A 111,078-nucleotide genomic window follows, 5' to 3' on the forward strand; every position below is an offset into this window, starting at 1 on the left:
CTCGCAACCTCGATGCGCCCGACGGAATCCGAAGGAACCGCCGCAGGCGGTGACGAGGATGAGGACGGGGAAGTCCGGAGCGAACGCTCCGGACCGCAATCGTGGGCGCGAGCCGCCACGCCGCCCGCGCCTACGGGCGACCTACGAAGAACGCGCAGCCGCCAAAAAGATCAAGTCTTAACCGACCGATGCCGACTAACACTCATCATGATCCCAAACGCAATCCCCATGGTGAACAACGCAGTCCCCCCATAGCTCATGAACGGCAACGGCACCCCCACCACAGGCAGGATCCCTGTCACCATCCCCACGTTCACGAACACGTAGATGAACAGCATCATCGTCAGCGCCCCCACCAGCAGCCTGCCGAACTGCGATGACGCCCGCGATGCGATGGTCAGGCCGCGCGCCATCATCAGGCCGTACAGCACCAAAATGGCTATGCCGCCATACAGGCCGAACTCTTCGGCGTAGACCGCGAAGATAAAGTCGGTGGTGCGTTCGGGGATGAAATCCAGGTGGGTCTGCGTGCCCTTCATGTAACCCTTGCCGTACACCCCGCCCGAGCCCACCGCGATCATCGACTGAATCGTATGGAAACCCTTGCCCAGCGGGTCGGAGCTCGGATTGAGCAGGGTGCACACGCGATGCTTCTGGTAATCGTGCAGCACGACCCAGTCCACGTCAGGCTCGCATAACTGGTCCTCGTAATAGACCAGTGTGCCGATGGCGATGATGCCGGCCAGCATGACAGGGACAAGCAGCTTGAAGGAGAGGCCCGCGAAATAGATGACGAAAAAGCCTGCGCCGAACACCAGCAGCGCGGTACCCAGGTCAGGTTGCAGCACGATCAGGCCGAAGGGTGCGGCCAGCATGGCGGCTGCGGCCAGGAAGTCGCGGATGCGGACCGCGCCTTCATGGCGCTGGAAGTACCAGGCCAGCATCATGGGCACGGCGATCTTCATCATTTCGGACGGCTGGATGCGGGTCACGCCCAGGTTCAGCCAGCGGGTCGCGCCCTTGCTGGTTTCGCCGAAGAACTCCACGCCCAGCAACAGCACCACCCCCACCACGTAAAAGGGCAAGGCCAGCTTCATCAGCCACTTGGGAGGAATCAACGCCATGGTCCACATCGCGAAAAAGGCGATGATGAAATTGCGCGATTGCTCGGCGAAGCGCCAATCGGTTCCGCCCACCGCGGAGTGCATGACCGTCAGGCCAAGCGCGGCGAACATCAACAGGATCGCCAGCAACGGCCAATCGAAGGCCGTGAATACGCGCAGCAGGATAAGGCCCAGGCGTTTCATTATTGGCGCACCACGTCAGAAGCAATGGCCTCGACCGAGGCCAGGGGGTCGGCGCGCTCCGGCCGCACGATTTTGTCCTGGCGTTCCTTGGCCAGCCAATAGTCGAACACCTTGCGCGCGACCGGCGCGGCAACGCTGGCGCCCCAGCCGGCGTTCTCGACGATGAGCGCCACGGCGATACGGGGATGTTCAAGCGGTGCGAAACCCATGAACAGCGCGTGGTCCCGCAGGCGCTCGTCGATGGCGCTGGCGCGGTAATGGCCGCCACGCAGGCTGAACACCTGCGCGGTGCCGGTCTTGCCCGCTGCCTGGTAGGCGGTGTTGGCGAACGCGCGCCGCGCCGTGCCCGCGCGCACCACGTCCGCCATGGCGTTCTTGATCACGTCGACGTTGGCTTGCTTGAGCGGAATGCGGTAGTCGGGCGTGGACTCGGTCGCCTTGGCCACGCCGCTGCGCGGATCGCGCACGGCATGCACCAGATGCGGCCGACGATACAGGCCATTGTTGGCCAGCGTAGAGGTGCCTTGCGCCAGCTGCAGCAGCGTGAAGGCGTTGTAGCCCTGGCCCACCGCCACGGAGATCGTCTCGCCGGCGTACCAGCGCTGGCGCTCCTTGTCTTTGTAGGCCGATCGCTTCCAGTCGGTCGATGGCAATACGCCGCGCTTTTCGCCTTCCAGGTCGATGCCGGTGATCTGGCCAAAGCCGAACTGCTTGGTGAAATCGTGCAGCGCGTTCACGCCGATCTCGGGGCCCAGCGAGTAGAAGTACGTATCCGACGATACGACGATAGCCTTGTGCATATCGGTCATGCCGTAGGCAGCGCCTCCGGCATTGCGGAATTTCTGGCCGCCGAACTCGTAATAGCCCGGGTCCGAGATGCGGTCGGTGGCGCGGCGCTTGCCCAGCTCCAGGGCGGCCAGGCCTACGAAGGGCTTATAGGTCGAACCGATGGGATAGGTGCCGTATAGCGGCCGGTTGATCAGTGGATGATCGGGCGATTCGTTCAACATGCGCCAGTTGTCCACGTCGATACCGTCCACGAACAGGTTCGGATCGAACGACGGCTGCGAGACGAAGGCCAGCACCTCGCCCGTGTCGGGGTCGATGGCGACCAGTGCTCCGCGCTGTCCCTCGAAGGCCGCTTCAGCCACCTTCTGCAGCCCCAGGTCGATGGACAGCATGATGTCGGACCCGGGCACCGGGTCGATCCGGCGCAGCGTGCGCATCGGCCGACCGCCGGCGGTGACTTCGACCTCTTCCAGGCCGGTGCGGCCATGCAGTTGTTCTTCCCAGGTCTTCTCGATGCCCTTCTTGCCGATGACATCGGTGCCGCGGTAATTGCCCAGTTGGCCGGCGCGGTCCAGTTCTTCGATGTCGCCCTCGGCGATGCGGCCGATATAGCCCACCACGTGTGCCGCCGACAGGCCCTGCGGGTACTCGCGCACCCAGCGCGCGCGCAGCTCCACGCCCGGAAACTGGAAGGAATGCGCAGCGAACCAGGCAGCTTCGGTTTCGTTGAGATTGTTGCGCAGCTGCAGGCTGGCGTAGCGGCTGGATTCGGCGGCCCGGCGCTTGAAGCGCCGCTGATCGGCCGGGCTGATGTACACGACTTCGGTCAGGCGCTCGAACAGCTCTCCGAGGTTCCCCGCATGCGCCGGCACAACCTCCAGCGTATAGGTGCGGTAATTGCGCGCCAGCACCTCGCCGTTGCGGTCCAGGATCTCGCCGCGGCGCGGCGGGATGGGCACGACCGCGATGCGATTGCGGTCAGCGCGTTCGGACAGGCCTTCGTAACGGTCCACCTGCAGATACCAGAACCGGCCGACCAGCACGCCGAAGCAGGCCAGCGCAAACAGCCCGCCCACCCAGGCGCGCAGGCGGAAACGCTGCTTCTGCTGCTGGCCGGTTTTCTTGAATTCGAACATGACGCGGCGCCGCCGTCAGGCGGAGGAAGATTCGGCGTCGTCGACACCGCGCTGCGGCAAGTGCAGAACCCAACCGGCCAACGGCCACAAGGCGGTGGTCAGAAGCACGCTGATGCCCCAATCCCAACCCGGCCACTTGCCTGCCAGCCACGCATGGATGATCTGGGTCACGAAGCGGGCAATGAAGAACACAGGCAACATGTGCATGGCCTGGCTCCAGAGGTCGAACCGCTGCAGCCGGCGGTGCAACGCCACGGCGCCATACGCGACCAGCGTGTATGACAGCGCGTGTTCGCCCAGCAGGCCGGCGTCGTGCACGTCCATCAGCAGGCCAAAGAAGAAAGCGGTGAACAGGCCGACGCGGCGCGGCTCGTGCACGCACCAGAAGGCGATGATCAGCAGCAGGATGTCAGGCGCGCCCTGCCACAGGCGCCACGGCAGCAGGGATACCAGCCATGCCACCAGCACCGTGCCCCATACGAATACGCCATGCGCCGGACCGGAAAGCCGGTCGGGCTGCACATTGCTGGGGGTGCCCAGGCGGCGCGAGGCCTGCCCATAGGATTGGTTAGTCCGATCCACCGGAATCGACCTCCTGACGGTTGGACTCGGCGCGCTCCACATCGACCTGCAGGACCAGGAAGTGGCGATAGCGTTCGGGGTGGGCCAGCGGTTCGCACACGGCGCGCGCGAAGCCCGAGGCGGTATCGCGTTCGACCGAGGTTACCTTGGCCACGGGCAGGCCGGCGGGAAACAGCCCGCCAACGCCGCTGGTGACAATAGTATCGCCTTCCTTGATGTCGGCATTGGCGGCGAGGTAACGGACCTCCATCTTGCCCGGCGAGTTGCCACCGAACGCGATCAGGCGCAAGCCGTTGCGCAGCAGTTGCACAGGGATGGAGACCTGTTCGTCGGTGACCAGCGCCGCCTCGGCCGTCATCGGCGTGACGCGCACGATCTGCCCGACCACACCGCCTTCGTCGATCACCGGCATGCCGGGAGCCAGCCCGGCCTTGCTGCCCTTGTTGAACACCAGACGCTGCGTGAACGCATTGGTGGGCTCGTACATGACCTCGACCACCACGGCCGACTGCGCCACGGTGTCGGTCACGCCCAGCAGCCGGCGCAACTGCGAGTTTTCAGCGGCCAGCTGGGCACCATGCGTGGTCACCTGCGCCAGCTCGATGCGCTGGCGTTGCAAGGCTTCGTTTTCGCTACGGATGAGATTGGCCGCATTGACCCATTCGTTCACTTGCTGGACGAGGTCGCGCGGCGCCATGACGGCGCGCTGGAAGGGGTAGAGGGCCACGGACATCGCCCGGCGCGCCGGTTCCAGCATGCGCCATTGCGAATCCATGACGATCAGGGCCAAAGCAAGGACGACCAGAACGACCAGCCGCACCTCCGCAGGTGGGCCGCGCCTGAATAGGGGAGGAGTCCCTTGTCGTTGCATGAATCTCAGCCCGGACGCCCGCGTCCGTCGCTCCGGCAGCGGCCGGAGCCGTGAAAAAGCTGGGCTCCGGGCTGGCGGGCAAAATTAGTCGTTGATGAAGATGGCGCCCAGTTTCTCAAGGTGTTCCAGCGCCTCGCCGCAGCCGCGCACGACGCAGGTCAGCGGATCGTCCGCCACCACGACGGGCAGGCCGGTCTCTTCCTGCAGCAGACGGTCCAGGTCGCGCAGCAACGCGCCGCCGCCGGTCAGGGCAATGCCCTTGTCGGTGATGTCGGCGCCCAGTTCGGGTGGCGTCTGTTCCAGGGCGATCTTCACGGCCGAAACGATCTGGTTCAGCGGATCGGTCAGCGATTCCAGGATCTCGTTGGACGAGACGGTGAAGCTGCGCGGCACGCCTTCGGCCAGGTTGCGGCCCTTGACCTCGATCTCGCGGACTTCGGATCCCGGGAACGCCGAGCCGATTTCCTTCTTGATCAGTTCGGCGGTGGGTTCGCCAATCAGCATGCCGTAGTTGCGGCGGATGTAGTTGACGATGGCTTCGTCGAACTTGTCGCCGCCGACGCGCACCGAACCCTTGTAGACCATGCCACCCAGGGAGATGACCGCCACTTCGGTGGTGCCGCCGCCGATGTCGACGACCATGGAGCCGCTGGCATCGGACACGGCCAGGCCGGCGCCGATGGCCGCGGCCATGGGTTCTTCGATCAGGAAGACGTGGGACGCGCCCGCGCCCAAGGCCGACTCACGGATGGCGCGGCGTTCAACCTGGGTGGAGCCGCAGGGCACGCAGACGATGATGCGCGGGCTGGGCGCCAGCATGTTGCGGGGGTGCACCATGCGGATGAACTGCTTGAGCATCTGTTCGGTGACCGTGAAGTCGGCGATGACGCCGTCCTTCATGGGCCGGATGGCCTCTATATTGCCGGGAACGCGGCCGAGCATCTGCTTGGCTTCGTGGCCGACGGCCTGGATGATCTTCTTGCCGTGAGGACCGCCTTCATGACGGATTGCGACCACGGACGGTTCATCGAGCACGATGCCCTTGCCGCGGACGTAGATCAGCGTATTGGCGGTACCGAGGTCAATCGCCATATCGCTGGAAAAATAACTGCGCAGGAATCCGAACATGGGAGCTCAGCTAAATTCTGGGGGGGAATTAGGTACATGCCGCGGGGCGTAGGGCCCGTAAAACAACGGGTCCGCCTGTCATCACGGCGATTAAACCGTGAATCATAACTTATAATTTCCCCGGAAATAGCGCATAAATGCAGGCTATTCAAGCTTTGTAACGGGTTCGGCGTATGCATACTGCCCTGTCCCGCCCCTCGGCCTTCGCTTATCGATTTGCAATCCCCCATGGCGCTCAATGACACAGATGTGGCCCGCATTGCCCGGCTGGCCAGAATCGAACTGACCCCCGACCAGCGCACCCTTGCGCAGGCCGAACTCAACGGCATCCTCCACCTGATCGAACGGCTCCAGTCCGTCGACACGCAGGGGGTCGAACCCCTGGCTCACCCGCTGTCCGCCCACGAGGATATCGTGCTGCGCCTGCGTGAAGATGTCGTGACCGAACCCAGCTCGGAAGCCCGGCGGCAGGAGCTGCTGGCCAACGCCCCCGATGCCCAGGAAGGCCTGTTCCTGGTTCCCAAGGTCCTGGATTAAGTCATGACGAAACCCGCTCTGCACACCCAATTCAAGGGGATCGCCGCCCTGCGCGCGGCCCTTGCGCAACGCCAGGTCAGCGCCGTCGAACTCGCTCAAAGCGCCTTGACGGCCGCCGAAGGGGCCAGCGGCCTGAATTGCTTTTTACATATTGACGCCGAATTGACGCTGGCCCAGGCCCGCGCCGCCGACGCCGCCCTGGCTTCGGGCTCGGCTGGCCCGCTGGCGGGGATCCCGATCGCCCACAAGGACGCCTTCGTCACCCGCGGCTGGCGCACCACCGCCGGCAGCAAGATGCTCGAGGGCTACGTCAGCCCGTTCGACGCCACCGTCGTCGAGCGCCTGGGCGAGGCCGGCGCCGTGTCGCTGGGCAAGCTGAACTGCGACGAATTCGCCATGGGTTCCGGCAATGAAAATTCCGCCTACGGGGCCGTGAAGAACCCCTGGGACCACGCCGCCGTGCCCGGCGGCTCGTCGGGCGGTTCGGCCGCCGCCGTGGCCGCCCGCCTGGTTGCCGCCGCTACCGGCACCGACACCGGCGGCTCGGTGCGCCAGCCCGCCGCCCTGTGCGGCGTCAGCGGCATCAAGCCCACCTACGGCACCGTCTCCCGCTATGGCATGGTGGCCTTCGGCTCCAGCCTGGACCAGGCCGGCCCCCTTGCCGAAAGCGCCCGCGATCTGCTCGAGCTGCTGGACGTCATCAGCGGCTTTGACCCGCGCGACGCCACCAGCCTGCAGAAATGCGATGCCGCCACGAACGAGCCCGGCCGCGTCCGGCGCGACTTCGAGGCCGCCCAGAGCCGGTTCGACGCCGCCGGCAGCCAGCCGCTCAAGGGCCTGCGCATCGGCGTGCCCGCCGAGTACTTCGGCGCGGGCCTGGCACCCGACGTGGCTGCCGCGGTCGAGGCCGCGCTGACCCAGTTCGAGGCCCTGGGCGCCGTGCGCGTGCCGGTCTCGCTGCCGCGCACCGAACTGGCCATTCCCGCCTACTACGTCATCGCGCCCGCCGAAGCCTCCAGCAACCTGGCGCGTTACGACGGCGTGCGCTATGGCCACCGCGCCGCCCAATACGGCGACTTGAACGAGATGATCAGCCGTTCGCGCGCCGAAGGCTTCGGCGATGAGGTCAAGCGCCGCATCCTGATCGGCACCTACGTGCTTTCCCACGGCTACTACGACGCCTATTACCTGCAGGCGCAGCGCTTGCGCCGGATGATCGCGCAGGATTTCCAGCGCGCCTATGCCGACCAGTGCGACGTGATCATGGGCCCGGTGACCCCCACCGTGGCCAAGAACATCGGCGACAACCGCGACGATCCCACCGCCGACTGGCTGGCCGACGTCTACACGCTAGGCGTGAGCCTGGCCGGCCTGCCGGCCATGTCCATACCTTGCGGCTTCGGCGGAGGACTGCCCCCCGAGGGGGCTGCCAGCGCCCTGGGGCGGCCTGGCGGCGCTGGCGCCCGTCCGCGCCCCGTCGGTCTCCAAATCATCGGCAACTACTTCGACGAAGGCCGCCTGCTGGCCATCGCCGACCGCTACCAACAAGTGACGGACTGGCATACGCGTGCCCCTGTCCAGCAAGGCTGAGAACATGAACTGGGAAATCGTCATCGGCCTGGAAACGCACACGCAGCTTTCCACGGACTCCAAGATTTTTTCGGGTAGCAGCACCCAATTCGGCGCCGCGCCCAACACCCACGCCAACGTGGTCGACCTGGCGCTGCCGGGCAGCCTGCCGGTCATGAACCGCGGCGCGGCCGAACGCGCCATCCGCTTCGGCCTGGCCGTGGGCGCCACCATCGCGCCGCGCTCGGTTTTCGCGCGCAAGAACTATTTCTATCCCGACCTGCCCAAGGGCTACCAGATCAGCCAGTACGAGCTGCCTGTGGTCGTGGGCGGTTCGCTGTCGTTCTTCGTGGGCGAGGAAGAAAAAACCGTCAACCTGACGCGCGCCCACTTGGAAGAAGACGCCGGCAAGTCCCTGCACGACGACTTCAGCCTGGCCAACGGCGCCCCCGGCAGCGGCATCGACCTGAACCGCGCGGGCACGCCTCTGCTGGAAATCGTGACGGAACCGGAAATGCGCTCGGCCGCCGAGGCCGTGGCCTACGCCCGCGCCCTGCACAGCCTGGTCGTGTGGCTGGGCATTTGCGACGGCAACATGCAGGAAGGCTCGTTCCGCTGCGACGCCAACGTGTCCGTGCGCCCCGTGGGCCAGAAGGAATTCGGCACCCGCACCGAGATCAAGAACGTCAACTCGTTCCGCTTCCTGGAGCGCGCCATCACCTATGAAGCGCGGCGCCAGATCGAACTGATCGAAGACGGCGGCACCGTGGTGCAGGAAACCCGCCTGTACGATGCCGACCGCGACGAAACCCGCAGCATGCGCAGCAAGGAAGACGCGCACGACTACCGCTACTTCCCCGACCCCGACCTGCCCACGCTGGTCATCTCGCGCGAATGGGTGGACGAAGTCCGGGCCGCCATGCCCGAATTGCCGGCCGCCCAACGCGCCCGCTTCGAGTCCGAGTACGGCCTGCCCGCCTACGACGCAGCCCAGCTCACCGTCAGCCGCGACCTGGCCGCCTACTTCCAGGCGGTGGCGAACGCGCTGCCCGCCGGCCAGGCCAAGCTGGCCGCCAACTGGGTCATGGGTGAGGTCTCCGCCGCCCTGAACAAGGACGAAAAGAGCATCGCCGAGTCTCCGGTCCAGGCGCCGGCACTGGCCGCCCTGATCGGCCGCATCATCGACGGCACGATCTCCAACAAGATCGCCCGCGAAGTCTTCGGCGCCATGTGGGCCGGTGAGAACGGCGGCCAAGCGGACGCCATCATCGAGGCGCGCGGCCTCAAGCAGATCAGCGACACCGGCGCCATCGGCGCCATGATCGACGAAGTGCTGGCCGCCAATCCCGCCATCGTGGAAGAGTACCGGGCCGGCAAGCAGAAGGCGTTCAACTCGCTGGTGGGCCAGATCATGAAGGCCGCGCGCGGCAAGGCCAACCCGCAGCAGGTGAACGATCTATTGAAGCAGAAGCTGGATAGCTGACCGCGCGGGGCGCCCCGGCAACGGGCGCACTCCCGACGTATCAGACGAAACGAAGGGCCGCGGCATATTGCCGCGGCCCTTCGTTTATCCATCATGCGCTCCTGGATCGAGGAAGGCCGGGAATGAATCCGATCCGCTTGATACCGGACGCATCACTCGCCCTGGCCTGGCTGATAAGTCGCACCGATGCCCGTGAATCACTGCTGGCTCAGCACCTGCTGGAAGTCGCCCATGGAGCCAAAAACACGGTGCCGCCCATTTGGCGAATCGAAGTCGTCTTCGGCCAACCCCACGGCCTCGCCGAGCCTGCGGCAAGCTACGGATGAAGGGCGACGCCTGGCCGCCCAATATCTGCGCTCACTGAACACAGGGTTTACTTCACCCCGTACTTCGTCCGATAAGCCAGCACCGCCTCGCGGTGCTCGGCAAACGACGCGTCGTCCTGCAGCAGGGCCAGGATGTCTGCCAGCGAAGCAATCGACACCACAGGAATGCCGTAGGTCTTGGCGACGTCCTGCACGGCGGAATGCGCCGACAGCGCGTCGTCCGGGCCCGCGCGTTCCATGCGATCCATGGCGATGAGCACGGCGGCGGGCTCGGCGCCAGCTGCGCGGATGATCTCCACCGATTCACGCACGGACGTCCCGGCGGTGATCACGTCGTCAATGATGACGACCTTGCCCTTGAGGGGCGCACCTACCAGGGTGCCGCCTTCGCCGTGGTCCTTGGCTTCCTTGCGGTTGTACGCGAAAGGCACGTCAGCGCCGTTCATGCCGGCATGGCCCGCCAGTGCGATGGCGGTCGCCGTGCCGAGCGGAATACCCTTGTAGGCCGGCCCGAAAAGCATGTCGAATTTCACGCCCGAATCCAGCAACGCCTGGGCATAGAACTGAGCCAGCTTGCCAACCGAACGCCCGCTGTTGAACAGTCCGGCGTTGAAGAAATAGGGACTGATGCGGCCCGATTTGACCTTGAAGCTGCCAAAGCGCAGCACGCCCTCGTTCAAGGCGAAGCGGACGAAATCAAGGGCAGTGGCGGAGGAATTGGCGGCGGGCATGCGTAAAGGTCCGGTAGATGGCAAACGCAGGCATTTTATCCGCTGTCGGGGCTATTCCTGGGCATCCGCGCCGAGTCGGTTAAATTGCTGGCATTGCCCCGGCCCTTCGCGGCCGTTCAACAGGAGTTTTGCTTTGCTGCGCATCACGTCGATCAATCTCAATGGCATCCGGTCCGCCTTCCGCAAGGGCCTGCAACCGTGGATGGAAAAGCATTCCGCCGACGTGCTCTGCCTGCAGGAAATCAAGGTGTCGCATGATGATTTGACCGACGATCTGCGCAATCCGCCCGGCTACACCGGCCATTTCCACCATGCCGTCAAAAAGGGCTATAGCGGCGTCGGCATCTACTTACGAGACGCGGCCGAGCGCGTCAACATCGGCCTGGGCTGCGAGGAGTTCGATCCCGAAGGCCGCATCATCCGCGCCGACTGGAAGAACCTGTCGGTCATCAGCGCCTACCTGCCCTCGGGCTCCAGCGGCGACGAGCGCCAGCAGGCCAAGTATCGTTTCCTGGACCGCTTTGGCCCCTGGATCGATGCCCTGATGCACGAACATAAGACGACCGGCCGCGAGTTCGTCATCTGCGGCGACTGGAACATCGCGCACAAGGAAATCGACCTCAAGAACTGGAAGGGCAACATGAAGAATTCGGGCTTCCTGCCCGAAGAACGCGCCTGGCTGACCGACGTGTTCGACAAGCGCGGCTTTGTCGACGTGTTCCGCACCATCGACGACCGCCCTGACCAATACACCTGGTGGAGCAACCGCGGCCAGGCCTGGGCCAAGAACGTCGGGTGGCGTATCGATTACCAGATCGCGACGCCCGGCATCGCCGCGCGTGCACGCAATGTCGCTATCTATAAGGACGAGCGCTTCTCGGACCACGCCCCGTTGACGATCGACTACGACGCCACGCTCTGAGCGGCGTCCACCGGGCCCGCCGCCGCCTCCTGCAGCGACGCGGCGGCCTCCCGGCGCAACCATTCCAGGAAGACCCCGGCGCGCGGGTCGTCCGCGCAAGGCCGGGGCGATAACAGGACGTAGGCCGAGCCATCCCGCGCGAAGCCGCAAGGCGCCTCGAGCCGGCGGTCCCGCAAGGCGTCGCAGACCATCAACGCGGAGCCTATTGCCACTCCGAGCCCGGCCGCGGCCGCCTGCAAACTCAAATAGAAATGCTCGTAGGCGGGTCCAGCACGGCGCGGCGGCTTCACGCCTGCGGCGCGCGACCATTGCCGCCAGGCTTGAGGGCGGGTCGCGCTGCCGAGCGCGGGCGCGCCGGCCCAGACGCTTTCGGCCGGCTCTGCGCGCGCCGCGCCTGCCAGCCCTGGCCGGCGCACCGGCCCCGTCCATTCCTCGCACACCCGCTCGACATGCAAAGCAGGATCCCAATCGAAATCGTTGCGGCGTAGTGCCACGTCCACTCCCTGGGCAGCGAAATCCACCGGACCTCCCGCCGCGTACAGATGCACCTGCACGCCCGGGTGAGCGCGCTGGAAATCCGGCAGGCGCGGGATCAGCCACATCATGGCGATGGTGGGTTCGCACGACAGCACCAGCGGCGCGTCCACCGACGGCTGACGCAGCTTGGCCAGGCCTGCCGTCAACTGCTCGAACAAGCCGCGAGTCACCTCGAACAGCTGCCTGCCTGCATCGGTCAGGAAAACCGCCCGGTTGCGACGCTCGAACAAGGCCAGTCCCAGGGCCTCTTCCAGGAGCCGAACCTGCCGGCTAACGGCGCCATGCGTCACGTGCAGCTCTTCGGCCGCCTTTCCGAAGGCCTGATGGCGGGCGGCGGCATCGAAGACCCGCAGGGTATTGAGGGGCGGCAATTTCATGGGGAAAGGTGAATTTTTCTCACGGATATTGGGCATTAGAAATCGTTTTTCCACCCCGCGCCAGCGCCCGACAATGCCGGTTCCGTATCACCCTCCGCCGCTTTCGCCATGACCGAATTGTTCGCCGTCGCCCTCATCACGATACTTGCAGTCATCAGTCCCGGCCCGGACTTCGCCATGGTCATGCGCAATAGCTATCTATTCGGACGGCGCACCGGCCTGATCTGCGCGCTGGGGATTGCCCTGGGCGTGCAGGTGCATGTCTTCTACACGATGTTTGGCGTCAGCTTGCTGGCGCATTACGCGCAGCCCGTGCTGCAGGGCATCAAGCTGGCGGGCGCCTGCTATCTGGTCTACATGGGCTGGAAGACCTTCTTCAACCGCACGCCGGTCAGCCGCGACCTGTCCGCGCGGCCGCCGCTTTCGTCCTGGCAGGCGCTGAACAACGGCTTTCTGACCAATGCACTCAACCCCAAGACCACACTGTTCGTGGTGAGTACCTATACCCAGGTCGTGTCGCCCGGTACGCCGCTGCCATGGCAGTTTGGCTACGGTCTGTTCATGTCGCTGGCGCACGCCATATGGTTCGGCGTGGTGGCGTGGTCGGTGTCGTCGCCGGTCCTGCGCGGCGCGCTGCTGGACCATCAGCTCGCGGCGGACCGAGTGGTCGGTGCGATCCTGATGGCCCTGGGCGCGGCGCTGGCGGCCGTGCAGTTGTAATCCCGCACCCAGGATGTGATCTTTCGCAAATAAATAACGGGGACGCATTAAGAGCATTCACCGGCGCTGCCCGTGACAGATAACCGAAATGAGCCGTCAATACTCCGCGCTCGCATGCATCCAGAGCCTTGCCGCATCAACGATTAAAACTGGGGACATATTATTTTCCCCAGTGAATTCAACCGCTTTTCTTAAAAGTTCGGCATTTCTCCTGCTTTTCAGTCAATTTCGATTTTTATGCGTCCCCAATTTAAATGACAAAAAAGCGCTTTGATATCAAGGTGATGGCGGAATTTTCGACTTTGCGCAGGGCAACATTTTGCCCCTACAATTCCGCACCATACCGGTGCGACCGTGCACCAAAAAGAATTTTTCGCGCCCCAATCCGGCGCAGTCCGCACCTATTCGAAGCGCCCCCAAGGAGATCATGTTGAAAGTGCAGAGTCTGGACGACTTCCTGCGTGGCGTCGCCGCGCGCGACCCGCAGCAGCCTGAGTTCATGCAAGCCGTCCAGGAGGTGATGCTGAGCCTGTGGCCCTTCATCGAAAAGCACCCCCACTATGCCGAGCACGCCGTGCTGGAACGCCTGGTGGAGCCGGAACGCGTGATCCAGTTCCGCGTGTGCTGGACCGACGACCGGGGCCAGGCCCAAGTCAACCGCGCTTTCCGCATCCAGCACAGCTCGGCCATCGGCCCCTTCAAGGGCGGCATGCGGTTCCATCCTTCGGTGAACCTGTCGATCCTGAAGTTCCTGGCTTTCGAACAGACCCTGAAGAACTCGCTGACCACTCTGCCCATGGGCGGCGGCAAGGGCGGCTCCGACTTCGATCCCAAGGGCAAGTCCGACGCCGAAGTCATGCGTTTCTGCCAAGCCCTCATGATCGAGCTGTACCGCCACCTGGGTCCGGACACTGACGTGCCGGCTGGCGACATCGGCGTGGGCGCGCGCGAAGTCGGCTTCATGGCCGGCATGATGAAGAAGCTGTCCAACTCGACCGCCAGCGTGTTCACCGGCAAGGGCCTGACCTTCGGCGGCAGCCTGATCCGCCCCGAAGCCACCGGCTACGGCACGGTGTACTTCGCCGAAGAAATGCTCAAGCGCGTCGGCCGCTCCTTCGACGGCCTGCGCGTCTCCGTGTCGGGCTCGGGCAACGTTGCCCAGTACGCCATCGAAAAGGCCATGGCGCTGGGCGCCAAGGTCGTGACCGTTTCGGATTCGAACGGCACCGTGGTGGACGAAGCCGGCTTCACGCACGAAAAGCTGGTGGCGCTGATGCACATCAAGAACGATCTGCGCGGCCGCCTGGACACCTATGCCCGCCAATTCGGCCTGACCTATGAATCCGGCAAGCGTCCGTGGCACGTGCCGGTGGACGTGGCCCTGCCCTGCGCCACCCAGAACGAGCTGGAACTGGCCGACGCGCAAACGCTGATCAAAAACGGCGTGCTCTGCGTTGCCGAAGGCGCCAACATGCCTGCTACGCTGGAAGCCGCCAAGGCCTTCATCGCCGCGCGCGTGCTCTACGCGCCCGGCAAGGCCAGCAATGCCGGCGGCGTGGCCGTCTCCGGCCTGGAAATGGCGCAGAACTCGGCTCGCCTGGCCTGGACGCGCGATGAAGTCGACGCCCGCCTGCACGCCATCATGCGCGACATCCATGAAAACTGCGTGCGCCACGGCCACAGCGAACGCGAGTACGTCAACTACCTGGACGGCGCCAACATCGCCGGCTTCGTGAAGGTGGCTGACGCAATGCGTCAGCAAGGCTTGTACTGACCCCCCGCAGCGCTGCGCGCTTCCCCCCAGGACGGGCCCGCTGCGGACCGGCTGAGAGGGCCCACCCCGAAGCGCTACGCGCTTCCCCCTCAAGGGGGCGCCGCTGCGGACCGGCAAAGCCGGCTCCGCGCGGCCGCGATTCGGGCAGATCTGCTTTATCAGGACAGCGCGGGCAGCGCGGAGCGCTTAGTGTTTCATCGTGCCGTGGTTCATGCCGCCGTGGTTCATGCCGGGGTTGTGCGAGGCCGGCTTGACCTTGAACTGCACGGTGACTTCGCCGGCCTTTTCGAATTTCAGCGTGGCCGGGACCGTGCCGCCTTCGGCGAACGGGGCCTTCAGCTTGATGAACATGACGTGGTAGCCGCCCGGGCTGAGCTTGACCTCGGTATCGGCCGGCAACGCGATGCCGCCTTCCACCTGACGCATCTTCGACACGCCGTTCTCGGTCTGCACCGTGTGCAGTTCGACGCGTTCCGCGGCATCGGAAGACACCGACAGCAGGCGGTCCGGGGTCTTCGCGTCGTTGTCGATATCCATATACCCCGCGCCGTTGGACTGGCCCGGCGCGGACGCGCGCACCCAGAGGTCATCGACCTCGATCTGGCCAACCTTGTAGTCCTTTGCCCACGCCGAACCGGCCGTGCACAGGCCCAGGGCGGCAATGACAGCGAACTTGCGGATGTTCATGGGGTGTTCTCCTAGTGGGTTAACGTCGCCTGACCAGGCTGCGGGCGGCTGAAAGGACCGAATCGGTCAGGGCTTCCATTGCTTCGGAGTTTACCCGCCAATGCTGCCAATACAGCGGCACGTCCTCCCAGGCGCGGCCCCGAAGCAGCATCAGCTGACCTGCGTCAAGGTGTTCCTGCACCAGCGGCAAGGGATTCATGGTCCAGCCCAGCCCGCCAAGCGTGGCCTGCACAAACGCGCGCGTGGAAGGCACCCACCAGACCGGTGGCTGCCAAGGCGCGGGATCGGCGATCTTGTGCGCGAAGCGGGCCTGCAATGCGTCCTTGCGGTTGAACACCAGCACGGGCGCCTGCGCCAGCGTCTGGGCGTTAACGCCTTGCGAAAAATAGCGCTTGTGGAATTCAGGCGTGCAGGTCGCCACATAGCGCATGCTGCCCAGCGCATGGATGCGGCACCCCTGCACCGGTTCGGCCAGCGCGGTGACCGCGCCCAGCACTGAGCCATTGCGCAGCAGCGTGGCGGTGTGATCCTGGTCTTCGGACTGCATATCCAGCGTGGCCCGCGTGCGGGCCGAGAACTGCACGGCCGCATCGACGAACCAGGTCTCCAGGCTGTCGTGATTGACCGCGACCGGGATGCTGGCGTACGGCACGTCGTCATCCGCCACCCCCAGGCGATCGAGCGCGTCATGCTCCAGCAGCGCCGTCTGCTCGGCCAGCCGCACCAGCACCTGCCCGTCGGCAGTTGCCACAGCCGGCACGGTGCGCTGGACCAGCAAACGCCCCATGCGGTCCTCCAGCGCCTTGATCCGCTGCGACACCGCCGAGGGCGTGACGCTCAGCGACAGCGCTGCCCGTTCGAAACTGCCTTCCCGCACTACCGCCGCCAAGGCCCGCAGGTTGCCGTGATCGATTTTCATGAGATTAGTTTTACTTAAGATAGTGAAGGAAAATTAGCTTTATTTCATATGCCGTGCAAGCGAAAATGACGCATTACCGGAGCGCTTCCCGGCGCCCGGCATTGTCATCCAAGCGCCGCCACAGGCGTAGCAGCACAGGTGCAGGTCATGTTCGCCACGTTGTCATCCCCCCTCTTCTTCACTGCCTGGGCCAGCGGCACGGCCACCGGGCTGGGCCTGTTCGCGGTCGTGGGCGCGCAAAGCGCGTTCATCCTGCGCCAGGGGCTGATGCGCGCGCACCTCTTGAGCGTGGTCGCCATCTGCGCGCTGATCGACGCCATCTTCATCTTCGCCAGCGTCTCCGGCCTGCAGGCTCTCACCTCCTGGTTTCCCTGGCTGACGACCGCCGTGCTGTGGTTCGGCGTAGCCTTCCTGTCCTGGTATGCGCTGCAGTCCGCGCGCCGCGCCTGGACCGCCACCGGGGGCCTGGCCGCAGCTCGCGACGTGGTTCCGTCGCGCCGTGCGGCCATGCTGGGCGCGCTGGGTTTCTCGCTGCTGAATCCGCACTTCTGGCTGGACATGGTTGTGGTCGGTTCGCTGGCGCATGGTTTCGAGGACGCCCGCATGGCGTTCGCCGCCGGCGCCTTCACCGCCAGCCTGTTGTGGCTTGCCGTGCTGGGCATCGGATCCCGCCTGTTCGCCCCGTTCTTCGCCAGTGCTTCCGCCTGGCGTATCCTGGACGGCCTCATCGCGGTCGTCATGGCGGCGCTGGCGATCAGCCTGGCGCTCAAGGGCGTATAAGCGACGTTATCGTCTGACTCGCCGGACCCTCCCCATGTACAGCTCCACGTTCATCTTCGCCAAGAAGCAGTTCGACGATGACTTCCACCGCCTTGACCAGGCCATTGCCGCCGCCGCGCGCGCCATCCCCGGCTATCTGGGAGAAGAGAGCTGGGAGGACACGGCGCGGGGACTGGTCTGCAACGTCTATTACTGGGAATCGATGGACGCCCTGGAGCAACTGATCCGCCATCCGGAGCACCTGCGCGCCAAGGCCGGGCAAGCGCGCTGGCTGGACGGCTATCGCGTGGAAATCGCCCAAGTGCTCCGGCGCTATGGCGAAGGGCTGCCGCCGCCGTCCTTATAATCTCGCGGTTGCCACTTTTTCGTCGGGCGCAGCACCGGCCCGCCAGACGATCATGCGCGGTCCCTCCCCCTCCAAAGATGTGCGCCTGCCACCCCTGGCCGCCATCCAGGCTTTCGAAGCAGCCGCACGCCTGGGCTCTTTCGAACGCGCCAGCGAGGAGCTCTTCGTCACCGCCAGCGCCATCGGCAAGCGCATTGCCGCGCTGGAGGCCTTGCTGGACGTCACCCTCTTCATACGCAGCAGCCGCGGCGCCACGCTGAGCGCTGCCGGCCGGGAGTACCTGGATCAGGTCCGCACGGCGCTGGACCTGCTGTCGGACGCCTCCCTGCACAAACGCGGAGAACCCAAACTCGAGCCCCTGCGGGTCGTGTCCACCCCCACTTTCGCCCGCCAGGTGCTGATCCCCGCCCTGCCCGGCTTCACCGCCGCGCATCCCGAGGTGGAACTGGAAATCATGTTGTCCATACCTTACCTGGACATCATGCCGCCCAACGCCGATGTCTGGGTGCGCTTCGGCAGTGGCAAGTATCCCGGCTTGAATGCGCGCCAATTGACCGCGGATCCGGTGTTCGCCGTCTGCGCGCCGGACTACCGCGACCGGCACGGTCCCTTTGAGCGGCCCGCGGATCTGGCGCGGGCGCAGTTGCTGCGCTGTCCCATGGAGCCATGGCGGCCCTGGCTCGCCGCCGCCGGCCTCGACTGGCCCGAGCCTACGCGCGGCGTCTGGCTGGTGGACCTGGGCATCATGCTGGCTGCCGCGCGCGCCGGTCAGGGTCTTGCGCTCACGCGACGCGCACTGGCCGCGGAATGGCTAGACGAAGGCAAGCTGGTGCGCGTCCTGGACATCGAGATTCCCGGGGAATCCCAGTATTACCTGTGCACCGAAAGCTCGCGCCCACCCGGCAACGCGGTCCAAGCGTTTTCCCTATGGTTGGAAGGCGTGTGCAAACAGGTGGCCCAATGGCCACGCGGCCCGCAGGCCAGCCAGGAATAAATTTCCAGTCCAGGGCGGAATGAAATTCCGCGCAACCCGGCGCAGCGCTGGCTAGGATGCGGCCAATGCAACGTCCCGTCCATGCCCGCCACGGCACGCCGCCGCCTTTCCCCTTCCCCATTTCAGGCTGCGCCTTGGCGCATGGCAGGTGCGCCTGTGCGTCCGTACTAGGTATTTACGCGGAAAAACCCCGCCGGGTCAGTTTCGCGTAAGTGATTAGGCAGACAGTCACGACACGCCACACAGGAGAGCGCCGCAGCATCTGATTTCCGCCGCCCGGCGCCGGCACACGGTTTTCCACGCAGTTCTACCAATTACAACGGAGACATTCATGGATTTTCGTTTGAAGCTGCTAGCAGGAACCCTTGCACTTGCCGCAACGGCCGCGTCCCACGCCGCCGACCCCATCAAGATCGGCGTAGCCGGCCCCTACACCGGCGGTTCGTCCTCCATGGGCGTGAGCATGCGCGACGGCGTGCGCCTGGCCATTGAAGAAATCAACAAGAACGGTGGTGTGCTGGGACGCCAGCTGGTCGCCGTGGAACGCGACGACGAAGCCAAGAACGAGCGCGGCGTGCAGATCGCGCAGGAGCTGATCAATAAGGAACAGGTAGCGGCCACCGTCGGGTACATCAATACCGGCGTGGCGCTGGCCTCCCAGCGCTTCTACCAGGATGCCAAGATCCCCGTGTTCAACAACGTGGCCACGGGCAGCGTGATCACGCACCAGTTCAAGGCGCCGGAATACCCGAACAACTATGTGTTCCGCAACGCCGCGCACGACAGCATCCAGGCCCCGATGATCGTCGAAGAAGCGGTGACCCGCCGCGGCTTCAAGAAGGTCGCGATCCTGGCCGACTCCACCAACTACGGCCAGCTCGGCCGCGAGGACCTGGAAAAGGCCCTGGATTCCAAGGGCATCAAGCCGGTGGCCGTGGAAAAATTCAACATCAAGGACGTCGACATGACGGCCCAGCTGCTGAAGGCGAAGGCCGCCGGCGCTGAAGCGGTGCTGACCTACGGCATCGGCCCCGAGCTGGCGCAGATCGCCAACGGCATGACCAAGCTGGGCTGGAAGGTGCCGATCATCGGCAGCTGGACCCTGTCCATGGCCAACTACATCGACAACTCCGGCGCCAACGGCGAAGGCGCGCGCATGCCGCAGACCTTCATCCAAGATCCGGACACGCCTAAGCGCAAGGCTTTCATCGACGCCTACCTGGCCAAGTTCAAGCCCAAGAACAACCGCATCGATTCGCCGGTGTCGGCTGCCCAGGGCTATGACTCCATCTATCTGCTGGCCGCGGCCTTCAAGCAGGCCAATTCCACCGACGGCCCGAAGGTCCGCGAGGCCCTCGAAAACCTGCAGACGCCCGTCGAGGGCGTGGTAATGACCTACACCAAACCGTTCAGCGCGGACAACCACGACGCGATTACCGCGAAGGAAGTGGTGATCGGCGAGGTCAAGGGCGGCCGCGTGGTCAAGGCCAACTGACGAAGCGTTCCACCCCCGAAGCGCCTTGGAGCGCTTCCCCCTCGAGGGGGCGCCGCAGCGGACCGGCATAGCCGGCTCCGCGCGGCCTGGACAACTAAACACCGCGTTCTGCCCATGTAGCCTGGGCCGAAACGCCGGCGCTACGAACACACACCATGATTCTTCTACAGCTCATCTATAGCGGTATCGCGCTGGGCATGATCTATGCCGTCATCGCGTTCGGATACCAGCTCACGTTCGCCACGTCGGGCACCTTGAATTTCGGCCAGGGCGAAGCCCTGATGCTGGGCGCGCTGGTTGGCCTGACACTGGTCGGCCTGGGCGTGAACTACTGGGTGATGATACCTATCGTCTGCATCTTCGGATTCGCGCAAGGCGCGCTGGTCGAACGCGTGGGCGTCAGGCCCGCCATCAAGACCCGTTCGGAGTTCGGCTGGATCATGGCCACCATCGCGCTGGGCATCATCTTCAAGAACGTGGCCGAAAATATCTGGGGCCGCGACGACCTGCGCTTTCCCTCGCCGCTGCCCGAAGCGCCCATTCAGGTGCTGGGCGCCAACGTGCTGCCGATGGAGCTTCTGGTGGTGTTCGGCGCGCTGGCGATGATGCTGTTGGTGGAAATCTTCAATCGCAAGTCCATCTACGGCAAAGCCTTCGTCGCCACGTCCAACGACCGCGACGCCGCCGGTCTGATGGGCATCAACACGGGCATGGTCATCACGTTTTCCTACGCGCTGTCCTCGCTGACGGCGGCGTTCGCCGGCGTGCTGGTCGCGCCCTTGACGCTGACCGGCGCCACCATGGGCGCCGTGCTGGGCCTGAAGGCCTTCGCCGTGGCGATCATCGGCGGCCTGTCCAGCGGGATGGGCGTGGTGGTGGGCGGGCTGATCCTGGGGATCGCCGAAACAACCACCGGTTTCTATCTTTCGACGGGGTACAAAGACGTGCCGGGATTGGTGTTGCTGCTGCTCGTTCTGACCTTCAAACCCGCCGGCCTGTTCGGCAAGACCGCGATCAAGAAGGTGTAAGCGATGAAACCCTTGCACCTTTTCCTATCCATCGTAGCCGTGGCCTGCCTGGCCGCCGTGCCGCTGGGCGTGACCAACACGTACTACCTGCACCTCATCGAAACCATCATGATCTATTCGATCCTGCTGTTCGGGCTCGACATCGTGGTGGGCTATACAGGCCAGGTGTCCCTGGGCCATGCCGGCCTCTTCGGCATCGGCTCGTATGTCGCTGGCGTGCTGTTCTTCCACCTGCAGATGCCTATCTGGGTCATCCTGCCCGCCGCCATCCTGATCGCGGCCGCCTTCGGCGCTGTGCTGGCGTTGCCGGCGCTGCGGGTCACCGGGCCGTACCTGGCCATGGTGACATTGGCGTTTGGCACGATCATCCAGATCCTGATCAACGAGATGACCTTCCTCACCGAAGGCCCTCTGGGCATCAAGATTTCCAAGCCGGCCATTGCCGGGCACGTGCTGACCAAGAGCGAATACTTCTGGCTGGTCGCCGCGTTGCTGGTGCTGTCATTGATCGTCGTGCACCGCATCCTGAAGTCGCACCTGGGCCGCTCGTTCGAGGCGCTGCGCGACAGTCCGATCGCGTCGGACTGCATGGGTGTATCGGTCTACCGGCACAAGGTATTCGCCTTCGTCATCAGCGCCGGCTTCGCCGGCCTGGCCGGGGCGCTGTACTCGTATTCGGAACAGTACATCTCGCCCAACACCTACAACTTCGAACTGACCATCCTGTTCCTGCTGGCCATCATCATGGGCGGCCGCAAGAGCCGCACCGGCGCGCTGCTGGGCGCTTCCATCATCGTGCTGCTGCCCAAGATGCTGGACGACATTTCGACCTTCAGGCTGATCGCGCTGGGAGTGGCCATCCTGGTCACGGTGGGCAGCGCAATCGCCATCTCCAAGGGCCGCACCGAACCGCGCCGGGTCGCCGTGCCGGTCATCGGCACCATCCTGCTGGCGGTGTTCTCCTACTGGCTGGACGCAGTTACCGACTGGCGCCTGACCATCTTCGGCGCCATGATCCTGTTCGTGGTGTATTACCTGCCCGACGGTATCGTGGGCTTCGTGCGCAACCTGTTCTTCTCCAATCGCCGCGCCGCGCTTTCGGTCAAATCGGATCTGATCAAGGCGCAGGAAGCGGTACCCGACGCGGCCAAGGGCAACGGCGATACGCTGCTGGCGGCCAAGGGGGTGCTGATGCAGTTCGGCGGCCTGAAAGCGCTGAACCAGGTGGACCTGACCGTCAAGCGCGGCACCATCCATGGCTTGATCGGCCCCAACGGATCCGGCAAGAGCACCATGATGAACGTGCTGACGGGCATCTACGTACCGACCGCCGGCGCCGTGGAGTTCTCAGGCAAATCGCTGGTCGGCCTGACCCCGGCCGACATCGCCGAGAACGGCATCGCGCGCACCTTCCAGAACGTGCAGTTGTTTGGCGAAATGACGGCGTTGGAGAACGTCCTGGTCGGCCTGCACCATACCTTCACGACCGGCCTTGCCGGCATCGCGCTGCGCACGTCCAAGTGGAAGGGCGAGGAACAAGGTGCTCGTGCCCGCGCCATGGCGTTGCTGGAGTTCGTCGGCCTGGAGTCCCTGGCCAGCGAGGAAGCACGCAACCTGCCCTATGGCAAGCAGCGCCTGCTGGAAATCGCCCGCGCGCTGGCGCTGGACCCGCAATTGCTGCTGCTGGACGAACCCGCGGCCGGCCTGACGGCACCCGACATCGTCGAGCTGCTGGCCATCATCCGCAAGGTGCGCGACCACGGCATCACGCTGATACTCATCGAGCACCATATGGACGTGGTGATGGGAGTGTGCGACACCGTGTCCGTGCTGGACTTCGGCCAGAAGATCGCCGAGGGCCTGCCCAATGAAGTGCAAAGCAACGCCAAGGTCATCGAGGCGTATCTGGGCGGCGCGCCCGCCTGACGCCAAGGGGACATAGAGATGCTATCGATCAAGAATCTGGAAGCAGGCTACGGCAAGGTAAAGGTGCTGCATGGCATCAGCATGGAGGTGCCCAAGGCCAAGGTGGTGACGCTGATCGGCTCCAACGGCGCCGGCAAGACCACCACGATGCGGGCGCTCTCGGGCATGATCCGTCCCACCGCGGGTGAAGTCACGCTGAGCGGCAAGCGCATCGACGGCCTGGAGTCCCATCGCATCGCGCGGCTGGGCCTGGCGCATTCGCCCGAAGGCCGGCGCGTTTTCCCGACGCTGTCGGTCACCGACAACCTGCTGCTGGGCGCATTCCCGCGCCTGACCGGCAGCCGGCCGAAAGGCGACGTGCAGTCCGACCTGGGCCGCGCCATGGATCTGTTTCCGCGCCTGAAGGAACGGCGCGATCAGCTCGCCGGCACGCTGTCCGGAGGCGAACAGCAGATGCTGGCCATGGCGCGTGCGGTGATGCTGAATCCGGAACTGGTGCTGCTGGACGAGCCCTCAATGGGGCTGGCGCCGATCCTTGTGGAAGAAGTGTTCCGGATCATTGCGCGGCTCAAGGAAGAAGGGGTGACGATGCTGCTGGTGGAGCAGTTTGCTGCTGCTGCGTTGAATGTGGCGGATTATGGGTATGTGTTGGAGAACGGGCGGATTTCGGTGCATGGGAGTGCGGAGAAGTTGAAGCATGATCCGGCTGTTGTTGCGGCTTACTTGGGGGGGTCGCATTAGAGGGATGGCGTTGTTGGCGTTCTTTTGACGCCTGCCACGTCGGGGACTCGCGCTGCGCGGGGCAACGATTGCGGTCCGGAGCCTTCGCTCCGGACTTCCCCTTTGTCATCCTCGTTGTCGCCTCCGGCGACTGCCTTCGGATTCCCTCGGGCTTATCGACGCCCCGCGCAGCGCGAGTCCCCGACGCGGCAGGCTGCGCTGTCTGAATCTTCACGGGCGCTGGGGCGAGCTGTGTGCTTGGCGTTTTTTTCCGCATCGGGGTGTGGTGGCGTGTCTTGCGGGGCCCGCCCCAGGCCGGCCGCGCGGGCGGCCTTCTGGGGCTTACGCGGTGTCTTGCGTCGCGGGATGGCGCTGCGCGCAGTGACTGCGGCATAACGTCTGCTCAGTTACGCCAAGCCCAGCATCTGCATTCAACTCGGGGACCGGATGAGCGACGACGGGCGGCCTACGAACAAGACCGCCCGCCAATAGAACATCAAGAACCCATCAACGATCAAACAATCGTCAACGTCACGTCAATATTGCCCCGCGTAGCATTCGAATAAGGGCAAACGATATGCGCCGCAGCGACCAGCTTTTCCGCTTCGGCCCGTTCCATCCCCGGCAAAGAAATCTTCAATTCGACTTCGATCCCGAACCCCGTAGGAATCGGACCGATGCCGACAGCGCCGTCGATCGTCGCATTCGACGGCATGGCGATCTTGTCGCGGCCGGCGACGAATTTCATGGCGCCCATGAAGCACGCGGAATAGCCCACCGCGAACAATTGCTCCGGATTGGTGCCTGCCGCGCCCGCGCCGCCCAGCTCTTTCGGTGTGGTCAGCTTGACGTTCAGGTTGCCGTCGTCCGAGGCTCCCGTGCCTTCACGGCCGCCGGTAACGTGCGCATGGGCGCGGTACAGCACTTTTTCGATAGACATGATGCGTTTCCTTCAAGGGAAAGTGGAGGTTGGACTGCCAGGCCCGGCGGGACCATCCCGCTGCGACCCTTACTAATTAAATAGCGCAATATTGAATAGCACGCTATTTATATGATCTAACAATAGCGGGCATTGCCCGCCGCGTCACCCGTCAAAGACTTGCGGTCAGCTTCTCCCGCAACGCGTGCAGTGTTTTCATCATGCCCTGCGCCTCTTCGAGCGAACACTGCGCAGCGTTCGCGATGGAATGCGGAACGGCCTGCGCCTGCGCGCGCAGTTCGCGCCCCTGGCGGGTCAGCCCCACAATCACCTGGCGCTCGTCATCCACCGCCCGCTTGCGGGTCACCAGGCCCGCCGCTTCCAGCCGCTTGAGCAACGGCGTCAACGTGGCGGAATCCAGGAACAAGCGATCGCCGATATCCGTCACCGTAATCTCGTCGCCCTCCCACAGCACCAGCATCACCAGGTACTGCGGGTAGGTCAGGTCCAGCCCGCGCAGCAACTTGCGGTACACCTTGTTCATCGCCAGCGAGGTCGAGTACAAGGCGAAGCACAGTTGGCTGTCCAGCAGCAGCGGATTGAATGCGGCTTTGGCTTTGGATCTGGGTTTCATTGCGCAATATTAAATAGCGCGCTATTTATCGTCAAGCGTTTTTTTTCGACGCAACCGCCGGCGTCTACGCCGGCTCCCCTTCGGCCGCGGCGCGGTCCGACCCGTATTGTTTCAGACCGTCCAGATCCAGCACCCGGACCGCGCCGTACTCCACATTGAGCAGGCCGGCGTCTTCCAGCTTGCGCAGCGCCTGGTTCGCGCGCTGGCGCGACACCCGGGCCAGATAGCCTACCTCTTCCTGCGTAATCGTCAGGCGCATGCCCATTCCGGGATACAGCAAAGGGTTGAAGAGTTCGGCCAGGCAGCGGGCCACGCGCGCGTCGGGATCCAGCAGGCGGTCGTACTCCGCCTTGCCGATGAATTGCGCCACGCGCTCGTTCAATTGATGGAGCAGATAGCGGTTGAACGGGATGCTGGTGTCCAGCAGCCAGTCGAACGTGGGGGCCGGCAGGCGCGCCACCACCGAATCCCGCAGTGCAACGATGTCGTACTTGCGGATCTCGCGCTTTAGCAGTGAGCCCTCGCCTATCCAGCCGCCCGCCGGCACGCCGGTCAGCGACGCCACCTTGCCCTCGGCGTTGCCCACCGAAACCTTGACCAGTCCCGCCAGAACACCAATCCAAGCCTGTGCGAGTTCACCTTTGCGCTCTATGATCGACCCGGCAACGACCTGCTGCACGGAAAGGTCCCGCTCGACGCGCTCTTGCTGATCGCGGCTGAGCACGCGAAACCAGGCCGCGGCGAGTTGCAGGGAGTCGGATAGCTGCATCGGGAATACCCTAAAAGTTCCTTGAATGTCGCGATGGTGACAGTTGGTAGCAACCCAACCTTATACCTTAACTCCTGCCGTAAATCTAAAACCAACTGGTCAAGCGCTCCATCGCCACTGCCGCCCATGCGGACTCCTGGCCCGATGCGCCCAAACCGGAGGAGACATCGTGGCACATACACCGCCCGCATCCGCACGGATGCCGGCGGCGCCGGACACCTTTCCGGCGCTGCTGTTCACGCATGCCAGCGTTCGCGGGTCGCGGCCCGCCATGCGCGAAAAAGATCTGGGGATCTGGCAAACCCTTACGTGGTCCGAAGTGGCGGAACATGTCCGGCACGTCGCTCATGGCCTGGCCGCATTGGGCATCAGGCCCGGCATGCACGTAGCGGTGGTCGGCGAGAACCGCCCGCGCCTGTACATGGCCATGATGGCCGCGCAATCGCTGGGCGCGATACCCGTTCCGCTCTACCAGGACGCCGTCGCCCAGGAAATGGTCTATGTGCTGCAAGACGCCGAGATCAGCGTAGCCATCGTCGAAGACCAGGAACAGGTCGACAAGATGCTCGAGGTCCATGAGCAATGTCCGGCGCTCAAACATGTGGTGTACGACGATCCGCGCGGCCTGCGCCATTACTCTGACCCCATGCTGCGTTCGTACGACCAACTGGAAGAACTGGGCCGCGAATACGCCAAGCAGCATCCGGGCTTCTTCGACCAGGCCGTCGCCGCCGTGCAGCCGCAAGACCCGGCTGCCATGTTCTATACGTCGGGCACCACGGGCAAGCCCAAGGGCGTGGTGCTCACGCACCATGCGCTGATCGACCGCGCGCGCGCCGTTTCCGAGATGGAAAAGCTGACCGACCAGGAAGACGTGCTGGCCTACCTGCCGCCCGCCTGGATCGGCCAGAACATGTTCTCGTACACGCAGCTGCTGGTGACCGGCTTCACCGTGAACCATCCCGAATCGCCCGACACCGTGTCGATCGACATGCGCGACATCGGACCCACCTATTACTTTGCGCCGCCGCGCGTGCTCGAAGGCCTGCTGACGCACGTCATGATCCGCATGGAAGACGCGGGACTGATCAAGCGCAAGCTGTTCGCGGCCTGCATGAAACTTGCGCGCCGCGTCGGCGCCCGGATTCTGGACGGCGAGCAGGTCGGCGCCTGGGACCGCCTGCGCTACGCGCTGGGCAACGTGATGATCTATGGCCCGCTGCGCAATGCCTTGGGCATGAGCCGCGTGCGCGTGGCCTACACCGCGGGCGAGGCCATCGGCCCCGACCTGTTCGTGTTCTACCGGTCCATCGGCATCAACCTCAAGCAGCTCTACGGCTCGACCGAAACCTCGGTGTTCGTCTGCGTGCAGCCCGACGGTCAGGTGCGCGACGACACCGTGGGCCCGCCCGTGGACGGCGTGGAGATCCGCGTGGCCGACAACGGCGAGATCCTGGTCAAGAGCCCTGGCCTGTTCAAGGAGTACTACCGCAACCCCGAGGCGACCGCCGAGGCGCGCAGCGCTGACGGCTGGTTCCACACGGGCGACGCGGGATATCTCGACACCGACGGCCAACTGAAGATCATCGACCGCGCCAAGGACGTCGGCAAGCTCGCCAACGGCAGCCTGTTCGCGCCGAAGTACATCGAGAACAAGCTCAAGTTCTTCCAGCACATCAAGGAAGCGGTCGCGTTCGGCGCGAACCGCGAGGATGTCTGCGCCTTCATCAATATCGATCTCGAAGCCGTAGGCAACTGGGCCGAGCGCCGTGGCATGCCCTATGCCGGCTACACGGACCTGGCATCCAAGGACGAGGTCTACCAACTGATCGCCGACTGCGTGGAGCAGGTCAACGCCGATCTGGCCACCGATCCCAAGCTGGCCGCGTCGCAGATCAGCCGCTTCCTCATCCTGCACAAGGAACTGGATCCGGATGACGACGAATTGACCCGCACGCGCAAGGTCCGCCGCGCCTTCATCGCCCAGAAGTATGGCGTGCTGATCGACGCGCTCTTCAGCGGCAAGCAGTCGCAGTTCATCGAGACCGAGGTGAAATTCGAAGACGGACGATCCGGCAAGATCTCGGCGGACCTGAAGATCCGCCCGGTCAAGACCTTCCCCGCCATAACCGCCCGAGCCGCGTAGAGATCATGAGCAACAACGACCGCGACCAGCGCATCGGCGACGTTATGCTGGACATGCAGAACATCTCCTTGTCCTTTGGCGGCGTGAAAGCGCTGACGGACATTTCCTTCAATGTGCGCGAGCACGAGATCCGCGCGATCATCGGCCCCAACGGCGCCGGCAAAAGCTCGATGCTCAACGTCATCAACGGCGTCTACACCCCGCAGCAAGGCGGCATCGAATTCCGCGGCGAGCGCTTCTCGCGCATGAACCCGCGCCGCGCCGCCGAAATGGGCATTGCACGCACGTTCCAGAACCTGGCGCTGTTCAAGGGCATGAGCGTGCTGGACAACATCATGACCGGCCGCAACCTGCGCATGAAGTGCGGGTTGCTGGCCCAGGCCTTCCGCCTGGGGCCGGCCGAGCGCGAAGAAATCAAGCACCGCGAGTTCGTCGAGAACATCGTCGACTTCCTGGAAATCCAGGCCTACCGCAAGACACCTGTGGGCCGCCTGCCCTACGGCCTGCAAAAGCGCGTGGACCTCGGCCGCGCGCTGGCGATGGAACCGCGCCTGTTGCTGTTGGACGAGCCCATGGCCGGCATGAACATCGAAGAGAAGCAGGACATGAGCCGCTTCATCCTGGATGTGAACGACGAGTTCGGAACCACCATCGTGCTGATCGAGCACGATATGGGCGTGGTCATGGACATCTCGGACCGCGTGGTGGTGCTGGACTACGGCAAGAAGATCGGCGATGGCAAGCCGGACGAGGTCCGTGCAAACGAAGACGTCATCCGCGCTTACCTTGGCGTCGGCGGCGAAGCCGCCGTCGCCAAGGATGCGCCTGCGCGGGAGGGAGCTCCCTCCCCTAACCCTCCCCCCAAGGGGGAGGGAGAAAGCAAGCCGGCAACGCTGAACTAGGAAGCGGACATGGGATTTTTTCTAGAGACCTTACTCGGCGGCCTGATGAGCGGCATGCTGTATGCGCTGATCGGCCTGGGCTTTGTGCTGATCTTCAAGGCATCCGGCGTCTTCAACTTTGCGCAGGGCGCGATGGTGCTGGTCGCCGCGCTGTCCATGGCCCGCTTCTCCGAGTGGCTGCCGCGCTGGTTTGGCTTTGACAACATGATCCTGGCCAACGTGCTGGCCTTCATCGTCAGCGCCATCGTGATGTTCCTGCTGGCAGTCGCCATCGAACGCTTCGTGCTGCGCCACCTGGTCAACCAGGAAGCCACCACCCTGCTGATGGCCACGCTGGGCATCAGCTACTTCCTGGACGGCCTGGGCCAGATCACCTTCGGCAGCTCGGTGTACTCCATCAACGTGGGCATGCCCAAGGATCCGCTGATGATCCTGGACTCGGTCTTCGAGGGCGGGCTGTTGATCAACCTGGAAGACCTCACGGCGGCGGTGATCGCCGCCCTGCTGGTGGCCGCGCTGGCCCTGTTCTTCCAGTACACCTCGACCGGCCGCGCCCTGCGCGCGGTGGCCGACGATCACCAGGCCGCGCAGTCCATCGGCATTCCGCTGAACCGCATCTGGGTGATCGTCTGGAGCGTGGCCGGGCTGGTGGCGCTGGTGGCCGGGATCATCTGGGGCTCGAAATTCGGCGTGCAGTTCACCCTGTCCACCGCTGCGCTGCGGGCGCTGCCGGTGGTGATCCTGGGCGGCCTGACCTCGGTGCCGGGCGCCATCCTGGGCGGCCTGATCATCGGCGTGGGGGAAAAGCTGTCCGAGGTGTATCTGGGGTCGCTGGTGGGCGGCGGTATCGAAATCTGGTTCGCCTATGTGCTGGCGCTGGTGTTCCTGCTGTTCCGTCCACAAGGGCTGTTCGGCGAGAAGATCATCGACCGTGTCTGAGCCCGCAGGCCCTCTAGGATAAAAACATGTTCTATCGCGAAAACGGCCAATTCAAGACCAGCTATCGCGCTGACCAGCAGATCTTCCCGATCCGCCAGGACCGCATCTTCATCTGGCTGCTGCTGGCGGTGGCATTTGTCGCCATCCCGGCCATGGCGAGCGACTACCTGCTGCGCGCCATCCTGATCCCGTTCCTGATCCTGGCGCTGGCCGCCGTGGGCCTGAACATCCTGGTGGGCTATTGCGGCCAGATCTCGCTGGGCACGGGCGCCTTCATGGCGGTGGGCGCCTATGCCGCCTGGAACTTCGGCGTGCGCTTTCCCGGCATGCCGCTGATTATCCAGATCCTGCTGGGCGGCTTCTTCGCCACCATCGTGGGCGTGATCTTCGGCATACCCAGCCTGCGCATCCGCGGCCTGTACCTGGCGGTGGCGACGCTGGCCGCGCAGTTCTTCGTGGACTGGGCATTCCTGCGCATCCCTTTCTTCACGAACTACTCGTCATCGGGGAACGTCTCGGTGCCGCCGCTGACGGCCTTCGGCCTGCCGGTGCAGAGCGCGCTGGAGAAGTACTTGTTCGTGCTGATCCTGGTCGTCATCTTCAGCCTGCTGGCCAAGAACCTGGTGCGCGGCGCCATCGGCCGCCAGTGGATGGCGATTCGCGACATGGACGTGGCCGCCTCCGTCATCGGCATCCGCCCCATGTACGCCAAGCTCACGGCCTTCGCGGTCAGCTCGTTCATCGTCGGCGTGGCCGGGGCCTTGTGGGGATACATCCACCTGGGTTCCTGGGAGCCGCTGGCGTTCGACCTGACGCGTTCGTTCCAGCTGCTGTTCATGGTCATCATCGGTGGGTTGGGCTCGATCATCGGCAGCTTCTTCGGCGCGGCCTTCATCGTGCTGGTGCCGGTGGCCCTGTCCAACATCCCGCATGCGCTGGGCATTCCGCTGTCGGTGGACACGGCGGCGCACATCGAACACATGGTGTTCGGCGCGCTGATCGTGTTCTTCCTGATCGCCGAACCGCACGGGCTGGCAAGGCTGTGGAGCATCGGCAAGGAGAAGCTGCGCATCTGGCCCTTCCCGCATTAAGGATAAGACCCACCCCCGAAGCGCCTTCGGCGCTTCCCCCTCAAGGGGGCGCCGCTGGGGACCGGCAAAGCCGGATCCGCCGCGGCCCGGATGGAGTGGCCTAAGTTTTGATCACCGTCGGCAGTAGCGGCATGAGCGCTGCAACCGGCATCCTGAATACCCGGCTCAAGACCGGGCCAATCCCGGTGTCCCAGGGTTTACTGACCCAAACACCACGCAGGAGGTAAATGGAGATGAAGCGTCTTAACCTGAAGTTGGCGGCAGCTTTGATGGCCGCAGCCGGCGCCGCAGGCGCCGTGGCCACGCCGGCAATGGCGGCGGAAGAGCAGTTCGTTCCGTTGCTGGTGTATCGCACCGGGTCCTTCGCGCCCCTGGGCATTCCCTGGGCCGACGGCAAGCTGGACTACCTGAAGCTGGTCAACGAACGCGATGGCGGCGTCAACGGCGTCAAGATCACGTATGAGGAATGCGAAACCGCCTATGCCACCGACCGCGGCGTTGAATGCTACGAACGCTTGAAGGGCAAGGGCACCGGCGCGTCGGGCTTCGACACCCAGTCCACCGGCATCACCTTCGCCGTCAGCGACAAGGCCATGGTCGACAAGGTTCCGGTCGAGACAATGGGCTATGGCTTGTCGCAGTCGGTCGACGGCAGCGTGTTCGAATGGAACTTCCCGCTGCTTGGCACCTACTGGACCGCGGCCGACGTGATGATCCAGGACATCGCCAAGAAAGAAGGCGGCATGGACAAGCTCAAGGGCAAGAAGATCGCCCTGGTCTACCACGACTCGCCATATGGCAAGGAGCCCATCCCCCTGCTGCAGAAGCGCGCGGCCAAGGAAGGCTTCGAGCTGGTGCTCTATCCGGTGACCGCCCCCGGCGTGGAACAGAAGTCCACCTGGCTGCAGATCCGCCAGGCCCGTCCTAATTACGTGCTGCTGTGGAGCGCCGGCATCATGACGCCGACCGCCATCCGCGAAGCCCAGGCCAGCGGCTATCCGCGGGACAAGATGTACGCCATCTGGTGGGCCGGGTCCGAAGGCGACGTGAAGGACCTGGGCGATGTCGCCAAGGGCTACAACGCCATCACCATCCACAACAGCGGCGCCGAACACGACAAGGTCTACGACGACCTGAAGAAGTTCGTCTACGACAAGGGCCAGGGTTCGGACAAGACCGGCAAGACCACGCTGGGCACCATCGCCCATACCCGCGGCATGATGATTTCGATGCTGCAGGTGGAAGCGATTCGCACCGCGCAGGAAAAGTTCGGCAAGGGCAAGGCCCTGACGCCCGAGCAGGTGCGCTGGGGCTTCGAGAACCTGAACCTGACGCAAGAAAAACTGGACAAGCTGGGCTTCGGCCAGATCATGCGTCCGGTCAAGACCTCGTGCAGCAACCACAAGGGCGACGACTGGGCCCGCATCGTGCAGTGGGACGGCGCGAAGTTCAAGGTGGTCTCCGACTGGTATCAGTCGGACAAGACCATCCTGGACCCGATGGTGCAGGAAGGCGCAGCGAAGTACGCCAAGGAAAAGAACATCACGCCCCGCAAGTGTGAGTAGTCCCCCCGAAGCACCTGCGGTGCCTCCGTCCAAGGGGCGCCGCACGCGGACCGGCAAAGCCGGCTCCGCGGCGGCCCCGCTTGAGCCGCGCCCGCGGCATGCGGCGCGGGTACCGCTGATGCAAAGGATGTTGATACGAACCGGCTGCCGTCCCTTGGGACTGGCAGTCGCCACACCGCAGGAACCTTTATGAACGACGCCAATATTGCTGCTGCGACAGACACCCCCAAGGTGCTGCTCGACGTGAACGGCATCGAGGTGATCTACAACCACGTGATCCTGGTGCTCAAGGGCGTTTCCCTTCAAGTGCCGGAAGGCAAGATCGTGGCCTTGCTGGGCGCCAACGGCGCAGGCAAGACCACCACCTTGCGCGCCATCTCGAACCTGCTCAAGGGCGAGCGCGGCGACGTCACCAAGGGCCATATCCAGTACCGCGACCAGCGCATCGAAAAGCTGTCGCCGGCGGAACTGGTCAAGCGCGGCGTGGTACAGGTGATGGAGGGCCGGCATTGCTTTGCCCACCTGACCATCGAAGAGAATTTGCTGACGGGTGCCTACACGCGCAGCATGAGCCGCAGCGACACCGCGGCAGCGCTGGACCGCGTCTACCAGTATTTCCCGCGCCTGAAGCAGCGCCGCACCAGCCAGTCCGGCTACACCTCGGGCGGCGAACAGCAGATGACGGCCATCGGCCGCGCACTGATGGCCAATCCCAACATGATCCTGCTGGACGAACCTTCCATGGGTCTGGCGCCGCAGATCGTTGAAGAGATCTTCGAGATCGTGCGCGACCTGAACCAGCGCGAACGCGTCAGCTTCCTGCTCGCGGAGCAGAACACCAACATTGCGCTGCGCTACGCCGACTACGGCTACATCCTCGAAAACGGCCGCGTAATGATGGACGGGGCGGCGGCCGACCTGGCCCAGAACGAGGACGTGAAGGAGTTCTACCTGGGCATATCCAGCGGCGAACGCAAGAGTTTCCGCGACAACAAGTTCTACCGCCGGCGCAAGCGCTGGCTGGCGTGATTCCTCGCATACGAGAGGGTGTGATCCCATGTCCCAGTTTTTCGATGTTCTGGAAACCAGAGCGCCCGAGCAACGCGAGCGCGAGCTGATGGCCGCCCTGCCCGGCGCGATCGCCCGGGCCATTGCGCGCGCGCCGGCCATCGCCGAGCAGTTGCGCGGCATCGACCCCGCCACCATCACGTCGCGCGCGGCGCTGGCGAGCCTGCCGGTGCTGCGCAAGCATGAATTGCTGGAACGCCAGCAGCACAGCCGCGCCGACGCGGCCGCGCCTGCCGGGCCGCAGAAAGCCTTCGGCGGCTTCTCCGCCATCGGCTGGGGCGAAGCGATGCGTGTGTTTGCATCTCCCGGCCCCATCTACGAGCCCGAGAGCGCGCGCGCCGATTACTGGCGCTTTGCCCGCGCCCTGCATGCCGCGGGGTTCCGCGCGGGTGAACTGGCCTACAACTGCTTTTCCTACCATTTCACGCCCGCCGGCTCCATGATGGAAACCGCGGCGCACGCCGTGGGTTGCACGGTGTTTCCAGGCGGCACCGGCCAGACCGAGCAGCAGGTACGCGCGATCCAGGACCTGGCCCCCACCGGATACACCGGCACGCCGAGCTTCCTCAAGATCATCCTGGAAAAGGCCGACGAGCTGGGCGTGAAACTGGATTCGCTGCGTCGCGCCCTGGTGTCCGGTGAAGCCTTTCCGCCTTCGCTGCGCGACTGGCTGGCGGCGCGCGGCATCGACGGCTACCAGGCCTACGGCAGCGCCGACCTGGGCATGGTCGCCTTCGAAACACCGGCGCGTGAAGGCCTGGTGCTGGGCGAAGACATCATCGTCGAAATCGTGCGACCCGGCACCGGCGAGCCCGTGCCCGAGGGCGAGGTCGGCGAAGTCGTGGTCACTACCCTGAATCCCGACTACCCGCTGGTGCGCTTCGGGACAGGCGACCTGTCCGCCGTCATGCCCGGCATCTCGCCTTGCGGGCGCACCAACACCCGCATCAAAGGCTGGATGGGACGCGCGGACCAGACCACCAAGGTGCGCGGTATGTTCGTGCATCCTTCGCAAGTCGCCGACGTGGCGCGGCGCCACCCGGAAATCCTGCGCGCGCGGTTGGTGATCAGCGGCAGCACCGGTTCCGACCGCATGGTGCTAAAGGTGGAATCCAGGGTCCGTGGCGAAGATCTCGGCAAGCGCATCGCGGACTCAGTGCGCGACGTGACCAAGCTGCGCAGCGACGTGGAGTGGGTGGATGCGGGCGGGCTGCCCAACGACGGCAAGGTCATCGACGACATCCGCACGTACGAGTAGGCGGCGCCCGTCGCGGCCTTATACGGCCGCGATCAGCGCCAGCACGCCCTTGGCAAGCATGGCGGCCGCCACCAGGCCGGCGAACAGCGCAAAACTCTGCTGCAGGCGCCGGGGCGGAAATCGGTCGGCCACCGCGCGGCCCGCCAGCATGCCCAGCACTGCCGCCGCCGTGAACGGCGCCGCGATGTTCCATTGCAGGTGGCCGCCCGCCGCAGCGGCCGCGACGCCGCTGGCGGACACCAGCGCGATCACCGCCAACGATGTGCCCACGATGGCCTGCATGGCCAAGTCCGTCGCGCGCCGCAGCGCCGGCACGATGACGAAGCCGCCCCCTACCCCCAGCAAACCGGAAAGGAATCCCGCGATCACGCCCGCGCCCGTCAAGGCGCGCGCGCACGGCGCGGTCCAGCGCAAGCGGCCGGTGCTGGCATTGATCTGGCAGGGTGGAGTGCGTGGCGCGGACTGCGCGTTTGCCGCGGGCCTGGTGCCCTGGGTCCACATGCGCCACGCCACCGTGCCCAGCACACCGGCAAAGATGATGGCCAGCGGCGCGTTGGGCAGGCGCCGCGCCGCCCACAGGCCCAATGGCGACACGAGTGTGCCGGTGAAGGCCATGAAACCCGCTGCCCGGTAGCGGACCTGGCCCTTGCGCAACCCCAGCACCGCGCCCAGCGCGGCGGACAGTCCGACCGCCAGCAAGGCAATGGGCGCAGCCTGCGATACCTGCAGGTGCAGGCCGAAAACCAGCAGAGGCACCGCCATGATGGCGCCGCCCGCGCCGGTGAGCCCGAGGATCAGGCCCACGCACGCCCCCAGCGCCGCGCTGGCGGCCAACAGCGTATCGATCATGGCCGCCGCTCAGTTGCCCAACGGACGAGCCAGCCATTCGCGGCCCTTGAGCATGCCGTTCCAGTAGATCCACGGCAGCAGGGTCGCCTTGAGGAACCAGGCGCTCTTGCGCGGCACCGTCGGGTCCAGCGGAAAGGTGGGCAGCAGCTTGCCGCCATAGCCGAATTCGGCCAGCACGATGCGGCCGCGTTCCACCGTCAATGGGCAGGAACCGTAGCCGTCATACTTCACCGGCATGCCATGGCCCTCGCGCAGCGCCAGCAGATTCTCCGCCACCGTAACGATCTGCTTACGCGCCGCCGCCGCGGTCTTGGCATTGCTGGTGCAGATGCCATCGCCCAGCCCGAATACATTGCCGTAACGCACGTGCAGCAGCGTGGCCGGATCGACTTCGCACCAGCCGGCTGCGTCCGCCAGCGGACTGTTCTTCAGGAAGTCGTGCGGTAGCTGGGGCGGCACAGCGTGCAGCATGTCGAAGGACTTTTCCACGCGCATCACTGTGCCCTCGGCGTCCTTGACGTCGAACCAGGCTTTGCGCGCGGCGCCGTCCACCGCCACCAGCGCCGAATTGAACGCTAACGCGATGCCATAGCTTTCCACGTAACGCATCAGCGGCGGCACGAAGGTCGGCACGCCGAACAGTGCCGCGCCGGCCAGGTCGAATTCGACTTCGATGCGGTCCAGCACCCCCGCGCGCTTCCAGTGGTCGCAGGCCAGATACATCGCCTTCTGCGGCGCGCCCGCGCATTTGATGGGCATGGCCGGCTGCGTGAAGAGCGCCTGCCCACCCCGCAGCCCGCGCACCAGTTCCCAGGTGTAGGGCGCCAGATCATAACGGTAGTTGGAACTCACGCCATTCTTGCCCAGCGTATCGGCCAGGCCGTCTACCTTGTCCCAGGCCAGCCGCAGACCGGGGCAGACGATCAATTGCTGATAGCTCACGGCGCTGCCGTCGGCCAGCCGCACTCGGTTGGCTTGCGGCTCGAATCCCGCCGCCGCGGCCTGCAACCAGGTAGCGCGACGAGGCATGACGGCGCGCGTCGGCCGCACGGTCTTCGCGATGTCGAAGGCGCCCCCGCCCACCAGTGTCCAGGCGGGCTGGTAATAGTGCTTGTCGCTGGGTTCGATGACGCCGATCCGCAGGTCCGGACGCCGGCGCAACAGGCTGGCGGTGACGCCTATGCCCGCCGATCCGCCGCCTACCACCACTACATCGAAATCACGCTGCGTCTCTGCTGTAGGCATGCCTGTCTCCTCGCCGGTCTACCGGCTTTTGAATTTTTCCAGCATGGAAAATATCGCCATGCCCGCCACCATGGCGGCCACGAAAATCAGCGCCTCGGGCACGCCGGCCGACGCCGCCACCAGGGCCGGCCCCGGACAAAAACCCGCCAGCCCCCAACCCACGCCGAATGCCAGGCTGCCGACGGCCAGGCGCACATCCACGCGCGTGGCCGTCGGCCAGCGCAGCGGCTCGCCCGACAGACTGGCGCGGCGGCGGCGCAAAAGCGCAAACCCCACCGCCGTAACCAGCACCGCGCCTCCCATCACAAAGGCCAGCGACGGGTCCCAGGCGCCAGCCACGTCGAGAAAACCCAGCACCTTGGCCGGATTGGCCATGCCGGAAATGATGAGGCCCAGGCCGAATACCAGGCCCGACACGAAAGCAATCAGTGCAACCATGTCAGAGCCCTCCCAGGTGGCGGACGAGGTAGACCGTAGCGAAGCCCGCCGCCATGAACAGAACGGTGGCCGTCAGCGAACGGCGCGATCCGCGCGACACGCCGCAGACGCCGTGGCCGCTGGTGCATCCCGACGCATAGCGCGTGCCGATACCGACCAGCAGGCCCGCCACGATCAGGCGCGGCACGCTGGCCTCCGCCATGATGGGAGGCAAAGCGCTGCCCAGGCGGTACAGCCAGGGCGCGGCGAACAATCCCAGCAGGAACGCCAGCCGCCACATGCCGCCGCGTTCGGGTCGTAGCAGACCGCCCAGGATGCCGCTAATGCCGGCGATGCGGCCGGCGCCCGCCATCAAGAGCACGGCCGCGGCGCCGATGAGCAACCCGCCCGCACTGGCGGAGCCGGGCGTGAAGGCGGACCAGTCCAGATTCACTTGAGTGACTCCATCGCGCGGCCGCAGTACAAACTCGATAGCGTCTTCATGACCTGACTGACCTCGAAACTGGCCATCTGGTAGTAGACATACTTGCCTTCGCGCCGGGTCGCGACCAAGCCTTCGTCGCGTAGCACGCCCAGTTGCTGGGACAAGGTGGGCTGGCGAATGCCGGTCAGCGATTCGAGTTCACCGACATTGCGTTCGTTCTGGACCAGTTGGCACAGCAGCAGGAGGCGGTCTTCGTTGGCCAGGGCCTTGAGCAAGGCGCAGGCCTGGGAGGCGGATTCGCGCAAGGCGGCGACTTCGCACTCGGTCAGGGCGTCGTTCATTTGATGCGTATCAATCGGCGTAACGGGGTTTGATCATTATATTGACCAATATAATATTCAACAATATTATTGAAATATATATAGTGTTTCATCGTGCAGCGACTCGCTGCAACGCGAGCGACCATGTCTCCCCAGATCCAGGCCTTCTTCGATCCCGTCACCGCCACCGTCACCTATGTCGTGCATGAGCCTGCGCCGGGCGGCGCCTGCGCCATCATCGATTCGGTGCTGGATTACGATCCCAAGTCCGGCCGCAGCAGCACCGCCAGCGCCGACCGGGTGGCCGATTACGTGCGCCAGCATGACCTCAAGACCGAATGGCTGCTGGAAACCCATGCCCACGCGGATCACCTTTCCGCGGCGCCCTACCTGCAGCGGCAGCTCGGCGGGGTCATCGCCATCGGCCAGAGCATCCAGGCCGTACAGGGCGTGTTCAAGAAGATCTTCAACCTGGAGCCAGAGTTCCAGCTGGACGGCTCGCAGTTCGGCCACCTGTTCGCCGACGGCGAAACCTTCCGCATTGGCGCGCTGACGGCGCAGGCCATCCATGTGCCCGGACACACGCCGGCTGACATGGCCTACCTGATCGGCGACTCCGTGTTCGTCGGCGACACCCTGTTCATGCCGGACGTGGGCACCGCGCGCTGCGACTTCCCCGGCGGCGACGCCCATCAGCTGTACCGTTCGATCCAGCGCCTGCTGGGCCTGCCCGCCGACACGAAGCTGTACATGTGCCACGACTACCCGCCCGCCGGCCGCGACGCCTCGTGGCAGACCACGGTGGCCGAACAACGCCGCGCCAACATCCATGTGCGCGACGGCATCGGCGAAGACGATTTCGTCGCCATGCGCACGCGGCGCGACGCCACGCTCTCCATGCCCACCCTCATCCTGCCCGCCATCCAGGTCAACATCCGCGCTGGCCACTTCCCGCCAGCCGAAGACAACGGCGTGCGCTATCTGAAGATACCGGTCGACGCGCTCTGACCACGGCCGCCGGGACGGCGCGATCCGGGCTTGCGCCCCCGGGGCTTATCCAGCAAGATCGTCCGATCGCAAAATTGCCGATCAGACGGATCTCCCATGTTTGCAGAAGCCGAAGCCGACCCCAGCCTGTCCAAGGAAGAATTCAAACCGCTGGAAGCAAAGCTGCGCGTCGCCCTGCTGAATGCGCAGTACCAACGCCTGCAGAAGGCAGACAAGACGCTGCTGGTCGTCATCGCGGGCATAGACGGCGCCGGCAAGGGCGCCACCGTCAACCTGCTCAACGAATGGATGGACCCGCGCCACATCAAGACGCTCGCCTACGGGCCGCGCGAGGGCGCAGAGCTGGAGCGTCCGCCCTTCTGGCGCTACTGGAACGACCTGCCGCCCAAGGGCAGCACGGGCATCGTCTTCGGATCCTGGTACGCGCCGCTGGTGCTCGAAGCCACGCGCAAGCGCCCCGACCAGAACAGCATCGAGGCACAGGCCGCGGCGATCCGCCACTTCGAGGCCATGCTGGCCTCCGAGGGTGTGCAGATCGTCAAGCTCTGGTTCCATTTGTCGGCCCAGGCCCAGAAGGCCCGAGCCGAGCGCCTGCTGGCCAGCCCTGAAACTTCCTGGCAGGTCAGCCCCATCGACTTGAAGGTCTATAAGAAATACGACCGTATCTGCAACGCCGGCCAAGTAGTCTTGAACCTCACGGACAGCGGCCATGCCCCCTGGGTCGTAATACCCAGCGCCGACGAAGACATGCGCGCCGCGCGCACCGCCGAAGCGGTGCTGGCCGCCATGCGCCAGCGCGGGGTGCCACGCATCCCCTCCGCCTTCGTGGCGCATGCCCGGTCCACGCGCATCGTCGACCGTCTGGGCGCACTGGACTACGACGCCAAGGTCGACAAAGACGATTACGAATCCGAACTGGGCCTGCTGCAAGGCCGGCTGGCGCGAGCGGCGCGGTCCAAGAAGTTCCAGGACCGTTCGCTGGTACTGGTGTTCGAAGGCCAGGACGCGGCCGGCAAAGGCGGCGCGATCCGCCGCGTGACGCATGCGCTGGACGCCCGGCAGTTCGACATCACACCCGTGTCGGCACCCAACAGCGAGGAACTGGCGCGCCCCTACCTGTGGCGCTTCTGGCGCCATGTGCCGCGCCACGGCCGTATCGCGATCTTCGACCGTTCCTGGTATGGCCGGGTGCTGGTCGAACGGGTCGAGAAGCTGACCGCGCCGGCCAATTGGCGCCGCGCCTATGCCGAAATCAACGACTTCGAGGGACAGCTCGCCGCGAGCGGCGCGATGGTGCTGAAATTCTGGCTGGCGGTCACGCCCGACGTGCAGCTTGAACGCTTCAAGGAACGCGAGAGTTCGCCCTTCAAGAATTTCAAGATCACCGCCGACGACTGGCGCAACCGCGACAAATGGAAGGACTACGCGGCCGCCGCCAACGAGATGCTGGCCCGCACGGACGTCGCCCACGCGCCGTGGCATCTGGTGTCGGCCAATGACAAGCGCTACGCTCGATTGCAAGTGCTGCGACACATCGTCGAAGCCATGGAAGACCAACTCTGAATCCCGCCTGGAGGCCGCAAGCCATGAGTACCGCAGAAATCCGACCCATCGTCGCAGCCGACTTCGAAGCCTGGTTGCCGCTATGGAAAGGCTACCAGGACTTCTACCGCGTCAACATCGACGACGCGGTGACGCGCAATACCTGGGCGCGTTTCCTGGACCCCGCCGAACCCATGCACGCGGCGCTGGCCTACGAAAGCGGCCGGGCCATCGGCATGGTGCACTGGATTTTCCACCGCTCCACCTGGACCGCGGGCGACTACTGCTATCTGCAAGACCTATACGTGGATCCGGACGTGCGTGGCACCGGCGCGGGCCGCAAGCTGATTGAACATGTGTATGCGCAGGCGGCGGCGGCCAATTGCTCGCGCGTGTACTGGCTGACCCACGAAACCAACGCCACCGCCATCCAGCTCTACGACCGCATCGCCGACCGTTCCGGCTTCATCCAGTACCGCAAGGTGATGCCGTGAGCGCGCGCGACCCCAACTGTTCGCTGTGCCAGGAGGACGGCGGCACGGTGCTGTGGCGCGGACCGCACCTGCGCATCATCGAAGTGGATGACGCCGACTATCCCGGCTTCACGCGCGTCGTCTGGAACGGCCACCTGGCCGAAATGACCAGCCTGTCCACCCATGGCCGCGATCTGCTGATGCGCGCCGTGTATGTGGTGGAGGAAACGCAGCAATCGGTGCTGGGGCCCGACAAGATCAACCTGGCCTCCCTGGGCAACATGGTGCCGCATCTGCATTGGCATGTGATCCCGCGCTGGCGCGGCGACCGCCACTTTCCCGATCCGATCTGGGCGCAGCCGCGCATCGCGGCCGGCACGGAATCCGCCGAATGGCACGAACGCCAGACGCGCGTCCAGGCCCTGTTGCCGCGCTACCGCGACCGGCTGGTCGAAGCCATGAACGCCCTGCTCTGGCACTGATCAAACCGCGTGCATCAGGCCGCGCGGGCACCGTCCCGCAATTCGGCCAGCCACCCGGTATAGGCCTGCTCCACCAGGGCCGCCGTCCGCTCGGCGGAAAACTGGCCCTGGCCGCGGATCAATTCACGGCCCGCTTCGCCCATGCGGCGGCGCAGCGCCGGATCGGCCAGCAGGCCTTCCAGGGCCCCCGCCAACGCCTCGGGATCCGCGGGCGGCACAAGCAAGCCGGTCACGCCGGCCTGCATGGTTTCAGGCACCCCGCCCACATTCGTGCCGACAACCGGCAGCCCCATGGCCGCGGCCTCTATGAAGACGGTGCCCAAGGCTTCGCGCAGTGTGGGCAGCGCAAACACATCGAAGGCCATCAAGACATTGCCGATGTCGTCGCGTCGGCCGGTGAAATGCACGCGCGGCGCCAGGCCCAGCGCTTGCGCCTGCGCCTGCAACTGCCCGGCCAATGGCTGGCCTTCGCCCACCAACACCAGGTGAGCGTTCGGGAAGGTGGCGGCAATTCGGTGGAAGGCGTCGATCAGGTCGCGATGGCCCTTGTCCGCCCGCATGACGGCCACGCAACCGATCACCAGCGCATCGTCCGGCAAGCCGAGCTCACGCCTGACGCAGACGCCGCTGCTCACCTGAGGCAGCACCACCGGCGAATGGATGGTGGCGATGGCTTCCGCCCGCGCGCCGCCGTCCAGCAACTGGCCGCGCACGTAGCGGCTGACGGCGATGACGCGATGCGCCAACCAGGTATAGGCATAGAGGGACTTGATGGGCTTGGCCAAATGGCGCGTGCGCACGATAAGCGGCGTGCCGGCCAGGCGGGCAGCGATCGCGCCCAGGACCGTGTCGCGGCGGCTGTGCGTATTGACCACGTCGAACCGCCGGCTGCGCAGCAGGCGGCGCAGCAAAGCGACGCAACGGACGAAGTTGAGCGGGCCGTCCATGGAAACCAGGTGCACCGTGAAGCCCGCCTCGCGCAGGCGCTTGCCCAATTCCGCGTCGGGCTGGCAGACTGCCTCCAGATGATGGCCGCGCTCGCGCATGGCGATCATCTCTTTGTAGATGCAGAATTCCTGGCCACCGAAGGAGGTGGCGGCTTCGGTATGCAGGATGCGCAGGCGCGCGGGCTTGTCGGACCGGCGCTCAGGCATTTCAATGGGGGTCGGCATGATCAGGGGCGGCCGCCTTGGGTGGTATCGGTGTCGTTCCAGCTTCGGCCCTGCGACAGCAGGTAGGCTTCGAGATAGGCGATGTCTTCGCGGTCCAGCGCGGCCGCGCCCGCGCTGGCGCAATCGCGCGGACACTCGGAAGCCTGGAGCCGGCCTTCGGCCCAGACGCGGGCCGCGCCCGTGCGGGACAACTCGAAACGCGCCCCCTCGCGGGCCCAACCCAGCAGGCGCGCGCTGGGAGTCAATTGCCGCGTCTGGTATACGCCGTGCGGGCAGGGAGCCGCCGGCGCGGCCAGCGTATCGCCGACATCCACCAGGCGGCTCGCGGCGCCGGGCTTCCCGGGCGTGTAGGTCAATACCGTAAGAGGGGGTAATGGCATTTAGCTAGCAAGAGTCGCCAGGCGGCGTTGCTAGCCACAGACTGGTCGGGATTCGGGGAAGGAGTTTGTCGCCGGGGGAGCAACGCCTGAATTTGACGCTGATAGCCTGCTTTTTCTACAAAATGAAAGACGTTCGACGAAGTAGAAGAATTCCGGACTATGAATTCAGGTAAAATTCAGGAATGAAACGCGCATCTTATCAAAACGTAAACACGGGCGGTACTGCATGAACTTACAGGGAGTACCTGCCCACAAGCCGCCTTCCTTCCTGCAATCGTTCCTGCGTTCCGAAGCGTTGGGCGGTTATGTCCTGATGCTGGCCGCGCTGATCGCGCTGGTGGTCGCCAATAGTCCGGCGGCGCCCGCGTATTTCAGCGTGCTGGAAACCAAACTGGGTTTCCAGGCGGGTCCGGTGGTGCTCAAGGAAACCGTGCTGCACTGGATCAATGACGGCCTGATGGCCGTGTTCTTCCTGCTGGTCGGCCTGGAAATCAAGCGCGAAGTGCTGGACGGCCAGTTGCGCGGAGCTGCCCGAATCGTCCTGCCCGGCATCGCCGCCCTGGGCGGCATGCTGCTGCCGGCGCTGATCTACGTGCTGATCAACTTCGGCAGCCCCGACACGCTGCGCGGCTGGGCGATTCCGGCCGCCACCGACATCGCCTTCGCGCTGGGCATCCTGGCCCTGCTGGGCAGCCGGGTACCGACTTCCCTGAAGATCTTCCTGACCGCGCTGGCCATCCTGGACGATCTGGGCGCCATCGTCATCATTGCCTTGTTCTACACCGCCGAGCTCAACGTGTTCGCGCTGAGCATGGCGGGCGCCTTGCTGGCCTGCCTGGTCTGCCTGAACCGCGCTGGCGTGCTGCGGCTGACGCCCTACCTGCTGATCGGCGCCGTGCTGTGGTATTTCGTCCTGAAGTCGGGCGTGCACGCCACGCTGGCTGGCGTGGCGTTGGCGCTGACCATTCCACTGCGTCCGCAAAACCAGGGGCATCCGGGCGCGCATTCGCCCCTGCATGAACTGGAACACGTGCTGCACAAGCCCGTGGCCTTGCTGATCGTCCCGGTGTTCGGCTTCGCCAATGCCGGCGTATCGTTCGCCGGCATGGGGCTGGGCAGCCTGGCGCAACCCGTGCCGATGGGCGTGGCGCTGGGCCTGTTCCTGGGCAAGCAGCTGGGTGTGTTCGGCTTTGCCTGGCTGGCCATCAAGAGCGGCATGGCCGCCCTGCCGCGCCACGCCAGCTTCGCGCAGTTGTATGGTGTGTCGCTGCTATGCGGCATAGGCTTCACGATGAGTCTATTCATCGGCGCGCTGGCGTTCACGGAGCCGGCCGCCATCGACGCCACCAAGATCGGCGTCCTGACGGGCTCGCTGGCGTCCGCCGTCGTCGGTTTCCTGTTATTGCGCGCCTGCGGGACGCGCGCCAACGCAGCGGAAAATCCTTAAACGCAAGCGGCGCGGCCTGAAGGCGGGCGGCGGGCGCTAAAGTAGCGGGATCCGCCACGATTCCGGGAAGCGCCATGAAACCGTCCGCCATTTCCGTGCAACGCGTCTATGAAGGCATCGGCCCGGACGGCAGCTACCGGGCGCTGGTGGACCGCATGTGGCCGCGCGGGCTGCGGCGGGCCGACCTGCACCTGGACGAATGGGCCCGCGATATTGCGCCCACCCAGGAATTGTGCAAATGGTTCAGCCACATCGAAGAGCGCTGGGATGAATTCCGCGCGCGCTACCAGGCCGAACTCGCCGCACCCGAGCAACAAGCCCGCATGGCCGCCCTGCTGGACGCGGCCGGCGACCGCCCGCTGACCCTGCTTTACGGCGCCCGCAACACGGAACACAACCAGGCCGTCGTGCTGCGCGACGCCCTGCAGGACTACGTCCGACATCACCGCAAGCGCAAGACCTGACATCCGCGCGGCGCGTTCAGCCAGCTCTCATCCTGCGGCGCTACCATCAGTCCATGCTCCCCGCATCCGTGGGCGACAGGGCGCGGCCCGGCCCACCGGCAATCCAACCGGAGGTTCCAGCATGCACAACCTGAATGGAAAAGTCGCCGTCGTCACCGGCGCGGCCAGCGGCATCGGCAAGGAAATCGCCCTCACGCTGGCGCGCGCCGGGGCAGCCGTGGCCATCGCGGACCTGAACCAGGCGGGCGCCGACGCCGTCGCTCGCGAAATCGAACAAGCCGGCGGCAAGGCCATGGGCGTCGCCATGGACGTCACCAGCGAAGAAGCCGTGAACCAGGGCATCGACCGCGTCGCCGCCGCCTACGGCAGTATCGACATCCTGATCTCCAACGCGGGCATCCAGATCGTCAATCCGATCGAGAACTTCTCCTACTCGGACTGGAAGAAAATGCAGGCGATCCACGTGGACGGCGCCTTCCTGACCACCAAGGCGGCGCTCAAGCATATGTACAAGGACGACCGCGGCGGCGTGGTCATCTACATGGGCTCGGTCCATTCTCATGAAGCCTCGCCGCTGAAGTCCGCCTACGTAGCCGCCAAGCACGCCCTGCTTGGCCTGGCACGCGTGCTGGCCAAGGAAGGCGCGGCGCACAACGTGCGCTCGCATGTCATCTGCCCGGGTTTCGTACGCACGCCGCTGGTGGAAAAGCAGATCCCCGAACAGGCCAAGGAACTGGGTATCAGCGAAGAGGAAGTGGTCAAGAAGGTGATGCTGGGCGACACGGTCGACGGCGTGTTCACGACGGTCGAGGACGTGGCGCAGACCGCCCTGTTCCTGTCCGCCTTCCCCAGCGCCGCCTTTACCGGCCAGTCCTTCGTGGTCAGCCACGGCTGGTACATGCAGTGATGCCAGACGCGGTGCCTTTACTCGCGCGGTCTTTGATACCCTAGCCCTCTTTGTGGACCGGCGCGCGGCCGCGCGCCGGCAGTCTGCCTAGAGGAACCCCATGTCTTTCAGCTCCGACGCCTGGGCGCGCAATGCCGCCCTGTACGAGAAAACGCGCGACATGCCGTTCAACCGGGAGTTGGCCAGCGGCCAGCTCGACGAGAACGCGTTCAAGCATTACATGATCCAGGACGCGCACTACCTGGTGGCGTTCGGGCGCGCGCTGGCCATCGCGGCCGGCAAGGCCGACGACGCCGACGGCGTAGTGCAATTCGCGGATGCCGCCAAGGGCGCCGTCGTGGCGGAACGCACCCTGCATGCGGGCTTTCTGCAGCAGTTCGGCGTCGATGCCGCGACTTTCGAAGCCACCCCGCTCACGCCCGCCTGCCACCACTACACCAGTTTCCTGATCGCCACTGCCTGGAGCGCCCCCTACCCGGTCGCATTGGCCGCCCTGCTGCCGTGCTTCTGGATCTACGCGGAAATCGGCCGCGAGATCCATGCGCGGGCGGCACAACCCAACCCCTATGCTGCCTGGATCGAGGCCTACGCGTGCGAGGACTTCCACACGCTCGTGCGCAAGGTCATCACGGCAGTCGACCGCGTCGCCGAAAAGGCATCGCCCGACACGCTCGAACAGATGCACGCGGCCTACACGCGCGCCGCGCAGCTGGAATGGATGTTCTGGGATTCCGCCTATCGCCAGGACGGCTGGCCGGTGTGATCCGGGAGCGGGCGGCGCGCCTCCGGCCTGCCGCCCGCCCTATGCCAAAATCCCGCCCATGCCGACCGATAACCGACTGACACCCCACGCCCTCGCCGCCCAGACGGCGCAACTGCCCGCCCCCTGGCAGGAGGCTTTCACCTCCAAGCCGGTGGCCGAGGCCCTGGCCGCCGTGACCGCCCATGTCGAAAAACGCCTGAGCGAAGGCGCGACCGTCTATCCCGCGACGCCTTTCCGCGCCTTGCAGGGCCTGGCGCCCTCCGACGTGCGCGTGGTGATCCTGGGCCAGGATCCCTACCATGGCCCCGGCCAGGCGCAGGGCCTGGCCTTCTCGGTGCCGGACGACTGCAAACGTCCGCCCAGCCTGCGCAACATCTTCAATGAGATCGCCCAGGAGTTTCCGGGCACCGCCGTGCCCGCCGGCAATGACCTTGCCAGCTGGGCCGATCAAGGCGTGCTGCTGCTGAACACCGCGCTGACGGTGGAAGACGGCCAGCCCGCATCCCACGCCAAGCGGGGCTGGGAAACGGTGACGGACGCCCTGATCTCCCTGGTGGCCCGGGACGCCTCGCCGAAGGTTTTCATGCTCTGGGGCGCCCATGCCCAGGCCAAGCGGGCGTTGCTGCCGAACAACAGTGGTCATCTGGTCCTGATGTCCAACCACCCGTCGCCACTGTCCGCGCGGAGGCCGCCGGTGCCTTTCCTGGGCTGCGGCCACTTCCTGGCCACCAACCAATGGCTGGCCAACCAAGGGAAAAACCCTATTGATTGGGGACTGGACAAAAAAATAATTCCCATGCAGGGCGAATTCAGGTTATGATCGCCGCACTGCACAAAACGAGTTCGGCATTTACCGCCTTGATTTAGCGGAAGTTTTCGCAGTCTGCCGGGCAAACAGCCCCGGCCCCATGCCGAACATCATCGATTCCTGACCTCCTTTCCTTTCGCCCTGCGTTCCAGTCGGTATACGAGAACGCGCCACGCGCACGGTTGATTCGGTCGGCACGATGCTCCATCAACCGTCGCCTGGATCCGGCCGCCTAATCCCCTGGCCCGACCAAGCACTGCGCCGCATTGATCGCGGCAAGGGAAAGTAATGTCTTTCGAAAACCTGGGTCTTGCGCCCGCTCTGTTGTCGGCCCTCCAAGACGCTGGCTTCTCCACCCCCACCACCGTCCAGGCCGCCGCCATTCCGCAGGCCCTGGCTGGTCACGACCTGATGGTGTCCTCGCAGACGGGTAGCGGCAAGACCGCCGCCTTCATGCTGCCGGCGCTGCACCGCATTGCCCAGATGCCCGCCAACAAGGGCGTCGGCGTGCAGGTCCTGGTGCTGACCCCGACCCGCGAACTGGCCCTGCAAGTCACCGACGCAACCGCCACCTACGGCCGCAAGCTGGCCGATCTGCGCACCGCCACCGTTGTGGGCGGCATGCCCTACGGCGCGCAGCTCAAGGCGCTGTCGCGCCGCGTGGACGTGCTGGTCGCCACCCCGGGGCGCCTGATCGACCACCTGAACTCGGGCCGCGTCAAGCTGAACACCGTGCACACGCTGGTGCTCGACGAAGCCGATCGCATGCTGGACATGGGCTTCATCGAAGATATCGAGACCATCGTCAGCCGCCTGCCCGAAGGCCGCCAGACGCTGCTGTTCTCGGCCACGCTCGACGGCACCGTCGCCAAGCTGGCCTCGCGCATGATGCGCGAACCGCAGCGCATCGAGATCGCCGGCCACAAGGAAAAGCACACCAACATCACGCAAAGCCTGCTGTACGCGGACGACGCCAGCCACAAGATGCAATTGCTGGACCACGTCTTGCGCGACGCCTCGCTGGACCAGGCCATCGTCTTCACGTCGACCAAGCGCGGCGCCGACGATCTGGCCGACCGCCTGGCCGACCAGGGCTTTGCCGCCGCCGCCCTGCATGGCGATATGAACCAGCGCCAGCGCACCCGCACACTGTCGCAACTGCAACGCGGCCAACTGCGTATTCTGGTCGCCACCGACGTGGCCGCCCGCGGCATCGACGTGCAAGGCATCAGCCACGCCGTCAACTTCGACCTGCCGATGCAGGCTGAAGACTACGTGCACCGTATCGGCCGCACCGGCCGCGCCGGCCGCAATGGCCTGGCCTTCACGCTGGCCACCCACTCCGAGCGCCACAAGGTGCGCCGCATCGAACACTACATCGGCCAATCGATCACCCCTGAAGTGATCGCTGGGCTGGAGCCCAAGCGCACCCCGCGTCCCTCGACTGGCGCCGGTCCGCGTGGCGGCAAGCCGTTCGGCAAGCGTCCTGGCGGCGGCTACCAGGGCAACCGCGAGGGTCGTTCCTTCGGCGGCCCGCGTGGCGAGTTCAAGCCGCGTGAAGGCGGTTACCAAGGCAACCGCGACGGCGCTCCTCGCGAAGGCGGCTACCAAGGCAATCGCCCGTTCGGCGATCGCCCGGCACGCTCCTTCAGCGATCGCCCCAGCTTCGGCGACCGTCCGCAGCGTGAAGGCGGCTACCAGGGCAACCGTCCCTTCGGTGACCGCCCCCAGCGCGAAGGCGGCTTCCGCGGCGGCGACCGCGATTCGCGTCCCAGCTTCGGCGACCGTCCCAGCTATGGCGACCGCCCTCAGCGCGACGCCCGCCCGTTCAGTGAGCGCGGCCCGCGTGAAGGCGGTTTCCGTGGCGGCGACCGTGATTCGCGTCCCAGCTTCAACGACCGCGCCAGCTTCAGCGACCGCCCGAGCTTTGGCGACCGTCCCAGCTTCGGCGACCGTCCGCAGCGTGAAGGCGGCTTCCGCGGCGGCGACCGTCCGGAAGGCGGTTTCCGTGGCAAGCCCTCGTTCGACAAGCGCCCCGGCGGCCCCGCCAAGCGCTTCGGCAAGTCGGCTGACCGCCGCGGCTAATCCGCCCGCTTGAACCCAACACAAACCCCGCGCCTGTCGCGGGGTTTGTTTTTTGGGAAAATGTCCGCTTGTCCACGCACCGCCCGACCATGCAACGATCCGCCCCCGCCAACCTGCCCGCCCTCTCCCCTGCCGCCCAGGAACACAGCGCAGCCGCTGCCGCGCATCTGCGCGCCACCATCGCCACCCATGGCGGCTGGCTGTCGTTCGACCACTGGATGGCGCAGGCTCTATACGCGCCCGGGCTGGGCTATTACGCGGCCGGCAACGTCAAGCTGGCCGAGGCCGACGGCGACGTCCGCGCGCCTGCCGGCGACTTCGTCACCGCGCCCCAGCTGACGCCGCTGTTCGCCCGCACGCTGGCGCGCCAGGCCGCCCAGGTGCTGCGCCAGACGCAGACCGACGCCGTGCTGGAATTCGGCGCCGGCACCGGCGCCCTGGCCGAAGGCGTGCTGCGCGAACTGGATGCGATGGGCCTGGATCAAACCCGCTACCTGATCCTGGAAGTGTCGGCCGACCTGCGCGCCCGCCAGGCTGAAAGGCTGGCGGCATTCGGCGAGCGCGTGCAATGGCTGGACGCGCTGCCCCAGCGCTTTGCCGGCTGCGTGCTGGCCAACGAAGTGCTGGACGCGATGCCCGTGTCGATCTTCCGCTGGAGCGATACGGGCGAGGTGCTGGAGCGCGGCGTGGCGATGGACGCCGCGCAAGGCTTCGTCTGGGAAGACCGCCCCGCGCCGCCAGCGCTAGCCGCCGCTGTCGCCGCCCGCATGCCGGCCCTGCCCGGTTACGTGTCCGAGATCAACCTGCAAGGCGAAGCCTGGATCGCCGCCATGGGCGGCTGGCTGGAACGCGGCGCGGCGCTGCTGGTGGACTACGGCTTTCCGCGCAGCGAGTACTACCATCCGCAGCGGGCCGGCGGCACGCTCATGTGCCATCTACGCCATCACGCCCATGGCGATCCGTTCACCGCGCCCGGCCTGCAGGACATCACCGCTCACGTCGACTTCACCGCCATGGCGGATGCCGCGCTCGAGGCCGGCATGCAAGTCCTGGGCTATACCTCGCAGGCCCGTTTCCTGATGAATGCGGGGCTGATGGATCTGTTGGCGCAGCTGGATCCGAGCGACGTGCAGCAATACGCGCAAGCCGTGGCGCCCGTGCAGAAGCTCTTGTCCGAATCGGAGATGGGCGAACTGTTCAAGGTATTGGCGGTGGGACGCGGCATCACCGAACCGCTGGCAGGGTTCTCGCGCGGCGACCGGTTAGGCAAACTGTAGGAACGCGTGGCGGCCTCATAGGCATGGCCGCCACGTTTTCAGATCCATAGCGGAATTACTGCGCCCGCAGGCGCTCCAGGCGCGCGGCGCGCACCTGCTCCTTGATGCGCGCCGGTTCTCCGGCGCAAGCTTTGGCGATAGCTCCGGCGTCCACGCCGCGCACGATCGCCACGCGCGATTGCCAGGCCGCTCGGTCCACGGAGCGCAGCACGGCCGCCGCATCCAGCAGATCCAGAAAGCGTTCCGGCTTGCGCAGCGCATCGGCGCGCTCCATCAGCGCCAGTTGCGCATCGGCGGGGTCCGAACCCTGTTCCGCCGCATCCAGCCCCGTCAGCACTTCCGGCAACAGCCGCGCATAATCATTGCACTCGGTAGGCACGCGCAGGCGGCGGCCCATGGCGTCGCGCTCAGGCGTCAGCCGGCACAGCAATGCGTAGCGGCCCGGCAGCGCCAGGCCCTGTGCGGCGGCGCGGTCCACCTCGGCCGCGGTTTCGTCCACGCCCTGCAGTTCGGGCATCACCCGCGCCAACGCGCCGCATTGCTGCAGGACGCCCAGCATGCGAGAGGGCGCGGCCGCCATCAGGCCGCGCGACAATTCCTTCCAGACCCGTTCGGCCACAAGCGCATCGGCCTCGCCAGCCTGGACCATGCGTCGGCATAGTTCCAGGGTCTCGGGCGCCACGGAAAAATCGACAAAGCGCGCCGCAAAACGGGCCAGCCGCAGGATGCGCACCGGGTCTTCTTCGAAGGCCTCGCCGACGTGGCGGAAAATGCGGTCCCGCACGTCAGCCGCGCCGCCCAGCGGGTCGACGAGTTCGCCATCCTGCGTCTGCGCAATGGCATTGACGGTCAGGTCGCGGCGGCGCAGATCCTCTTCGAGCGTGACATCCGCGCCCGTGTAGAAGGTGAAGCCCTTGTAGCCGCGCCCCGACTTGCGCTCGGTGCGTGCCAGCGCGTATTCCTCTTTGCTGCGCGGATGCAGGAAGACGGGAAAGTCGCCGCCCACGGGCACGAAGCCGCGCCGCGCCATGTCCTCGGGCGTGGCCCCCACCACCACCCAGTCGTGGTCGCCGGGCGGCAGGCCGAGCAGCGCGTCCCGCACTGCTCCACCCACGATATAGACCTGCAAGCCGTCAGTGGCCGGATCCCGCGTCATGGGATCGACGTGCTTTCCGCGCCCAGCGGCACGACGTTGCCCAGGCGCTCTTTAAGGGACTGGGGCTGGCCGGTGAACATCGCCGCGTAATACACCGAATTGGACATGACGTTCTTCACGTAGGTCCGCGTTTCGTTGAACGGGATGGTCTCGGCGAAGATGGCGCCTTCCACTGGATGCGAGAACGTCGAACGCCAGTTGTGCGGACGGCGCGGACCGGCGTTGTAGCCGGCGCTGGCCAGCATTTGCGAACCGTTCAGGTCGCGCAGGACCATATTCAGGTAGTTGGTGCCGAGTTCGGTATTGGTGTCGAAATCGTTGACGCTGTCGGGCGTGAAATTGCTCATGCCGATCTTGCCCGCGACCCACTTGGCCGTAGCCGGCATCAACTGCATCAGGCCGGAGGCGCCCACGTGCGAGCGCGCGTCCATGATGAAGCGGGATTCCTGGCGGATCAGGCCGTACACCCAGGCCGGGTCCAGCGCGATGGCGTTGGCCTTGGCGGTGACGCGGCCCTCGAAGGGCGCAATGAAGCGCTGACTGAAGTCGAACTCTTTTTCCGTGCGGTCGGAGGTGTTGACCACGCGGTCGTAGATGTTCTCGGCGCGCGCCAGCTCGGCGGCGGCCATCAGTTGGCGGTCGCTCATGCCGCGCAGCGAGAAGTTCCATTCCGGCACGGCCTCGGCGCGCCAGCCGAGGCGGAAGAGCTGGATCGCGCGGCGCAGGCCGGGGTTGGCGCGGGCCTCGGTGATTTCCTGGTCGCTGATAGGCGCCGGGCGCGGCGGCACGGTAATGCGCCGGCCCAGTTCCTCGGCCGCGAGCTGGCCGTAGAAGTCGAAGCGGTCGGCAATGCTAGCGTAGGCGGCGGCAGCTTGTTCCTTGTTGCCGCGTGCCGCCTGGCCGCGCGCCTTCCAGTAGATCCAGGACGAATCGGCCTGCTGCGAGGCGGGCATCTGGTCGATGGATTCGATGACCCACTTCCAGTCGATCTTGGGCTGGCGCAAGGCAGCGCGCACCTTCCAGGCGGCGTTGTACTCCGTCATGCGGATGTGGCCGGCCTCGTGGTACCAGTCGTCGGCGCGGCTATCCAGGTTCAGCGCGGCCACCAGCGCGTACTGGCCGCGCACCCAGGCCAGGTTCGACTTGGCCATGGACTTGGACCAGTCGCCGGACTTGCCCCATTCGCGGCGCAGATAGGAATCAGCCACGCTGACGTCGGAACGCGCCAGGCGCGCCAAGGCGATGGTCACCAGTTCCTTCTCGTTGCGGCCCACGGGCTGACGGCTCTGGCGCGTCAGCCACTTCATGGGATCCTTCATGAGCAAGTCATAGGTTTTCAGGTCGGCCGGCTCGAACATGTACTGCGCGAACTTGCGCGCGTCGGCGGTCTTGTTGGCCTCGATGGCGTCGCGCAGCTGGGGCTCCAGCTGTTCCCAGCCCATGATGCCGTCGGCGACCAGTTGGTCGTACAGCGCCCAGCAGGCGCCGCCCGGCGCGAACACGGCCGCGGCCTGCGCCGCCGTGGCCCGCTGCCCGGTCATGTGCTTGGCATCGAGGATGGCGCATTCGATCTGCGCATTGCTGTTCTTCACCGGCGCGAGCTTGCGCACGGTTTCGAAGTCCCCGCTGCGGGCCGCGGCCAGCAACCAGTCGCCGCGCAGGCGGTCGGCCAGATAGGCGTCGGAATTGCCGCTGATGAATTTCTGCAGCTCGGCAGTGGGCCGGCCCGTGGCGGGCGGGGTCCATAATTGGTAGCGCAGCAGCCAATATTCGGGATACATGCCGAGCGGATCCGGCTTGGCCTGAGGCACCAGCGCACCCAGTACGGACCACTGCTTGCGATTCATGGCTTCGCGGGCGGCGACCACGGCGGCCAACGCGGGCGTCTGGGAAGTCGGCGGCAGGCCAGCCAGCACCGCAGGCGGCACGGAAATGGCGGGTTGCGCAGCCTGTACGGTCGGCTGAGGCTGGGGCTGGGTGTTGACCGCCGCGCTGCGCTGTTGCGCGTCCACCGGCGCACAGGCCGCGGTGAACAGTGCCAGGAGCGGCAGCCAGCGGCGCAGGCCGGGAGCGGCTTCCAGAGTGGTGGCGGCCCCGGATTTCCGCGCGGTTTTCTGATACCGTCCGGGTTGCAGAGTCTGTGTCATGCCCTGTCCCTCATACACTGGCCTTGCCGTACGCCAGCATGCCGGCAATCCACATGTTCATCCGCATGCGTCCGCACGTTCGCCATCATTTGTCCATCCCTCTTACCGCCACAGCATGACTACGCAAAATACTCCAGAGGATACCGCAGTACAGCTACGCGCGCGATTGCGAAAACTGCGTGCAGAACTGCCGGAAGACCAGCGTAGCCGCGGCGGCCTGCTCATGCGCGCCCGGCTGTTCACCTGGCTGAACGTCGCCCGTGACGAGGCCGTGCGCGCGGGCCGTCCCGCGCCGGCCACCGTGGCCGCGTTCTGGCCCATGGCCGACGAGCCCGACCTGCGCCCCCTGCTCCAGCAGTGGGTTGAAAACGGCGTGGCCGTGGCGCTGCCCGTGGTGCGCGAACGCAACGCGCCCCTGGCCTTCCTGCCCTGGACGCCAGAGGCCGAATTGCGGGCCGGTCCCTACGGCATCCAGGAACCGGTCGCGGGTGCCGAACTGCTGCCCGACGTCGTACTGGTGCCCACCCTGGGTTACACCGAACAGGGCGACCGCCTGGGCTATGGCGGCGGCTATTACGACCGCACCCTGGCTGCGCTGCGCGAGCGCGGCCACCCCTTCATTACCATCGGCATCGCCTGGAGCTGCGGCGAACTGGACGCCGGCTATGAACCCGCCGCCCACGACTACCCGCTGGACGCGGTGCTGACCCAGGATGGCTGGGTGCCCCAGGCGCCGCTGGAACAAGGCGGCACCGGCGGCGCCACGCTGCACAGCTTCCGCATGAACTGACGCACCAGCTTTGCCCGCCGGCTTGCACCAAAACAGTGCAAGTCCTAACATAAGCAAGGCCGCCGGGCTTCGGCCCGGCCCCATCACGCAGCACCCGCGCATCGTTGCGCGCCTCCCCTCGACAGCGCCGCAGGCGCTGCCCACTTCTCCTGGCCAGGCTTTTCCGCGCCAGTCCGACTGACCCCGTTCAACCCGCCCGCCCCGGCCAGTCCGCGCCTGGCGTGCTCGCCATCCCCGGCCTCAACCGCTGCGGCGATGGCGCCGTAACGCCCTTCGGAGGATATTGATCCCGAGGGGCGCCCCCGCCCATGCCAGCCAGGCTGGCATGCGGGTTGCTTAATCCATTACACCGGCCGGATATCGGCCGGACGGCGGTCGCGCGCAAGCCAGCCGCCGGCACCAGTACCGGAGGAGCCATGAAGGACAGATCATCCCGTCCCGCCGCCTATGACGAAATGCGCGACAGCGCTGGCGGCATACGCTCCCACTACCAGGCTTTCGAGCACTGGCACGACGAGCAGTCCGCGCAGGCCATGGCCGCGCGCCGCCTGGAGGCGGACCTGAGCTTTCGCAGGGTGGGCATCACATTCTCGGTGGCGGGCGACGCCGCCGGTACCGAACGCCTCATCCCCTTCGACCTGATCCCACGCATCATCCCCGCCGACGAGTGGCGCCTGCTGGAAGCCGGCCTGAAACAGCGGGTGCGCGCGCTCAATATGTTCATCCACGACATCTATCACGGGCACGACATCGTGCGAGCGGGGGTCATCCCCGCCGAACAGGTGTTCCTGAACGCCCAGTACCGTCCCGAGATGCAGGACGTGGACGTGGCGGAGGACATCTACTGCCACATCGCCGGCGTGGACATCGTGCGCGCCGGCGCAGGCGAGTTCTACGTACTGGAAGACAATTTGCGCGTTCCGTCGGGCGTGTCCTACATGCTGGAGAACCGCAAGATGTCGATGCGGCTGATGCCGGACGCCTTCAGCCGCATCAAGGTGGAGCCGGTGGCGCATTACCCCGATCTGCTGCTGGACAATCTGCGCGAAGTGGCGCCGCATGGCGCGGACGCCCCTACCGTGGTGGTGCTGACACCGGGCATGTACAACTCCGCGTACTTCGAACACGCCTTCCTGGCGCAGCAGATGGGGGTGGAACTGGTCGAGGGCCAGGACCTGTTCGTCGAACAGAACACCGTCTACATGCGCACCACGCAAGGCCCGCGCAAGGTGGACGTCATCTACCGCCGGCTGGACGATGACTTCCTCGACCCGCTGTCGTTTCGCGCCGACTCCGCACTGGGCGTGCCCGGCCTGCTGTCGGTTTACCGCGCCGGCCGCGTCACGCTGGCCAACGCCATCGGCACCGGCATCGCCGACGACAAGTCCACGTATCTGTACGTGCCGGACATGATCCGCTTCTACCTGAACGAGGAACCGGTGCTGTCCAACGTCCCCACCTGGCGGTGCAGCCGGCCCGACGAACTGTCGCACGTGCTGGCACACATGCACGAACTGGTAGTGAAGGAAGTGCACGGTTCAGGCGGCTACGGCATGCTGGTGGGCCCGTCGGCTTCGCGCGCCGAAGTCGAGGCGTTCAAGGCGCGCGTGCGCGCCAACCCCGCCAACTACATCGCGCAGCCGACGCTGGCGCTGTCCACTGTCCCGACCTATGTGGAATCGGGCGTGGCGCCGCGCCACGTGGACCTGCGTCCCTATGTGCTGTGCGGCAAGGACATCCGCACCGTGCCGGGCGGCCTGTGCCGCGTGGCGCTGACCGAGGGCTCGCTGGTGGTCAACAGCAGCCAGGGCGGCGGCACCAAAGACACCTGGGTGCTGGAGGAGGACTGAACATGCTGAGCCGAACCGCCGACAACCTGTTCTGGATGTGCCGCTATACCGAGCGCGCTGAAAACACCGCCCGCATGCTCGACGTGAACCTGCAGATGTCGCTGCTGCCGCAAGATGCGCAAACGCGCGAGGGCTCGTGGCTGGGCGTGCTGCGCATCTCCGAGCTACAGGGCCTGTACCAGAGCAAGTACGCGTCCATCTCGCCGCACGACGTGCTGCAGTACATGGTGCGCGACCCCGAGAACCCCTCGTCGATCTATTCCTGCATGCGCGCGGCCCGCGAGAATGCGCGCGCCGTGCGCGGCAGCCTCACCACGGAGGTCTGGGAGACCTACAACACCACCTGGCTGGAACTGCTGAAGCATCTGCATACCGGCTTGCTGGAACGCAATCCGGGCGAGTTCTTCGAATGGGTGAAGTTCCGTTCGCACCTGGCCCGCGGCGTCACGATCGGCACCATGCTGGAAGACGAGGCGCTGTACTTCCTTCGCATCGGCATGCACCTGGAACGCGCCGACAACACCGCGCGCATGCTGGACGTGAAGTTCCACGAACGCGGCGCCAACGGCAATGACGGCCGCGCCGACCCCGCCGGCGCGGCAGCCCTGCAAAGCGAGTTCTACCGCTGGTCGGCGCTGCTCAGCTCGGTCTCGGGGCTGGAGATCTACCGCAAGGTGTACCGTGACGTCATCACCCCCGACCGCGTCGCCGAGCTGCTGATCCTGCACGGCGACATGCCGCGTTCGCTGCTGGCCTCGATGCGCGCCGTTGCCGACGACCTGGCGCGCGTATCCAACCAGCGCTCGACCGAAACCGAGAGGCGCGCCGGCATGCTGTGCGCCGAACTGCAATACGGCCGCGTCGAAGACATCCTGGACAGCGGCCTGCACCAGTACCTGGAGCACTTCCTCGACCGCATCAACGATCTGGGCAACCGGATCAGCCAGGACTTCCTGGTGCCGCTGTCATAGCCTGGAGACCGGAATGAAACAGATCATCACGCACGTTACGCATTACCGCTACACCTCACCGGTCGCCTATAGCATCCAGACCCTGCGCCTGACCCCGCGCGACGACGAACACCAGCGCGTGCTGCGCTGGCACATCGAAGCGCCCGGCGAACTGGACAAGCAGGTGGACGCCTACGGCAACATCACGCATACGCTCACCCTGAACCAACCTCACACCGACATCGAACTGCGCGTAGTCGGACAGGTGCTGGTGGCGCCGCTGGAACGCGGCCTGCTGGGCAGCGAGGACAGCCGCCTGCCGGTGCACGCCTATTGCGTGCAGACGCCGCTGACCCAGGCCGACGACACCATCATGGCCTTTGTGCGCGAGGCGCTGCCCAACGGACTGCATACGCCCGACGACATCCTGGCCCTGGCTACGGCGGTCAGCGACCGCGTCGCGTACGAACCCGGCACCACCGACGTCACCACCGCCGCCAACCAGGTGCTGGCGATGGGCCATGGCGTCTGCCAGGACCACGCCCACCTGTTCCTGGCCTGCGTGCGCGGCCTGGGCGTGCCCGCCCGCTACGTCAGCGGCTACCTGTACACCACCGCCGAGCACGCCGCCAGCCATGCCTGGGCGGACGTTTGGCTGCCCGACGTGGGCTGGACCAGCGTGGACATCACCAACCGCCAGTTCGCCTCCGACTGCCATTGCCGGCTGGCTGTGGCGCGGGACTATGACTCGGCCTCGCCGGTGCGCGGCGTGCGCAGCGGCGGCGGCCAGGAATCCATGGAGGTCAGCGTGCAGGTCCAGACCGCCGCCCAGCAGTAACATCCGGTCTGCCGCGCCGCAATACAATGCGGCGTGGTTTTCCCTATTTCCGATCATGACCTACTGCGTCGCAGCCCGCCTTGATTCCGGCCTGGTCTTCCTGTCCGACTCCCGCACCAATGCCGGGGTCGACCAGATCAGCGTCTTCCGCAAAATGACCGTCTTCGAGCGTCCGGGCGACCGCGTGATGGTGCTGATGAGCTCGGGCAACCTGGCAGTAAGCCAGGCCGTGCTGAATGCGCTGGCGCGCCAGCACCACGAAGGCGGCGAAACCGTCTGGAATGCGCCCGATATGTTCGAGGCCACCCGCCGTGTCGGCGCTGCGGTGCGCGACGTCTATCACCACGAAGCCCCGGCCTTGCGCGAGCAGGGCGTGGACTTCAACGTCAACCTGATCTTCGGCGGCCAGATCGGCGCCGAACGCTGCCGGCTCTTCCAGGTGTATTCGGCCGGCAACTTCATCGAAGCCGGCCAGGAATGCCCGTACTTCCAGATCGGCGAGGCCAAGTACGGCAAGCCCATCCTGGACCGCGTGCTGCGTCCCGATACCTCGCTGGACGAAGCCGCCAAGTGCGCCCTGATCTCCATGGATTCCACGCTGCGCTCGAACATCTCGGTGGGTCTGCCGCTGGATCTGCTGGTCTACGACACCCATTCGCTGCGCGTCACGCACTTCGCCAGCATCGATGAGCACAACGAATACTTCCGCATGATCCGCGGCACCTGGGGCGAACGGCTGCGCCAGGTCTTCGCCGAGATTCCGGACCCGCTGTGGACCAATCCCGACGCCCCGGACTCGCTGGTGCCGCCCAGCCGCGTGCACCAGCCGCTGCGCGCCGAACCCGTGGACGCGCCGGCGCCCAGCTACAGCGCGCCGCAGGTGCTGGCGCAAGACCCGGGCAAAGACCAGGCAAATTAGGGACGCGGCCTCGCCGTCAGCGCCAAACGCCCGCAGGCAACTGCCAGGTTGCTGCGGGCGTTTGTTCTTGCGCGATCGCCATTGCGCGTAAACCCTCCTTTCCAGCAACCGAAACCAGGCTTGCGGAACTGCGAATTCTCATCCGGGCGCCAGCGCGCCAAACTGGTGCCCGGCCGTCATGCTTTGCCTTGGGGGCCCTCACAGAACCACAAGGAGCGAGACATGCCCCCTATCTATGCGCGCGCGCTCAAGCGCGCGGCCTGGCCCCTGCTGGCCCTGTCCTGCCTGGCCTCTGGCAACGCCGGCGCCCAAGGCGCCTATCCTAACCATCCCATCTCGCTGGTCGTGCCGTTCGCGGCGGGCGGCCCCACGGACGTCGTGGCGCGCAGCCTGGGCGCGTCCATGTCCAAAACGCTGGGCCAGAGCATCATCATCGAAAACCGCACCGGCGCCGGCGGCACGCTCGCCTCGCAGCACGTGGCGCGCGCCGCGCCAGATGGCTATACCTTCCTGATCCACCATAACGGCATGGCCACCGCGCCTGCGCTATACCGCAAGCTGTCGTTCAATCCGTTGACGGACTTCGCCTACGTGGGCCAGGTTGCAGACGTGCCGATGACGCTGCTGGGCCGCAAGGACCTGCCCGCGGACGGCATGAAAGACTTCATCAAGTACGCCAAGGAAAACGGCAACAAGATCAACCTGGCAAACGCCGGCCTGGGCGCGGTGTCACAGCTGTGCGGCATGCTGCTGCAGGAATCGCTGGGCGTGCAGTTCACCACCGTGCCTTATGCCGGCACGGCGCCAGCCATGACCGCGCTGCTCGGAGGCCAGGTGGACGTGCTGTGCGACCAGACCACCCAGACCATTCCCCAGATCAAGGCGGATCGCGTGAAGCTCTACGGCGTCACCACGCTCGAACGCATCAAGACGCTGCCCGATGCGCCGACCCTGCAGGAGAACGGCCTGAAGGGCTTCGAGGTCAAGGTGTGGCATGGCGTGTACGCGCCCAAGGGCACGCCGCCCGAGGCCGTCGCCAAGTTCAACGAAGCCTTGCGCGCCGCGCTGAAGGATCCCGCCTTCACGCAAAAGATGGCGGAGCTGGGCGCCGAGATCGTGCCGGAATCCAAACAGACTCCGCAGGGCCTGCAGACCTGGCTGCAATCCGAGGTCGACAAATGGGGCGGCATCATCCGCAAGGCGGGTGTATACGCGGACTGATTGCGCAGGGGGGCAGCGGCGGTTGCCGCTGCCCGTTCATGAATATATATTCCCGTGCATGAGCACGAACGACGTAAAAAGCGCCAGGCGCGTCCTGGACATTCTGCAATTCTTCGCTGCGACGCGGGCGCCTGCCACGCTGTCGCAGATTGCAGCCGGGCTGGGCATCCCCAAGTCCAGCTGCCTGGCCTTGCTCGACACCCTGGAAGGCGACGGCTACGCGCACCTGACGGCTGGCCGCTATTACCTGACCCGCCGCTGGCTGAACGAAGCCCGGACCGTCGCCGAACACGACCAACTGACCACGCGCATCCGGCCCACGCTGGAAGCGCTGCGCGACGAGCTGGGCGAGACCCTGATCCTGGCGCAACGGTCCGGCGACCACGTGGTCTACCTGGACGTCGCCGAGCCCGAACGCATCGTGCGCTTCACCGCCAGGGTCGGCCAATTGAAGCCGCTGCATGCGTCCGCCTCCGGACGCGCCTTGTTGGGCGCCATGCCGGCCGCCGACCGCGAAGCGCTGGCCGCTCGCCTGACCCTGGATCGCTATACCGGCAAGACGGTCAAGACCCACAAGCAGCTGCTGCAACTTATCGACGCCGAAGCCAACCGGGGCTGGCACGTCAATCTTGCGGAACACCAGGCTGACACCCTGTCGGTCGCCGCACCCCTGGTCCTGTACGGCGCCGTGCTGGCGCTGGTGGTCGGCGCACCCCTGGACCGTTCCGCCGCCCGCGCCGACCTCATCGGCCAGACCCTGCTCGCCGCCAGCCGCGACCTGACTCAGCGCATCGACAGCCAGGCCCCCGCCGTGCCGGCGTACTAAGGCCCATCCCCTCCCCAGGCGCTTCATGCAGGCGCCTGCCAGTCCCCCTTTGTCTCATTCGCCCTGCGGCTCATGCCTCGGGGCGCAATGCCGCGCCCCCCGTTTGCTGCGGGTTTACGCCAAAGCAAAATCCATTGCTCGCTTGAGTTCATATCTATAAACTTTTGTTCAAGAGCAAGAACGCAAGCCGGATCCCGATTGCGGGCGCTCGACAACCGGGCGACTGCCCGGCGCTCACTTCTTGAAGGAAGGAACATGGCTGGCCTTTATTACGAACAGTTTTCGCCCGGGCAGGCGTTCGAACATGCCTGGACCCGCACCCTGACCGAAATGGACAACGTGCTGTTCAGCTCCCTGACGATGAACGTGCAGCCGCTGCACCTGGACGCGCATTTCGCGGCGCAGACGGAGTTCGGCAAGCCTCTGGTCAACAGCCTGTTCACCTTGGGCCTGCTGATCGGCATGACGGTCAACGACACCACGCTGGGCACCACGGTCGCCAACCTTGGCATGACCGACGTGAACTTCCCGAAACCCGTCTTCGCGGGCGACACCCTTCACGTGCGCACTCGCGTGCTGTCAGTGCGCGAAAGCAAATCCCGTCCCAACGCCGGCATCGTCGAGTTCGAGCACACCGCGCTCAACCATCGTGATGAAGTCGTGGCCACGTGCAAGCGTTCGGCGCTGATGCGCAAGCGCCCGGCCTGAGCCCGGCGCCGCTCAGGAGGATCACGATGACTCGCTCTCTGCTGTTCGTGCCCGGCGATTCCGGGCGCAAATTCGATCATGCGGCCGCCAGCGCCGCCGATGCCCTGATCCTGGACCTGGAAGACTCCGTCGCACCCGACCAGAAAGCCGCGGCACGCAAGGAAGTCCGCTCCATGCTGGAACGGGGCTCGGCAGGCAAGCAGCTATGGGTGCGCATCAACGCGCTGGAGGGCGACGACGCCCTGGCCGATCTGGCGGCCGTGATGCCCGCCGCCCCCTCCGGCATCGTGCTGCCCAAGTGTGCGGGCCGCGCTGGCCTGCTGCAGTTATCGCACTACCTGGACGCCTTCGAGGCAGCGGCCGGCACGGCCCCAGGCGCCACGCGCATCCTTGCCATCGTCACCGAGACCGCCCAGTCCCTCTTCGGCCTGCACGACTACCGCGACGCCACGCCGCGGCTGTGGGGACTGTCCTGGGGCGCGGAAGACCTGGCCGCCGACGTCGGCGCGCTGCGCAATCGCGATGCCGGCCGCTACACCGAACCCTTCCGCCTGGCGCGATCGCTGTGCCTGATGTCAGCCGCGGCGGCCGGCGTGCGCGCCATCGACACGGTCTGCGTCGACCTGGACGCGCCAGAGGTTTTGGCGGCCGAGGCCGGCGAAGCCTTCCGCGACGGCTTCGTCGGCAAGATGGCCATCCATCCGCGCCACGTCGACGCCGTCAACGCGGCGCTGAGTCCGGACGACGGCCAGTTGCAGTGGGCCCACGCGGTCATCGCCGCATTCGCCGCCAACCCAGGCGCGGGCACCTTGCGGCTGGACGGCAAGATGATCGACCGGCCGCATCTGCGCCTGGCGCACCGCCTGCTGGGGGAGGATTGACCATGCCCGGACCACTGCACGGCATACGCGTCGTCGACATGACCAGCGTCGGCATGGGGCCCATGGCCACCCAGATGCTGGGCGATATGGGCGCCGACGTGATCAAGGTGGAATCCGCCGAGGGCGACGTGTTCCGCCACGTCACGCCCCAGCGCCACGCCGCCATGAGCCATACCCATCTGAACCTGAATCGCAACAAGCGCAGCGCGGTGATCGACGCCAAGACCACCGAAGGCCGCGCCCAGCTGGACGCGCTGATCGGCGGCGCCGATGTCTTTATTTCCAATATGCGCGCCCCGGCGATGCGCCGCCTGGGCCTGGATTACGCGACGCTGCAGCCGCGCTTTCCGCAGCTGGTCTATTGCGCCTGCTATGGCTATTCGGAGCAAGGCCCCTATGCCGGACGCGCCGCCATCGACGACACCATCCAGGCGGCCTCCGGCATGGCATGGCTGCAGGGCGGCGCGGGCGCGGACGCGCCGCGCTACGTCAACTCCGTGGTTGCCGACAAGGTGGTGGCGCTGTACGTCGCCAACGCCGTCACCAGCGCCCTGCTGGCCCGCGAACGCGGCGCGGGCGGCCAGGCCGTGGAAGTGCCGATGTTTGAGTGCATGGTGGCCTTCCTGGCGCCGGAGCACCTGGCCGGACTGACCTTCGTGCCGCCTGAAGGCCCGGCGGGTTACTCGCGCCTGCTCAATGAGTACCGGCGCCCTTTCCGCACGCGCGACGGCTACATGAGCGTGGTGCCCTACACCACGCCGCAGTGGCAACGCTTCTTTGCGCTGGCCGGCAATCCCGAGATGGCGCAGGATCCGCGCTACCTGACGCTCAACAGCCGCAGCAAGCATTTCCCCGAGCTGTACAGCTACGTGGAAAGGGTGCTGCGCGAGCGCACCACCGCAGAATGGACCGAGCTGCTGGCTACCGTCGACATTCCGTATGCGCCGGTCAACGACTTCGAGGAGTTGCTGGCCGACCCGCACTTGCGCGCCACGGGTTTTTGGCATGAATCCGAGCACCCCACCGAAGGGCGCCTGATCCAGGCGGGCCTGCCCGTCAGCTTCAGCCGCACGCCCGCCGAAATCCGGCGGCACCCGCCCGGACTGGGCGAACACACGGCCGAGATCCTGGCGGAAGCCCAGGCCGGCCGGGCGTCCTGAGTCCCGGTTCCAAGCACGAGGAGACAACCATGAAAAACAATATCCAATCCGCCTTGATCGCCGCTACGCTCTGTCTGCCCGCGCTGGCCGGCGCAGCCAGCTCGGGCGCGTCGAGCTACCCGCAGGCGGATAAGCCCATCCACTTCGTCGTCGGCTTTCCCGCCGGCAGCACCATCGACAACGTTTCGCGCGTGGTGCTCGACGATATCCGCACCCGCAGCGGCGCGCAGATCATCGTCGAAAACAAGCCCGGCGCGCTCGGCGTGCTGGGCGTGGACACCGTGGCGCGGGCCGCGCCAGACGGCTACACCATGATGCCGAGCTCCAGCGCCACCAGTTCGTCCGGTCCGTATCTGTCCAAAGCTTTCCAGCGCTACGACGCGATGAAGGATTTCACCCAGGTTGGACGCGTGGTCCGCTTCGACGTGGTCATCGTTACGCGCGCCGCCGGCCAGCATGGAGATGCGCGCCAATTGGTGGCGGCGGCCAAGGCCAAGCCTAACGCGGTCACCAGCGGCTACGGTTCGGGCACGGGCCAGGTCGTGGCCGCGGCCTTCAGCCGCGCTGCGGGTGCGGACGTGCTGGGCGTGCCCTACAAGGGCCAGCCGGCCGCAGTGACCGACCTGCTGGGTGGACGCATCGATTTCGTGGCCGCCGATCTCGGCGCCGTCCTGCCGCAGATCCGCGCGGGTAACTTGAACGCCGTAGCCCTGGTATCCAGCAAGCGCTCCACCATCCTGCCCGCCGTCCCGACAGCCCAGGAGCTGGGCATGGGCAGCCTGGACCTGACCGGATGGATCGGCGTGGCCGGCCCCGCGGGCCTCGCTCCCGAAGCCGCAAGATGGTGGTCGGAACAGCTGACCGCGACGATGCGTGAGCCAGCCGTCCAGGAAAAGCTGCGGGCCATGGGCATGGAGCCTGATCTGGCCACGGGAGACCCTTTGCAGCAATTCGTGCGCGCCCAGTATGACGCCTGGGGCCAGCAGATCCGCCAAGCCGGTATCCAGCCGGAATAAACGGCCGGCGCGGATCCAAAGAAAAGCCCACCCGCAAGGGTGGGCTTGGCCGCTACCGCGCCATGCAGGCGCGTTGCCGTCAGGCTTGCAACGACAGTTCCTTCCACACGGCCATCGGCGCTTCCGCGTGGTTCAAGGTGTAGAAGTGCAGGCCCGGCGCGCCGTTGTCCAGCAGCGTCTGGCACAGCTCGGTCACCACATCCACCCCGAAGGCGCGGATGGAGGCCTTGTTGTCGCCGAATTCGGCCAGGCGCAGACGGATCCAGCGCGGCACTTCCGCGCCGCACATTTCAGAGAAGCGCAGCAACTGCGTGTGATTCGTGATGGGCATGATGCCTGGCACGATAGGCACGTTCACGCCCTTGGCCTGCGCCCGGTCGACAAAGTCGAAATAGGCGTCGGCATTGAAAAAGTACTGCGTGATCGCAGCGTCGGCGCCAGCCTTCACCTTGTTCACGAAATGGTCCAGGTCCGCCGAGGGATTCAGCGCCTGGGGATGCATCTCGGGATAGGCCGCCACTTCGATGTGGAACCAATCGCCCGTTTCCTCGCGGATGAACGACACCAGTTCATTGGCGTAGCGCAGTTCCCCGGCATCGCCGCCCATGCCCGAGGGCAGGTCGCCGCGCAGGGCCACCACGCGCCGCACGCCATCGTTCTTATAGGCTTGGAGGATATCCCGCAGGTCCTGGCGGCTGGCGCCCACGCATGACAGGTGCGGCGCCGCCTCGCAGCCCAGGTTGCGCAGCGTGCGCACGGCATCCGCGGTGCCGGCACGGGTGGAACCGCCCGCGCCGAAGGTCACGCTGACGTACTTGGGCTGGATGGCCAGCATCTGCTTGGCTGCTCGCACCAGCCGCTCTTGGCCAGCCAGGTCGCGCGGGGGAAAGAATTCCAGACTGAATGCTGGAGAAATCGAATCGGACATTATCAGTTATCCATGGCGCTACGCGCATCGCATGTAACGGGCTCCTCCCCATCGGGATGCCGCGGAGCCGGCTTTGCCGGTCCGCTGGCATGCCCCCTGGAGGGGGGAGCGCGCAGCGCTTCGGGGGGAGCCCTAACTACATTCAGGGAATCAGCTTGGTCAGCAGGCCAGAGATGATGCTGTACAGGATCGCACCACCCACGGCCCACCAGAACCCGTTGACCTGGAAGCCCTTCAGCACGGAGCCGACGAACCAGAACAACAAAGCGTTGATGACGATGAGGAAGAGACCGAGAGTGACGATCGTGATGGGCAGCGTCAGCAGCACCAGCACCGGCTTGACCAGCATGTTCACCAAGCCCAGCACCAGCGCGGCGATAAGCGCCGATCCGAAGCTGGCCACGGTAATGCCGGGGAGCAGGTAGGCAACGGCCAGCAAGGCCACCGCGTTCAGGATCCAGACGAGTATCAATGCCATGTTCGACCTCCTGTTGTGAGTCCGTCGGCCCTGCCGCGGCGATGCAATCGCGACAGGGATCCCGCAGACCGGAAAGCCCGCGCCGACATGGCGCGGCACCTCCCTATTTTGCTACAACCATCAATAGCGGTAGTGTTCGGGCTTGTAGGGGCCTTCCACGGGCACGTTGATGTAGTCGGCCTGATCCTTGCGCAGGGTCGTCAGCTTGACGCCCAGCTTCTTCAAGTGCAGGCGGGCGACCTTCTCGTCCAGGTGCTTGGGCAGCACGTAGACCTGGCCGGACGTGTACGCTTCGTTGCGCGTGAACAGCTCGATCTGGGCGATCGTCTGGTTGGCGAACGACGACGACATCACGAACGACGGGTGGCCGGTGGCGCAACCCAGGTTCACCAGGCGGCCCTGGGCCAGCAGGATGATGCGCTTGCCGTCCGGGAAGATGACGTGGTCGACTTGCGGCTTGATCTCTTCCCACTTGCAGTCGGCCAGGCTGGCGACGTCGATTTCGTTGTCGAAGTGGCCGATGTTGCACACGATGGCCTGATCCTTCATGGCGTTCATGTGCTCGCGCGTGATGACGTGGTAGTTGCCGGTAGCGGTGACGAAGATATCGCCATGCGCGGCGGCGTCTTCCATGGTCACGACCTTGAAGCCTTCCATGGCGGCCTGCAGGGCGCAGATCGGATCGACTTCGGTGACCCAGACCTGGGCGCGCAACGCGGCCAGCGCCTGGGCGCAGCCCTTGCCCACGTCGCCGTATCCGGCCACCACGGCGATCTTGCCAGCGACCATCACGTCGGTGGCGCGCTTGATGCCGTCAACCAGCGATTCGCGGCAGCCGTACAGGTTGTCGAACTTGGACTTGGTGACCGAGTCGTTGACGTTGATGGCGGCAAAGGCCAGCTCACCCTTTTGCGACATCTGGTAGAGACGATGCACGCCGGTGGTGGTTTCCTCCGTCACGCCCTTGATCAGGGCCAGGCGGGTCGAATACCACTTGGGATCGCGCTTGAGCGTTTCCTTGATGGTGGCAAACAGGATGCGCTCTTCGTCGCTGCCCGGGTTGGCCAGCACCGAGATGTCCTTCTCGGCCTTGGTGCCCAGGTGCAGCATCAAGGTGGCATCGCCGCCGTCGTCGAGGATCATGTTGGCGTTTTCGCCATTGGGCCATTCGAAGATCTTGTGGGTGTACTGCCAGTATTCTTCCAGCGTCTCGCCCTTGACGGCGAAGACCGGCGTGCCCGACGCGGCGATGGCCGCGGCGGCGTGGTCCTGCGTGGAGAAGATGTTGCACGAGGCCCAGCGCACTTCAGCGCCCAGCGCCACCAGCGTTTCGATCAGCACGCCGGTCTGGATGGTCATGTGCAGGCTGCCGGCGATGCGCGCGCCCTTGAGCGGCTGCTTGGCGGCGAATTCCTCGCGGATGGCCATCAGGCCGGGCATTTCGGTTTCGGCGATGGCGAGTTCGCGGCGGCCCCAGCCGGCCAGCGACATATCGGCGACGAGGTAGTCGGAGAAGGATTTATCGGTCACAGCGTTCATGGTGTGTAGGCTCCACGTGAAATACGAACGGCGCAGGATATGGCCGGACACGCGAAGACACCACGACAGTCGAGTGCTCGCCTTTCCCGCCATATGCGACAAAGGTGAGCGCCGTTGCTGTAGCGCCGCGCAAGGCGCGCCGCTTGAACAAGGATTCCTGAGCCTGGCGAGCCTGGTTCCGCTTGCCAGGCTGGCTGGCGGGAACCGCAGGGTCGTCGCAACGCTCCTCAGGATTGCCGGGCATTGTACCCGGGAACCGCGCGTCAGGGATCAAACCCCTGGCTCCCTGGCGGGCATTTCGGCCGGCGAGCGTCCCGGCAGCCCGCTCCCTTCCGGTGCGCCTGGCACCTCGTCGTGCCCGGCGCCACGAGCGCTCCCGTCCAAGGGCACCAGTGCAGCCAGCAGCCCGGACGCAACCGAGTCCCAGCTGCGGGTCAGTGCAAGCCCACGCACCGCGTGCCTGTCCAGCGACAAGGCCGCGCGGCAGGCATGGGCCAGGTCCTCGTCCAGGAAACCGGTGACGCCCTGGGTAACCACCGCCAGGGGCGCTTCGCTGCGGAAGGCCGCCACCGGCGTGCCGCAGGCCATGGCCTCCAGCATGACCAGTCCGAAAGTGTCCGTCAGGCTGGGAAATACAAAAGCGTCGGCGGATCCGTAGAGCGCAGGCAGGGCCTCGTCGTGTCGCATGCCCAGGAAGATGGCGCCGGGAAAGCGCTTCTTCAGCCGCGCTTCATCCGGCCCGGCCCCGACCACCACCTTGCTGCCCGGCAGGTCCAGCGACAGAAAGGCGTCCAGGTTCTTTTCGCGCGCCACGCGCCCCACGCTCAAGAACACAGGACGTGGCAAGTCCGGAAAGGCCTGGCCGGCGCCCGGCTGGAACTTGCGCGGGTCCACGCCGCGCGACCAGATCCGCAGGTTCGCCAATCCGCGCCGCGCGAGCACGTCGCGCACCGTGGGAGTAGGCACGAGCACGCGTTGCGAAGGCCGGTGGAACCAGCGCAGGTAGCGCCAGGGCAAGGCCGCCGGGATGCCCATGCGCGCCTGCAGGTAGTCGGGAAACATGGTGTGAAACGAGGTCGTGAAGCGCCAGCCGCGCGCCAGCGCCATGCGGCGCGCGGCGAGCCCCAGCGGGCCCTCGGTGGCGATATGCAGGGCGTCGGGCACGATGTCGCCCAGGATGCGGCGCAATTGCCTTCCGGGCTGCAGGCACAGGCGCAGGTCCGGTTCGGAGGGCGCGGGAACGGTGCGGCTGCCCTGCGGGTTCACCACGATCAGCTCGTGGCCCCATTCGCCAAGGATCTGCTGCATGGTCGTCCAGGTGCGGACGACGCCATTGACTTGCGGATGCCAGGCATCCGTGACGAGGACGATGCGCATGATGGAGCCGGAAGTGGGCGACAAGCGCGATTTAGCCCGCGCTATGTGACATGCCCAAGACGACGGCCCGCGTCGGGCTCGCCCTATACGCCCTGGCCCTAATTGTTGCGGCGGGGATACCCTTGCGCCGTGATGCGCACCCAGACCTCGCGCTTTTCCGCTTCCGTCATGAATACCCAGTTGGCGACTTCCATGGCCGTACGGCCGCAGCCGCGGCAGATATCGTCAAACAGCGTGGAACAAACCGCCACGCAAGGCGAATCGGACGCCTTGAAGGCGCGTTGCGCGTCTTCGGCTTCGGGCAGTTTGGAAAGGTCGACATGGTACTGATTCATCGGGTGAAGAGTAACACCCGCGGTATGTCCCCTTTTGGAAAGCCCTATGTCTCGCCCGGACTTGGCCGCCTGCCCGCGTCCGGGATGCTAGACGCCGCCGTTACCCGGGGAAAGGCCGCATAGGCGGATCTCGCGGCTCCTGGCGCCAGCCGAAGAACTCCCCGGCCTGTTCCAGCAATGCGTCGGGACATTCTTCCGCCAGATAGTGCGCGCCCGGCAGCGGCCCGCCGGAAACCTCATCGGCAATCCGCCGCCACAATCCCAGCACATCGAAATTCCGGCCTACCGCCCCCCGCTCGCCCCACAAGACGCGCAACGGCAGGCGCAGACGCTCGCCTGCCGCCCGGCCGGCTCGGTCGTGCTCCAGGTCCAGGGTGGCGGAAGCGCGATAGTCTTCGCAGATGCCGGTGGCCCAGCCGGGCAGGCGCGCGGTGCGTTCGTACTCCGCCATGGCTTCGGCGGAAAAATGCGCCAGTCCGCCAGGCCGCCCGCCCATGACGGATCGCAGGTAGAACACCGGGTCGCGCTCGATCATGGTTTCGGGCAGCGGCGCCGGCTGGATCAGCCAGAACCAGTGGAAATACGCCTGCGCGAAGGCGCGCGTGGTGCCTTCGTACATGTCCAGCGTGGGCGCGATATCCAGCAGCATCATGCGGCTGACGGCTGCGGGATGATCCAGCGCCAGCCGGTGCGCCACCCGCGCGCCGCGGTCATGAGCCAGCACCTCGAAACGCTCGTGTCCCAGGGCGCGCATCAGTCCGACCATGTCGGCCGCCATCTCGCGCTTGGAATGGGCTGCATGGTCCGCCGACGCGGCCGGCTTGTCGCTGTCTCCGTAGCCGCGCAGGTCCGCTGCCACGCAGGTGCGGTGGCGCGTCAACGCCGGCCAGACCCGGTGCCAGATGGCGTGGGTCTGGGGATGGCCGTGCAGCAACAGGAGCGGCGGGCCCGAACCGCCGACGCGCGCGGCAATCTCTATGCCGTTGGCTTTGAAGCGGCGCACGGGCAAGTCGAAGAATGCGGTCATAGGGTCTCTCGGTCCAGGCGGTCGCGCACGCGCCGCGCCAAGTCTTTCATCCAGGGATGCCGCGCCCAATGGCGGGCCTCGAAACGCTCCACCTCGTCCAGCTGCTGCAATGATGCGCCCACCATGTCTTGCCCTTGCATATACATGCGGCGGTGCCGCTCAGGCAGCGTGAACCCCGCCTCCCAGCCGTCCGCAGCAACGACGCGTCCGGCGGCCACGTCGATGCTGACGCGGTGGGTGGCCGTATTGGACACCCTGGCGAGCAGGGCGTCGATCTCCGCCGGCGCCAGACTGATCAACAGCAGGCCATTGTTGACCGCATTGAAGTAGAAGATCTCGCCGAAACTGGGCGCGATCACCGCGCGGATGCCGAATTGCTGCAGACCCCACACCGCATGCTCGCGGCTGGAGCCGCAGCCGAAGTTCGGACCCGCCACCACGATGGATGCGCCGGCATAGGCGGGCTGGTTCAGCACGAAATCGGGCCTGGGCATGCCCCCCTCGTCAAAGCGCAGATCATGCAGCAGGCCGCAGTCCAGCCCCGCCTTGTCGACGATGCGCAGGAACTGCTTGGGCATGATCTGGTCGGTGTCCAGATTGGAAAAAGGCAGCGGCGCGGCGACGCCATCAATCGTTGCGGTCATGCGTATTGCTCCAAGGCGCGGACGTCGACGATGCGGCCAGTTAGCGCAGCGGCGGCGGCCATGGCCGGCGACATCAGGTGGGTACGGCCCGCCCGCCCCTGCCGGCCTTCGAAATTGCGGTTGGTGGTCGAGGCGCAGCGCTCGCCGGGACTCAGCACGTCGTCGTTCATGGCCAGGCACATGGAACAGCCCGGCTGGCGCCATTCAAAACCCGCCTCGATCAGGGTCGCCGCGACGCCCTCGGCCTCAGCCTGTGCGCGCACCGCCCCCGACCCCGGCACCACCATGGCCCGAACGCCCGCGGCGACCTTGCGCCCGCGCACCACCGCCGCCACCGCGCGCAGGTCCTCGATGCGCCCGTTGGTGCACGAGCCGATGAACACGCGGTCTATCGGCAGCCCGGCTATCGGCATGCCGGGCACCAGGCCGATGTAGTCCATGGCTTTTTCAAGCGCCAGGCGAGCCAGTGCATCGGGCTCGGCCTGCGGATCCGGCACCACGCCGTCCACCGGCATGGCCTGGTCCGGGCTGGTGCCCCAGGTGACGAAAGGCGCCATCGCGGCGGCGTCCAGCACGTGTTCGGCGTCGAACACGGCATTCTCGTCCGACCGCAGCGTGGCCCAATAGGCGCGCGCCTGCTCCAGCATCTCGCCACGCAGTTCCGGCGCATGCGCGGCGACATAGGCTTCGGTAGTGGCGTCCGGCGCGATCAGCGCGGCGCGCGCGCCCGCCTCCACTGTCATGTTGCACAGGGTCATGCGGGCCTCGGCGGACAGCGCCGCTATCGCTTCGCCGCAGAACTCCACCGCGTGTCCGCGCGCGCCCTGCGCGCCGATGCGATGCACGATGCAAATCACCAGGTCCTTGGCCGTCACGCCTGCCGGAAGCCTGCCGTCCACGCGGATACGCATATTGCGCGCCACCCGGTACACGAGCGTCTGCGTGGCCAGGATGTGCTCGACTTCGGACGTTCCGATGCCAAAGCCCAAAGCACCCAGCGCGCCATAGGTCGTGGTGTGGCTATCGCCGCACAGCACCACCATGCCCGGCAGCACCATGCCATGCTCGGGCGCGATCACATGCTCGATGCCTTGCAGCGGGTCGGTGGTGTCGAACAGCGCAATGCCCTGTTCGTCGCAGTTGCGCTTGAGATTGAGCGCCTGGCGCGAGGACGCGTCGTCGGCGATCACGCGCAGCGCCGCCGGCACTGGATGCGTGGGAATGATGTGGTCCACCACCGCCATCTGCTGCCCGGGACGCAGCACGCCGCGTCCACGCGCAGCCAGGCCGCTGAAGGCCTGCGGGCTGGTGTATTCGTTCATGATGTGCAGGTCGACGTACAGCAGGATGTGTTCCTCGTCGATCCGGGCCACCTCATGGCTGGCCACCAGTTTGTCGTACAACGTCATGCCGGGCATGTCTTGCGTCCTTCGATTGTGGATCAGTTGGCCTGGATGCCGGCATCTTTGACGATGCCCGCCCAACGCGTCATCTCGTCGGCGACCATGGCGTCGGTCTTGGCGGGCGAAGTAATCAGCGGGTCAAAACCTTCCTTGCCCATGCGCTGCGCGAGTTCCGGCGAACGCAAGGCCTGTTCGAGCCTGGCGTTCAAGGTGTCGATCACGGGCTGGGGCGTGCCTGCCGGCGCGCTGATGACGAACCAGGTGTTGAACTCATAGCCCGGCAGGCCGGACTCGGCGATCGTGGGCACGTCGGGCAGCAACGGCGAACGCGTCGTGCCCGTCACGCCCAAGGCCTTGAGCTTCTTGCCGTCCACTTGCGGCTTGGCCGCCGACAGCACCGGAAAGCTCATCTGCACCTGGCCGCTGATCGTATCCACCATGGCCGGGCCACCGCCCTTGTAGGGCACGTGCAGAATCTGCGTCTTGGACACCGACTTGAACAGCTCGGCGGCCATGTGGAAGGTGCTGCCCGTGCCCGCGGATCCAAAGCTCAGGTCGTTGGCGGGGCGCGCGCGCACATAAGCCAATAGTTCGCTCACATTGGCCACCGGCAGGCTGTTGGTGACCGTGAGCACGTGCTGCGACGTCCCGATGGTGCCAACCGAACGCAAATCCTTCCGGGTGTCGAACGGCATGTTCTGGAACAACGCGGGGTTGATGGCCAGCGACATGGTGTTCACGGCCAGCGTGTAACCGTCGGGCTCGGCCCGTGCCACCGCGGCCATGCCGATGTTGCCGGACGCGCCAGCGCGGTTTTCCACCACCACGCTCTGGCCCAGGGCGCGGCCCCAGGCATCCGAAATCAGGCGCGCGGCGATGTCCACGCTGCCGCCGGGCGCGAATGGCACGATGAGCGTCACGGCGCGCTGGGGAAAGGCGTCGGCGGCGGCCGGCTGGGTCCAACAGGATGCGGCGATGGCTGCGCACAAGGCGCCGGCCGCTTTGTTGATCTTCATTCCTGGTCTCCTCGTTTGGCCGCGCCAGGCGGCTCTTTAGTGGTGGGGCCAGTGTATAAGCCGATCCCGTTCTTATAATTAATGATCGAAATAAAGCTTTATTAAATTCGGTTTATAAATAAGCGCATGGACGCCCTATCCGACCTCGCCTTTTTCTCGCTGGTGGTCAAGCACGGCAATCTGTCGGCCGCCGCCCGGGAACTGGGGCTGACACCGCCCGCGGTAAGCACGCGGCTGGCCAAGCTGGAGCAGCGCCTGGGCGTGCGCCTGTTGAACCGCACTACGCGCCGGGTCAGCGTCACGCAGGAAGGCGAGCTGTACCTGGCCGAGGGCGGGCGCATCCTGGCTGACCTGGAAGCGCTGGAACGCTCGGTGTCGAGCGCCCGCGCTCGCCCCCAAGGGCTGCTGAGGCTGAACGCGACCTTCGGTTTCGGCCGCGCCCACATCGTGCCCGCAGTGTCGGACTTCGTCCGCCAGTATCCAGAAGTAGAGGTGCAGATGCGGCTGACCGACAGGCCGTTGAACCTGATCGAGGAAGGGTTCGACGTGGCAGTCCGCTTTGGCGACCTGCCCGACGCGCGCCTGACCGCGCGCAAAATCGCCTCCAACCGCCGGGTGTTGTGCGCATCGCCGCGATATCTGGAAACCCATGGCGAACCCCGCGCGCCGGGCGACCTGCAACGCCACCGCTGCATCGTCGTGCGCGAGAACGACGTGGCCTACGGTACCTGGCGCCTGGAATCAGGCTCGCGCGCGGAAACCGTGAAAGTACGGGGCCCGGTCAGTTCCAACGACGGCCAGAGCGCCCTGGAATGGGCATTGGACGGCCACGGCATCGTCATGCGATCGGAATGGGAAACGGCCGAGCACCTGCGCGCCGGACGCTTGCGCGTAGTGCTGGCCGATTGGCGCACGCCTGCCGCCGATATCCACGCGCTCTACCCCGAACGCCTGAACCTGCCAGCCAAGACGCTGGCGTTCGTGGAATTCCTGTCGCAACGCTTCGCGCGCCATTTGCGCGCGCCGGGCGAACAGGACTCGGTGTGGTGAAGACGCCGCCTCAGATCTCGTCGATGGCAGTGCTGGCTACCGTTCCCGGCTGCGCGCCGTTTTCGCCGATGGCATAGCGGTCGCGCGTGGTGACATAGAAGCTCGCGCCAAAACGTCCCACGGGAAAGTAGTCCTGCAAGCGCACCCGCCACGACACCGTGTCGACGAGGCCGTCACGCGCATGCAACCAGCGCACCTGTCCGATAAAAATCTGCCGGCTGGCGGTTTCCATTGTTTCGTACAGCGTGCACTCGAATGCCACCGGCGCCTGCAGAATGCGGGGCGGCCTGACGCGATGGCTGGGCGCGGCATCCAGTCCGGCATGAGCCAGCTCGCTGATGTCCGCCGGAAGGCGGTCGCCGCAGCGGTGCATTTTTTCGGCCATCGCCTCGTCGGTCAGGTGCACGACGAATTCCTTGTCGCGGGCGATATTGCGCGCCGTATCCTTCAGGCCGCCGTCCTCCAGACGGTTGATGCTGACCATGACGATGGGCGGATCCTCGCCCAGCATGTTGAACATGCTGAATGGCGCCGCGTTGACCACCCCGGTTTCGGACAGGGTCGTAATCAGCGCGATTGGCCTGGGCACGATCAGGCTGGCCATGAGCTTGTAGCGCTGGTATTCGGTAATTGCGTCGAAATCGATTTCCATATCAGGCCAGTCCCAGCATCTGGGCGAGGGTTTGCGCGGGCTGGGGACGCTCCAGGCTGATGCGCCGTTCCAAGTCCACCAGGTGGTTGTCATTGATCTTTACGGCCTCGGCGACGGCGCCGCTCTCCATCAGATCGACGATCTGTACGTGCTCGCCATGTTCGCACGCGGCATTGCCGGGCGGCTCGTACAACGCCACGATGAGCGAACACCGCGACACAAGCTCCGCCAGGTAGCCTTGCAGGATGGCGTTGCCGGACAGCTCGCCCAACCGCAGGTGGAAGGCGCTGGCCTGGCGTGCCCAAGCCGGCTGGCCCGCGCGGTGCAGCAAGGCATGTTCCTCCCGCAATTGCTTGCGCAAAGACGCATAGTCGGTCTTGGTGGCGCGAGCGGCAGCAAGGGGGACAAGCGCCGCTTCCAGCGCGCGTCGCGCCTGGAAGATTTGTCGTGTGTCTTCCGGGGTCGGTTCTGCCACCACGGCGCCCCGATTGTGATGCAAGTCCACGACGTGCTCGTGCGCCAATCGCTGCAAGGCCTTGCGCGCCACCGAGCGCGGCACTCCGAACAGTTCGCAGATGGCCGCCTCGGGCAATTTCGTTCCGGGCGTCAGCCGCTGGCTCATCACGCTTTCATACACTGCCTCGCAAATGCGACGCTCCATGTCGCCCTCCTGGGATCCGGCCGCGGTCGCGGCCGTGGACGTGGACGTGGACGCTGTATCGGCAACGGTCTTGCCGCGAATGGCAGGCTTGGCTCGGGTTGTAGCGGAACTGCGTAGGGACATGCTGGCCTCGTCTTGCGGGCGGATGGATCGGAATATCAGGGCGCGGCAATCACGCCGGGCGGCAGGCTGTCCACATGCCGGCAGATCTCGCCAGGCGTGGTGAACCAGATTTCGCCTCGATCGCGTGCGGCGGCGAGCGGTGCCAGCGCGCGCCGAAGATGCCGCAGCCGGTATGGCTGGCCCACGATGTAGGGATGCAGCGCAATACCCATGACCAGGGGCTGGCGGCTGGCCTGCGCGCGCATTTCCTCGAACTGGTCGAGAATCATGTCCGCAAAATCGCGCGCGTCCATCTTGCGCGCCATGATCATTGGGATGTCGTTGAGTTCCTGCGGATACGGGATCGCCCATAGTTCTCCACTTCGGGTCCGCATGCGCATGGGCTGATCGTCATGGCACCAATTCAGCGTATAGCGGTAGCCCGCTTCCGCCAGCAGGTCGGGAGTGGTCCGACTTTCCGAGATCCACGGGGATAGCCAGCCTGCGGGCGCGTGTCCCGTGTGGCGCCGGATGCGGTCGCGGCAGTGACCCAGCAAGGCGCCTTCGTCGGCTTCCGTCAAGCCGCCCTGCCGATGTGCATTGCTGTAGCCATGCCCTATCAATTCGTCTCCGCGCGCAACAAGCGCATCCATCAAATCGGGGCAGTGCTCATACAGGGCGGTATTGATCAGCGCGCCGGCCGGCAGCCTCAGATCGTCGAACAGTTCCAGGCAGCGCCACGCGCCCACCCGGTTGCCGTATTCGCGCCAGGCGTAGTTCAACACGTCGGGATGGGGCGATGCCGGGCCCAGTTCCGCACCCAGCCCTTCGCCAAACGCGAAGTGCTCGATATTGAAGCCGATATACACGGCTAGGCGCGCGCCATTGGGCCAGGTGTAGTCCTTGCGCCCGGCTATCGCTTGGTAAGCGAACCGGCCATGGCAAGCGAGCGGCGCGGGCGCCCACCCGGCCGATTGGTCACGCCCCGGACTAGTGCTTGAAAGCAAGGATGGATTCATTTTGGTGCAAATCCTGATGCATGATTGTTCACAAAACCTCTGGCTCTTTGAAAACAAAATGGGCAGCTGGCGCGGACAAAAGCGCTGGCGACCGCGCCACATCCGCGGGCATCCCCTTGCTGGCCGCGCCATCGGCGCCGCGGCGAACCGGGCCGAATCAGATGGCATGGATCTTGCATGGGAAAGCGAAGCAGCACTTAACCCCATGCAAGATCCGTTCCACTTTTCCCGGAGTGCCCGATGATCCAGACCCGCCGTTCCTTTCTGCTTTGCGCCACCGCCGCAGCCCTCTTCGCGACCGGCCTCGGCTTGCAACCTGCGTTGGCTGCCGATCCCATCAAGATCGGCCTGATCACGGCGCTGTCCGGGGAGTCAGCGCGCGCTGGCGAAGCGCTGACCCGCGGCATGGCGATCGCCATCGACGAGATCAACGCGAAGGGCGGCCTGCTGGGCGGCCGTCAGATCGTGCTGGTGCGCCGCGACGACGAGGGCAATCCCGCCAAGGGCATGGCCGCGGCGCGCGAGCTGATCTTCAAGGAAAAGGTCACGGTGCTGTTCGGCGGCCTGGACACGCCAGTTTCCATGGCGATCGTGCCAATCGTGAATCAGGAAAAAGTGCCGTTCATGGGGCCGTGGGCCGCCGGAACGGCCATCACGCAGAACAAGGGCAATCCGAATTTCGTGTTCCGCGTCTCGGCCATGGATGAAATCGTGGACAGCGCCATGGTCCAGTACGCGCAGAAGACGTTCAAGAGCGCCAAGCCGGGCATGATCCTGGTGAACAACCCCTGGGGCGAATCCAATGAAAAAGGCCTGAACGCCGCGCTGGCCACGGCCAAGGTCACGCCCGCCGGCATCGAGAAGTTCCAGCCCAATGACCTGGACGTGGTGCCGCAGCTGAGCCGCCTGAAGGCCGAAGGCGCGGACACGCTGTTTCTTGTGGGCAACGTGGGACCGTCGGCGCAAGTCGTGAAGTCGCTGGACCGCATGGGCTGGAAGGTGCCCATCGTGTCGCATTGGGGCCCGGCGGGTGGCCGATTCACCGAGCTGGCCGGCCCCAACGCCAAGAACGTGCACTTCGTGCAGACCTACAGCTTCTTCGGCAAGCAGGGGCCCGTGGGCGAGAAGGTGATGCAAGCCTTGAAGGCCAAGTACTCCGACATCAAGGGTCCCCAGGACATTACGCCCGCCGTGGGCGTGGCCAATGCCTATGACGGCATGCAACTGGCCGCGCTGGCCATCGCCCAGGCGGGCTCGACCGATGGCGACGCGGTGCGCCAGGGCTTCTACAAGATCGGCAAGTACGAGGGCTTGATCAAGACGTATGAACAGCCTTTCACGCCCGCGTCGCACGATGCCCTGCGCGAAGACGACTACGTCTGGACGCAGTTCATCGACAACCGCATCCTGCCCGTCAAGGGCGTGCAGTAAACCGGCGCGGCCTCGCGGGAGACACGCATGTTGTTGATGTCCGCCATCGTCAGCGGCCTGGGCCTGGGTAGCATGTATGGACTCATGGCCCTGGGCTTTTACCTGACCTACGCCGTGTCGGGCACGGTGAACTTCGCCCAGGGCAGTTCCATGATGCTGGGCGCCGTGCTGACCTACACGTTCGCGCAGACACTGGGTTGGCCTCTGACACCCGCCCTGCTGGTCGCATTGGCGCTTTGCGCGCTGTACGGCCTGGTGGTCGAACGCCTGGCCGTGCGGCCGTTCGCAAGCCGCGGCTCCAATGCCTGGCTGATGTCCACCGTGGCGCTCGGCATCGTCCTGGACAATATCGTGATGTTCACCTTCGGCAAAGAGCCGCGCAGCCTGCCCTCGCCGCTGGCGCAAGCGCCGCTGGAGATCAGTGGACTGAGCCTGGGCATCTACCCGCTGCAATTGCTCATCCCGGTGGTCGGCCTGGCGTTGGCCGCAGCGCTGCACACCTTTTCGCATCGCACGCGTTGGGGCGTGGCGCTGCTGGCGGTGGTGCAAAACCCCAGCGCGGCGCGGCTGATGGGTATTCCAGTGCGCCACGCAATCATGGCCGCGTTCGCGGCGTCGACGCTGTTCGCCGGCGTGGCCGGCGCACTGGTCGCGCCGCTTTTCAACGTACAGGCGGATATGGGCACCCTCTTCGGCCTGAAAGCCTATGTGGTCGCGATCCTGGGCGGCATCACCAGCGCCTGGGGAGTAATGCTCGCCGGGCTGCTGTTCGGCGTGGCCGAAGCGCTGATCACCGTGGTTCTCGGTTCCGGATACACCCAGATCATCAGCTTCACCCTGGTGATCGTCATACTGGCCCTGCTTCCCAACGGACTGTTCGGACGCGCCGACCTCAGGAAGGTCTGATGGAAAACAAACTCGCATCGCGCCATGCGGCGCTGGCGCTTTACGCCCTCCTGGCCGCGGCAGCCCTGGCCATGGCGGCAACGGTCAACGGTTATTACGTTTTCGTGCTGGGCAACATGGCGCTGCTGGCGCTTGCCGGCATTGGACTGAACGTTTTGCTGGGTTTGACCGGACAAATGTCGTTCGGCCATGCTGGCTTTTACGCCATTGGCGCGTATACCGTCGCCATCCTGACCGGCCAGGCGGGCTGGAGCTTCTGGCTGGCCTGGCCGGCGGCGGCGCTCGTCGCCGGCGCCTTTGGGCTGTTGCTGGCTCTACCCGCGCTGCGCGTGAAGGGCCCTTACCTGGCAATGATCACTATCGCCTTCGGATTCATCGTGGAACACGCGTTGATCGAAGGCGGAGAGGTCACCGGCGGCCAGAACGGCCTGATGGGAATCGCGCAGCCCTCGCTGGGCGGCATCGGCGGAGATCGCGGCGTCGCCATGCTGGCCATCGTGACGGTGTTCGCGGCGCTGGCTGCCTATGCGCTGCTGTCGCGCGGCACGTGGGGCGCGGCGATGCGCGCGGTCAAGGACAGCGAAACGGCCAGCGAATCCATCGGCATCAATCCTCTGGCGGTCAAAACCGTTGCGTTCATGGTTTCCGCCGCGCTGGTGGGCCTGGCGGGCGGACTCTACGCGCCCCAAGCCGGCATGATCACGCCGCACAACTTCAACTTCATGCAATCGATCCTGTTCGTGCTCGCGGTGACGCTGGGCGGCGCGGGCTCGCTGGCGGGACCCTTGCTGGGCGCGGTCGTCGTGGGACTGCTGCCGGAACTGCTATCCGGCCTGGAGGAATACCGCCTGCTGTTCTTTGGGGCCTTTCTGCTTGTTGTGCTGTGGGCGGCGCCCGAAGGCATGGTCGGACTCCTGTCGCGCTGGCGGCGCCATGCGCGGGCCCATGCGCTGACGCCCCGCACGGGCGGCGTCATTTTCAGCGGGAACCGTCTGCGGCGCCCGTTGCGCGCGGAGATGCTGACCATGACATTCGGCGGCGTGCGCGCCGTCCAGGCGGTTTCCTTCGTCGTGCAACCGAGCGCGGTGACCGCGCTGATCGGACCGAATGGCGCGGGCAAGTCCACCGTCATCAACATGCTCAGCGGCTACTACCAGCCAACCAGCGGCGCAGTCGCGCTGGGAGACGCGCCATTGGCCGGTTTGCCCGCGTACGGCGTTGCGCGCCATGGCATAGGCCGCACCTACCAGACGTCGCAATTGTTCGACACTCTGACCGTGGAAAACAACGTAGCGCTAGGCATGGCGCGCGGCCGGCTGGGCGGCCTGCTGGCATCGCGCCGCTACCTGGCGCCGGACGTGCGCGAACGAGCTCGCTCGCTGCTGGCATTCTGCGGCTACGAAGGCGCGCTGGACGCGCCTGCGGCCGACCTGCCGCACGTGGACCGGCGATTGGTGGAAATCGCTCGGGCGCTGGCCACGGACGCCGACATCCTGCTGATGGACGAACCCGCCGCGGGCCTGTCACGCGAGGACAAGACGCGCCTGGCCACGCTGCTGCGCCGCATCGCCCAGGCCGGCACCGGCGTCCTGCTGGTAGAGCATGACATGGCGCTGGTCATGGGGGTGTCGGATCACATCGTCGCCATAGACGCGGGCCGGGAACTGGCGCAGGGCTGCCCGACCGACATCCAGCAATCGCCCGCCGTGCGCCAGGCCTATCTGGGCGATGAAGCCGCCCGCAAGGAACGGGAGACCCGCCACAGGCCCGAAGGCGCTCCCATGGCTCCGGAAGTGCTGGGCGTGGGCAGTCTGGTCACCGGCTACGGCGCCAATCCGGTGCTGCATGGCATCGATCTGCAAGTGCGTCAGGGTGAAATGGTTGCGCTGCTGGGCGCCAATGGCGCCGGCAAGTCAACGTTGATGCGCACACTGGCCGGACTGCACCGGCCTGTGCAAGGCGGCATGCATCTGCAGGGGCTGGAGCTGAACGGACTCTCCGCCGATCGCATCGTGGCGCGCGGCCTGGTGCTCGTGCCCGAGGGTCGCCAGGTCTTTCCTGGCCTGAGCGTGCTGGACAATATCCGCCTCGGCGCGTTCCTGCATCCGCAGGACCGAGAGGCGCGCGTGGAAGAAATGCTGACGCGCTTTCCGCGGCTGCGCGAACGCCTGCATCAACGCGCCGGGCTGTTGTCCGGCGGCGAACAACAGATGCTGGCGATCGCGCGCGGACTGATGTCCAAGCCTGTCATCCTGCTGCTGGACGAGCCGTCGCTGGGTCTGGCTCCCCGAATCATCGATGAGCTGTTCGACTCCCTGGACCGCCTGCGTTCGGAATCCATGACGATCCTGCTGGTGGATCAGATGGCCCCGCTGGCGCTGGCCCTGGCTGACCGCGCCTACGTGCTCGATTCAGGCCGGGTGGCCGCGCACGGCACGGCCCAGGATATCGCGCGGGACGGGACCCTGGCCCGCGCGTACCTGGGCGGCTAGATCGGCCGAGGCAATCGCAGACATGCGCGGGAGCATTGCCCTTGAAACCGGCAACGCTACCCCGCCTCGGCCGCCAGCCGCGCGCCGGCTCGTACGATGCCGCAGCGCTTGTGCGCCCGCATCACCACGCCGACTTCGCTGTTCAGCACGCCGTCCAGCTCGCCCAGGCGGCGCGTCACCACGTCCCACAAGTGCAGGCTGTCACGGCACAGCACGTGCCAGAACAGCTGGGATGCTCCGCTGGTGCCGAAGAGGCACCGCGTATTGGGGTCCAGCGCCAAATGGGCGGCCAGCGCGTCCACGGCTTGCGGGCGCACCTGCACGGAAATCACCGCCTCTACCGGGAAGCCCACCAGCGCCGGCTCCACCTCGACGCGGAAGCTCAGCGCGCGGCGCTCCACCATGTTGTGCAGCAGGCGCTGCGCGGTGGGTTCGCTGACGCCGGCGTGCTCGGCCAGTTCGGCCAGGCTGGCGCGGCCGTCGCGCATCAAATAGGCCACCATGCGCTGTTCGGAGTCCGTCAGGGCGGCGGGCGGTTGCGCAAGGGCGGATTCGGCAGCGGCATCAGCCTGGGCCTGGATGCGCCACTGCCCCGCGCGCCGGAACGGCCGCAGCACCAGCCGCGCCTCCACGTGTTCCACGCCGTCGATGGATGGCAGCACTCGCGTTACCACGTCCGGCATGTCGGCGGCATCCGCCAACGTCAGTTCGGCCATCAGGTCGGCCGAGCCGGCAAGCGTGACCACCAGTTGACTGATGTCCAGGCGCGCGAGCTGGTCCGCTACCTCCGGCACACGGCCCGAGCGGCAGCGCACCCAGGCATGCAGCACCACGCCCCGGCCAGTGGCCAGCGGATCGGGTTCGGCAATGACACGCAAGGCGTCCGCATCCATCAGGCGCTTGATGCGGCGCGCGACCGTGCGCTCGGCAATGCCTGTGGCGGCGCCCAACTCGCGCCAGGACGCGCGGGGGTCCGCCTGCAGCGCGATCAGGCAGGCGAGATCGGTGTCGTCCAGCCCTGGGGCTAGGGGCTTACCCTTACTTGACGTGTCCATATTCATTAAATTAACGTTCGCGCATTGATAAAAACACAAAATTAAACGGTCTTTTTGACCAAAAATAAATTCTTATTTGAGGTTTTCATGAGCAGCACTTCAGCGCCCCTGCGCAAGCAGCAGGGGGCAGCCGCCTCGGCCGGCACCGCGCCCGTTTCCCGCTCGCGCACCATTCTGGCCGGTAGTGTAGGCAATGCTGTGGAATGGTTCGATTGGACCATCTACGCTTCCTTCGCCATATTCTTTTCCAGCCAGTTCTTCCCCGAAGGCAACGAAACCGCCGCCCTGCTGGCGACGTTCGGCATTTTCGCGGTGGGCTTCTTCATGCGCCCGGTGGGCGGCTGGCTGCTGGGCATCTTTTCGGACCGCTACGGCCGCAAGGCCGCGCTGGGCCTGACGATCCTGATGATGGCCGGCGGCTCGCTGATCATTGCCATCACCCCTACCTACGCCACCATCGGCCTGGCCGCGCCGCTGCTGCTGACCGCCGCGCGCCTTCTGCAAGGGTTGTCGCTGGGCGGAGAGTATGCATCGGCCACGACCTTCCTGGCAGAAATGGCGCCGCCCAACAAGCGCGGCTTCTACTCCAGCTTCGTGTTCTTCAGCGCCGCCGTGGGCATTCTGGCCGCCTCGGCCATCGGCTGGGTGCTGACGTCGACGCTGACCAAGGCCGACATGGCGGCCTGGGGCTGGCGCATTCCGTTCCTGCTGGGCGCCCTGGGCGGCCTGGCGGGCATGTGGATCCGCCGCTCGATCCCCGAAACCGAGGCGTTCTCACACGCCAAGAAGGCTGGCGTGGAAAAGCAGCCGCTGCGCACCCTGCTGCGCGACCACCCGCGCGAAGTGCTGCGCATCGTGGGCTTTTCCATCCTGACCACCTTCGCGTTCTACATCTTCGTGGCTTATGTGCCCACCTACGCCATCCGCCAGGTGCACGCGGATCCGAAGACCGCATTCGCCGCCAACACCGTTGCGCTGGTCGTGTTCATGCTGGTGCAGCCCCTGTTCGGCATCCTGTCCGACCGCATCGGACGCAAGCCGCAGCTGATCTTCTTCGCCGCGGGCTACCTGATTTTCTTCTACCCGCTGATGACCACGCTGGGCCCCTCGTTCGGTTCGATCCTGGCGGTGGAGCTGTTCGGCCTGGTGCTGTACGCCATGTACACCTCCATTGCGCCGGCCATCATGTCCGAGCAGTTTCCCACCAGCGTGCGCGCCGTGGGCATCGGTACCCCTTACAACCTGGTCGTGGCGCTGCTGGGCGGCACGACGCCTTATCTGCTGACCTGGCTGCAAAGCAAAGGCATGGAACGCTGGTTCTTCTACTACGTGCTTGCGGGCGCCGTGATCACGCTGATCACCTTCATCCGCATGCCTGAGACCAAGGGCCAGAGCCTGAAATAAGTAGAGAGAACGAGCGTCATGCACTAGCGCTTTCCGGTTCCCGCCAGGGCCGGAAAGCCTTTTCTTTTTCGATGAGACCCATGCCAGCACAAGACAACGCCCTGCATTTCCAAGACGCCCTGGCCCTTGCCAGCGGCATCCGCCGGCGCGAACTCAGTTCGCGCCAGGTCACCACGCACTTCCTGGACCGCATCGAACGCGCGCCTGCGCTCGCCGCCTACAGCGAAGTCACGGCCGAGCGCGCGCTGGCCCAGGCGGATGCCGCCGACCGCCTGCGCGACGCGGGCATTCTGCTGGGCCCCTTGCATGGCGTGCCCGTGGCGGTGAAGGACAGCGTCCAATGGGAAGGCGTCAGTGCGAGCCTTGGCTCGCGCGCCCTGCAGGGACGGATCAGCAGCGAGACGGCGGCGCCGCTGCGCATGCTGGCCGCGCGGGGCATGGTGGTGCTGGGCAAGACCCGCATGACCGAGTTCGCGTTCGGCCTGTCGGGCCAGAACCCCACGCAGGGCACGGCGCGCAACCCCTGGGACGCCCGGCTCGCGCGCGCGCCGGGCGGCTCGTCCAGCGGCGCGGGCGTAGCCGTGGCCGCGGGCTTGGCGCCACTGGCGCTGGGCGGCGACACCGGCGGCTCGGTGCGCGCGCCCGCCGCGCTGAACGGCGTGGTCGGCTACAAGCCATCCAGCGGCGTCATCAGCCGCGCTGGCTGCCTGCCGCTGTCGGACACGCTGGACGTGCTGGGCCCGATCACGCGCAACGTGGCGGACGCCCGCCTGCTGACGCAACTGCTGGCTGGACCGGATATCGACGACACCGCCACGCTGGATCTGCCGGCAGGCGCCATCGCCGCCTTGCGCCGACCGGCCGTGCGCACCCCGGGCCCGATCGCGGTACTGGCGCCCGAAGCGTGGCCCGCATCCCTGGCGGACGCCGGCCAGCGAGCCTGGCACGAAGCCCAAGAAGCCCTGGCACGGGCGGGCTACACGCCCACGCCCTGGCATCCGCCCGCGACGCTTTCGTTCGCCCGCATGGCCGACGACAACTCACTGGTGCTGGCCTACGAGGCGTACCGTTATTACGGCACGCTGGCGGAAGACGCGGCCCAGCCGCTGTGGGAAGTGGTCCGCAAACGCATCGCGGCCGGCGGCAGCATCGCGCAGGCCGACTATGAAGCCGCGCTGCAACGCCGCGCCGCCGATATGGCCACCTTCGCCCAAGCCATGCAGGGCCACGACGCCTTGCTGATGCCCGCCTGCGACCAGGCCGCGCAAGCGCTGGATGCCGACGATACGCGCCACGCCGGCCTGGGCAAGTTGCTGCGTCCCGCCAACTTCCTCGGCGCAGCCGCTATCTCGCTGCCGGCGGGTTTTGACGCGGAAGGCATGCCCATGGCGGTGCAACTGCTGGCGCCCGCTGGCGCCGACGCCGCCCTGCTGGACTGTGCGGCGGCGCTGGAACCGGTGCTGGCGCCCGCTACGCGCCGGCCGGATTTGTCGGAGTGGGGACTGTAAGGTCCGCACCGACAAAAAAAAACCCCCGCATTGCGGGGGCCTTCATGCACCTGAACGGCTTACAGACCCTTTTTCAGCGCCTGAACCTTGTCCGTGGCTTCCCACGAGAATTCCGGCTCGGAACGGCCGAAGTGGCCATAGGCGGCAGTCTTGGCGTAGATCGGGCGCAGCAGATCCAGCATGTTGACGATGCCCTTCGGGCGCAGGTCGAAGTGCTCGCGCACCAGCTTGGCGATCTGGTCGTCGGGGATGACGCCGGTGCCTTCCGTGTAGACCGTGATGTTGATGGGCTCGGCCACGCCGATGGCGTAGCTGACCTGCACCTGGCACTGGCGCGCCAGGCCTGCGGCCACGATGTTCTTGGCCACGTAGCGGGCGGCGTAGGCGGCCGAACGGTCGACCTTGGACGGATCCTTGCCCGAGAACGCGCCACCGCCGTGCGGGCATGCGCCACCGTACGTGTCGACGATGATCTTGCGGCCGGTCAGGCCGCAATCGCCTTGCGGGCCGCCAATGACGAAGCGGCCAGTCGGGTTGACCAGGAACTTCGTTTTCGGCGTGATCAGGCCTTCCGGGAAGCTGGGCTTGATGATGTCTTCGATCACCGCTTCGCGGATGGTCTCTTGCGAAACCTCGGGCGCGTGCTGGGTCGACAGCACCACCGTGTCGACTTCAGCCGGGCGGCCGTCGATGTAGCGGAAGGTCACTTGGGACTTGGCGTCGGGACGCAGCCACGGCAGGCGGCCATCCTTGCGCAATTCGCTCTGGCGCTGCACCAGGCGGTGCGCGTACCAGATCGGGGCAGGCATCAGGTCAGGGGTTTCGTCGCAGGCATAGCCGAACATCAGGCCTTGGTCGCCCGCGCCCTGGTTCAGGTAGTCTTCGGAGCTGCGGTCCACGCCCTGGGCGATGTCCGGCGACTGCTTGTCGTAGGCGACCAGCACCGCGCAGCCCTTGTAGTCGATGCCGTATTCGGTGTTGTCGTAGCCGATGCGGCGGATCGTGTCGCGCGCGACCTGGATGTAGTCGACGTTGGCGGTGGTGGTGATCTCGCCAGCCAGCACTACCAGGCCGGTGTTGCACAGCGTCTCGGCTGCGACGCGCGCATTCGGGTCCTGCGTGAAAATGGCGTCCAGGATCGAGTCGGAGATCTGGTCGGCAACCTTGTCAGGATGCCCTTCAGAGACGGATTCGGAAGTAAAGAGAAAGTCGTTGTTGGCCACAGATGCGTCCTTGGTGGCCGGCATTGCCGGCGCATAGGTTCACGAGGCGCGTTGCACCCCCGACGCATGACACACGCTAATCTGGGCGCGACGCTTTAGCGGATTTGGCAAAAGGCGCGCAAAGCGCTACACCCTTGCCGTCGCCCCGCAAGTTGTCGGTTAACTCGGCGACTGACCTATTTTAAGCGAAAATGCGGTTCTGCCGCCAAAAGCCAGGGGCGTATGCATATTCTCCCCTGGCCCGGCGCACTTTCCGCCCGTCCCACTTTCCTGCCGCATGCTGCTCTTCCTGTTCAGACTATTCGCCGCCCTGCCCCTCTCCGTCGCGCACGCCGTGGGGCGTCTCGCCGGGCGCGCGATCTACGCCTGGCCGGGCAAGTACCGCCAGCGGCTGCAGGCCAATGCGATCCAGGCCGGCTACGCCGATCCTGCTTTCGCGCGGCGCGCAGCGGGCGAAATCGGCGCCATGATCCTGGAGAGCCCGCGCGTCTGGTTCCGCAACGAGCAAAGCCTGGCCCAGGTCGTATCGGACGACAACGACATCGTCAGCGCGGCCCGCGCCGAGAACCGGGGCATCCTGTTCCTGACACCGCATCTGGGCTGCTTCGAGATCACGGCCCGCTACCTGGCCCGCCAGATGCCCATGACGGTCATGTTCCGGCCCCCGCGCAAGGACATCCTGGCCCCGCTGCTGGAAACCGCGCGCAACACCTCGGCCGTCAACGCCGTGCCAGCCACGATGCAAGGCGTGCGCGAATTCGTCCGCGCCCTGCGCCGCGGCGAATCCGTCGGCATGCTGCCCGACCAGGCGCCCAGCGTGGGCGACGGCGTCTGGGCGCCGTTCTTCGGGCGCATGGCCTACACCATGACGCTGCCCGGCAAGCTGGCCACGCAGACGGGCGTACCCATCATCCTGACCGCGGGCGAACGGCTGCCCGGAGGCCGGGGCTGGCGGATCCACTATGTGCGCGTGCCCGAGCCTCTGCCTGCGGACGCCGAAGCGCAGGCAGCGCTGCTCAACGCAGCCATGGAAACGCTGATCCGCCGGTGCCCGGAGCAATACCTCTGGAGCTACAACCGCTACAAGACGCCGCGCGGCGCGCCCGCGGCGCCTGCCGTCGACCCCGCGTCCCCGGCGAATTGAACCGCTGCGCCCCGTCCGCTCCATATTGCTCACCATGACTGATTTCAAAACGCGCGCGCTGGTATCCCTGTTGAAATGGTTCGGCCGCATCAAGCCGTCGACGCGATTGCGCATCGGCGCAGGCCTGGGCTGGCTGGCGCCGCGGCTGGCCAAGTCGCGCACGCGCATCGTGCGCCGCAATCTCGAACTGTGCTTTCCCGACCAGCCCGAACATGTCCGCGAACAATGGGTCGCGGACCACTTCCGCGCGCTGGCGCAATCCATCGTCGACCGCGGCGTGCTCTGGTACGGCACGCCCGAGGCCATTAAAGAGATGGTGACGCAAAGCGGCGCGGAACGGATCAACGAACTGGTCGCGCAAGGCCGCCCGGTCATCCTGCTGGCGCCGCATTTCATCGGACTGGACGCCGCCGCCACGCGGCTCACCATGGAGGTGCCCAGCGGCGCCACCATGTACACGCCGCAAAGCGACCCCCAGGTCGACGCCATCGTGGCGGCGGGCCGCAAGCGCTTTAACGAAGTGTTCCTGGTCAGCCGCAAGGACGGCGTGCGCGACCTGATCCGGCATCTGCGCGAGCGTCGCCCCGTCTATTACCTGCCGGACATGGACTTCGGGCGCCAGGGCGCCACCTTCGCGCCCTTCTTCGGCGTGCCGGCGGCCACCTTGCTGGCCACCGCCCAACTGGCCAAGAAATGGGATGCCGCCGTGCTGCCGATCCTGGACTTCTGGAACCCGGATACCGGCCGCTATCATGTCGAAGTTCTGCCGCCGCTGGCCGACTTCCCGGGGGAGGACTCGCTGGAAGACGCCACGGCCCGCCTGAACCTCGAGCTCGAATCCTGGGTGCGCCGCTGCCCCAGCCAGTACTACTGGGTCCATCGCCGCTTCAAGACCCGTCCGCCCGGCGAACCCAAGCTCTATTGAATTTCGGGCTCGCGCCGCCCGTTCCCCAATATGGGCGATAATCCGGTAATGAACTGGAACTTCACCAAAATGCATGGCGCGGGCAACGATTTCGTCGTACTCGACGGGGTCCGCCAGACCATCGAAATGACGCCCGAGCGCGCCCGCGCCCTGGGCGACCGGCATTTCGGCATCGGCGCCGACCAGATCCTGCTGGTCGAACGCGCGACCCGCCCGGACGCGGACTTCCGCTATCGCATTTTCAATTCCGATGGCAGCGAGGTCGAACATTGCGGCAACGGCGCGCGCTGCTTCGTGCGCTTCGTGCACGAGCAAGGCCTGTCCGACCGCAACCCGCTGCGCGCCGAGATCGCGACCGGCATCCTGGTCCTGGATGAAGGCGACGACGAACAGGTCACCGTCGACATGGGCAGCACGCGCTTCGAGCCTGCCGCGCTCCCCTTCGACACCGCCGGCCTGGCCTCGCGCACCCAAGGCCAGGACACGCTGTGGGAACTGGAACTGGACGCCCCTGCGGGCCTGCCGCGCACGGTCGCGGTTTCGGCCGTGGCCATTTCCAATCCGCACGCGGTGCAGGTGGTGGACAACGTCGACACCGCGCCCGTGTCCGTCCTCGGTCCGCTGATCGAAACCCATCCTCGCTTCCCGCGCCGCGTCAACGCCGGTTTCATGCAGGTGGTGGACCGCAACAACATCCGCCTGCGCGTGTTCGAACGCGGCGCGGGCGAGACCCTGGCCTGCGGCACCGGCGCCTGCGCCGCGGTCGCTGCCGGCATCCGCCGCGGCCTGCTGGACTCGCCAGTACGCGTGCAAACTCGCGGCGGCATGCTCACCGTCGCCTGGAATGGCGAGCAACTGCGCATGACCGGCCCCGCCGAGTCCGTTTTCACGGGGCAGGTCGACATCGACAAGCTCGTCTTCTCCATGGGGCTGAACCGATAAGCCATGACTGATACTGCTTTTACCGCCCAGGATATCGCTGGTTTCCTGCAAGAGAACCCTGGCTTCTTCGACGACCACGCGGATGTCTTCGCCACGCTTCAAGTGCCCCATCCGCATGGCTCGCGCGCCATTTCTCTGGGCGAGCGCCAGATCCTCACGCTGCGCGAGCGCAACCGCGAACTGGAATGGCGCCTAAACGAACTCGTACGCAACGCCACTGCCAATGAAAGCATCGGCACGCATGTGGCCAAATGGTGCTGCCGCCTGCTGTCCGAATGCGATCCGCAACACGTGCCCGGCGAAATCGCCCTGGGGCTGGCCGAACAGTTCGAGCTGAACCACGTGGCGCTGCGCCTTTGGGACCTGTCAGAACTGCCGGCGACCGGCTACGGCGAACCCGTCACGCAGGATGTGCGCACCTTCACCGATAGCCTGAAGACGCCTTACTGCGGCACCGATACCGAATTCGAAGCGGCCGGCTGGCTGGACGCCAAGCCCAAATCGCTGGCGCTGGTGCCGCTACGCCTGGAAGCGGACGGCCCCGCCGTCGGCCTGCTGGTGCTGGGCTCGGACGACCCCGAGCGCTTCAACCCCGAAATGGGCACCACGTTCCTGGAATCCATCGGCCAGCTGGCTTCGGCAGCACTGCATCGCCTGAATCCAGCCTCGCCCAAGGCCTAGCGGACGCGGGCGGACGCCATGTCGAAAACACCAGATACGGCCCCGCCCGAAACTCCCCTGCCGGACGCCATGAGCGCCTGGCTGCGCCATCTGGAAACGAATCGGCGCTATTCCCCTCATACGCTGGACGGCTACCGCCGCGAGCTGCATTTCCTGCGCGACCTGGCCGACCACGCCAAGCTTCCGCTGGACAAGATCGGCAACGGCCATATCCGTCAGTTCGTGGCGCGCCTGCATGCCCAGGGCCGCGGGCCGCGCAGCCTGGCGCGCACCTTGGCGGCATGGCGCGGCTTCTATCAATGGTGGGCCCCGGCAATCGAGCTGGCCGGCAATCCCGTGGCCGGCGTGCGCGCGCCCAAGGCGCCGCGCGGCCTGCCCAAGGCCTTGTCCGTGGAACAGACCCAGGCCCTGCTGGACCGCCCGCCCGCACAAGTGGCCACCGAGCCCGCAGCGCTGCGCGACCAGGCCATGCTCGAACTGCTTTATTCCAGCGGCCTGCGGCTGTCGGAACTCGTCGGGCTGGACCTGCGCTACCAGCGTTCCGGCGATTACGAATCGCGCGGCTGGCTGAACCTCGAAGAGGCCGAGGTCGTCGTGCTGGGCAAGGGCGGCAAGCGCCGTTCAGTACCGGTGGGCCAAGCCGCCCTGGCGGCCCTGCGCAAATGGATTGCGGTTCGCCCGCAACTGGCCCCCTTCACGGCACAGCCCGAGGACGCGGCCGCGTTGTTCCTCGGCGCGCGCGGACGCCGCATCTCGCCACGCGTGGTGCAGTTGCAGCTGGCCCGCATCGCGCAACAAGCCGGCGTGCCCACGCATGTGCACCCGCACGTGCTGCGCCACAGCTTCGCCAGCCATGTGCTGCAATCCGCGCAGGATTTGCGCGCGGTGCAGGAAATGCTGGGCCACGCCAACATCTCCACCACCCAGATCTACACGCGGCTGGACTTCCAGCATCTGGCCCGCGCCTACGACCAGGCGCATCCTCGGGCCGGACGCAAATCCTGAACGGCCGAGGCCGCTTGCATACGCCCTGAATGTCGCCCGCGTAGAGAAAGCCCGCGGGCGCGGCGACTACCCGCCTCCCGCTATCACGCCGCCCAGCAGCATCACGCCCAGCAACAACACCGCCAATGCCGCCAGCGCTTCCACGCCGTAGCGCAAACGCGCCGCGCCTTTGCTGGACAGGCGGTGGCCGATGCGCTCGGCCGCGCCGCCCGCTGCAACGGCCAGGCAGGCGAGCACCGCCACGGTCAGTCCGGTACCCAGTCCCATCGCCAGGGCCGAGGCCACGCCAGCCAGAAAGAAGCCTTGCGCCAGGGCGAACACCAGCACGATCAGCGCGCCGCTACATGGACGTAGCCCCACGGCCAGTACCGCTGCCCATGCGCGGCGCCAGTTGAGCGGGCCCGCGACTTGCTCCGGCGCCGGCGCATGCGCATGGCCGCAGGCGCAATCTGCCCCGTGATCGTGAAGATTGTGGTGCGGGTGGGCATCCACGTGGGCGTGCCCATGAGCGTGCGCATCCCCGCTGCCGTGGAAATGGCCATGGCTGTCATGGGCGGCAGCAACGGACACGCGCCTGGCCCGCCCCCGCAGTAACGGACGGATTGCCTTGACCCACACCAGCCACGTCCCAAGCAACGTCACCAAGGCGTAGGAAATCAGCTCAAGCCAGCGTGTCGCGTTGTTCATCGTTGCAGCCGTGGCATTGAAGACCAGCGCCAACGCCGCCACCAGCGCGATCGCCACCAAGGCCTGGATCAACGCGGACACCAACGCCAGCAGCGCGCCATTGCGCGCGGTCTGGCGGTTGGCGAGCACATAGGAAGAGATCACCGCCTTGCCATGCCCGGGCCCCAGGGCGTGGAACACACCGTATGCGAACGACAGACCGATCAAGGTCCAGGCTGCGCCACCGTCCGCCTGCCAGACGCGCACCGCCCCCGTCAACTGCCGGTAAAAATGGCTCTGCCAAACGGACACCTGGCCGAAAAAGCCAGCCAGCCAACCTGGGCCGCCCATGCCCGCGCCGCTTTCCGGCACGCCAAAGGGATGCGCGCCCTGGGCCATGGCGGCGCCCGGCCCGCCCAGCAGCAAAACCGTCAATAGCAGCAAGGCCGGCGCTAGGGGCAACGTACCTCGATGCGATGCGTGAGTCCTTTGGTGATGGCGAAAAGCTCGTCCGGCAAGGCGTCCGGGTCGGCCGGGATCGCGGCCAGTTGCTGCATGGTTTTCCAATCCAGTTCCTTGGGCTTGCGGTAGGCGGATGTACAGGCACGGGCGTCCTGGCCGCCCAGCGAGACTGCGCCGTTCTCCTCAAAAGCGTAGGCGACGAAATAGGTGGGATCGTAAATATCCACCTGCGCGCCGCGGGCGCCTGGCGCCACGGGTGTGGCCAGAGGCAGGGTGAAGGACAGCGTCAGCCGCGTCGTCTTCGGATCCCAGTCGACGCGCGCATCGCGCGGGGCCGCAAACACGGCCGTCTTGCCGTCCACCGTAACGCGGGTGAAGTAGTGCGAGATCGGCTCGCCCAGCGCCTGCATCCAGTCCCGCGCCATGCCCTGCAGGATCTCGGGCGACAACGAGCCGTCCTTGCCCTTCTTCAAACCCTGCGTGGCGTAGGCGCCGAACATGTCATCGAATCGCCAGACCTGCCGCACCGCAGTGATGCGCTGCTGTTCATCGATATCGATGGCCGCGCGGGCATCGATCCACATATGGGGGTGCGCGCTGGCGGCGCCTGCCGCCAGCAGCATCCCCGCCGCGGTCAAGGCTGCATGGCCGCGGCGAGCTGACTTGCGTTCCATTCAAACATTTCCAGATAGGTAGCGCCGGGCTGTCCAGGTTTGGACAAGGCATCGGAATAAAGCGTACCACCCACCTTGGCGCCGGTTTCGCGGGAAATCTGCTGCACCAGTCTGGGGCTGCTGATGTTTTCCACGAAGACCGCCGGCACGCGTTCGCGCTTGACCTGCTCGATGATGCGGGCCACCTCGCCTGCGGCGGGCTCCGCATCGGTCGACACCCCCATCGCGGGGATAAAGGCTACGCCGTAGGCATCGCCAAAGTAGCCGAAGGCATCGTGCGAAGTCACGATCTTGCGGCGCTCGGCCGGAATTGCGGCAAAGGTCTTGCGGACCTGGGCGTCCAGCGCTTGCAGGCGCGCGACATAGGCCTCGGCGCGCTGGCGGTACGCTTGCGCGTGCGCCGGGTCGGCGGCGGCGAGACCCTCCGCCACATTGCGCGCGTACATCACGCCATTGGCCAGGTCCTGCCATGCGTGCGGATCGGCGCCGCCATGATGGTGACCGTGACCATGTTGGTGTTCTTGATCGTGGTCGTGGTCGTGGTCGTGGTCATCATCATGCCCGTCGCCCGCGAACTTACGCGCCTTCACCCCCTGGGAAGCGACCACGGTGGCGCCGCCAAAGCCGGATGCCTTCGCCAGGCGCGGCATCCAGGTCTCGAAATCCAGGCCGTTGACGAACAGCACGCGCGCGGCGGCCAGTTTCTTGGCATCGCCGGGCGTGGGCTCGTATTCGTGCGCGTCGCCGTCGGGGCCCACCAGCGTAGCCACGTCGACATCCTTTCCACCCACTTCGCGCACGATGTCGCCCAGGATGGAAAAACTGGCCACGGCTTTCAGCGGCTCGGCGGCATGCGCGACGCCGAACAGCGTGGACAGGCACAAGCCTGCCATGGCAAGCAGCGCGCGGCGGCGTGCCGGGGGTTGGAAACGCATGGCGTATCTCCTATTGGTAAGTCAGGCCCGGCGCATGCGGCGCCGCGCCGGCAGCAGTCCGCCTTGCGGGCCGCCCACGATGGAAAACAGATAACAGGCGCCGGCCGCCAGAATGATGGCGGGCGAGGCGGGCACGTTGTAGTGGTACGAAATAAGCAGGCCCGCCACCGAGGCCGCCACACCCAATCCCGCGGCCAGCGGAATCTGGCGGGCAGCCGAGCGGACCCAGAAGCGCGCGGCGGCGGCGGGCAGCATCATCATGCCGACCACCATGAGCGTGCCCAGCACCTGGAATCCCGCCACCAGGTTCACCACCACCAGCACCAGGAACCCCATGTGAACCCAGCCTCCGCCGCCGCCGCTGGCGCGCAGGAAGCCCGGGTCCAGGCATTCGGCGACCAGCAGCCGGTAGATCGCGGCCAACACCAGCAGCGTCACGCTGGCCGTGGCGGTGACCAGCAGCAGCGCCGCGTCATCCAGCCCCAGCACGGTGCCGAACAACACATGCAACAGATCCATGTTCGAGCCGCGCAGCGACACCAGCAGCACGCCCAGCCCCAGGGATATCAGGTAGAAGGCCGCGAAGCTGGCGTCTTCGCGCAACGGAGTCAGGCGCGCCACGAGCCCCGCCAGCAGGGCCACGGCCAGTCCCGTGACGATGCCGCCCAGCATCATCGCGCCCAGCGACAGGCCGGCCAGCAAGAAGCCCGCCGCCACCCCCGGCAGGATGGCGTGCGACATGGCATCGCCCATCAGGCTCATGCGCCGCAGCACCAGGAACACGCCCAGGGGGGCAGCGCCCAGCGACAGGGCGCAGGCGCCCGCCAGCGCGCGCCGCATGAATCCGTAGTCGAGGAAGGGCGAAAGCACCCATTGCGCCAGGCTCATGCGCGGCTCTCCGCCGACCATTGCCGCGCCCGCTTCAAATGCGCGTCATTCAGGGTGTCATCGGTATTGCCCCAGGCCACCACCGAACCGGACAACAGCAGGCATTCGGGGAAATGGTCGCGCACGAGGTCCAGGTCATGCAGCACCGCGATCACGGTACGGCCCTGTCCATGCAGCCCGCAGAGCAAAGCCATCAGGTCATCTGCCGTATGGCTGTCCACCGCGGCGAAGGGCTCGTCCAGCAGCAGCACGGGCGCATCCTGCATCAACATCCGCGCAAACAGCGCGCGCTGCATCTGTCCACCCGACAGTGCGTCCACGCCGCGTCCTGCCGCGTCCGCCATGCCCACGGTTTCCAGCGCGTCCATGCAACGGTCCAGCTCTTCATTGGCATAGCGGCGCCATCCCCCCACGCGACGCCACGCGCCCATGGCCACCAGGTCAAGCACCGACACCGGAAATGAACGGTCCAGCTCGGCGGCCTGGGGCAGCCAGGCCAGCTCCGATCGCCCCCCGCCGCTGATGCGCACACTGCCGGCCATGGGACGCAGCACGCCCATGATGCCCTTGATCAGGGTGGACTTGCCGGCGCCGTTGGGCCCCACCACGGCGGTCATGGCGCCCGCGGCGAAACGTCCCGACACGGACTTGAGCGCCGCGTGCCCATGCCAGCCGAAAGAAGCATCTGCCAGCTCGATCGTGACCGGCGCGTTCATCGCGGCCACCAGTCCAGTGCCCAGCCGGTCAAGGTCCAAAGCAAGGCCACGGCGGCCAGGGCGATACCCATGCGGCGCCAGGCCGAGACCAGGAAGGCGGAACGCGGTGGAAGGGTTTGCCGGAGCGGGGCGTCGGGCCGCCGGGGCAAAAGCGTGAAATGGGACATGGAAGGAATGCGGAGGAGAATTTCGGCTGCAGCCCGTTTTTATTATGTTATATCATAACTAAAAGGCTTGATTCCTCGGCGTTCGCCCGCAGCTGGATGTTTTCTGCTACCTTCCAGGCATCTCGCGCGCATTGCGCGCGTTTCCCATAGAGATAAAGCCAGCCATGTCCGCACCGCCCCGCCCCCCTCGCAGCGATACAGTCGGCGCCCAGCTCAGCGTCGCCGAAGCGCTATGCGAGCAGCGCGGACGCCGCCTCACCCCCATACGCCGCAAGGTGCTGGAACTGCTGCTGCGGCATGGCCGCAGCCTGAAGGCCTATGAATTGCTGGACGCGATGCGCGCGGTGCATCCAGGCGCCGCGCCCCCGACCGTGTACCGCGCCCTGGACTTCCTGATGGATGAGGGCCTGATCCACCGCCTGGATGCGGTCAACGCCTGGAGCGCCTGCCACGATGCCGGCGGCGCCCCCCATGACCTGCTGGTGGTCTGTACGGGCTGCGGTGCAGTCGCGGAAGTGTCCGACCCCGCCATGAGCCGCCAATTGGCCGAACGCGTGGCCCAGACCGGTTACGTCCTGGCGACGCATGAAACCGAAATCCGCGCGCTGTGTCCCCAGTGCCAGCAAAAGCAGCCCGCCGCGGACGCCGGCCACGGCCACCACCATCATTAAGAATTAGTGCCTGCGGGGCAGGCACTGCCCTGCCTCTCCACCCTCAGGCGCAAGCCCGCACGCGGCAGCTCGCCCGGAAGTGCGCATCGCGCCCTTGAAATCCGGCAAACCGCCCCCAAATAGTGGTATCGCCCGATACTTGACGGCGTACGGACGCCATCTGGATGGCTACGGCCCCAGGGTTGACCCTGGGTTTGCCCCCTGCCCCCGACTGTGCTGTAATCCTGCGTCCGGCCGCTGCAGGCGGCCCATGCAGCCTGCGGCAAACATCCTCCGGCAAAGACTGGGAAACCCCGTTCACACGTCGCACGACGGCGTTGCAAAACAGGGTTGCGATCCCCGCCGAGAGTTCCTGTTTAACGCCTTGACTTCACGCTAGCAGCTTCGCCATGAACACCCCGCGCAGTTTGGACAAAATGGTTCCCGTCACCATCCTCACCGGCTTTCTCGGTGCGGGCAAGACCACCCTGCTCAAACGCATCCTGACCGAATACCATGGCCGCCGCGTCGCGGTCATCGAAAACGAGTTCGGGCCGGAAAGCATCGACAACGACCTGCTGGTGCAGGACAGCAACGAAGAAATCATCGAGCTGTCCAACGGCTGCGTCTGCTGCACGGTGCGCGGCGACCTGATGCGCACCCTGGGTGAACTGCGTGCCAAGCGCGAAGCGGGCGAACTGACTTTCGAACGCGTCATCATCGAGACGACCGGCATGGCCAACCCCGGCCCCGTCTGCCAGACGTTCTTCATGGATGACGATATCGCCGAGTACTACCGTCTGGACGCGGTGGTTACCGTGGTCGACGCCAAGCACGGCATGGCCACCCTCGACGCCCAACCCGAAGCCCAGAAGCAGGTCGGTTTCGCCGACCGCATCCTGATCTCGAAGCGGGACCTGGTCAACGAAGTCGACTACGAAGCGCTGCGCCACCGTCTGGTTCACATGAACCCGCGCGCGCCGATCACGCCGGTCAACTTCGGCGAAGTCGATCTGAAGTCCATCATCGACATCAGCGGCTTCAACCTGAATTCCATTCTGGACATCGACCCGGATTTCCTGGCCGATGAACACCCCGACGCCGCCCACGACCACGACCATGGACACGAGCATGGCCATGACCACGGTCACGATCACGACCATGATCACGAAGGCGAGTGCGGGGCGCATTGCAATCATGCCCATCATCATCACCATCATCAGCACGACGACGAAATCGGCGCGTTCGTGTTCCGTTCCAACAAGCCGTTCGATCCCGCGCGGCTTGAGGAATTCCTGGGCGGCGTGGTGCAGGTCTATGGTCCCGACCTGATGCGCTACAAGGGCATCCTGTACATGAAGGGCATCAACCGCCGCATGTTGTTCCAGGGTGTGCACATGATGATGGGCGCCGAACCCGGCAAGCCGTGGACCGCAGCCGAAAAACCGTCCACGAAGATGGTTTTCATCGGCCGTAAGCTGCCCCAGGAGATTTTCACCCGGGGCTTGGAGCAGTGCCTGGCGGGGTAATCCCCCTTCCTGACGTGACGTGATGCGACGAAGGCAGTACTGTGAGGTACGAATAGCGTAGGCAACAAGTAATACGGACCGGGAATGGACGCCCGCGCCAGGATCGATTCATAGTGGAGTGTTTTCATGGCTACCAAGGCAGCAACCAAGAAATCAAGCAAGTCGACGAGCGATACGGCGATTGATCTGCCCAGCGAGAAAGAATTGCTGGCCATGCCCGAGTCCGACTATATGAACGAACGCCAGCTGGCATTCTTCAAGGAACGGCTCAAACAACTCGAGCAGGACATCCTGGCCAACGCCGGCGAGACCACCGAGCACCTGCGGGAAACCCAGTTCGTGCCCGATCCCGCCGACCGCGCCACGATCGAGGAAGAACACGCCCTGGAGCTGCGTACCCGCGACCGCGAGCGCAAGCTGCTGAAGAAGGTGCAACAGTCCATCGCCCGCATCGACAGCGGCGAGTACGGCTGGTGTGAAGAAACCGGCGAACCCATCGGCATCCCGCGCCTGTTGGCACGCCCGACGGCCACTCTGTCGCTCGAAGCGCAGGAACGCCGCGAGATGCGTCAGAAGCTCTACGGCGACTGATCCGTCCCGTATTCAAGCCATGCGCTGAAAGGCTATGCTGGTTTCCAGCATGGCCTTTTTTTCAGGCCGGCTCCAAAAGGGGACACAATCGTCCCGCCTTGATTTCCTCGGAACCGCCCCCAGCTAATCCCTTCATAGGAAGGAACGCATGGAACAATTTCACGCCACCACCATCGTGTGCGTGCGCCGCGGCAACCGCGTCGCACTGGGCGGCGATGGCCAGGTCACCCTGGGCAACATCGTCATCAAGGGCACTGCCCGCAAGATCCGCCGCCTGTACCACGACAAGATTCTGGCCGGCTTTGCCGGCGCCACCGCCGACGCGTTCACCCTGCAGGAACGCTTCGAAGCCAAGCTGGAAAAACACCAGGGCAATCTGATGCGCGCCGCGGTCGAACTGACCCGCGACTGGCGCACCGACCGCGTGCTGCGCCGCCTGGAAGCGATGCTGATCGTTGCCGACGCCGAGCACACCCTCGTGCTGACCGGCAACGGCGACGTGCTCGAACCGGAACACGGCCTGGCGGCCATTGGCTCCGGCGGCGCCTACGCCCAGTCGGCCGCACTTGCGCTGCTGCGCAATACCGAGCTGCCGCCCGAGACCATCGTCAAGCAATCGCTGGAAATCGCCGGCGACCTCTGCATTTACACCAACCAGAACCACGTCATCGAAACGCTGGGTGACTGACATCCGCTGGCGGCGCCCAGCGCGCCGCGGCCCCACCCCAGCCCGCCCTAGCTTCAAGGATCCGCCCTCATGTCCGCATCCAACATGACGCCCGGAGAGATCGTCTCCGAACTCGACAAGTACATCGTCGGCCAGAACCGCGCCAAGCGCGCCGTGGCCGTGGCGCTGCGCAACCGCTGGCGCCGCCAGCAAGTCGCCGAGCCCCTGCGCCACGAGATCCACCCCAAGAACATCCTCATGATCGGCCCCACCGGCGTGGGCAAGACCGAAATCGCGCGCCGCCTGGCCAAGCTGGCCAACGCGCCCTTCATCAAGATCGAAGCCACCAAGTTCACCGAGGTGGGCTACGTGGGTCGCGACGTCGACACCATCATCCGCGATTTGACCGAATACTCGATCAAGCAGACCCGCGAACTGGAAATGCGCCGCGTGCGCACCCAGGCGGAAGACGCTGCCGAAGACCGCATCCTGGACGCCCTGGTCCCGCCCGCGCGCGGCGCCTCCGGCGAACCGGAACGCGGCGAGGACAACAGCGCCCGCCAGACCTTCCGCAAGCGCCTGCGCGAGGGCAAGATCGACGACCTCGAGATCGAGATCGAAGTCGCCCAGGCCGTGCCGCAGATGGACGTCATGACGCCCCCGGGCATGGAAGAAATGGCCGAGCAACTGCGCGGCATGTTCGCCGGTCTGGCCCGCGACAAGAAAAAGCCGAAGAAGATGAAGGTGCGCGAGGCCTTCAAGCTGATCGTCGACGAAGAGGCCGCCAAGCGCGTCAACGAAGAAGACCTGCGCACCGTGGCGATCAACAATGTCGAGCAGAACGGCATCGTCTTCCTGGACGAAATCGACAAGATCGCGGCCCGCCAGGAATCCGGCGGCGCGGACGTGTCGCGCCAAGGCGTGCAGCGCGACCTGCTGCCCCTGGTTGAAGGCACCACCGTCAACACCCGCTACGGCATGGTGCGCACGGACCACATCCTGTTCATCGCGTCCGGCGCTTTCCATCTGTCGCGCCCCTCGGACCTGATCCCCGAACTGCAGGGCCGCTTCCCGATCCGCGTCGAACTCGAATCGCTGACCGCCGAAGACTTCGTGCGCATTCTGTCCGACACGGACGCGTCGCTCACCAAGCAGTACACGGCGCTGATGGCGACCGAAGACCTGCAACTGGAATTCACGGAAGAAGGCGTGCGCCGCCTGGCCGAGCTGGCCTACGAGGTCAATGAAACCACCGAGAACATCGGCGCCCGTCGCCTGTACACGGTGATGGAAAAGCTGCTGGACGAACTCTCCTTCGACGCCACTTCCAGCAGCGACAAGAGCGTGAAGATCGACGCCGCCTACGTCAACGCGCAATTGGCGGAAGCCGCCAGCAGCCAGGACCTGGCGCGCTACGTGCTGTAAAACGCGGGCGCGCGCCGCGCGCTCACGACAAAACGCCGTCCGGCGCCTCAGGGCAACGGACGGCGTTTTCTTGGGCGGCGAGCGGACGGCGTCAGTTCGCGATCGCGGTGACCATGTACTTGCCGTCCTTGCGGACAGCGGTGAAGCGCACCTTGTCGCCCGCCTTGATCTTGGCCAGCAACGCCGGATCCGCTTCATAGACCAGCGTCATGGCGGGCAGGTCCAGTTGTTTGATGGCGTCGTGCTTGATCGTGACCTTGCCAGCGGCCGGATCCACGCGCCGCACTTCCCCGCTGGCCTCTGCCTGCTGGGCGAACGCCAGCGGCGCTGCCAGCGTGACGACGGCCACCACCGCGGCTGCGGCCATGGGTATTGCATACTTGCGGTCAAAAACCATGCAGATATCCTCCGATTGCAAGAAAAGCGTGGAGCCGGCGTGCGCCGCCCCCTGCTATCCGTAGTGCTAGGATACCGCCCTTGTGCAACAGTTCCCCCGCCGTGACGCAACAATTTTGACAGTTGATTGCTGAACACACGGCCCGCGCCGCCCAGCATCATGGCTGGACGCAAAAGCTATACCTTTCGTCACTCATTTCAGGAGCTCCCATGGCCAACCGCTTATCCGTCATTGCCACCCGCACGGGAGACGACGGCACCACGGGTCTTGGGGACGGGTCCCGGACACCCAAGGACGCCCCGCGCATCGCAGCCATGGGCGACGTCGACGAGTTGAACAGCGTGATCGGCGTTCTGCTGACGGAAGACCTGCCCGCCGATATATCCACCGACCTGCTGGCCATCCAGCATGACCTGTTCGACATGGGCGCGGAGCTCTGCATCCCTGGCCATACCGCGCTGACGGACGAACACATCGCCCGTCTGGACGCCCGCCTGGTCCACTATAACGAGACCCTGGCGCCCTTGCGCGAGTTCATCCTGCCGGGAGGCTCACGCGGCTCGGCGCAGGCGCATGTGGCACGCACGGTCTGCCGCCGCGCCGAACGTGCCGTCGTGGCGCTGGCCCGGGTCGACCCGGTAAACCCGCCGGTGCGCCTGTACCTGAACCGCCTGTCGGACCTGATGTTCGTGCTGGCGCGTTGTATAAACCAGCATGCGGGGCAGAAAGACACGTTCTGGGCCGGCGCCCAGGCGCGCAAGTAGTCTCGCGCCCGGCCGCGCCTGTCGCGGTTGGGCCTGGGAAGCGTAATAAATTGGGCAAGGGCGGCGTGAAAATTCTATTGCTGGGCAAGGACGGCCAAGTCGGCCAGGAACTGCGCCGCGCCCTGCTCCCCCAGGGAGAACTCGTGGCGCTGGGGCGCGGCGACGTCGATCTACGCGACCAGGACGCCCTGCTCGCGCTTCTGTCGTCCCACCGGCCGGATGCAATCGTGAATGCCGCCGCCTATACGGCAGTGGATGCCGCCGAGACCGACCGCGATACCGCCGCCCAGGTCAACGCCGCGGCGGTCGCCATCCTGGCGTGCCATGCCCGGGCGGCCGGTGCCTTGCTGGTCCATTTTTCCACCGACTATGTGTTCGACGGTACGCAAGAGCGAGCCTATCGGGAAACCGACAGTCCCAATCCCTTGAACGTATATGGCAGCACCAAGCTGGCGGGCGAGCACGCCATTCAGGCCGCCGGTTGCGATGCGCTGGTGTTCAGAATCGGATGGATTTATTCAACGCATGGCCGGAATTTCCTGAAAACCATGCTGCGTTTGGCGGGGGAACGGGAACGCCTGGAGGTGGTGTCCGATCAGCACGGCACGCCCACGTCGGCCGAGCTGGTCGCGGACCTTGCTGCCCTGGCGATCCGGCAACATCAAGCGGGTCGGTTGCCCGGGGGGACTTACCACTTGGCCGCCGGCGGCTCGACCAACTGGCATGCCTATGCAAAGTACATTGTTGCCGGGGCCGCTGCGCGCGGCGCCATACTGGCTTTGACCCCCGAACGGATACATGCGATTGCGGCCCGGGACTATCCGGCGGCCGCGCAACGGCCGTGCAACTCCACGCTGGATACGACCAAACTGTCGCGTGCACTTGAACTGCGCATGCCATCATGGACCGAACAGGTGGATCGCACCCTGGATCAGCTCATCCAACCTGGCAAACAACCCGCATTCTGATGAAAGCCACTCCTCTCGCCATTCCCGACGTGCTGCTGCTGGAACCCAAGGTATTCGGTGACGAACGCGGCTTTTTCTTCGAGAGCTTCAACCAGGCTGTGTTCGAGGCGGCCACTGGACTTCAGCGCCGGTTCGTGCAGGACAACCACTCACGCTCGGTCCAGGGCGTGTTACGCGGGCTGCATTATCAAGTCGAACAACCCCAGGGCAAGCTCATGCGCGTCTGCGCGGGCGAGATCTTCGACGTGGCGGTGGACTTGCGCCGCGGCTCGCCGTCATTCGGCAAATGGGTAGGCACGCTGCTCAGCGCGGAGAACAAGCGCCAAATATGGATTCCCGAGGGATTTGCCCACGGCTTCCTGACGCTGTCGGATGCTGCCGAGGTCCTGTACAAAACCACGGATTATTACGCCCCGCAGCACGAACGCTGCATCCGGTGGGACGATCCGGACCTGGCGATCGCCTGGCCCTGCCGGCAGCCGCCGCTGCTTTCCGAGAAGGATCGCAACGGCGCGTCGTTCGCCGACGCGCCGGCCTGCTGATTCAGTTCACGCCAGCGGCGTGCGCCTGTTCGTCGGCGTGGTACGAAGAACGCACCATCGCGCCCACCGCAGCATGCGAGAAGCCCATGGCATAGGCTTCGCGCTCGAACATGGCAAAGGTGTCCGGATGCACGTAGCGCAACACCGGCAGGTGGTGCTCCGAGGGCTGCAGGTACTGGCCGATGGTCAACATGTCCACGTTATGCTCGCGCATGTCGCGCATCACCTGCAGGATTTCCTCGTCGGTCTCACCCAGGCCCAGCATCAGGCCGGATTTGGTGGGGACCTCGGGGTGCAGCTTCTTGAACTCCGCCAGCAGCTTCAGCGAATGCATGTAATCCGAACCCGGACGCGCCTGCTTGTACAGGCGCGGCACGGTTTCCAGGTTGTGGTTCATGACGTCCGGAGGGCCGGCGTTCAGGATGGTCAATGCGCGGTCCAGGCGGCCGCGGAAGTCGGGGACCAATACCTCGATGCGGGTATTGGGCGACAGTTCGCGGATATGGGTGATGCAATCCACGAAGTGGCCGGCGCCGCCGTCGCGCAGGTCGTCGCGGTCCACCGAGGTGATCACGACATACGACAGCTTCATCGCGGCGATGGTGCGCGCCAGGTTCAGGGGTTCGTTGGTGTCCAGTGGATCCGGGCGGCCGTGGCCCACATCACAGAAGGGGCAGCGGCGCGTGCACTTGTCGCCCATGATCATGAACGTGGCCGTGCCCTTGCCGAAGCATTCGCCGATGTTCGGGCAGGACGCTTCCTCGCACACCGTGTGCAGGTTGTGCTCGCGCAGGATGCGCTTGATGTCGTAGAAGCGCGAGCCGGGCGCGGCGGCCTTCACGCGGATCCACTCGGGCTTCTTCAGGCGCTCCGCCGGAACGATCTTGATGGGAATGCGCGCCGTCTTGGCCTGCGATTTCTGCTTTTGCGTCGGATCGTAGGCCGCGTCCGCGGGCGCGGCGGTGGATTCGTTCGAGGGAACAGGAGACTCGGCGAGCGTAGACATGGGACACCTTCATGACCGGCGCGCGGACACGCCGGGTCTGGGACAAAAACGGCATTTTACCCTCCGCCGCCCGGATCCGCCCGGCGGGGCACCGCCCCCCGGGCGACCCGCTCCCGCGGTCGGGGCTGGCCTGGGTTATCGTCACGCCTGATGACCCCGCCGATTTCACCCATGTCTTCCCTGCCCCTGCCACGCCCCATCGCCCTGATCGCGCCCCGACTGGACTGGGCGCCCGCGGCCCGCGCCATGCAGGCCTGCACCGAATTGCTGTTGCCCGCCGGCTACTACCTGGCCGCCGGCCCCTGGCAAGAGGCCGCGTCCCTGCCTCGGCTCGGCGACCTGCATCCGGCCGCCGCCCTGATCATCGGCCCGCTGGACAATCCCGCCCTGCGCAACGCCGTGGCCGCGCTGGAGATCCCCGTCGTGGAAACCTGGAGCGCGTCCGCCCAGCTGCTGGACAGCGCCATTGTGATCGACAACGAGGAAGCCGGCCGCATGGCAGCGCGGCACCTGGCCGCCAAGCGCCACGCGCGCGTGGCCTGCATCAGCGCCGACAATCCCTGGGAACGCGCCCGGCGCGAAGGCTTCATCAGCAGCGCAGCCGCGCTGGGGCTGGAATTGGTTGCGGACATCGTGCAACCCGAGGCCCAGCACATGAACGACGGCCGCATGGCGTTCCTGCGCCTGCTGGCCACCAACACGATCTTCGAAGCCGTGTTCTGCACGACGGACCTGCTGGCGGCAGCCGCGGTGTCGGAAGCTCATAACCGCGACCTGCACGTGCCGCAGGACCTGGCCGTGCTGGGCTATTCGGACGACGGCAGCGCCGCGCAATGGGCGCAAGGCTTGACGACCCTGGGCGCCGATGCCGCCACCCTGGGCCGGCGTGCCGGCCAACTGCTGCTGGACCGCCTGGAAGGCGAACGCGGGACGGGCGAACGTGTAACCGTGGAAGTGATGCTGGAAGAACGGCTGAGCACCTAGCTCGGTTAACCCGTCAACCCGCGCTACGTTTCATACAGCGCCGGAAAACCGCAGTCCTCCAGCATGGCGTTGGCTTCCCGCAGGAACGCGGGCGTGGCCGTTTCCGGCACGCGGACCAGCCATTGCGCGGCATCTTGCTTGCGCCCGCGCAGCAACAGCAGCCGCCCGAGATGGAACATGCCCCGGAAATCGCCCCCCTCGGCACAGCGCCGATAGCAATCGAAGGCATGCTCCATGTCCTGCCCGACGACCTCGCCGGCTTCATAGTAGCGGCCGACCACGCCGATCGACTTCACATGGCCGGCGTCTGCCGCTTTCTGATAGAGGGCCAGCGCTGCCTTGGAATCCTGCGCTACGCCGCCGCGGCCGCTGCGCAGCATATGGGCGTAGTTGTACATGCCCCAGTCCAGGCCGTGGCCCGCGGCCAGCCGGAACCAGTAAGCCGCGACAGTGTCGTCCCGAGGCACGCCCCAGCCGTTCTCGTAGCAGCGGCCCACCATATTGACGGCCATGGGATGGTCGGCATGGGCGGCGCGCTTGAACCAGGCCAGCCCCTGTTCCGGATCGCGCTCAACGCCCACGCCGTCCAGCAGCATCTGCCCGTAGATGGTCTGGGCTTCGATCAGCCCCAGTTCAGCCGCGGCGCGAATCCATGCGGCATAGTCCTCGGCGGGACCGTGCTCGCGCAAACGGGCCAATGCCTCGGGGGTAGTCGCGGCCACATCGGCTGCGCTGTAGGTCTTCATGTTTTGTTCCTTGCCCGGTCCCAGGCCTGCGCCAGGTTGCGCGCCAGCGCCTCACCGGTCTCGGTAGGCTCGCGGCGCACGCCACAGGCCGCCATGTCCACGGTGCGCAGCCCTGCATAGCCGCAAGGATTGATGCCGAGGAACGGCGCCAGGTCCATCTGCACGTTCAACGAAACGCCGTGATAGGCCCGGCCATTGCGGATCTTGATGCCAAGAGCTGCGATCTTGGCCAGCTCGCCGCCGTCCGGATCGGGCACATAGACCCCTGGCGCACCAGGCTTGCGGCAGGCATCGGCCACCCCCATCTCGGCCAGCGTGTCGATGACCGCGCCCTCGAGCAGATTGACGTATTCCTTGACGTAGATGTCGGCGCGGCGCAGGTCGAACAGCGCATAGGCCATGACCTGGCCTGGACCGTGGTAGGTCACCTGTCCGCCGCGGTCGCAGTGGACGATAGGGATATTGCCGGGGTTGAGCACGTGCTGGGGCAGGCCAGCCTGCCCCAGCGTATAGACGGGCGCATGCTCGCAGAGCCAGATCTCGTCAGGCGTATCGGCGCCGCGCAGATTGGTGTACGCCTGCATGTCGTGCCAGACCGACAGGTAGTCGGCCGGCCGCGCGAGCCACTTGATCACAGCAGTCCTGCTTTTGCGCTAGAGGACGATGGACACCATCGGGTGGCCGTGCAGTGCACGGTAGAGCGCGTCCAGCTGCTCGCGCGAGGTCGCACGCACCGTGAAGGTCAGGCCCATGTAGTTGCCGCCCTTGCTGGGCCGCATCTCCACCGTGGCGGCGTCGAATTCGGGATCGAATTGCAGCACGACTTCGGTCAGCGTCTGCGCGAACTCAGGATGCTGCTTGCCCATGACCTTGATGGGAAAGTCGCTGGGATATTCGATGAGGGATTCTTCGGGCGGGATTTGTTGCATGATGTGCCTATATGGTGTTGCCCCCCAGGGCGCGGCCACCGCTCGATTTGCACCCAAGGGTGTCTGCCACGGGGCGGCCAGATCCTGTTTATATGGGGGCAAACCGCCAGCTGGCAAGGCCGCCGGGGCGGCCCCGCGGGAGCCGCCCGGTGACGCCGGACTTAAAGCGCGGCGATGCGGGCATCATAACCCGCCCGCAATTGCGCAAAAACAGGGCCGGGCTTGCCCGAGCCCACCGGCTTGCCGTCCAGCGACACGATGGCCAGCACTTCCTTGGTGGCCGAGGACAGCATGAGCTCGTCCGCCTGTTCTACCTCTTGCTGCGAGATGGGACGCGACTCGAACGGGATGCCGGCCTCGGCGGCCAGCTCGCCCAGCAAGCCGTAGCGGATGCCTTCCAGGATCAGGTTGTTCTTGGGCGGCGCCAATAGCTTGCCGCCGGAAACCACCCAGATATTGGTGGACGAGCCTTCCGTCAGATAGCCGTCGCGGAACTGCACCACTTCGTCGACCTGCGCATCAACCGCCTGCTGCTTGGCCAGCACGTTGCCCAACAGGGAAACCGACTTGATCTCGCAGTGCAGCCAGCGTTCGTCGGGAATGCTGATGGCGGCGAGGCCACGCTCGCGCTGCGCGGCTGGCGGCGGCGCCCAGGCCGAGATCATGCCGAAAACCGTCGGTGCGACGGGAGTCGAGGGGAACTGGTGGTCGCGCTTGGCTACGCCGCGCGTCACCTGCAGGTAGACGATGCAGGTTTCCAGGTTGGTTCGCGCCAGCAGCTGCTGGATCAGGTCGATCCAGCCTTCGCGGTCGAAGGGCTGGGCAATCCGCAAGGCAGCCAGGCTGCGGTCCAGACGGTTGAGGTGTTCGGCCATGCGGAATGCATTGCCTTGGTACACGGGGACGACTTCGTAAATGCCGTCGCCGAAAATGAAGCCGCGGTCGAGGACGGAGACCTTGGCCTCGTCCACGCGCAGGAACTCACCGTTGAGATACACCTGGCTTTCGCCCGGCACGCCCGGAATCATGAGGCACTCCTGAGTATGAAATGGATAGGGACGAACCGCCCGGCCCGTCCCGTGAATAGAGCACGGGCGTTTCATGCGAAACGCCCGTTGCTAGCTTACACCCGCGACCGCGCCTGCGGCGCGGCGGGATTATTCGAACCAGCGCTTGACGGTATCGACCATGCGGCCGAAGAAGCCAGCGCGTTCGACCGCGTCCTGCACCACCAACGGCTCGGTGCGCAGCACCTTGCCGTCCAGCGTGAACTGCAGCGTGCCGACTTGCTGGCCCTTGGCCAGCGGGGCGATCAGCGGATCCGTGCGCTGAGCCACCGGCTTGAGGTCGCCGGCCTTGCCGCGCGGCACCGCGATCGACACCGGGTTGGGCGGACCGAGCTTGACGTTTTCAGCCGTGCCTTCCCAGACGCGGGCATCGATGCCGGGCTGGCTCTTGTCGAACAGCTTCACCGTGTCGAAGTTCTGGAAGCTCCAGTTCAGCAGCTTCAGGCTTTCCTCGGCACGGGTGGCCTCGCTGTCGGTACCCACCACGACCACCAGGATGCGGCGGTCGCCGCGCACCGCGGTCGACACCAGGCAATAGCCGGCCGAATCGGTATGGCCGGTCTTCATGCCGTCCACCGAGGGATCGGCCCACAGCAGGCGATTGCGGTTGGGCTGCGTGATCTTGTTGTAGGTGTAGCTCTTCTGCTTGTAGTAGTGGAAGTGGTCCGGGTGATCGGTGATCAGATGCGAAGACAGGATGGCCAGGTCGCGCGTGGAGGTCATGTGCTGCGGATCGGGCAGGCCGGTCGCGTTCATGAAGTGCGTGTTGCGCATGCCCAGGCGCTCGGCTTCCTGGTTCATCAGCGAGGCGAACGAGGCCTCGCTGCCGCCCACGGCCTCGGCCAGGGCCACCGACGCGTCGTTGCCGGACTGCACGATCATGCCTTGGTTCAGTTCGTCGACAGTGACCGGCTTGCGCGGTTCGATGAACATGCGCGAACCGCCCGTGCGCCAGGCGCGCTCGGAGACCGGCACGGTCTGCTCCAGCGTCAGGCGCTTTTCATCCAGCGCGTTGAACACGACGTAGGCCGTCATGATCTTGGTGAGCGAGGCAGGCTCTACCTTCATGTCCGGGTTGGAAGCCGCCAGGGTCTGGCCGCTGTTCACGTCCATCACGATCCAGGCCTTGGCCGCGATCGTGGGGGCCGGCACGGCCGATACGTCGCCCACCGGCACCACCGCCGACGCATTCGGAGCCGGGGCCGCGGCACCGGCGGCTGCGGCGGGCGCCGCGGCCGGAGCCTGCTGCGCCCAGACCGGCATCGAAGCTGCCAGCATGGCCGACAGCACCGCACCTGACAGCAGGCGGCGGGTAAAGACAACGGGGGAGTGAGCGGAGTAAGGCAAATTCTTCATCGGCAACGTGGGTCCAGTAATGACGCCCGCCGGCGCGGGGCAAGTGGCTGACAATTATAGGCAGTCGATCAGACCGGTCCCGCCCGCCCGGGGTTCCCCTGCAACTAAAACATGCAACCTGATGCAACCTTCGAGCCTTGGCGCCGTGAATAACATCAATCGGGATTGTCGCCGTGATGCCGGCGATACACGGCCGGCGAAACGCCCACGTGCTTGACGAAGGCGCGACGCAAGGTGTCGACGTTGGCGAAGCCGCATTGCGCCGCGACTTGCTTGGGCGTTGCGGCGCCACCCTCCAGCAACGCACGGGCCGCGGCGATGCGGGTCAGCTCGACCCACGCGGCAGGAGTGATGCCCACCTCGGCATGGAACAGCCGCGCAAAGTGCCTGGAACTCAGCCCCGCATGATCGGCCAGCGCTTCCACCGACAGCGGCATACCGGGATTGCTGGCGACCCAGCGCTGGACTTCCTGCAGCGCCG

The 111,078-nt window shown here is 65.9% G+C and carries 112 protein-coding genes and 1 riboswitch (1 of these 113 only partly in view); of the genes, 64 read left to right on the forward strand and 48 right to left on the reverse strand.

Annotated elements, in window-relative coordinates; all coding sequences use genetic code 11:
• Positions 1 to 170 precede the first annotated feature (170 nt).
• The 5 genes from rodA to CEY08_RS20525 form a co-directional block, all read right to left on the reverse strand.
• Positions 171 to 1,307 (reverse strand): rod shape-determining protein RodA, encoded by a 1,137-nt coding sequence (rodA, locus tag CEY08_RS20505; RefSeq protein ID WP_042796090.1) that lies wholly within the window; start codon positions 1,305 to 1,307, stop codon positions 171 to 173.
• The gene (gene mrdA / locus CEY08_RS20510; protein ID WP_042796089.1) at positions 1,307 to 3,232 is read right to left on the reverse strand and encodes a penicillin-binding protein 2; all 1,926 of its coding nucleotides are present in this window, start codon (positions 3,230 to 3,232) and stop codon (positions 1,307 to 1,309) included. The genes rodA and mrdA overlap by 1 nt, the downstream gene beginning before the upstream one ends.
• A 15-nt stretch (positions 3,233 to 3,247) precedes the next feature.
• Positions 3,248 to 3,814 (reverse strand): rod shape-determining protein MreD, encoded by a 567-nt coding sequence (gene mreD / locus CEY08_RS20515; protein WP_076816652.1) that lies wholly within the window; start codon positions 3,812 to 3,814, stop codon positions 3,248 to 3,250.
• Positions 3,801 to 4,685, reverse strand: coding sequence for a rod shape-determining protein MreC (gene mreC / locus CEY08_RS20520; RefSeq protein ID WP_042796087.1), 885 nt, complete (start codon positions 4,683 to 4,685; stop codon positions 3,801 to 3,803). The genes mreD and mreC overlap by 14 nt, the downstream gene beginning before the upstream one ends.
• Before the next feature lie 84 nt (positions 4,686 to 4,769).
• A complete protein-coding gene (locus tag CEY08_RS20525) occupies positions 4,770 to 5,813 on the reverse strand; it encodes a rod shape-determining protein (RefSeq protein WP_006216320.1) in 1,044 nt (347 codons plus the stop codon).
• A 228-nt stretch (positions 5,814 to 6,041) separates the two neighbouring features.
• Between CEY08_RS20525 and gatC the strand changes: the two genes are divergently transcribed.
• The 4 genes from gatC (at position 6,042) to CEY08_RS20545 (ending at position 9,728) form a co-directional block, all read left to right on the forward strand.
• Positions 6,042 to 6,350 (forward strand): Asp-tRNA(Asn)/Glu-tRNA(Gln) amidotransferase subunit GatC, encoded by a 309-nt coding sequence (gene gatC / locus CEY08_RS20530; RefSeq protein WP_042796086.1) that lies wholly within the window; start codon positions 6,042 to 6,044, stop codon positions 6,348 to 6,350.
• Between the two features lie 3 nt (positions 6,351 to 6,353).
• On the forward strand, positions 6,354 to 7,940 hold the full coding sequence (gene gatA, locus CEY08_RS20535; protein WP_076816654.1) for an Asp-tRNA(Asn)/Glu-tRNA(Gln) amidotransferase subunit GatA: 1,587 nt from the start codon (positions 6,354 to 6,356) through the stop codon (positions 7,938 to 7,940).
• A gap of 4 nt (positions 7,941 to 7,944) precedes the next feature.
• Entirely contained in the window at positions 7,945 to 9,402 is a 1,458-nt protein-coding gene (gene gatB, locus CEY08_RS20540) for an Asp-tRNA(Asn)/Glu-tRNA(Gln) amidotransferase subunit GatB (RefSeq protein ID WP_076818044.1), read from the forward strand.
• Between the two features lie 122 nt (positions 9,403 to 9,524).
• Positions 9,525 to 9,728: a hypothetical protein gene (locus CEY08_RS20545; RefSeq protein WP_042796085.1), complete on the forward strand. Its 204-nt coding sequence runs from the start codon at positions 9,525 to 9,527 to the stop codon at positions 9,726 to 9,728.
• A gap of 47 nt (positions 9,729 to 9,775) precedes the next feature.
• On the opposite strand, the gene pyrE is transcribed toward CEY08_RS20545, so the two are convergent.
• On the reverse strand, positions 9,776 to 10,459 hold the full coding sequence (gene pyrE, locus CEY08_RS20550; RefSeq protein ID WP_076816657.1) for an orotate phosphoribosyltransferase: 684 nt from the start codon (positions 10,457 to 10,459) through the stop codon (positions 9,776 to 9,778).
• 133 nt (positions 10,460 to 10,592) lie between these two features.
• On the opposite strand from pyrE, the gene CEY08_RS20555 reads away from it, so the two are divergent.
• On the forward strand, positions 10,593 to 11,381 hold the full coding sequence (locus CEY08_RS20555) for an exodeoxyribonuclease III (RefSeq protein WP_042796083.1): 789 nt from the start codon (positions 10,593 to 10,595) through the stop codon (positions 11,379 to 11,381).
• Here the strand turns inward: CEY08_RS20555 and CEY08_RS20560 are convergent.
• On the reverse strand, positions 11,363 to 12,295 hold the full coding sequence (locus tag CEY08_RS20560) for a LysR substrate-binding domain-containing protein (protein WP_076818046.1): 933 nt from the start codon (positions 12,293 to 12,295) through the stop codon (positions 11,363 to 11,365). The genes CEY08_RS20555 and CEY08_RS20560 overlap by 19 nt on opposite strands.
• Positions 12,296 to 12,403: 108 nt before the next feature.
• Here CEY08_RS20560 and CEY08_RS20565 point away from each other — a divergent pair, with 108 nt between their 5' ends.
• Both CEY08_RS20565 and gdhA read left to right on the forward strand, forming a co-directional pair.
• Entirely contained in the window at positions 12,404 to 13,015 is a 612-nt protein-coding gene (locus tag CEY08_RS20565; protein ID WP_076816659.1) for a LysE family translocator, read from the forward strand.
• Between the two features lie 427 nt (positions 13,016 to 13,442).
• Complete coding sequence (gene gdhA, locus CEY08_RS20570) at positions 13,443 to 14,789, forward strand: NADP-specific glutamate dehydrogenase (RefSeq protein ID WP_042796081.1); 1,347 nt, start codon at positions 13,443 to 13,445, stop codon at positions 14,787 to 14,789.
• A gap of 186 nt (positions 14,790 to 14,975) precedes the next feature.
• Here the strand turns inward: gdhA and CEY08_RS20575 are convergent, their stop codons facing one another.
• On the reverse strand, positions 14,976 to 15,476 hold the full coding sequence (locus CEY08_RS20575; RefSeq protein WP_042796078.1) for a copper chaperone PCu(A)C: 501 nt from the start codon (positions 15,474 to 15,476) through the stop codon (positions 14,976 to 14,978).
• A 19-nt stretch (positions 15,477 to 15,495) separates the two neighbouring features.
• Entirely contained in the window at positions 15,496 to 16,395 is a 900-nt protein-coding gene (locus tag CEY08_RS20580) for a LysR family transcriptional regulator ArgP (RefSeq protein ID WP_042796077.1), read from the reverse strand.
• A 147-nt stretch (positions 16,396 to 16,542) separates the two neighbouring features.
• On the opposite strand from CEY08_RS20580, the gene CEY08_RS20585 reads away from it, so the two are divergent.
• From CEY08_RS20585 to CEY08_RS20615, 7 genes are all read left to right on the forward strand, one after another.
• Positions 16,543 to 17,175, forward strand: coding sequence for a LysE/ArgO family amino acid transporter (locus CEY08_RS20585; RefSeq protein WP_042797509.1), 633 nt, complete (start codon positions 16,543 to 16,545; stop codon positions 17,173 to 17,175).
• 34 nt (positions 17,176 to 17,209) lie between these two features.
• Positions 17,210 to 17,521 (forward strand): antibiotic biosynthesis monooxygenase family protein, encoded by a 312-nt coding sequence (locus tag CEY08_RS20590; RefSeq protein ID WP_076816661.1) that lies wholly within the window; start codon positions 17,210 to 17,212, stop codon positions 17,519 to 17,521.
• A 52-nt stretch (positions 17,522 to 17,573) separates the two neighbouring features.
• Positions 17,574 to 18,515 (forward strand): LysR substrate-binding domain-containing protein, encoded by a 942-nt coding sequence (locus CEY08_RS20595; RefSeq protein ID WP_063641569.1) that lies wholly within the window; start codon positions 17,574 to 17,576, stop codon positions 18,513 to 18,515.
• A gap of 331 nt (positions 18,516 to 18,846) precedes the next feature.
• Positions 18,847 to 20,010 carry an ABC transporter substrate-binding protein gene (locus CEY08_RS20600; protein ID WP_042796075.1) on the forward strand — a complete coding sequence of 388 codons (1,164 nt, stop codon included), beginning with the start codon at positions 18,847 to 18,849 and terminating at the stop codon, positions 20,008 to 20,010.
• Positions 20,011 to 20,165: 155 nt separating this feature from the next.
• The gene (locus CEY08_RS20605) at positions 20,166 to 21,038 is read left to right on the forward strand and encodes a branched-chain amino acid ABC transporter permease (protein WP_013396765.1); all 873 of its coding nucleotides are present in this window, start codon (positions 20,166 to 20,168) and stop codon (positions 21,036 to 21,038) included.
• Positions 21,039 to 21,041: 3 nt separating this feature from the next.
• Positions 21,042 to 22,964 carry a branched-chain amino acid ABC transporter ATP-binding protein/permease gene (locus CEY08_RS20610; protein ID WP_076816664.1) on the forward strand — a complete coding sequence of 641 codons (1,923 nt, stop codon included), beginning with the start codon at positions 21,042 to 21,044 and terminating at the stop codon, positions 22,962 to 22,964.
• An 18-nt stretch (positions 22,965 to 22,982) separates the two neighbouring features.
• On the forward strand, positions 22,983 to 23,705 hold the full coding sequence (locus tag CEY08_RS20615) for an ABC transporter ATP-binding protein (protein WP_042796071.1): 723 nt from the start codon (positions 22,983 to 22,985) through the stop codon (positions 23,703 to 23,705).
• A gap of 493 nt (positions 23,706 to 24,198) precedes the next feature.
• Here the strand turns inward: CEY08_RS20615 and CEY08_RS20620 are convergent, their stop codons facing one another.
• From CEY08_RS20620 to CEY08_RS20630, 3 genes are all read right to left on the reverse strand, one after another.
• Entirely contained in the window at positions 24,199 to 24,624 is a 426-nt protein-coding gene (locus tag CEY08_RS20620; RefSeq protein WP_042796070.1) for an organic hydroperoxide resistance protein, read from the reverse strand.
• Positions 24,625 to 24,775: 151 nt separating this feature from the next.
• A complete protein-coding gene (locus CEY08_RS20625) occupies positions 24,776 to 25,237 on the reverse strand; it encodes a MarR family winged helix-turn-helix transcriptional regulator (protein ID WP_042796069.1) in 462 nt (153 codons plus the stop codon).
• 64 nt (positions 25,238 to 25,301) lie between these two features.
• Entirely contained in the window at positions 25,302 to 26,006 is a 705-nt protein-coding gene (locus tag CEY08_RS20630; RefSeq protein ID WP_042796068.1) for a Crp/Fnr family transcriptional regulator, read from the reverse strand.
• A 169-nt stretch (positions 26,007 to 26,175) separates the two neighbouring features.
• Here CEY08_RS20630 and CEY08_RS20635 point away from each other — a divergent pair, with 169 nt between their 5' ends.
• The 7 genes from CEY08_RS20635 to CEY08_RS20665 all read left to right on the forward strand — a co-directional run bounded on the left by CEY08_RS20635 (position 26,176) and on the right by CEY08_RS20665 (position 34,975).
• A complete protein-coding gene (locus CEY08_RS20635) occupies positions 26,176 to 28,152 on the forward strand; it encodes an AMP-dependent synthetase/ligase (RefSeq protein WP_076816666.1) in 1,977 nt (658 codons plus the stop codon).
• 5 nt (positions 28,153 to 28,157) lie between these two features.
• Entirely contained in the window at positions 28,158 to 29,054 is an 897-nt protein-coding gene (locus CEY08_RS20640) for an ABC transporter ATP-binding protein (RefSeq protein ID WP_063959565.1), read from the forward strand.
• Between the two features lie 9 nt (positions 29,055 to 29,063).
• Positions 29,064 to 29,993 carry a branched-chain amino acid ABC transporter permease gene (locus tag CEY08_RS20645; RefSeq protein WP_042796065.1) on the forward strand — a complete coding sequence of 310 codons (930 nt, stop codon included), beginning with the start codon at positions 29,064 to 29,066 and terminating at the stop codon, positions 29,991 to 29,993.
• A gap of 26 nt (positions 29,994 to 30,019) precedes the next feature.
• On the forward strand, positions 30,020 to 31,084 hold the full coding sequence (locus CEY08_RS20650) for a branched-chain amino acid ABC transporter permease (protein ID WP_042796064.1): 1,065 nt from the start codon (positions 30,020 to 30,022) through the stop codon (positions 31,082 to 31,084).
• A gap of 227 nt (positions 31,085 to 31,311) precedes the next feature.
• Entirely contained in the window at positions 31,312 to 32,649 is a 1,338-nt protein-coding gene (locus CEY08_RS20655; protein WP_084738636.1) for an ABC transporter substrate-binding protein, read from the forward strand.
• Positions 32,650 to 32,838: 189 nt separating this feature from the next.
• Positions 32,839 to 33,678: an ABC transporter ATP-binding protein gene (locus CEY08_RS20660; protein WP_042796063.1), complete on the forward strand. Its 840-nt coding sequence runs from the start codon at positions 32,839 to 32,841 to the stop codon at positions 33,676 to 33,678.
• 28 nt (positions 33,679 to 33,706) lie between these two features.
• Entirely contained in the window at positions 33,707 to 34,975 is a 1,269-nt protein-coding gene (locus tag CEY08_RS20665; protein ID WP_042796062.1) for a phenylacetate--CoA ligase family protein, read from the forward strand.
• Between the two features lie 18 nt (positions 34,976 to 34,993).
• Here the strand turns inward: CEY08_RS20665 and CEY08_RS20670 are convergent, their stop codons facing one another.
• From CEY08_RS20670 to CEY08_RS20690, 5 genes are read right to left on the reverse strand one after another with little or no spacing between them, the layout of a single operon-like run.
• Positions 34,994 to 35,824 (reverse strand): sulfite exporter TauE/SafE family protein, encoded by an 831-nt coding sequence (locus tag CEY08_RS20670; protein ID WP_076816671.1) that lies wholly within the window; start codon positions 35,822 to 35,824, stop codon positions 34,994 to 34,996.
• Positions 35,825 to 35,833: 9 nt separating this feature from the next.
• Positions 35,834 to 37,069 (reverse strand): NAD(P)/FAD-dependent oxidoreductase, encoded by a 1,236-nt coding sequence (locus CEY08_RS20675; protein ID WP_076816673.1) that lies wholly within the window; start codon positions 37,067 to 37,069, stop codon positions 35,834 to 35,836.
• 18 nt (positions 37,070 to 37,087) lie between these two features.
• Entirely contained in the window at positions 37,088 to 37,507 is a 420-nt protein-coding gene (locus CEY08_RS20680) for a YeeE/YedE family protein (RefSeq protein ID WP_068979646.1), read from the reverse strand.
• A 1-nt stretch (position 37,508) separates the two neighbouring features.
• The gene (locus tag CEY08_RS20685) at positions 37,509 to 37,940 is read right to left on the reverse strand and encodes a YeeE/YedE family protein (protein WP_042796060.1); all 432 of its coding nucleotides are present in this window, start codon (positions 37,938 to 37,940) and stop codon (positions 37,509 to 37,511) included.
• Entirely contained in the window at positions 37,937 to 38,272 is a 336-nt protein-coding gene (locus tag CEY08_RS20690; RefSeq protein ID WP_042796059.1) for an ArsR/SmtB family transcription factor, read from the reverse strand. The genes CEY08_RS20685 and CEY08_RS20690 overlap by 4 nt, the downstream gene beginning before the upstream one ends.
• A gap of 123 nt (positions 38,273 to 38,395) precedes the next feature.
• On the opposite strand from CEY08_RS20690, the gene CEY08_RS20695 reads away from it, so the two are divergent.
• From CEY08_RS20695 to CEY08_RS20710, 4 genes are all read left to right on the forward strand, one after another.
• Positions 38,396 to 39,259, forward strand: coding sequence for an MBL fold metallo-hydrolase (locus CEY08_RS20695; protein WP_063962558.1), 864 nt, complete (start codon positions 38,396 to 38,398; stop codon positions 39,257 to 39,259).
• A gap of 96 nt (positions 39,260 to 39,355) precedes the next feature.
• Positions 39,356 to 40,822, forward strand: coding sequence for a polyphosphate:AMP phosphotransferase (pap, locus tag CEY08_RS20700; RefSeq protein ID WP_063641430.1), 1,467 nt, complete (start codon positions 39,356 to 39,358; stop codon positions 40,820 to 40,822).
• A gap of 23 nt (positions 40,823 to 40,845) precedes the next feature.
• Positions 40,846 to 41,295 carry a GNAT family N-acetyltransferase gene (locus CEY08_RS20705; protein ID WP_063641431.1) on the forward strand — a complete coding sequence of 150 codons (450 nt, stop codon included), beginning with the start codon at positions 40,846 to 40,848 and terminating at the stop codon, positions 41,293 to 41,295.
• Positions 41,292 to 41,756 (forward strand): HIT family protein, encoded by a 465-nt coding sequence (locus CEY08_RS20710; RefSeq protein WP_076816675.1) that lies wholly within the window; start codon positions 41,292 to 41,294, stop codon positions 41,754 to 41,756. Before CEY08_RS20705 ends, CEY08_RS20710 begins: the two co-directional genes overlap by 4 nt.
• A 14-nt stretch (positions 41,757 to 41,770) precedes the next feature.
• Here CEY08_RS20710 and CEY08_RS20715 read toward each other — a convergent pair whose 3' ends face one another.
• The gene (locus tag CEY08_RS20715; protein WP_084738637.1) at positions 41,771 to 42,928 is read right to left on the reverse strand and encodes a glycosyltransferase; all 1,158 of its coding nucleotides are present in this window, start codon (positions 42,926 to 42,928) and stop codon (positions 41,771 to 41,773) included.
• Between the two features lie 2 nt (positions 42,929 to 42,930).
• Positions 42,931 to 43,308, reverse strand: a complete 378-nt coding sequence (locus CEY08_RS20720) for a hypothetical protein (protein ID WP_063641433.1) — start codon at positions 43,306 to 43,308, stop codon at positions 42,931 to 42,933.
• 226 nt (positions 43,309 to 43,534) lie between these two features.
• Between CEY08_RS20720 and nhaA the strand changes: the two genes are divergently transcribed.
• From nhaA to CEY08_RS20755, 7 genes are all read left to right on the forward strand, one after another.
• Positions 43,535 to 44,755 carry a Na+/H+ antiporter NhaA gene (gene nhaA, locus CEY08_RS20725; protein ID WP_042796053.1) on the forward strand — a complete coding sequence of 407 codons (1,221 nt, stop codon included), beginning with the start codon at positions 43,535 to 43,537 and terminating at the stop codon, positions 44,753 to 44,755.
• A gap of 74 nt (positions 44,756 to 44,829) precedes the next feature.
• A complete protein-coding gene (locus CEY08_RS20730) occupies positions 44,830 to 45,219 on the forward strand; it encodes a DUF488 domain-containing protein (RefSeq protein ID WP_042796052.1) in 390 nt (129 codons plus the stop codon).
• A 121-nt stretch (positions 45,220 to 45,340) separates the two neighbouring features.
• Positions 45,341 to 46,126, forward strand: a complete 786-nt coding sequence (locus CEY08_RS20735) for a 3-hydroxybutyrate dehydrogenase (protein ID WP_063962557.1) — start codon at positions 45,341 to 45,343, stop codon at positions 46,124 to 46,126.
• Positions 46,127 to 46,226: 100 nt separating this feature from the next.
• Complete coding sequence (gene tenA / locus CEY08_RS20740) at positions 46,227 to 46,889, forward strand: thiaminase II (protein WP_063962556.1); 663 nt, start codon at positions 46,227 to 46,229, stop codon at positions 46,887 to 46,889.
• 58 nt (positions 46,890 to 46,947) lie between these two features.
• Complete coding sequence (locus tag CEY08_RS20745; protein WP_076816677.1) at positions 46,948 to 47,709, forward strand: uracil-DNA glycosylase; 762 nt, start codon at positions 46,948 to 46,950, stop codon at positions 47,707 to 47,709.
• A 276-nt stretch (positions 47,710 to 47,985) separates the two neighbouring features.
• Complete coding sequence (locus CEY08_RS20750) at positions 47,986 to 49,782, forward strand: DEAD/DEAH box helicase (RefSeq protein ID WP_076816680.1); 1,797 nt, start codon at positions 47,986 to 47,988, stop codon at positions 49,780 to 49,782.
• An 89-nt stretch (positions 49,783 to 49,871) separates the two neighbouring features.
• Positions 49,872 to 51,059: a class I SAM-dependent methyltransferase gene (locus tag CEY08_RS20755; RefSeq protein ID WP_076816682.1), complete on the forward strand. Its 1,188-nt coding sequence runs from the start codon at positions 49,872 to 49,874 to the stop codon at positions 51,057 to 51,059.
• A gap of 55 nt (positions 51,060 to 51,114) precedes the next feature.
• Here CEY08_RS20755 and CEY08_RS20760 read toward each other — a convergent pair whose 3' ends face one another.
• Together CEY08_RS20760 and CEY08_RS20765 are read right to left on the reverse strand one after the other, a co-directional pair.
• Complete coding sequence (locus CEY08_RS20760; protein ID WP_076816685.1) at positions 51,115 to 52,215, reverse strand: tRNA nucleotidyltransferase/poly(A) polymerase-related protein; 1,101 nt, start codon at positions 52,213 to 52,215, stop codon at positions 51,115 to 51,117.
• On the reverse strand, positions 52,212 to 54,362 hold the full coding sequence (locus CEY08_RS20765) for a lytic transglycosylase domain-containing protein (RefSeq protein ID WP_042796048.1): 2,151 nt from the start codon (positions 54,360 to 54,362) through the stop codon (positions 52,212 to 52,214). Before CEY08_RS20765 ends, CEY08_RS20760 begins: the two co-directional genes overlap by 4 nt.
• A gap of 115 nt (positions 54,363 to 54,477) precedes the next feature.
• Here CEY08_RS20765 and CEY08_RS20770 point away from each other — a divergent pair, with 115 nt between their 5' ends.
• The 11 genes from CEY08_RS20770 to CEY08_RS20820 all read left to right on the forward strand — a co-directional run bounded on the left by CEY08_RS20770 (position 54,478) and on the right by CEY08_RS20820 (position 65,521).
• The gene (locus CEY08_RS20770) at positions 54,478 to 55,152 is read left to right on the forward strand and encodes a 5-formyltetrahydrofolate cyclo-ligase (protein WP_042796047.1); all 675 of its coding nucleotides are present in this window, start codon (positions 54,478 to 54,480) and stop codon (positions 55,150 to 55,152) included.
• 416 nt (positions 55,153 to 55,568) lie between these two features.
• Positions 55,569 to 57,002, forward strand: coding sequence for a circularly permuted type 2 ATP-grasp protein (locus CEY08_RS20775; protein WP_042796046.1), 1,434 nt, complete (start codon positions 55,569 to 55,571; stop codon positions 57,000 to 57,002).
• Between the two features lie 2 nt (positions 57,003 to 57,004).
• Positions 57,005 to 57,973 (forward strand): alpha-E domain-containing protein, encoded by a 969-nt coding sequence (locus tag CEY08_RS20780; RefSeq protein WP_076816687.1) that lies wholly within the window; start codon positions 57,005 to 57,007, stop codon positions 57,971 to 57,973.
• A gap of 13 nt (positions 57,974 to 57,986) precedes the next feature.
• Positions 57,987 to 58,790, forward strand: a complete 804-nt coding sequence (locus tag CEY08_RS20785; RefSeq protein ID WP_076816690.1) for a transglutaminase family protein — start codon at positions 57,987 to 57,989, stop codon at positions 58,788 to 58,790.
• A 55-nt stretch (positions 58,791 to 58,845) separates the two neighbouring features.
• Positions 58,846 to 59,709: a proteasome-type protease gene (locus CEY08_RS20790; RefSeq protein ID WP_076816692.1), complete on the forward strand. Its 864-nt coding sequence runs from the start codon at positions 58,846 to 58,848 to the stop codon at positions 59,707 to 59,709.
• Between the two features lie 222 nt (positions 59,710 to 59,931).
• Positions 59,932 to 60,930: a tripartite tricarboxylate transporter substrate-binding protein gene (locus tag CEY08_RS20795; RefSeq protein ID WP_042796042.1), complete on the forward strand. Its 999-nt coding sequence runs from the start codon at positions 59,932 to 59,934 to the stop codon at positions 60,928 to 60,930.
• A gap of 58 nt (positions 60,931 to 60,988) precedes the next feature.
• Positions 60,989 to 61,756: an IclR family transcriptional regulator gene (locus CEY08_RS20800; protein WP_076816695.1), complete on the forward strand. Its 768-nt coding sequence runs from the start codon at positions 60,989 to 60,991 to the stop codon at positions 61,754 to 61,756.
• A gap of 255 nt (positions 61,757 to 62,011) precedes the next feature.
• Positions 62,012 to 62,464: a MaoC family dehydratase gene (locus CEY08_RS20805; RefSeq protein WP_042796041.1), complete on the forward strand. Its 453-nt coding sequence runs from the start codon at positions 62,012 to 62,014 to the stop codon at positions 62,462 to 62,464.
• A gap of 26 nt (positions 62,465 to 62,490) precedes the next feature.
• Positions 62,491 to 63,345: an HpcH/HpaI aldolase/citrate lyase family protein gene (locus CEY08_RS20810; RefSeq protein WP_076816697.1), complete on the forward strand. Its 855-nt coding sequence runs from the start codon at positions 62,491 to 62,493 to the stop codon at positions 63,343 to 63,345.
• 2 nt (positions 63,346 to 63,347) lie between these two features.
• Positions 63,348 to 64,505: a CaiB/BaiF CoA transferase family protein gene (locus CEY08_RS20815; RefSeq protein ID WP_076816699.1), complete on the forward strand. Its 1,158-nt coding sequence runs from the start codon at positions 63,348 to 63,350 to the stop codon at positions 64,503 to 64,505.
• Positions 64,506 to 64,534: 29 nt separating this feature from the next.
• Positions 64,535 to 65,521 carry a Bug family tripartite tricarboxylate transporter substrate binding protein gene (locus tag CEY08_RS20820; RefSeq protein WP_076816702.1) on the forward strand — a complete coding sequence of 329 codons (987 nt, stop codon included), beginning with the start codon at positions 64,535 to 64,537 and terminating at the stop codon, positions 65,519 to 65,521.
• Between the two features lie 79 nt (positions 65,522 to 65,600).
• On the opposite strand, the gene metF is transcribed toward CEY08_RS20820, so the two are convergent.
• From metF to CEY08_RS20865, 9 genes are all read right to left on the reverse strand, one after another.
• On the reverse strand, positions 65,601 to 66,449 hold the full coding sequence (metF, locus tag CEY08_RS20825) for a methylenetetrahydrofolate reductase [NAD(P)H] (RefSeq protein WP_088607781.1): 849 nt from the start codon (positions 66,447 to 66,449) through the stop codon (positions 65,601 to 65,603).
• Between the two features lie 142 nt (positions 66,450 to 66,591).
• The gene (locus CEY08_RS20830) at positions 66,592 to 66,927 is read right to left on the reverse strand and encodes a phage holin family protein (RefSeq protein WP_006389784.1); all 336 of its coding nucleotides are present in this window, start codon (positions 66,925 to 66,927) and stop codon (positions 66,592 to 66,594) included.
• A gap of 120 nt (positions 66,928 to 67,047) precedes the next feature.
• Positions 67,048 to 68,466, reverse strand: coding sequence for an adenosylhomocysteinase (gene ahcY, locus CEY08_RS20835; RefSeq protein WP_042796036.1), 1,419 nt, complete (start codon positions 68,464 to 68,466; stop codon positions 67,048 to 67,050).
• 99 nt (positions 68,467 to 68,565) lie between these two features.
• Positions 68,566 to 68,701, reverse strand: a riboswitch (S-adenosyl-L-homocysteine riboswitch).
• A 35-nt stretch (positions 68,702 to 68,736) separates the two neighbouring features.
• Complete coding sequence (locus tag CEY08_RS20840; protein WP_076816704.1) at positions 68,737 to 69,843, reverse strand: glycosyltransferase family 4 protein; 1,107 nt, start codon at positions 69,841 to 69,843, stop codon at positions 68,737 to 68,739.
• A gap of 98 nt (positions 69,844 to 69,941) precedes the next feature.
• Positions 69,942 to 70,178 (reverse strand): DUF1289 domain-containing protein, encoded by a 237-nt coding sequence (locus tag CEY08_RS20845; RefSeq protein ID WP_042796035.1) that lies wholly within the window; start codon positions 70,176 to 70,178, stop codon positions 69,942 to 69,944.
• Between the two features lie 100 nt (positions 70,179 to 70,278).
• On the reverse strand, positions 70,279 to 71,205 hold the full coding sequence (locus tag CEY08_RS20850; protein WP_088607782.1) for an alpha/beta hydrolase: 927 nt from the start codon (positions 71,203 to 71,205) through the stop codon (positions 70,279 to 70,281).
• The gene (gene leuD, locus CEY08_RS20855) at positions 71,202 to 71,849 is read right to left on the reverse strand and encodes a 3-isopropylmalate dehydratase small subunit (RefSeq protein WP_076816706.1); all 648 of its coding nucleotides are present in this window, start codon (positions 71,847 to 71,849) and stop codon (positions 71,202 to 71,204) included. Before leuD ends, CEY08_RS20850 begins: the two co-directional genes overlap by 4 nt.
• On the reverse strand, positions 71,846 to 73,267 hold the full coding sequence (leuC, locus tag CEY08_RS20860) for a 3-isopropylmalate dehydratase large subunit (RefSeq protein WP_063641450.1): 1,422 nt from the start codon (positions 73,265 to 73,267) through the stop codon (positions 71,846 to 71,848). Before leuC ends, leuD begins: the two co-directional genes overlap by 4 nt.
• Before the next feature lie 23 nt (positions 73,268 to 73,290).
• Positions 73,291 to 74,268 (reverse strand): tripartite tricarboxylate transporter substrate binding protein, encoded by a 978-nt coding sequence (locus CEY08_RS20865; protein ID WP_076816709.1) that lies wholly within the window; start codon positions 74,266 to 74,268, stop codon positions 73,291 to 73,293.
• Between the two features lie 126 nt (positions 74,269 to 74,394).
• Between CEY08_RS20865 and CEY08_RS20870 the strand changes: the two genes are divergently transcribed.
• On the forward strand, positions 74,395 to 75,318 hold the full coding sequence (locus CEY08_RS20870) for a LysR family transcriptional regulator (RefSeq protein ID WP_042796033.1): 924 nt from the start codon (positions 74,395 to 74,397) through the stop codon (positions 75,316 to 75,318).
• Between the two features lie 10 nt (positions 75,319 to 75,328).
• On the opposite strand, the gene CEY08_RS20875 is transcribed toward CEY08_RS20870, so the two are convergent.
• The 3 genes from CEY08_RS20875 to CEY08_RS20885 are packed head-to-tail and all read right to left on the reverse strand — an operon-like array spanning position 75,329 to position 77,752.
• Positions 75,329 to 75,970: a flavin reductase family protein gene (locus CEY08_RS20875; protein WP_042796031.1), complete on the reverse strand. Its 642-nt coding sequence runs from the start codon at positions 75,968 to 75,970 to the stop codon at positions 75,329 to 75,331.
• Between the two features lies 1 nt (position 75,971).
• The gene (locus CEY08_RS20880; RefSeq protein WP_076816711.1) at positions 75,972 to 76,754 is read right to left on the reverse strand and encodes a GntR family transcriptional regulator; all 783 of its coding nucleotides are present in this window, start codon (positions 76,752 to 76,754) and stop codon (positions 75,972 to 75,974) included.
• Positions 76,755 to 76,789: 35 nt separating this feature from the next.
• Positions 76,790 to 77,752 carry a polysaccharide deacetylase family protein gene (locus CEY08_RS20885; protein WP_063961465.1) on the reverse strand — a complete coding sequence of 321 codons (963 nt, stop codon included), beginning with the start codon at positions 77,750 to 77,752 and terminating at the stop codon, positions 76,790 to 76,792.
• 4 nt (positions 77,753 to 77,756) lie between these two features.
• Between CEY08_RS20885 and CEY08_RS29855 the strand changes: the two genes are divergently transcribed.
• Genes CEY08_RS29855 through CEY08_RS20900 form a run of 4 tightly spaced genes read left to right on the forward strand, consistent with a single transcriptional unit; the run spans position 77,757 to position 82,581 of the window.
• Positions 77,757 to 77,996: a hypothetical protein gene (locus tag CEY08_RS29855; RefSeq protein WP_126389676.1), complete on the forward strand. Its 240-nt coding sequence runs from the start codon at positions 77,757 to 77,759 to the stop codon at positions 77,994 to 77,996.
• Positions 77,993 to 79,183 carry an ABC transporter substrate-binding protein gene (locus tag CEY08_RS20890; RefSeq protein ID WP_063641454.1) on the forward strand — a complete coding sequence of 397 codons (1,191 nt, stop codon included), beginning with the start codon at positions 77,993 to 77,995 and terminating at the stop codon, positions 79,181 to 79,183. Before CEY08_RS29855 ends, CEY08_RS20890 begins: the two co-directional genes overlap by 4 nt.
• A 27-nt stretch (positions 79,184 to 79,210) precedes the next feature.
• The gene (locus tag CEY08_RS20895) at positions 79,211 to 80,089 is read left to right on the forward strand and encodes a branched-chain amino acid ABC transporter permease (RefSeq protein ID WP_042796028.1); all 879 of its coding nucleotides are present in this window, start codon (positions 79,211 to 79,213) and stop codon (positions 80,087 to 80,089) included.
• Positions 80,089 to 82,581, forward strand: coding sequence for a branched-chain amino acid ABC transporter ATP-binding protein/permease (locus tag CEY08_RS20900; protein ID WP_076816713.1), 2,493 nt, complete (start codon positions 80,089 to 80,091; stop codon positions 82,579 to 82,581). Before CEY08_RS20895 ends, CEY08_RS20900 begins: the two co-directional genes overlap by 1 nt.
• 56 nt (positions 82,582 to 82,637) lie before the next feature.
• Here the strand turns inward: CEY08_RS20900 and CEY08_RS20905 are convergent, their stop codons facing one another.
• Positions 82,638 to 83,642, reverse strand: coding sequence for an Lrp/AsnC family transcriptional regulator (locus CEY08_RS20905; RefSeq protein WP_063641456.1), 1,005 nt, complete (start codon positions 83,640 to 83,642; stop codon positions 82,638 to 82,640).
• An 81-nt stretch (positions 83,643 to 83,723) separates the two neighbouring features.
• Between CEY08_RS20905 and CEY08_RS20910 the strand changes: the two genes are divergently transcribed.
• Both CEY08_RS20910 and CEY08_RS20915 read left to right on the forward strand, forming a co-directional pair.
• A complete protein-coding gene (locus tag CEY08_RS20910) occupies positions 83,724 to 85,040 on the forward strand; it encodes an MFS transporter (protein WP_088607783.1) in 1,317 nt (438 codons plus the stop codon).
• Positions 85,041 to 85,120: 80 nt separating this feature from the next.
• On the forward strand, positions 85,121 to 86,548 hold the full coding sequence (locus tag CEY08_RS20915; protein WP_076816715.1) for an amidase: 1,428 nt from the start codon (positions 85,121 to 85,123) through the stop codon (positions 86,546 to 86,548).
• A 59-nt stretch (positions 86,549 to 86,607) separates the two neighbouring features.
• Here CEY08_RS20915 and metK read toward each other — a convergent pair whose 3' ends face one another.
• A complete protein-coding gene (gene metK, locus CEY08_RS20920) occupies positions 86,608 to 87,771 on the reverse strand; it encodes a methionine adenosyltransferase (RefSeq protein WP_042797501.1) in 1,164 nt (387 codons plus the stop codon).
• Between the two features lie 277 nt (positions 87,772 to 88,048).
• Between metK and CEY08_RS20925 the strand changes: the two genes are divergently transcribed.
• The 5 genes from CEY08_RS20925 to xerC are packed head-to-tail and all read left to right on the forward strand — an operon-like array spanning position 88,049 to position 92,468.
• A complete protein-coding gene (locus CEY08_RS20925; protein ID WP_063641458.1) occupies positions 88,049 to 88,915 on the forward strand; it encodes a lysophospholipid acyltransferase family protein in 867 nt (288 codons plus the stop codon).
• Between the two features lie 34 nt (positions 88,916 to 88,949).
• A complete protein-coding gene (locus CEY08_RS20930; RefSeq protein WP_063641459.1) occupies positions 88,950 to 89,840 on the forward strand; it encodes a lysophospholipid acyltransferase family protein in 891 nt (296 codons plus the stop codon).
• A gap of 30 nt (positions 89,841 to 89,870) precedes the next feature.
• Complete coding sequence (gene dapF, locus CEY08_RS20935; RefSeq protein ID WP_042796024.1) at positions 89,871 to 90,782, forward strand: diaminopimelate epimerase; 912 nt, start codon at positions 89,871 to 89,873, stop codon at positions 90,780 to 90,782.
• A 3-nt stretch (positions 90,783 to 90,785) separates the two neighbouring features.
• Positions 90,786 to 91,463, forward strand: coding sequence for a DUF484 family protein (locus tag CEY08_RS20940; protein WP_063641460.1), 678 nt, complete (start codon positions 90,786 to 90,788; stop codon positions 91,461 to 91,463).
• A gap of 18 nt (positions 91,464 to 91,481) precedes the next feature.
• Positions 91,482 to 92,468 (forward strand): tyrosine recombinase XerC, encoded by a 987-nt coding sequence (gene xerC / locus CEY08_RS20945; RefSeq protein WP_076816718.1) that lies wholly within the window; start codon positions 91,482 to 91,484, stop codon positions 92,466 to 92,468.
• A gap of 66 nt (positions 92,469 to 92,534) precedes the next feature.
• On the opposite strand, the gene CEY08_RS20950 is transcribed toward xerC, so the two are convergent.
• From CEY08_RS20950 to CEY08_RS20970, 5 genes are read right to left on the reverse strand one after another with little or no spacing between them, the layout of a single operon-like run.
• Entirely contained in the window at positions 92,535 to 93,533 is a 999-nt protein-coding gene (locus CEY08_RS20950; RefSeq protein ID WP_084738687.1) for a nickel/cobalt transporter, read from the reverse strand.
• 53 nt (positions 93,534 to 93,586) lie between these two features.
• Positions 93,587 to 94,270 (reverse strand): DUF1007 family protein, encoded by a 684-nt coding sequence (locus tag CEY08_RS20955; RefSeq protein ID WP_063961471.1) that lies wholly within the window; start codon positions 94,268 to 94,270, stop codon positions 93,587 to 93,589.
• Positions 94,231 to 95,205: a metal ABC transporter substrate-binding protein gene (locus CEY08_RS20960; protein WP_076816722.1), complete on the reverse strand. Its 975-nt coding sequence runs from the start codon at positions 95,203 to 95,205 to the stop codon at positions 94,231 to 94,233. The genes CEY08_RS20955 and CEY08_RS20960 overlap by 40 nt, the downstream gene beginning before the upstream one ends.
• Positions 95,206 to 95,226: 21 nt before the next feature.
• Positions 95,227 to 96,093: a metal ABC transporter permease gene (locus tag CEY08_RS20965; RefSeq protein WP_063641464.1), complete on the reverse strand. Its 867-nt coding sequence runs from the start codon at positions 96,091 to 96,093 to the stop codon at positions 95,227 to 95,229.
• Positions 96,090 to 96,809, reverse strand: coding sequence for a metal ABC transporter ATP-binding protein (locus tag CEY08_RS20970; RefSeq protein ID WP_063961474.1), 720 nt, complete (start codon positions 96,807 to 96,809; stop codon positions 96,090 to 96,092). Before CEY08_RS20970 ends, CEY08_RS20965 begins: the two co-directional genes overlap by 4 nt.
• Positions 96,810 to 97,140: 331 nt before the next feature.
• Between CEY08_RS20970 and CEY08_RS20975 the strand changes: the two genes are divergently transcribed.
• The 5 genes from CEY08_RS20975 (at position 97,141) to hslU (ending at position 101,838) form a co-directional block, all read left to right on the forward strand.
• A complete protein-coding gene (locus CEY08_RS20975) occupies positions 97,141 to 97,647 on the forward strand; it encodes a Fur family transcriptional regulator (RefSeq protein ID WP_042796020.1) in 507 nt (168 codons plus the stop codon).
• A gap of 389 nt (positions 97,648 to 98,036) precedes the next feature.
• On the forward strand, positions 98,037 to 99,155 hold the full coding sequence (locus CEY08_RS20980; protein ID WP_042796019.1) for a CobW family GTP-binding protein: 1,119 nt from the start codon (positions 98,037 to 98,039) through the stop codon (positions 99,153 to 99,155).
• Between the two features lie 126 nt (positions 99,156 to 99,281).
• Positions 99,282 to 99,746: an RNA polymerase-binding protein DksA gene (gene dksA, locus CEY08_RS20985; protein ID WP_006389752.1), complete on the forward strand. Its 465-nt coding sequence runs from the start codon at positions 99,282 to 99,284 to the stop codon at positions 99,744 to 99,746.
• Between the two features lie 148 nt (positions 99,747 to 99,894).
• Entirely contained in the window at positions 99,895 to 100,434 is a 540-nt protein-coding gene (gene hslV, locus CEY08_RS20990; RefSeq protein WP_008160807.1) for an ATP-dependent protease subunit HslV, read from the forward strand.
• Between the two features lie 69 nt (positions 100,435 to 100,503).
• Positions 100,504 to 101,838, forward strand: coding sequence for an ATP-dependent protease ATPase subunit HslU (gene hslU / locus CEY08_RS20995; protein WP_042796018.1), 1,335 nt, complete (start codon positions 100,504 to 100,506; stop codon positions 101,836 to 101,838).
• A 91-nt stretch (positions 101,839 to 101,929) separates the two neighbouring features.
• Here hslU and CEY08_RS21000 read toward each other — a convergent pair whose 3' ends face one another.
• Positions 101,930 to 102,235, reverse strand: coding sequence for a copper-binding protein (locus CEY08_RS21000; protein ID WP_042796017.1), 306 nt, complete (start codon positions 102,233 to 102,235; stop codon positions 101,930 to 101,932).
• A 209-nt stretch (positions 102,236 to 102,444) separates the two neighbouring features.
• Between CEY08_RS21000 and CEY08_RS21005 the strand changes: the two genes are divergently transcribed.
• The 3 genes from CEY08_RS21005 to rfbC all read left to right on the forward strand — a co-directional run bounded on the left by CEY08_RS21005 (position 102,445) and on the right by rfbC (position 104,509).
• Entirely contained in the window at positions 102,445 to 102,999 is a 555-nt protein-coding gene (locus tag CEY08_RS21005; protein WP_042796016.1) for a cob(I)yrinic acid a,c-diamide adenosyltransferase, read from the forward strand.
• Between the two features lie 65 nt (positions 103,000 to 103,064).
• Entirely contained in the window at positions 103,065 to 103,967 is a 903-nt protein-coding gene (gene rfbD / locus CEY08_RS21010; RefSeq protein WP_076818050.1) for a dTDP-4-dehydrorhamnose reductase, read from the forward strand.
• Positions 103,967 to 104,509, forward strand: a complete 543-nt coding sequence (gene rfbC / locus CEY08_RS21015; RefSeq protein WP_042796015.1) for a dTDP-4-dehydrorhamnose 3,5-epimerase — start codon at positions 103,967 to 103,969, stop codon at positions 104,507 to 104,509. The genes rfbD and rfbC overlap by 1 nt, the downstream gene beginning before the upstream one ends.
• A gap of 1 nt (position 104,510) precedes the next feature.
• Here the strand turns inward: rfbC and lipA are convergent, their stop codons facing one another.
• Positions 104,511 to 105,515, reverse strand: coding sequence for a lipoyl synthase (lipA, locus tag CEY08_RS21020; RefSeq protein ID WP_042796014.1), 1,005 nt, complete (start codon positions 105,513 to 105,515; stop codon positions 104,511 to 104,513).
• 171 nt (positions 105,516 to 105,686) lie between these two features.
• Here lipA and CEY08_RS21025 point away from each other — a divergent pair, with 171 nt between their 5' ends.
• Positions 105,687 to 106,499, forward strand: coding sequence for a LacI family DNA-binding transcriptional regulator (locus CEY08_RS21025; protein WP_076816724.1), 813 nt, complete (start codon positions 105,687 to 105,689; stop codon positions 106,497 to 106,499).
• A gap of 23 nt (positions 106,500 to 106,522) precedes the next feature.
• On the opposite strand, the gene CEY08_RS21030 is transcribed toward CEY08_RS21025, so the two are convergent.
• The 6 genes from CEY08_RS21030 to CEY08_RS21055 all read right to left on the reverse strand — a co-directional run.
• Positions 106,523 to 107,245, reverse strand: a complete 723-nt coding sequence (locus CEY08_RS21030) for a tetratricopeptide repeat protein (protein ID WP_076816726.1) — start codon at positions 107,243 to 107,245, stop codon at positions 106,523 to 106,525.
• Positions 107,242 to 107,880 carry a lipoyl(octanoyl) transferase LipB gene (gene lipB / locus CEY08_RS21035; RefSeq protein WP_042796011.1) on the reverse strand — a complete coding sequence of 213 codons (639 nt, stop codon included), beginning with the start codon at positions 107,878 to 107,880 and terminating at the stop codon, positions 107,242 to 107,244. The genes CEY08_RS21030 and lipB overlap by 4 nt, the downstream gene beginning before the upstream one ends.
• An 18-nt stretch (positions 107,881 to 107,898) precedes the next feature.
• On the reverse strand, positions 107,899 to 108,174 hold the full coding sequence (locus CEY08_RS21040) for a YbeD family protein (protein ID WP_042796010.1): 276 nt from the start codon (positions 108,172 to 108,174) through the stop codon (positions 107,899 to 107,901).
• Between the two features lie 161 nt (positions 108,175 to 108,335).
• The gene (locus CEY08_RS21045) at positions 108,336 to 109,202 is read right to left on the reverse strand and encodes a D-amino acid aminotransferase (protein WP_076816729.1); all 867 of its coding nucleotides are present in this window, start codon (positions 109,200 to 109,202) and stop codon (positions 108,336 to 108,338) included.
• A 129-nt stretch (positions 109,203 to 109,331) separates the two neighbouring features.
• Positions 109,332 to 110,597, reverse strand: a complete 1,266-nt coding sequence (locus tag CEY08_RS21050; RefSeq protein ID WP_088143390.1) for a D-alanyl-D-alanine carboxypeptidase family protein — start codon at positions 110,595 to 110,597, stop codon at positions 109,332 to 109,334.
• A gap of 155 nt (positions 110,598 to 110,752) precedes the next feature.
• Positions 110,753 to 111,078, reverse strand: partial view of a GlxA family transcriptional regulator gene (locus CEY08_RS21055; RefSeq protein ID WP_076816731.1) — the end only. It continues 640 nt past the right edge of the window; the window shows 326 of its 966 coding nt (coding positions 641-966); its start codon lies off the right edge, out of view; it ends in the stop codon at positions 110,753 to 110,755.

It is taken from the genome of Achromobacter insolitus (assembly GCF_002209555.1).
GTDB classification, from domain to species: domain Bacteria; phylum Pseudomonadota; class Gammaproteobacteria; order Burkholderiales; family Burkholderiaceae_B; genus Achromobacter; species Achromobacter insolitus.

Excerpts from the sequence above, each read along its gene's own strand:
- rodA (WP_042796090.1), bottom strand. The coding sequence starts at position 1,307 with ATGAAACGCCTGGGCCTTATCCTGCTGCGCGTATTCACGGCCTTCGAT.
- mrdA (WP_042796089.1), bottom strand. The coding sequence starts at position 3,232 with ATGTTCGAATTCAAGAAAACCGGCCAGCAGCAGAAGCAGCGTTTCCGC.
- mreC (WP_042796087.1), bottom strand. The coding sequence starts at position 4,685 with ATGCAACGACAAGGGACTCCTCCCCTATTCAGGCGCGGCCCACCTGCG.
- CEY08_RS20525 (WP_006216320.1), bottom strand. The coding sequence starts at position 5,813 with ATGTTCGGATTCCTGCGCAGTTATTTTTCCAGCGATATGGCGATTGAC.
- gatC (WP_042796086.1), top strand. The coding sequence starts at position 6,042 with ATGGCGCTCAATGACACAGATGTGGCCCGCATTGCCCGGCTGGCCAGA.
- gatA (WP_076816654.1), top strand. The coding sequence starts at position 6,354 with ATGACGAAACCCGCTCTGCACACCCAATTCAAGGGGATCGCCGCCCTG.
- gatB (WP_076818044.1), top strand. The coding sequence starts at position 7,945 with ATGAACTGGGAAATCGTCATCGGCCTGGAAACGCACACGCAGCTTTCC.
- CEY08_RS20545 (WP_042796085.1), top strand. The coding sequence starts at position 9,525 with ATGAATCCGATCCGCTTGATACCGGACGCATCACTCGCCCTGGCCTGG.
- pyrE (WP_076816657.1), bottom strand. The coding sequence starts at position 10,459 with ATGCCCGCCGCCAATTCCTCCGCCACTGCCCTTGATTTCGTCCGCTTC.
- CEY08_RS20560 (WP_076818046.1), bottom strand. The coding sequence starts at position 12,295 with ATGAAATTGCCGCCCCTCAATACCCTGCGGGTCTTCGATGCCGCCGCC.
- CEY08_RS20565 (WP_076816659.1), top strand. The coding sequence starts at position 12,404 with ATGACCGAATTGTTCGCCGTCGCCCTCATCACGATACTTGCAGTCATC.
- gdhA (WP_042796081.1), top strand. The coding sequence starts at position 13,443 with ATGTTGAAAGTGCAGAGTCTGGACGACTTCCTGCGTGGCGTCGCCGCG.
- CEY08_RS20575 (WP_042796078.1), bottom strand. The coding sequence starts at position 15,476 with ATGAACATCCGCAAGTTCGCTGTCATTGCCGCCCTGGGCCTGTGCACG.
- CEY08_RS20580 (WP_042796077.1), bottom strand. The coding sequence starts at position 16,395 with ATGAAAATCGATCACGGCAACCTGCGGGCCTTGGCGGCGGTAGTGCGG.
- CEY08_RS20585 (WP_042797509.1), top strand. The coding sequence starts at position 16,543 with ATGTTCGCCACGTTGTCATCCCCCCTCTTCTTCACTGCCTGGGCCAGC.
- CEY08_RS20590 (WP_076816661.1), top strand. The coding sequence starts at position 17,210 with ATGTACAGCTCCACGTTCATCTTCGCCAAGAAGCAGTTCGACGATGAC.
- CEY08_RS20595 (WP_063641569.1), top strand. The coding sequence starts at position 17,574 with ATGCGCGGTCCCTCCCCCTCCAAAGATGTGCGCCTGCCACCCCTGGCC.
- CEY08_RS20600 (WP_042796075.1), top strand. The coding sequence starts at position 18,847 with ATGGATTTTCGTTTGAAGCTGCTAGCAGGAACCCTTGCACTTGCCGCA.
- CEY08_RS20605 (WP_013396765.1), top strand. The coding sequence starts at position 20,166 with ATGATTCTTCTACAGCTCATCTATAGCGGTATCGCGCTGGGCATGATC.
- CEY08_RS20610 (WP_076816664.1), top strand. The coding sequence starts at position 21,042 with ATGAAACCCTTGCACCTTTTCCTATCCATCGTAGCCGTGGCCTGCCTG.
- CEY08_RS20615 (WP_042796071.1), top strand. The coding sequence starts at position 22,983 with ATGCTATCGATCAAGAATCTGGAAGCAGGCTACGGCAAGGTAAAGGTG.
- CEY08_RS20620 (WP_042796070.1), bottom strand. The coding sequence starts at position 24,624 with ATGTCTATCGAAAAAGTGCTGTACCGCGCCCATGCGCACGTTACCGGC.
- CEY08_RS20625 (WP_042796069.1), bottom strand. The coding sequence starts at position 25,237 with ATGAAACCCAGATCCAAAGCCAAAGCCGCATTCAATCCGCTGCTGCTG.
- CEY08_RS20630 (WP_042796068.1), bottom strand. The coding sequence starts at position 26,006 with ATGCAGCTATCCGACTCCCTGCAACTCGCCGCGGCCTGGTTTCGCGTG.
- CEY08_RS20640 (WP_063959565.1), top strand. The coding sequence starts at position 28,158 with ATGAGCAACAACGACCGCGACCAGCGCATCGGCGACGTTATGCTGGAC.
- CEY08_RS20645 (WP_042796065.1), top strand. The coding sequence starts at position 29,064 with ATGGGATTTTTTCTAGAGACCTTACTCGGCGGCCTGATGAGCGGCATG.
- CEY08_RS20650 (WP_042796064.1), top strand. The coding sequence starts at position 30,020 with ATGTTCTATCGCGAAAACGGCCAATTCAAGACCAGCTATCGCGCTGAC.
- CEY08_RS20655 (WP_084738636.1), top strand. The coding sequence starts at position 31,312 with ATGGAGATGAAGCGTCTTAACCTGAAGTTGGCGGCAGCTTTGATGGCC.
- CEY08_RS20660 (WP_042796063.1), top strand. The coding sequence starts at position 32,839 with ATGAACGACGCCAATATTGCTGCTGCGACAGACACCCCCAAGGTGCTG.
- CEY08_RS20665 (WP_042796062.1), top strand. The coding sequence starts at position 33,707 with ATGTCCCAGTTTTTCGATGTTCTGGAAACCAGAGCGCCCGAGCAACGC.
- CEY08_RS20670 (WP_076816671.1), bottom strand. The coding sequence starts at position 35,824 with ATGATCGATACGCTGTTGGCCGCCAGCGCGGCGCTGGGGGCGTGCGTG.
- CEY08_RS20675 (WP_076816673.1), bottom strand. The coding sequence starts at position 37,069 with ATGCCTACAGCAGAGACGCAGCGTGATTTCGATGTAGTGGTGGTAGGC.
- CEY08_RS20680 (WP_068979646.1), bottom strand. The coding sequence starts at position 37,507 with ATGGTTGCACTGATTGCTTTCGTGTCGGGCCTGGTATTCGGCCTGGGC.
- CEY08_RS20690 (WP_042796059.1), bottom strand. The coding sequence starts at position 38,272 with ATGAACGACGCCCTGACCGAGTGCGAAGTCGCCGCCTTGCGCGAATCC.
- CEY08_RS20695 (WP_063962558.1), top strand. The coding sequence starts at position 38,396 with ATGTCTCCCCAGATCCAGGCCTTCTTCGATCCCGTCACCGCCACCGTC.
- pap (WP_063641430.1), top strand. The coding sequence starts at position 39,356 with ATGTTTGCAGAAGCCGAAGCCGACCCCAGCCTGTCCAAGGAAGAATTC.
- CEY08_RS20705 (WP_063641431.1), top strand. The coding sequence starts at position 40,846 with ATGAGTACCGCAGAAATCCGACCCATCGTCGCAGCCGACTTCGAAGCC.
- CEY08_RS20715 (WP_084738637.1), bottom strand. The coding sequence starts at position 42,928 with ATGCCGACCCCCATTGAAATGCCTGAGCGCCGGTCCGACAAGCCCGCG.
- CEY08_RS20720 (WP_063641433.1), bottom strand. The coding sequence starts at position 43,308 with ATGCCATTACCCCCTCTTACGGTATTGACCTACACGCCCGGGAAGCCC.
- nhaA (WP_042796053.1), top strand. The coding sequence starts at position 43,535 with ATGAACTTACAGGGAGTACCTGCCCACAAGCCGCCTTCCTTCCTGCAA.
- CEY08_RS20730 (WP_042796052.1), top strand. The coding sequence starts at position 44,830 with ATGAAACCGTCCGCCATTTCCGTGCAACGCGTCTATGAAGGCATCGGC.
- CEY08_RS20735 (WP_063962557.1), top strand. The coding sequence starts at position 45,341 with ATGCACAACCTGAATGGAAAAGTCGCCGTCGTCACCGGCGCGGCCAGC.
- tenA (WP_063962556.1), top strand. The coding sequence starts at position 46,227 with ATGTCTTTCAGCTCCGACGCCTGGGCGCGCAATGCCGCCCTGTACGAG.
- CEY08_RS20745 (WP_076816677.1), top strand. The coding sequence starts at position 46,948 with ATGCCGACCGATAACCGACTGACACCCCACGCCCTCGCCGCCCAGACG.
- CEY08_RS20750 (WP_076816680.1), top strand. The coding sequence starts at position 47,986 with ATGTCTTTCGAAAACCTGGGTCTTGCGCCCGCTCTGTTGTCGGCCCTC.
- CEY08_RS20755 (WP_076816682.1), top strand. The coding sequence starts at position 49,872 with ATGCAACGATCCGCCCCCGCCAACCTGCCCGCCCTCTCCCCTGCCGCC.
- CEY08_RS20760 (WP_076816685.1), bottom strand. The coding sequence starts at position 52,215 with ATGACGCGGGATCCGGCCACTGACGGCTTGCAGGTCTATATCGTGGGT.
- CEY08_RS20765 (WP_042796048.1), bottom strand. The coding sequence starts at position 54,362 with ATGACACAGACTCTGCAACCCGGACGGTATCAGAAAACCGCGCGGAAA.
- CEY08_RS20770 (WP_042796047.1), top strand. The coding sequence starts at position 54,478 with ATGACTACGCAAAATACTCCAGAGGATACCGCAGTACAGCTACGCGCG.
- CEY08_RS20775 (WP_042796046.1), top strand. The coding sequence starts at position 55,569 with ATGAAGGACAGATCATCCCGTCCCGCCGCCTATGACGAAATGCGCGAC.
- CEY08_RS20780 (WP_076816687.1), top strand. The coding sequence starts at position 57,005 with ATGCTGAGCCGAACCGCCGACAACCTGTTCTGGATGTGCCGCTATACC.
- CEY08_RS20785 (WP_076816690.1), top strand. The coding sequence starts at position 57,987 with ATGAAACAGATCATCACGCACGTTACGCATTACCGCTACACCTCACCG.
- CEY08_RS20790 (WP_076816692.1), top strand. The coding sequence starts at position 58,846 with ATGACCTACTGCGTCGCAGCCCGCCTTGATTCCGGCCTGGTCTTCCTG.
- CEY08_RS20795 (WP_042796042.1), top strand. The coding sequence starts at position 59,932 with ATGCCCCCTATCTATGCGCGCGCGCTCAAGCGCGCGGCCTGGCCCCTG.
- CEY08_RS20800 (WP_076816695.1), top strand. The coding sequence starts at position 60,989 with ATGAGCACGAACGACGTAAAAAGCGCCAGGCGCGTCCTGGACATTCTG.
- CEY08_RS20805 (WP_042796041.1), top strand. The coding sequence starts at position 62,012 with ATGGCTGGCCTTTATTACGAACAGTTTTCGCCCGGGCAGGCGTTCGAA.
- CEY08_RS20810 (WP_076816697.1), top strand. The coding sequence starts at position 62,491 with ATGACTCGCTCTCTGCTGTTCGTGCCCGGCGATTCCGGGCGCAAATTC.
- CEY08_RS20815 (WP_076816699.1), top strand. The coding sequence starts at position 63,348 with ATGCCCGGACCACTGCACGGCATACGCGTCGTCGACATGACCAGCGTC.
- CEY08_RS20820 (WP_076816702.1), top strand. The coding sequence starts at position 64,535 with ATGAAAAACAATATCCAATCCGCCTTGATCGCCGCTACGCTCTGTCTG.
- metF (WP_088607781.1), bottom strand. The coding sequence starts at position 66,449 with ATGTCCGATTCGATTTCTCCAGCATTCAGTCTGGAATTCTTTCCCCCG.
- CEY08_RS20830 (WP_006389784.1), bottom strand. The coding sequence starts at position 66,927 with ATGGCATTGATACTCGTCTGGATCCTGAACGCGGTGGCCTTGCTGGCC.
- ahcY (WP_042796036.1), bottom strand. The coding sequence starts at position 68,466 with ATGAACGCTGTGACCGATAAATCCTTCTCCGACTACCTCGTCGCCGAT.
- CEY08_RS20840 (WP_076816704.1), bottom strand. The coding sequence starts at position 69,843 with ATGCGCATCGTCCTCGTCACGGATGCCTGGCATCCGCAAGTCAATGGC.
- CEY08_RS20845 (WP_042796035.1), bottom strand. The coding sequence starts at position 70,178 with ATGAATCAGTACCATGTCGACCTTTCCAAACTGCCCGAAGCCGAAGAC.
- CEY08_RS20850 (WP_088607782.1), bottom strand. The coding sequence starts at position 71,205 with ATGACCGCATTCTTCGACTTGCCCGTGCGCCGCTTCAAAGCCAACGGC.
- leuD (WP_076816706.1), bottom strand. The coding sequence starts at position 71,849 with ATGACCGCAACGATTGATGGCGTCGCCGCGCCGCTGCCTTTTTCCAAT.
- leuC (WP_063641450.1), bottom strand. The coding sequence starts at position 73,267 with ATGCCCGGCATGACGTTGTACGACAAACTGGTGGCCAGCCATGAGGTG.
- CEY08_RS20865 (WP_076816709.1), bottom strand. The coding sequence starts at position 74,268 with ATGAAGATCAACAAAGCGGCCGGCGCCTTGTGCGCAGCCATCGCCGCA.
- CEY08_RS20870 (WP_042796033.1), top strand. The coding sequence starts at position 74,395 with ATGGACGCCCTATCCGACCTCGCCTTTTTCTCGCTGGTGGTCAAGCAC.
- CEY08_RS20875 (WP_042796031.1), bottom strand. The coding sequence starts at position 75,970 with ATGGAAATCGATTTCGACGCAATTACCGAATACCAGCGCTACAAGCTC.
- CEY08_RS20880 (WP_076816711.1), bottom strand. The coding sequence starts at position 76,754 with ATGTCCCTACGCAGTTCCGCTACAACCCGAGCCAAGCCTGCCATTCGC.
- CEY08_RS20885 (WP_063961465.1), bottom strand. The coding sequence starts at position 77,752 with ATGAATCCATCCTTGCTTTCAAGCACTAGTCCGGGGCGTGACCAATCG.
- CEY08_RS20890 (WP_063641454.1), top strand. The coding sequence starts at position 77,993 with ATGATCCAGACCCGCCGTTCCTTTCTGCTTTGCGCCACCGCCGCAGCC.
- CEY08_RS20895 (WP_042796028.1), top strand. The coding sequence starts at position 79,211 with ATGTTGTTGATGTCCGCCATCGTCAGCGGCCTGGGCCTGGGTAGCATG.
- CEY08_RS20900 (WP_076816713.1), top strand. The coding sequence starts at position 80,089 with ATGGAAAACAAACTCGCATCGCGCCATGCGGCGCTGGCGCTTTACGCC.
- CEY08_RS20905 (WP_063641456.1), bottom strand. The coding sequence starts at position 83,642 with ATGAATATGGACACGTCAAGTAAGGGTAAGCCCCTAGCCCCAGGGCTG.
- CEY08_RS20910 (WP_088607783.1), top strand. The coding sequence starts at position 83,724 with ATGAGCAGCACTTCAGCGCCCCTGCGCAAGCAGCAGGGGGCAGCCGCC.
- CEY08_RS20915 (WP_076816715.1), top strand. The coding sequence starts at position 85,121 with ATGCCAGCACAAGACAACGCCCTGCATTTCCAAGACGCCCTGGCCCTT.
- CEY08_RS20925 (WP_063641458.1), top strand. The coding sequence starts at position 88,049 with ATGCTGCTCTTCCTGTTCAGACTATTCGCCGCCCTGCCCCTCTCCGTC.
- CEY08_RS20930 (WP_063641459.1), top strand. The coding sequence starts at position 88,950 with ATGACTGATTTCAAAACGCGCGCGCTGGTATCCCTGTTGAAATGGTTC.
- dapF (WP_042796024.1), top strand. The coding sequence starts at position 89,871 with ATGGGCGATAATCCGGTAATGAACTGGAACTTCACCAAAATGCATGGC.
- CEY08_RS20940 (WP_063641460.1), top strand. The coding sequence starts at position 90,786 with ATGACTGATACTGCTTTTACCGCCCAGGATATCGCTGGTTTCCTGCAA.
- xerC (WP_076816718.1), top strand. The coding sequence starts at position 91,482 with ATGTCGAAAACACCAGATACGGCCCCGCCCGAAACTCCCCTGCCGGAC.
- CEY08_RS20950 (WP_084738687.1), bottom strand. The coding sequence starts at position 93,533 with ATGGCCCAGGGCGCGCATCCCTTTGGCGTGCCGGAAAGCGGCGCGGGC.
- CEY08_RS20955 (WP_063961471.1), bottom strand. The coding sequence starts at position 94,270 with ATGGAACGCAAGTCAGCTCGCCGCGGCCATGCAGCCTTGACCGCGGCG.
- CEY08_RS20960 (WP_076816722.1), bottom strand. The coding sequence starts at position 95,205 with ATGCGTTTCCAACCCCCGGCACGCCGCCGCGCGCTGCTTGCCATGGCA.
- CEY08_RS20965 (WP_063641464.1), bottom strand. The coding sequence starts at position 96,093 with ATGAGCCTGGCGCAATGGGTGCTTTCGCCCTTCCTCGACTACGGATTC.
- CEY08_RS20970 (WP_063961474.1), bottom strand. The coding sequence starts at position 96,809 with ATGAACGCGCCGGTCACGATCGAGCTGGCAGATGCTTCTTTCGGCTGG.
- CEY08_RS20975 (WP_042796020.1), top strand. The coding sequence starts at position 97,141 with ATGTCCGCACCGCCCCGCCCCCCTCGCAGCGATACAGTCGGCGCCCAG.
- CEY08_RS20980 (WP_042796019.1), top strand. The coding sequence starts at position 98,037 with ATGAACACCCCGCGCAGTTTGGACAAAATGGTTCCCGTCACCATCCTC.
- dksA (WP_006389752.1), top strand. The coding sequence starts at position 99,282 with ATGGCTACCAAGGCAGCAACCAAGAAATCAAGCAAGTCGACGAGCGAT.
- hslV (WP_008160807.1), top strand. The coding sequence starts at position 99,895 with ATGGAACAATTTCACGCCACCACCATCGTGTGCGTGCGCCGCGGCAAC.
- hslU (WP_042796018.1), top strand. The coding sequence starts at position 100,504 with ATGTCCGCATCCAACATGACGCCCGGAGAGATCGTCTCCGAACTCGAC.
- CEY08_RS21000 (WP_042796017.1), bottom strand. The coding sequence starts at position 102,235 with ATGGTTTTTGACCGCAAGTATGCAATACCCATGGCCGCAGCCGCGGTG.
- CEY08_RS21005 (WP_042796016.1), top strand. The coding sequence starts at position 102,445 with ATGGCCAACCGCTTATCCGTCATTGCCACCCGCACGGGAGACGACGGC.
- rfbC (WP_042796015.1), top strand. The coding sequence starts at position 103,967 with ATGAAAGCCACTCCTCTCGCCATTCCCGACGTGCTGCTGCTGGAACCC.
- lipA (WP_042796014.1), bottom strand. The coding sequence starts at position 105,515 with ATGTCTACGCTCGCCGAGTCTCCTGTTCCCTCGAACGAATCCACCGCC.
- CEY08_RS21025 (WP_076816724.1), top strand. The coding sequence starts at position 105,687 with ATGTCTTCCCTGCCCCTGCCACGCCCCATCGCCCTGATCGCGCCCCGA.
- CEY08_RS21030 (WP_076816726.1), bottom strand. The coding sequence starts at position 107,245 with ATGAAGACCTACAGCGCAGCCGATGTGGCCGCGACTACCCCCGAGGCA.
- CEY08_RS21040 (WP_042796010.1), bottom strand. The coding sequence starts at position 108,174 with ATGCAACAAATCCCGCCCGAAGAATCCCTCATCGAATATCCCAGCGAC.
- CEY08_RS21045 (WP_076816729.1), bottom strand. The coding sequence starts at position 109,202 with ATGATTCCGGGCGTGCCGGGCGAAAGCCAGGTGTATCTCAACGGTGAG.
- CEY08_RS21050 (WP_088143390.1), bottom strand. The coding sequence starts at position 110,597 with ATGAAGAATTTGCCTTACTCCGCTCACTCCCCCGTTGTCTTTACCCGC.